The 115,343-nt window shown below is 50.0% G+C and carries 107 protein-coding genes, 2 tRNA genes, 1 other RNA gene, 4 pseudogenes and 2 other annotated features (2 of these 116 running past the window's edge); of the genes and pseudogenes, 56 read left to right on the top strand and 58 right to left on the bottom strand.

Annotated elements, in window-relative coordinates; all coding sequences use genetic code 11:
- Positions 1–159 carry the 3' portion of an osmotically-inducible lipoprotein OsmB gene (osmB, locus tag QUF14_RS07955; RefSeq protein ID WP_000498253.1) on the top strand. 60 nt of this gene lie to the left of the window's left edge, so 159 of the gene's 219 nt are visible here — the last part of the coding sequence; its start codon lies off the left edge, out of view; its stop codon occupies positions 157–159.
- Between the two features lie 125 nt (positions 160–284).
- Here osmB and yciH read toward each other — a convergent pair whose 3' ends face one another.
- From yciH to pgpB, 5 genes are all read right to left on the bottom strand, one after another.
- Positions 285–611 carry a stress response translation initiation inhibitor YciH gene (yciH, locus tag QUF14_RS07950; RefSeq protein WP_001353236.1) on the bottom strand — a complete coding sequence of 109 codons (327 nt, stop codon included), beginning with the start codon at positions 609–611 and terminating at the stop codon, positions 285–287.
- Positions 611–1,348: an orotidine-5'-phosphate decarboxylase gene (pyrF, locus tag QUF14_RS07945; protein WP_000176265.1), complete on the bottom strand. Its 738-nt coding sequence runs from the start codon at positions 1,346–1,348 to the stop codon at positions 611–613. The genes yciH and pyrF overlap by 1 nt, the downstream gene beginning before the upstream one ends.
- Positions 1,349–1,539: 191 nt before the next feature.
- Positions 1,540–2,709, bottom strand: a complete 1,170-nt coding sequence (lapB, locus tag QUF14_RS07940; RefSeq protein WP_000891338.1) for a lipopolysaccharide assembly protein LapB — start codon at positions 2,707–2,709, stop codon at positions 1,540–1,542.
- 6 nt (positions 2,710–2,715) lie between these two features.
- A complete protein-coding gene (gene lapA, locus QUF14_RS07935; protein ID WP_000876284.1) occupies positions 2,716–3,024 on the bottom strand; it encodes a lipopolysaccharide assembly protein LapA in 309 nt (102 codons plus the stop codon).
- Between the two features lie 148 nt (positions 3,025–3,172).
- Positions 3,173–3,937: a phosphatidylglycerophosphatase B gene (pgpB, locus tag QUF14_RS07930; protein WP_001256551.1), complete on the bottom strand. Its 765-nt coding sequence runs from the start codon at positions 3,935–3,937 to the stop codon at positions 3,173–3,175.
- A gap of 169 nt (positions 3,938–4,106) precedes the next feature.
- On the opposite strand from pgpB, the gene ribA reads away from it, so the two are divergent.
- Entirely contained in the window at positions 4,107–4,697 is a 591-nt protein-coding gene (ribA, locus tag QUF14_RS07925; RefSeq protein ID WP_001176295.1) for a GTP cyclohydrolase II, read from the top strand.
- Positions 4,698–4,760: 63 nt separating this feature from the next.
- Here the strand turns inward: ribA and acnA are convergent, their stop codons facing one another.
- From acnA to topA, 6 genes are all read right to left on the bottom strand, one after another.
- Positions 4,761–7,436, bottom strand: a complete 2,676-nt coding sequence (gene acnA, locus QUF14_RS07920; RefSeq protein WP_000099555.1) for an aconitate hydratase AcnA — start codon at positions 7,434–7,436, stop codon at positions 4,761–4,763.
- A 163-nt stretch (positions 7,437–7,599) separates the two neighbouring features.
- A complete protein-coding gene (gene ymiC, locus QUF14_RS07915) occupies positions 7,600–7,695 on the bottom strand; it encodes a small membrane protein YmiC (RefSeq protein WP_001310756.1) in 96 nt (31 codons plus the stop codon).
- Between the two features lie 113 nt (positions 7,696–7,808).
- Positions 7,809–7,976, bottom strand: coding sequence for a YciX family protein (locus tag QUF14_RS07910; RefSeq protein ID WP_001353237.1), 168 nt, complete (start codon positions 7,974–7,976; stop codon positions 7,809–7,811).
- A 2-nt stretch (positions 7,977–7,978) separates the two neighbouring features.
- Entirely contained in the window at positions 7,979–8,119 is a 141-nt protein-coding gene (locus QUF14_RS07905) for a YmiA family putative membrane protein (RefSeq protein ID WP_001300896.1), read from the bottom strand.
- 318 nt (positions 8,120–8,437) lie between these two features.
- Positions 8,438–9,412 (bottom strand): HTH-type transcriptional regulator CysB, encoded by a 975-nt coding sequence (gene cysB, locus QUF14_RS07900; RefSeq protein ID WP_000776253.1) that lies wholly within the window; start codon positions 9,410–9,412, stop codon positions 8,438–8,440.
- Between the two features lie 209 nt (positions 9,413–9,621).
- Positions 9,622–12,219 carry a type I DNA topoisomerase gene (gene topA / locus QUF14_RS07895; protein WP_024212192.1) on the bottom strand — a complete coding sequence of 866 codons (2,598 nt, stop codon included), beginning with the start codon at positions 12,217–12,219 and terminating at the stop codon, positions 9,622–9,624.
- Between the two features lie 379 nt (positions 12,220–12,598).
- Between topA and QUF14_RS07890 the strand changes: the two genes are divergently transcribed.
- On the top strand, positions 12,599–12,850 hold the full coding sequence (locus QUF14_RS07890; RefSeq protein ID WP_001031527.1) for a YciN family protein: 252 nt from the start codon (positions 12,599–12,601) through the stop codon (positions 12,848–12,850).
- A 35-nt stretch (positions 12,851–12,885) separates the two neighbouring features.
- On the opposite strand, the gene sohB is transcribed toward QUF14_RS07890, so the two are convergent.
- Positions 12,886–13,935 carry a protease SohB gene (sohB, locus tag QUF14_RS07885; RefSeq protein WP_000422059.1) on the bottom strand — a complete coding sequence of 350 codons (1,050 nt, stop codon included), beginning with the start codon at positions 13,933–13,935 and terminating at the stop codon, positions 12,886–12,888.
- Positions 13,936–14,154: 219 nt separating this feature from the next.
- On the opposite strand from sohB, the gene QUF14_RS07880 reads away from it, so the two are divergent.
- Both QUF14_RS07880 and cobO read left to right on the top strand, forming a co-directional pair.
- Positions 14,155–14,913 carry a YciK family oxidoreductase gene (locus QUF14_RS07880; RefSeq protein WP_000559303.1) on the top strand — a complete coding sequence of 253 codons (759 nt, stop codon included), beginning with the start codon at positions 14,155–14,157 and terminating at the stop codon, positions 14,911–14,913.
- On the top strand, positions 14,910–15,500 hold the full coding sequence (cobO, locus tag QUF14_RS07875) for a cob(I)yrinic acid a,c-diamide adenosyltransferase (protein ID WP_001278876.1): 591 nt from the start codon (positions 14,910–14,912) through the stop codon (positions 15,498–15,500). The genes QUF14_RS07880 and cobO overlap by 4 nt, the downstream gene beginning before the upstream one ends.
- A 52-nt stretch (positions 15,501–15,552) precedes the next feature.
- Here the strand turns inward: cobO and QUF14_RS07870 are convergent, their stop codons facing one another.
- The 5 genes from QUF14_RS07870 to rnm all read right to left on the bottom strand — a co-directional run bounded on the left by QUF14_RS07870 (position 15,553) and on the right by rnm (position 19,519).
- A complete protein-coding gene (locus tag QUF14_RS07870) occupies positions 15,553–15,861 on the bottom strand; it encodes a hypothetical protein (protein WP_001000709.1) in 309 nt (102 codons plus the stop codon).
- Between the two features lie 12 nt (positions 15,862–15,873).
- Positions 15,874–16,875 carry a hypothetical protein gene (locus QUF14_RS07865; RefSeq protein ID WP_000622029.1) on the bottom strand — a complete coding sequence of 334 codons (1,002 nt, stop codon included), beginning with the start codon at positions 16,873–16,875 and terminating at the stop codon, positions 15,874–15,876.
- Positions 16,876–17,044: 169 nt separating this feature from the next.
- The gene (gene rluB / locus QUF14_RS07860) at positions 17,045–17,920 is read right to left on the bottom strand and encodes a 23S rRNA pseudouridine(2605) synthase RluB (RefSeq protein WP_001291206.1); all 876 of its coding nucleotides are present in this window, start codon (positions 17,918–17,920) and stop codon (positions 17,045–17,047) included.
- Positions 17,921–18,020: 100 nt separating this feature from the next.
- Complete coding sequence (locus tag QUF14_RS07855) at positions 18,021–18,641, bottom strand: L-threonylcarbamoyladenylate synthase (protein ID WP_001353240.1); 621 nt, start codon at positions 18,639–18,641, stop codon at positions 18,021–18,023.
- Complete coding sequence (gene rnm, locus QUF14_RS07850; protein WP_024212191.1) at positions 18,638–19,519, bottom strand: RNase RNM; 882 nt, start codon at positions 19,517–19,519, stop codon at positions 18,638–18,640. Before rnm ends, QUF14_RS07855 begins: the two co-directional genes overlap by 4 nt.
- 136 nt (positions 19,520–19,655) lie before the next feature.
- Between rnm and trpL the strand changes: the two genes are divergently transcribed.
- The 9 genes from trpL (at position 19,656) to QUF14_RS07805 (ending at position 28,028) form a co-directional block, all read left to right on the top strand.
- Entirely contained in the window at positions 19,656–19,700 is a 45-nt protein-coding gene (gene trpL, locus QUF14_RS07845; protein WP_001700591.1) for a trp operon leader peptide, read from the top strand.
- Positions 19,677–19,770: a sequence feature (Trp leader region), on the top strand. It overlaps the preceding gene by 24 nt.
- Before the next feature lie 21 nt (positions 19,771–19,791).
- The gene (gene trpE / locus QUF14_RS07840; RefSeq protein WP_100733955.1) at positions 19,792–21,354 is read left to right on the top strand and encodes an anthranilate synthase component I; all 1,563 of its coding nucleotides are present in this window, start codon (positions 19,792–19,794) and stop codon (positions 21,352–21,354) included.
- Positions 21,354–22,949 carry a bifunctional anthranilate synthase glutamate amidotransferase component TrpG/anthranilate phosphoribosyltransferase TrpD gene (gene trpD, locus QUF14_RS07835; protein ID WP_000763524.1) on the top strand — a complete coding sequence of 532 codons (1,596 nt, stop codon included), beginning with the start codon at positions 21,354–21,356 and terminating at the stop codon, positions 22,947–22,949. Before trpE ends, trpD begins: the two co-directional genes overlap by 1 nt.
- Positions 22,950–24,311 (top strand): bifunctional indole-3-glycerol-phosphate synthase TrpC/phosphoribosylanthranilate isomerase TrpF, encoded by a 1,362-nt coding sequence (gene trpCF, locus QUF14_RS07830; RefSeq protein WP_000983878.1) that lies wholly within the window; start codon positions 22,950–22,952, stop codon positions 24,309–24,311.
- 11 nt (positions 24,312–24,322) lie between these two features.
- On the top strand, positions 24,323–25,516 hold the full coding sequence (gene trpB / locus QUF14_RS07825) for a tryptophan synthase subunit beta (protein WP_000209509.1): 1,194 nt from the start codon (positions 24,323–24,325) through the stop codon (positions 25,514–25,516).
- Complete coding sequence (trpA, locus tag QUF14_RS07820) at positions 25,516–26,322, top strand: tryptophan synthase subunit alpha (protein WP_000443100.1); 807 nt, start codon at positions 25,516–25,518, stop codon at positions 26,320–26,322. Before trpB ends, trpA begins: the two co-directional genes overlap by 1 nt.
- 381 nt (positions 26,323–26,703) lie before the next feature.
- Positions 26,704–26,883 (top strand): con-10 family general stress protein, encoded by a 180-nt coding sequence (locus tag QUF14_RS07815; protein ID WP_000134812.1) that lies wholly within the window; start codon positions 26,704–26,706, stop codon positions 26,881–26,883.
- A gap of 92 nt (positions 26,884–26,975) precedes the next feature.
- The gene (locus tag QUF14_RS07810; protein WP_001056441.1) at positions 26,976–27,476 is read left to right on the top strand and encodes a YciE/YciF ferroxidase family protein; all 501 of its coding nucleotides are present in this window, start codon (positions 26,976–26,978) and stop codon (positions 27,474–27,476) included.
- A gap of 45 nt (positions 27,477–27,521) precedes the next feature.
- Positions 27,522–28,028, top strand: a complete 507-nt coding sequence (locus tag QUF14_RS07805) for a ferritin-like domain-containing protein (protein ID WP_100733954.1) — start codon at positions 27,522–27,524, stop codon at positions 28,026–28,028.
- 58 nt (positions 28,029–28,086) lie between these two features.
- Here QUF14_RS07805 and ompW read toward each other — a convergent pair whose 3' ends face one another.
- Complete coding sequence (ompW, locus tag QUF14_RS07800; RefSeq protein WP_000737226.1) at positions 28,087–28,725, bottom strand: outer membrane protein OmpW; 639 nt, start codon at positions 28,723–28,725, stop codon at positions 28,087–28,089.
- Between the two features lie 237 nt (positions 28,726–28,962).
- On the opposite strand from ompW, the pseudogene QUF14_RS07795 reads away from it, so the two are divergent.
- The 4 genes and pseudogenes from QUF14_RS07795 to yciA all read left to right on the top strand — a co-directional run.
- Positions 28,963–29,052: pseudogene (locus tag QUF14_RS07795) on the top strand (YkgJ family cysteine cluster protein); the annotation flags it as partial.
- A 27-nt stretch (positions 29,053–29,079) separates the two neighbouring features.
- On the top strand, positions 29,080–29,823 hold the full coding sequence (locus QUF14_RS07790) for a YciC family protein (RefSeq protein WP_100733953.1): 744 nt from the start codon (positions 29,080–29,082) through the stop codon (positions 29,821–29,823).
- Between the two features lie 29 nt (positions 29,824–29,852).
- Positions 29,853–30,392, top strand: a complete 540-nt coding sequence (locus tag QUF14_RS07785; RefSeq protein ID WP_000808667.1) for a septation protein A — start codon at positions 29,853–29,855, stop codon at positions 30,390–30,392.
- 104 nt (positions 30,393–30,496) lie between these two features.
- A complete protein-coding gene (gene yciA, locus QUF14_RS07780; RefSeq protein ID WP_000108160.1) occupies positions 30,497–30,895 on the top strand; it encodes an acyl-CoA thioester hydrolase YciA in 399 nt (132 codons plus the stop codon).
- Positions 30,896–30,934: 39 nt separating this feature from the next.
- Here yciA and tonB read toward each other — a convergent pair whose 3' ends face one another.
- Positions 30,935–31,654 carry a TonB system transport protein TonB gene (gene tonB / locus QUF14_RS07775; protein ID WP_100733966.1) on the bottom strand — a complete coding sequence of 240 codons (720 nt, stop codon included), beginning with the start codon at positions 31,652–31,654 and terminating at the stop codon, positions 30,935–30,937.
- A 223-nt stretch (positions 31,655–31,877) separates the two neighbouring features.
- On the opposite strand from tonB, the gene QUF14_RS07770 reads away from it, so the two are divergent.
- Both QUF14_RS07770 and kch read left to right on the top strand, forming a co-directional pair.
- The gene (locus tag QUF14_RS07770; protein ID WP_000967595.1) at positions 31,878–32,174 is read left to right on the top strand and encodes a YciI family protein; all 297 of its coding nucleotides are present in this window, start codon (positions 31,878–31,880) and stop codon (positions 32,172–32,174) included.
- Between the two features lie 300 nt (positions 32,175–32,474).
- Entirely contained in the window at positions 32,475–33,728 is a 1,254-nt protein-coding gene (kch, locus tag QUF14_RS07765; RefSeq protein WP_100733952.1) for a voltage-gated potassium channel protein, read from the top strand.
- Positions 33,729–33,782: 54 nt separating this feature from the next.
- Here kch and QUF14_RS07760 read toward each other — a convergent pair whose 3' ends face one another.
- Entirely contained in the window at positions 33,783–33,956 is a 174-nt protein-coding gene (locus QUF14_RS07760) for a YciY family protein (RefSeq protein ID WP_001309467.1), read from the bottom strand.
- Between the two features lie 142 nt (positions 33,957–34,098).
- Here QUF14_RS07760 and cls point away from each other — a divergent pair, with 142 nt between their 5' ends.
- Both cls and QUF14_RS07750 read left to right on the top strand, forming a co-directional pair.
- On the top strand, positions 34,099–35,559 hold the full coding sequence (gene cls / locus QUF14_RS07755; RefSeq protein WP_000214516.1) for a cardiolipin synthase: 1,461 nt from the start codon (positions 34,099–34,101) through the stop codon (positions 35,557–35,559).
- Positions 35,560–35,593: 34 nt separating this feature from the next.
- Entirely contained in the window at positions 35,594–35,923 is a 330-nt protein-coding gene (locus QUF14_RS07750; protein ID WP_000366958.1) for an HI1450 family dsDNA-mimic protein, read from the top strand.
- 52 nt (positions 35,924–35,975) lie between these two features.
- Here QUF14_RS07750 and oppF read toward each other — a convergent pair whose 3' ends face one another.
- The 6 genes from oppF to ychE all read right to left on the bottom strand — a co-directional run bounded on the left by oppF (position 35,976) and on the right by ychE (position 42,945).
- A complete protein-coding gene (oppF, locus tag QUF14_RS07745) occupies positions 35,976–36,980 on the bottom strand; it encodes a murein tripeptide/oligopeptide ABC transporter ATP-binding protein OppF (RefSeq protein ID WP_000994905.1) in 1,005 nt (334 codons plus the stop codon).
- Positions 36,977–37,990 carry a murein tripeptide/oligopeptide ABC transporter ATP-binding protein OppD gene (gene oppD, locus QUF14_RS07740; protein ID WP_000110960.1) on the bottom strand — a complete coding sequence of 338 codons (1,014 nt, stop codon included), beginning with the start codon at positions 37,988–37,990 and terminating at the stop codon, positions 36,977–36,979. The genes oppF and oppD overlap by 4 nt, the downstream gene beginning before the upstream one ends.
- 11 nt (positions 37,991–38,001) lie before the next feature.
- A complete protein-coding gene (gene oppC / locus QUF14_RS07735) occupies positions 38,002–38,910 on the bottom strand; it encodes an oligopeptide ABC transporter permease OppC (RefSeq protein ID WP_000979659.1) in 909 nt (302 codons plus the stop codon).
- Positions 38,911–38,924: 14 nt separating this feature from the next.
- Positions 38,925–39,845: an oligopeptide ABC transporter permease OppB gene (gene oppB / locus QUF14_RS07730; RefSeq protein WP_000911112.1), complete on the bottom strand. Its 921-nt coding sequence runs from the start codon at positions 39,843–39,845 to the stop codon at positions 38,925–38,927.
- A gap of 85 nt (positions 39,846–39,930) precedes the next feature.
- On the bottom strand, positions 39,931–41,562 hold the full coding sequence (gene oppA / locus QUF14_RS07725) for an oligopeptide ABC transporter substrate-binding protein OppA (protein WP_001317786.1): 1,632 nt from the start codon (positions 41,560–41,562) through the stop codon (positions 39,931–39,933).
- 735 nt (positions 41,563–42,297) lie between these two features.
- Positions 42,298–42,945, bottom strand: a complete 648-nt coding sequence (gene ychE / locus QUF14_RS07720) for an NAAT family transporter YchE (RefSeq protein WP_000616773.1) — start codon at positions 42,943–42,945, stop codon at positions 42,298–42,300.
- Positions 42,946–43,421: 476 nt separating this feature from the next.
- Between ychE and adhE the strand changes: the two genes are divergently transcribed.
- Entirely contained in the window at positions 43,422–46,097 is a 2,676-nt protein-coding gene (gene adhE / locus QUF14_RS07715; RefSeq protein WP_000301643.1) for a bifunctional acetaldehyde-CoA/alcohol dehydrogenase, read from the top strand.
- A gap of 302 nt (positions 46,098–46,399) precedes the next feature.
- On the opposite strand, the gene tdk is transcribed toward adhE, so the two are convergent.
- Positions 46,400–47,017: a thymidine kinase gene (gene tdk, locus QUF14_RS07710; RefSeq protein WP_100733951.1), complete on the bottom strand. Its 618-nt coding sequence runs from the start codon at positions 47,015–47,017 to the stop codon at positions 46,400–46,402.
- A 603-nt stretch (positions 47,018–47,620) separates the two neighbouring features.
- On the opposite strand from tdk, the gene hns reads away from it, so the two are divergent.
- Positions 47,621–48,034, top strand: coding sequence for a histone-like nucleoid-structuring protein H-NS (hns, locus tag QUF14_RS07705; RefSeq protein ID WP_001287378.1), 414 nt, complete (start codon positions 47,621–47,623; stop codon positions 48,032–48,034).
- A gap of 143 nt (positions 48,035–48,177) precedes the next feature.
- Here the strand turns inward: hns and galU are convergent, their stop codons facing one another.
- From galU to rssA, 3 genes are all read right to left on the bottom strand, one after another.
- Complete coding sequence (gene galU / locus QUF14_RS07700) at positions 48,178–49,086, bottom strand: UTP--glucose-1-phosphate uridylyltransferase GalU (RefSeq protein WP_000718995.1); 909 nt, start codon at positions 49,084–49,086, stop codon at positions 48,178–48,180.
- Positions 49,087–49,287: 201 nt separating this feature from the next.
- Positions 49,288–50,301 (bottom strand): two-component system response regulator RssB, encoded by a 1,014-nt coding sequence (rssB, locus tag QUF14_RS07695; RefSeq protein WP_000193447.1) that lies wholly within the window; start codon positions 50,299–50,301, stop codon positions 49,288–49,290.
- Positions 50,302–50,392: 91 nt separating this feature from the next.
- A complete protein-coding gene (gene rssA / locus QUF14_RS07690) occupies positions 50,393–51,298 on the bottom strand; it encodes a patatin-like phospholipase RssA (RefSeq protein ID WP_001226476.1) in 906 nt (301 codons plus the stop codon).
- A 112-nt stretch (positions 51,299–51,410) separates the two neighbouring features.
- Between rssA and QUF14_RS07685 the strand changes: the two genes are divergently transcribed.
- The 5 genes from QUF14_RS07685 to QUF14_RS07665 all read left to right on the top strand — a co-directional run bounded on the left by QUF14_RS07685 (position 51,411) and on the right by QUF14_RS07665 (position 53,303).
- Positions 51,411–51,869 (top strand): YchJ family protein, encoded by a 459-nt coding sequence (locus QUF14_RS07685; RefSeq protein WP_001602321.1) that lies wholly within the window; start codon positions 51,411–51,413, stop codon positions 51,867–51,869.
- 49 nt (positions 51,870–51,918) lie between these two features.
- Positions 51,919–52,761, top strand: a complete 843-nt coding sequence (gene purU, locus QUF14_RS07680; protein ID WP_000555849.1) for a formyltetrahydrofolate deformylase — start codon at positions 51,919–51,921, stop codon at positions 52,759–52,761.
- 160 nt (positions 52,762–52,921) lie between these two features.
- Positions 52,922–53,006 (top strand) — tRNA-Tyr (locus QUF14_RS07675).
- 34 nt (positions 53,007–53,040) lie between these two features.
- Positions 53,041–53,125 (top strand) — tRNA-Tyr (locus QUF14_RS07670).
- A gap of 46 nt (positions 53,126–53,171) precedes the next feature.
- A non-coding RNA gene (locus QUF14_RS07665) (RtT sRNA) lies at positions 53,172–53,303 on the top strand.
- A 16-nt stretch (positions 53,304–53,319) separates the two neighbouring features.
- On the opposite strand, the gene QUF14_RS07660 is transcribed toward QUF14_RS07665, so the two are convergent.
- The 12 genes from QUF14_RS07660 to narK all read right to left on the bottom strand — a co-directional run bounded on the left by QUF14_RS07660 (position 53,320) and on the right by narK (position 68,886).
- The gene (locus QUF14_RS07660) at positions 53,320–54,411 is read right to left on the bottom strand and encodes a fatty acid desaturase family protein (protein ID WP_001048157.1); all 1,092 of its coding nucleotides are present in this window, start codon (positions 54,409–54,411) and stop codon (positions 53,320–53,322) included.
- Entirely contained in the window at positions 54,408–55,526 is a 1,119-nt protein-coding gene (locus tag QUF14_RS07655; RefSeq protein WP_100733950.1) for a sterol desaturase family protein, read from the bottom strand. The genes QUF14_RS07660 and QUF14_RS07655 overlap by 4 nt, the downstream gene beginning before the upstream one ends.
- Positions 55,519–56,121 carry a phosphatase PAP2 family protein gene (locus tag QUF14_RS07650; protein WP_024212261.1) on the bottom strand — a complete coding sequence of 201 codons (603 nt, stop codon included), beginning with the start codon at positions 56,119–56,121 and terminating at the stop codon, positions 55,519–55,521. Before QUF14_RS07650 ends, QUF14_RS07655 begins: the two co-directional genes overlap by 8 nt.
- Positions 56,118–57,404, bottom strand: a complete 1,287-nt coding sequence (locus QUF14_RS07645; RefSeq protein ID WP_000612690.1) for a F390 synthetase-related protein — start codon at positions 57,402–57,404, stop codon at positions 56,118–56,120. Before QUF14_RS07645 ends, QUF14_RS07650 begins: the two co-directional genes overlap by 4 nt.
- The gene (locus QUF14_RS07640; protein ID WP_001074295.1) at positions 57,401–58,207 is read right to left on the bottom strand and encodes an MBL fold metallo-hydrolase; all 807 of its coding nucleotides are present in this window, start codon (positions 58,205–58,207) and stop codon (positions 57,401–57,403) included. The genes QUF14_RS07645 and QUF14_RS07640 overlap by 4 nt, the downstream gene beginning before the upstream one ends.
- Complete coding sequence (locus QUF14_RS07635) at positions 58,185–59,201, bottom strand: NAD-dependent epimerase/dehydratase family protein (protein ID WP_100733949.1); 1,017 nt, start codon at positions 59,199–59,201, stop codon at positions 58,185–58,187. Before QUF14_RS07635 ends, QUF14_RS07640 begins: the two co-directional genes overlap by 23 nt.
- Entirely contained in the window at positions 59,198–60,205 is a 1,008-nt protein-coding gene (locus QUF14_RS07630) for a 3-oxoacyl-[acyl-carrier-protein] synthase III C-terminal domain-containing protein (protein ID WP_000365495.1), read from the bottom strand. The genes QUF14_RS07635 and QUF14_RS07630 overlap by 4 nt, the downstream gene beginning before the upstream one ends.
- A gap of 234 nt (positions 60,206–60,439) precedes the next feature.
- Positions 60,440–61,117 (bottom strand): respiratory nitrate reductase subunit gamma, encoded by a 678-nt coding sequence (gene narI / locus QUF14_RS07625; RefSeq protein WP_001160122.1) that lies wholly within the window; start codon positions 61,115–61,117, stop codon positions 60,440–60,442.
- Positions 61,117–61,827, bottom strand: a complete 711-nt coding sequence (gene narJ / locus QUF14_RS07620; RefSeq protein ID WP_000571676.1) for a nitrate reductase molybdenum cofactor assembly chaperone — start codon at positions 61,825–61,827, stop codon at positions 61,117–61,119. The genes narI and narJ overlap by 1 nt, the downstream gene beginning before the upstream one ends.
- A complete protein-coding gene (narH, locus tag QUF14_RS07615) occupies positions 61,824–63,362 on the bottom strand; it encodes a nitrate reductase subunit beta (RefSeq protein ID WP_000702650.1) in 1,539 nt (512 codons plus the stop codon). Before narH ends, narJ begins: the two co-directional genes overlap by 4 nt.
- Positions 63,359–67,102 carry a nitrate reductase subunit alpha gene (locus tag QUF14_RS07610; RefSeq protein WP_000032974.1) on the bottom strand — a complete coding sequence of 1,248 codons (3,744 nt, stop codon included), beginning with the start codon at positions 67,100–67,102 and terminating at the stop codon, positions 63,359–63,361. The genes narH and QUF14_RS07610 overlap by 4 nt, the downstream gene beginning before the upstream one ends.
- Before the next feature lie 392 nt (positions 67,103–67,494).
- Positions 67,495–68,886 carry a nitrate transporter NarK gene (narK, locus tag QUF14_RS07605; protein WP_000019836.1) on the bottom strand — a complete coding sequence of 464 codons (1,392 nt, stop codon included), beginning with the start codon at positions 68,884–68,886 and terminating at the stop codon, positions 67,495–67,497.
- Between the two features lie 338 nt (positions 68,887–69,224).
- Here narK and narX point away from each other — a divergent pair, with 338 nt between their 5' ends.
- Positions 69,225–71,021: a nitrate/nitrite two-component system sensor histidine kinase NarX gene (gene narX, locus QUF14_RS07600; RefSeq protein WP_000918045.1), complete on the top strand. Its 1,797-nt coding sequence runs from the start codon at positions 69,225–69,227 to the stop codon at positions 71,019–71,021.
- Positions 71,014–71,664: a two-component system response regulator NarL gene (gene narL, locus QUF14_RS07595; RefSeq protein ID WP_000070491.1), complete on the top strand. Its 651-nt coding sequence runs from the start codon at positions 71,014–71,016 to the stop codon at positions 71,662–71,664. Before narX ends, narL begins: the two co-directional genes overlap by 8 nt.
- Here the strand turns inward: narL and ychO are convergent, their stop codons facing one another.
- Positions 71,665–73,059, bottom strand: coding sequence for an inverse autotransporter invasin YchO (ychO, locus tag QUF14_RS07590; RefSeq protein WP_024212040.1), 1,395 nt, complete (start codon positions 73,057–73,059; stop codon positions 71,665–71,667). It lies immediately after the preceding gene.
- Positions 73,060–73,244: 185 nt separating this feature from the next.
- On the opposite strand from ychO, the gene ychN reads away from it, so the two are divergent.
- Entirely contained in the window at positions 73,245–73,598 is a 354-nt protein-coding gene (gene ychN, locus QUF14_RS07585) for a DsrE/F sulfur relay family protein YchN (RefSeq protein WP_001169659.1), read from the top strand.
- 43 nt (positions 73,599–73,641) lie between these two features.
- Here ychN and chaC read toward each other — a convergent pair whose 3' ends face one another.
- Positions 73,642–74,337 (bottom strand): glutathione-specific gamma-glutamylcyclotransferase, encoded by a 696-nt coding sequence (chaC, locus tag QUF14_RS07580; RefSeq protein ID WP_001295621.1) that lies wholly within the window; start codon positions 74,335–74,337, stop codon positions 73,642–73,644.
- A 156-nt stretch (positions 74,338–74,493) separates the two neighbouring features.
- Positions 74,494–74,724 carry a putative cation transport regulator ChaB gene (chaB, locus tag QUF14_RS07575; protein WP_001146444.1) on the bottom strand — a complete coding sequence of 77 codons (231 nt, stop codon included), beginning with the start codon at positions 74,722–74,724 and terminating at the stop codon, positions 74,494–74,496.
- A gap of 269 nt (positions 74,725–74,993) precedes the next feature.
- On the opposite strand from chaB, the gene chaA reads away from it, so the two are divergent.
- The 3 genes from chaA (at position 74,994) to QUF14_RS07560 (ending at position 77,142) form a co-directional block, all read left to right on the top strand.
- Positions 74,994–76,094 carry a sodium-potassium/proton antiporter ChaA gene (gene chaA / locus QUF14_RS07570; protein WP_001306585.1) on the top strand — a complete coding sequence of 367 codons (1,101 nt, stop codon included), beginning with the start codon at positions 74,994–74,996 and terminating at the stop codon, positions 76,092–76,094.
- Positions 76,095–76,499: 405 nt separating this feature from the next.
- On the top strand, positions 76,500–76,607 hold the full coding sequence (locus tag QUF14_RS07565) for a type I toxin-antitoxin system toxin Ldr family protein (protein WP_000170956.1): 108 nt from the start codon (positions 76,500–76,502) through the stop codon (positions 76,605–76,607).
- 427 nt (positions 76,608–77,034) lie between these two features.
- Complete coding sequence (locus QUF14_RS07560; RefSeq protein ID WP_100733948.1) at positions 77,035–77,142, top strand: type I toxin-antitoxin system toxin Ldr family protein; 108 nt, start codon at positions 77,035–77,037, stop codon at positions 77,140–77,142.
- Positions 77,143–77,289: 147 nt separating this feature from the next.
- Here the strand turns inward: QUF14_RS07560 and kdsA are convergent, their stop codons facing one another.
- From kdsA to hemA, 6 genes are read right to left on the bottom strand one after another with little or no spacing between them, the layout of a single operon-like run.
- Positions 77,290–78,144 (bottom strand): 3-deoxy-8-phosphooctulonate synthase, encoded by an 855-nt coding sequence (gene kdsA, locus QUF14_RS07555; RefSeq protein ID WP_000811065.1) that lies wholly within the window; start codon positions 78,142–78,144, stop codon positions 77,290–77,292.
- 35 nt (positions 78,145–78,179) lie between these two features.
- Entirely contained in the window at positions 78,180–78,989 is an 810-nt protein-coding gene (gene sirB1 / locus QUF14_RS07550; RefSeq protein ID WP_001257058.1) for an invasion regulator SirB1, read from the bottom strand.
- Between the two features lie 3 nt (positions 78,990–78,992).
- Positions 78,993–79,385, bottom strand: coding sequence for an invasion regulator SirB2 (gene sirB2, locus QUF14_RS07545; protein ID WP_000200378.1), 393 nt, complete (start codon positions 79,383–79,385; stop codon positions 78,993–78,995).
- Positions 79,382–80,215: a peptide chain release factor N(5)-glutamine methyltransferase gene (prmC, locus tag QUF14_RS07540; protein ID WP_000456456.1), complete on the bottom strand. Its 834-nt coding sequence runs from the start codon at positions 80,213–80,215 to the stop codon at positions 79,382–79,384. The genes sirB2 and prmC overlap by 4 nt, the downstream gene beginning before the upstream one ends.
- Complete coding sequence (gene prfA / locus QUF14_RS07535) at positions 80,215–81,297, bottom strand: peptide chain release factor 1 (protein WP_000804726.1); 1,083 nt, start codon at positions 81,295–81,297, stop codon at positions 80,215–80,217. The genes prmC and prfA overlap by 1 nt, the downstream gene beginning before the upstream one ends.
- A 41-nt stretch (positions 81,298–81,338) precedes the next feature.
- Entirely contained in the window at positions 81,339–82,595 is a 1,257-nt protein-coding gene (hemA, locus tag QUF14_RS07530; RefSeq protein WP_024211932.1) for a glutamyl-tRNA reductase, read from the bottom strand.
- Between the two features lie 213 nt (positions 82,596–82,808).
- Between hemA and lolB the strand changes: the two genes are divergently transcribed.
- The 4 genes from lolB (at position 82,809) to dauA (ending at position 87,185) form a co-directional block, all read left to right on the top strand.
- Positions 82,809–83,432 (top strand): lipoprotein insertase outer membrane protein LolB, encoded by a 624-nt coding sequence (lolB, locus tag QUF14_RS07525; RefSeq protein ID WP_001130692.1) that lies wholly within the window; start codon positions 82,809–82,811, stop codon positions 83,430–83,432.
- Complete coding sequence (gene ispE, locus QUF14_RS07520; protein ID WP_001260318.1) at positions 83,432–84,283, top strand: 4-(cytidine 5'-diphospho)-2-C-methyl-D-erythritol kinase; 852 nt, start codon at positions 83,432–83,434, stop codon at positions 84,281–84,283. Before lolB ends, ispE begins: the two co-directional genes overlap by 1 nt.
- 150 nt (positions 84,284–84,433) lie before the next feature.
- The gene (gene prs / locus QUF14_RS07515) at positions 84,434–85,381 is read left to right on the top strand and encodes a ribose-phosphate diphosphokinase (protein ID WP_001298109.1); all 948 of its coding nucleotides are present in this window, start codon (positions 84,434–84,436) and stop codon (positions 85,379–85,381) included.
- A 124-nt stretch (positions 85,382–85,505) separates the two neighbouring features.
- Positions 85,506–87,185 (top strand): C4-dicarboxylic acid transporter DauA, encoded by a 1,680-nt coding sequence (gene dauA / locus QUF14_RS07510; RefSeq protein WP_001033359.1) that lies wholly within the window; start codon positions 85,506–85,508, stop codon positions 87,183–87,185.
- A 54-nt stretch (positions 87,186–87,239) separates the two neighbouring features.
- Here the strand turns inward: dauA and ychH are convergent, their stop codons facing one another.
- Entirely contained in the window at positions 87,240–87,518 is a 279-nt protein-coding gene (ychH, locus tag QUF14_RS07505; RefSeq protein ID WP_000823885.1) for a stress-induced protein YchH, read from the bottom strand.
- A 277-nt stretch (positions 87,519–87,795) separates the two neighbouring features.
- On the opposite strand from ychH, the gene pth reads away from it, so the two are divergent.
- The 3 genes and pseudogenes from pth (at position 87,796) to QUF14_RS07490 (ending at position 93,306) form a co-directional block, all read left to right on the top strand.
- Positions 87,796–88,380: an aminoacyl-tRNA hydrolase gene (gene pth, locus QUF14_RS07500; RefSeq protein ID WP_000152937.1), complete on the top strand. Its 585-nt coding sequence runs from the start codon at positions 87,796–87,798 to the stop codon at positions 88,378–88,380.
- Between the two features lie 116 nt (positions 88,381–88,496).
- On the top strand, positions 88,497–89,588 hold the full coding sequence (gene ychF, locus QUF14_RS07495) for a redox-regulated ATPase YchF (protein ID WP_000505866.1): 1,092 nt from the start codon (positions 88,497–88,499) through the stop codon (positions 89,586–89,588).
- Positions 89,589–90,439: 851 nt separating this feature from the next.
- A pseudogene (locus QUF14_RS07490) lies at positions 90,440–93,306 on the top strand (autotransporter outer membrane beta-barrel domain-containing protein).
- Positions 93,307–93,405: 99 nt separating this feature from the next.
- On the opposite strand, the gene dhaR reads toward QUF14_RS07490, so the two are convergent.
- A complete protein-coding gene (gene dhaR / locus QUF14_RS07485) occupies positions 93,406–95,325 on the bottom strand; it encodes a dihydroxyacetone kinase operon transcriptional regulator DhaR (RefSeq protein WP_100733947.1) in 1,920 nt (639 codons plus the stop codon).
- 227 nt (positions 95,326–95,552) lie between these two features.
- Between dhaR and dhaK the strand changes: the two genes are divergently transcribed.
- From dhaK to QUF14_RS07435, 10 genes are all read left to right on the top strand, one after another.
- Positions 95,553–96,623 carry a dihydroxyacetone kinase subunit DhaK gene (gene dhaK, locus QUF14_RS07480; protein WP_000733740.1) on the top strand — a complete coding sequence of 357 codons (1,071 nt, stop codon included), beginning with the start codon at positions 95,553–95,555 and terminating at the stop codon, positions 96,621–96,623.
- Positions 96,624–96,633: 10 nt separating this feature from the next.
- Complete coding sequence (gene dhaL, locus QUF14_RS07475) at positions 96,634–97,266, top strand: dihydroxyacetone kinase subunit DhaL (protein WP_001353268.1); 633 nt, start codon at positions 96,634–96,636, stop codon at positions 97,264–97,266.
- A gap of 10 nt (positions 97,267–97,276) precedes the next feature.
- On the top strand, positions 97,277–98,695 hold the full coding sequence (dhaM, locus tag QUF14_RS07470) for a dihydroxyacetone kinase phosphoryl donor subunit DhaM (protein WP_024211931.1): 1,419 nt from the start codon (positions 97,277–97,279) through the stop codon (positions 98,693–98,695).
- 320 nt (positions 98,696–99,015) lie between these two features.
- Entirely contained in the window at positions 99,016–100,713 is a 1,698-nt protein-coding gene (treA, locus tag QUF14_RS07465) for an alpha,alpha-trehalase (RefSeq protein ID WP_000648203.1), read from the top strand.
- 329 nt (positions 100,714–101,042) lie between these two features.
- Complete coding sequence (locus tag QUF14_RS07460) at positions 101,043–102,065, top strand: iron ABC transporter substrate-binding protein (protein WP_000060132.1); 1,023 nt, start codon at positions 101,043–101,045, stop codon at positions 102,063–102,065.
- The gene (locus QUF14_RS07455; protein WP_001261252.1) at positions 102,065–103,045 is read left to right on the top strand and encodes a FecCD family ABC transporter permease; all 981 of its coding nucleotides are present in this window, start codon (positions 102,065–102,067) and stop codon (positions 103,043–103,045) included. The genes QUF14_RS07460 and QUF14_RS07455 overlap by 1 nt, the downstream gene beginning before the upstream one ends.
- Positions 103,042–103,800, top strand: coding sequence for an ABC transporter ATP-binding protein (locus QUF14_RS07450; RefSeq protein ID WP_000173306.1), 759 nt, complete (start codon positions 103,042–103,044; stop codon positions 103,798–103,800). The genes QUF14_RS07455 and QUF14_RS07450 overlap by 4 nt, the downstream gene beginning before the upstream one ends.
- Positions 103,801–103,809: 9 nt before the next feature.
- Entirely contained in the window at positions 103,810–104,622 is an 813-nt protein-coding gene (locus tag QUF14_RS07445; RefSeq protein ID WP_000904000.1) for a class I SAM-dependent methyltransferase, read from the top strand.
- A complete protein-coding gene (gene modD, locus QUF14_RS07440) occupies positions 104,619–105,473 on the top strand; it encodes a ModD protein (RefSeq protein ID WP_000576829.1) in 855 nt (284 codons plus the stop codon). The genes QUF14_RS07445 and modD overlap by 4 nt, the downstream gene beginning before the upstream one ends.
- A gap of 25 nt (positions 105,474–105,498) precedes the next feature.
- On the top strand, positions 105,499–107,469 hold the full coding sequence (locus QUF14_RS07435; protein ID WP_024211930.1) for a TonB-dependent receptor plug domain-containing protein: 1,971 nt from the start codon (positions 105,499–105,501) through the stop codon (positions 107,467–107,469).
- Positions 107,470–107,518: 49 nt separating this feature from the next.
- Here the strand turns inward: QUF14_RS07435 and QUF14_RS07430 are convergent, their stop codons facing one another.
- Positions 107,519–107,773 (bottom strand): GlsB/YeaQ/YmgE family stress response membrane protein, encoded by a 255-nt coding sequence (locus QUF14_RS07430; protein WP_000511315.1) that lies wholly within the window; start codon positions 107,771–107,773, stop codon positions 107,519–107,521.
- 200 nt (positions 107,774–107,973) lie between these two features.
- Between QUF14_RS07430 and ycgR the strand changes: the two genes are divergently transcribed.
- Positions 107,974–108,708 (top strand): flagellar brake protein YcgR, encoded by a 735-nt coding sequence (gene ycgR / locus QUF14_RS07425; protein WP_000020180.1) that lies wholly within the window; start codon positions 107,974–107,976, stop codon positions 108,706–108,708.
- Position 108,709: 1 nt separating this feature from the next.
- Here the strand turns inward: ycgR and emtA are convergent, their stop codons facing one another.
- Positions 108,710–109,321: a membrane-bound lytic murein transglycosylase EmtA gene (gene emtA / locus QUF14_RS07420; RefSeq protein ID WP_001295616.1), complete on the bottom strand. Its 612-nt coding sequence runs from the start codon at positions 109,319–109,321 to the stop codon at positions 108,710–108,712.
- A 99-nt stretch (positions 109,322–109,420) separates the two neighbouring features.
- Between emtA and ldcA the strand changes: the two genes are divergently transcribed.
- Complete coding sequence (ldcA, locus tag QUF14_RS07415; protein WP_000051585.1) at positions 109,421–110,335, top strand: muramoyltetrapeptide carboxypeptidase; 915 nt, start codon at positions 109,421–109,423, stop codon at positions 110,333–110,335.
- A gap of 94 nt (positions 110,336–110,429) precedes the next feature.
- Positions 110,430–112,100: pseudogene (locus QUF14_RS07410) on the top strand (potassium/proton antiporter); the annotation flags it as partial.
- Here QUF14_RS07410 and QUF14_RS29000 read toward each other — a convergent pair.
- From QUF14_RS29000 to QUF14_RS07400, 3 genes are all read right to left on the bottom strand, one after another.
- Positions 112,038–112,226 carry a hypothetical protein gene (locus QUF14_RS29000; protein WP_420106936.1) on the bottom strand — a complete coding sequence of 63 codons (189 nt, stop codon included), beginning with the start codon at positions 112,224–112,226 and terminating at the stop codon, positions 112,038–112,040. The pseudogene QUF14_RS07410 and the gene QUF14_RS29000 sit on opposite strands and share 63 nt — an antisense overlap.
- Before the next feature lie 53 nt (positions 112,227–112,279).
- The gene (locus QUF14_RS07405) at positions 112,280–112,687 is read right to left on the bottom strand and encodes a hypothetical protein (protein WP_186269286.1); all 408 of its coding nucleotides are present in this window, start codon (positions 112,685–112,687) and stop codon (positions 112,280–112,282) included.
- Positions 112,688–113,047: 360 nt separating this feature from the next.
- A protein-coding gene (locus tag QUF14_RS07400) for an IS3 family transposase (RefSeq protein ID WP_371829233.1) occupies positions 113,048–114,261 on the bottom strand; the annotation gives its coding sequence in 2 pieces (ribosomal slippage) (positions 113,048–113,973 and positions 113,973–114,261; 1,215 coding nt in all).
- Positions 113,864–113,980, bottom strand: a sequence feature (AL1L pseudoknot). (Overlaps the previous gene by 117 nt.)
- A gap of 52 nt (positions 114,262–114,313) precedes the next feature.
- Between QUF14_RS07400 and QUF14_RS07395 the strand changes: the two are divergent.
- Positions 114,314–115,343: pseudogene (locus tag QUF14_RS07395) on the top strand (leucine-rich repeat domain-containing protein) (its annotated part continues 209 nt past the right edge of the window); the annotation flags it as partial.

Below are 115,343 nucleotides of genomic sequence, written 5' to 3'. Positions count from 1 at the left end.
CTGAGTGCCTGTTCTAACTGGTCTAAACGAGACCGTAACACCGCAATTGGCGCGGGCGCAGGTGCATTAGGCGGTGCAGTACTGACCGATGGCAGTACGCTGGGTACATTAGGTGGTGCAGCCGTCGGTGGTGTTATTGGTCACCAGGTCGGTAAATAATCGTAAATAAATGTCGATTATCGACTCGCAATTATAATACGCTTGATTCTGTTCAGTACGAAATAACTGAATAATACACACAGTAAAATATTCTAAAGCCACGGATATATCCGTGGCTTTTTATGTTAACCGCCGGCGAGTTTTACCTTCATCCCTTTCGCTTCAAGCAGTGATTTTAATAAATCGCGCTTATCACCCTGGATTTCAATAATTCCATCTTTAACTGCCCCGCCGCAGCCGCATTTTTTCTTCAGTTCCGCTGCCAGTTTTGTCAGTTCGGCATCATCGAGATCGACACCGGTAATCAAGCAAACGCCCTTACCTTTACGTCCACTGGTCTGACGCTGAATACGCACCACACCGTCGCCTTTAGGGCGTACAGGGGCCGCTTTTGGCTCATCAATACGTCCGGTTTCCGTTGAGTAGACCAGACGGCTGTTGGAATCACTCATCATGCACTCCGCTGTAAAGAGGCGTTGATCGCTTTCAGCGTTTGCGCTGGATCTACCGATTGCGTTACCGGGCGACCAATCACCATATAATCAACACCAGCCGCCAACGCCTGTTCTGGCGTCATAATGCGGCGCTGGTCACCAGCTTCACTCCCCTGCGGACGAATGCCCGGCGTAACCAGTTTGAACTCCTGACCGAATACCTGTTTAAAGCGCACAGCTTCCTGAGCAGAACACACCACACCATCAAGGCCACATTTTTGCGTCAGTGCCGCCAGACGTTCTGCATAATCTGCAGGTGACAGCGTCACGCCAAGATCGGCCAGGTCGCTGGCTTCCATGCTGGTCAACACCGTCACAGCAATCAAAAGCGGTGCATCTTTGCCAAACGGGACGAGTGCCTCACGCGCTGCGGTCATCATACGCGCCCCACCGGAGGCGTGAACATTCACCATCCACACGCCTAAGTCAGCTGCAGCGGCGACAGCGTGCGCTGCAGTGTTGGGAATATCGTGAAATTTCAGGTCGAGGAAGATATCAAAACCACGCTGTTGAAGTTCGCGTACAAATTGAGGTCCAAACAGCGTAAACATCTCTTTGCCGACTTTCAGACGACAATCGCGTGGGTCGATCTTGTCGACAAAGGCCAGCGCGGCATCACGATTATGATAATCAAGGGCAACAACCACAGGAGAATTCGTAACAGCGCGGGAAGAAGATGAAGCAGTTAACGTCATGACCAGACCTTCTTGATGATGGGCACCGGAAGTGGCGCGAAACAGGTAAACGGCGAGCATTCTACCCGTGGAAATAAAAAATTAACAGTTGCGATTTCTCCCCTGGCAGGCTTTTCTGCGCCCGAGTTACCGGAGCACAATGGAACATTAATAATAAGTATGTTGTAACTAAAGTCGGATTTTTTTAAAAATTACAGGCCATCAAGACCGCGAATCGGTTTAATGGTTGACCAGGCCCGACAAGATGGACAATGCCAGTAGAGGGTGTATGCGGTAAAACCACATTTCTGGCAGCGATAACGAGGCTTACTACGCACCTTCTCGCCAACCATGTCACGCAGCACCATCAGACTCTCTTTGGCACGCCCTTCTTCCGCTTCATTTAAGTGGTAATCCATTAGCTTATGGAACACACGCATGGTCGGATGACGCTGAAGCTGACGCGTAATATAGACCTGTGCGGCCTCACTACCGTCGCGCGCTTCGATGATGTCCGCAAGCATTAGTTCAGCATCGGCACCGGTGTTCTCTTCCACCGCGCGCTGCAGGAACTCTGCCCATTCGGCAGTTTTACCCAACTGCTGGTAGCAGGTTTGCAGCATTTCCAGCGTTTCGCTGACCAGTTCTCTGTCCTGGGATATCACGCGTTGCAAACTTTCGACGGCTTTGGCGTATTCTCCTTTCGCCATAAATACGCGTCCCATCATGATGGATACGCGGGCGCTGTTTTTATCTGCCGCCGCACCTTTTTTTAACAAGGCCATGGCACGATCGAGATCGTCGCTGGCCATATGCTGTAGGGCTAACTCGCAGTAGAAATGAGCAATTTCGACGCGCTGCTTATCTTTACCCAGCTTCACCAGGCGTTCGGCAACATCAATTGCTTTCTGCCACTCGCTGGTAGCCTGGTAGATTTGTAGCAACTGTTGCAGCGCGCCAATGCGGAAGTCAGTTTCATCGGTCAGTTGATTGAACATGTCTTCCGCGCGGTCGTATAACCCGGCGGCCATGTAATCACGCCCCAGTTGTTGAATCGCCAACAGACGCTGTTCATAGGTCAGCGAGGCGCTTTCCATTAGGGTCTGATGGATGCGAATAGCGCGATCAACTTCGCCACGCGAACGGAACAGGTTTCCGAGCGTAAGGTGGGCTTCAACGGTACCCGTATCCTCTTTAAGCATATCGAGAAACAGGTCTACCGCTTTATCCTGTTGATTACTAAGCAGAAAGTTAACCCCCGCTACGTAATCACGCGACAAGCGGTTGGCTTCATCTTGCTTGTTTTGTTGCGCACTTCTGCGGCCCATATACCAGCCATAGGCAGCGGCTACAGGCAAAAGCAGAAACAACAACTCCAGCATAGAAAGTTATTCCTTCGCCGCTGACGAATGCGGCGCTACAGCCACGTCAGTCGCGGGTGAAAGCTGGTTTTCCAGTCGCTTTATTTTACGTTCAGCGCGCGCCAGGGAAACACGAACTCGCAGCCAGAACAGGCCGCAAATCAGCCAACCGATAGCAAACCCCGCAGCAAACAATACCGCCAGCAATGTGGAAATACGGTACTCCCCTTGCGCTAACAGATAATTAAACGTCACCTGTTGATCGTTCTGCGCACCCAACGTGACCGAAATCACGAAGATCGCTAACACCAGTAAGAAAATGAGTAAATATTTCACATTACTTCCCGTTATGTGGTTAGAGCGAATAAATTATGGTCAACTTACCGCAATAGCCCTTTAAAGTACCATTTTCGCGCCGTCTGCGAAATGGCAACCACGCGCATTGTTGATGATTTAAGGGCTAAATTCAGAAAATCAACCAGCGTTAACTTTCTTGTTCTCGTTGTGCAATTTCGCGATTTTCTTCCGCAGGTGGTGTTAATGGCCCACAAATTCGTTGCGCAAGCCACGTTGCCACCGCCACCAGCGCCCACGAAATCAACGTAGCTACCACCAGATCGCGTGGCCAATGCATCCCGAGCAGCAGGCGGCTTCCCATGACTCCGGTTGCCCATACCAGCAAGATAGCAATAGTTAACGTTCGCCGACGCGGCCATAGCAAACCAACGGCCAGCAGCGCCCAACTGGCAGCAAACATCGTGTGACCGGAAGGAAAGGCAAACCCCGTCTCTTTCTGCCAGTGTGAACGCAAATATTGTGGGATATTATTCTCTTCAGCCAACTGTTCTTTCACTAAATTTCCGCGTTCTGCTCGCTTTAAAGTGTAGAACTCATCAACCGGAATATGATGTGTTTTTTCCAGCCAGATTACAAAAGGTCGTGGTTCCTGGACTTTGTCTTTGATCCAGGATTTAACGCCTTGTCCCACAAGGATTGCCGCCGCCAGAATGGCAAATAACATAATGGCAGCCTTAATGCGAAAACGCAGACACCAGAGAAACCAGCCGAATAAAATCAAATGTGTAATGACGCCCCAGGGCTGAGTGACAGTTTCAGTAACCCAAAAAGCCGCTTTTAGTAGCCAACTTTGTTCTCCAGGTTGCCAACGCCAGCCAGAAATCCATACGGCTACCGGCATAACAAGCAATAGTGCAGCTCCCACTGCGGTACGTCTGGCAATCGAACGCATGGCATCTCCTTTTTGATAAGTCCCACAATCATAACTGAAAATGCCAGTTCCAGGAAAAATTGACAGATTTGTGCCATTCCGTGAACGATCGACGCGTCGTGATTAGGTGAACCCCTTCTCGTTATGGCAAAATAAGCCAATACAGAACCAGCATTATCTGGAGAATTTCATGCAGCTTAAACGTGTGGCAGAAGCCAAACTGCCAACCCCATGGGGCGATTTCCTGATGGTGGGATTTGAAGAACTGGCAACCGGACACGATCATGTCGCGCTAGTCTATGGCGATATTTCCGGGCATACCCCGGTACTTGCGCGCGTCCATTCCGAATGTCTGACCGGTGACGCCCTGTTCAGCTTGCGCTGCGATTGTGGCTTCCAGCTCGAAGCGGCACTGACGCAAATTGCCGAAGAAGGCCGTGGTATTTTGCTGTATCACCGTCAGGAAGGTCGTAACATTGGTCTGCTGAATAAAATCCGCGCTTATGCACTGCAGGATCAAGGTTACGATACTGTAGAGGCTAACCACCAGTTAGGCTTCGCCGCTGATGAGCGCGACTTCACTCTTTGCGCTGATATGTTCAAACTCCTTGGCGTCAATGAAGTCCGCTTGTTAACCAACAACCCGAAAAAAGTCGAAATTCTGACCGAAGCAGGGATTAATATTGTTGAACGCGTACCGTTGATTGTAGGTCGTAACCCCAATAACGAACATTATCTCGATACCAAAGCCGAGAAAATGGGTCATTTGCTGAACAAATAACCCTCTTGCATTGTTTAATTCATTTGCTTGCCGGAAGCAAAATAACCGGCAAGCAAATACTCGTTACTTCAACATATTACGAATGACATAATGCAAAATGCCGTCGTTCTGGTAGTAAGTCAACTCCGTCGCGGTGTCGATACGACAACAGCAGGGTACGACTTCCTGGCTACCATCCGCGCGCGTAAACGTCACCGGAACCGTCGCACCGGGTTGTAGACTTTGCAGATCGACAATATCAATCTTCTCTTCCCCGATTAGCCCTAACGTTTTACGCGTCACGCCTAGCGGAAATTCCAGCGGCAGGATGCCCATGCCAATTAAATTCGAACGGTGAATTCGTTCAAACGATTCGGCAATCACAACACGAATACCAAGCAGACGCGGACCTTTTGCTGCCCAGTCACGGCTGGAGCCTGATCCATACTCTTTCCCGGCAATCACCGCCAGCGGCGTTTGCTCCTGCTTATAGCGCATCGCGGCATCATAAATAGAGACGACATCACTGTCAGGTAGATGCCGCGTCATCCCCCCTTCAACGCCAGGCACCATTTCATTACGAATGCGAATATTGGCGAAGGTGCCGCGCATCATCACTTCATGGTTACCACGCCGCGAACCGTAGGAGTTAAAGTCTTTGCGCTCAACACCCCGACCTTGTAGATATCGCCCCGCCGGGCTATCGGGCTTAATGCTGCCCGCCGGAGAAATGTGGTCAGTGGTAACCGAATCCCCCAGCATTGCGAGGATCCGCGCACCGTGAATATCTTCCACAGGTGCTGGTGTTGCCTGCATTTCATCAAAGAAAGGCGATAAGCGAATATAGGTTGAATCCTCCTGCCAACCGTAGGTATCGGATCGCGCAACGTTAATCTCTTTCCATTCCGCCGTGCCTTCAAAAACTTCTGCGTACTCTTTGCGGAACATTTCTGTGGAGACTTGTTCTACCGCACGGGCAATTTCTTGTGCCGATGGCCAGATATCTTTCAGATATACCGGATCGCCTTTACGATCGTGACCAATAGGCTCAGAAGCGAGGTTAATATTCATATTTCCCGCCAGCGCATAGGCAACCACCAGCGGCGGCGAGGCCAGCCAGTTAGTTTTAACCAGCGGATGGATACGGCCTTCAAAGTTACGGTTGCCGGACAGCACCGCACCGACGGTTAAATCGCCTTTTTTGATTGCCGTTTCGATAGGATCGGGCAATGGACCAGAGTTACCAATACAGGTGGTACAACCGTATCCCACAAGGTTAAATCCCAGTTCATCCAGATACGGTGTCAGTTTCGCTTTTGCCAGATAATCAGAAACGACTTTCGAGCCTGGTGCCAGCGACGCTTTGACCCACGGTTGCCGCTTGAGGCCCAGAGTTACAGCTTTTTTCGCCAGCAAACCTGCGGCCATCAGCACACTTGGGTTAGAGGTGTTGGTGCACGACGTTATCGCAGCAATGACCACCGCGCCATCAGGTAACTGATACTGATGTCCGTTCATAACATAATCGACCGGCTGGCGATCTTTATGCGTGGCATTTACTTCCAGTTCGTTACTGGCGGCAAATGCTTTTGGTACATCGGGCAGTGCAACGCGATCCTGTGGGCGTTTTGGCCCTGCCAGGCTCGCTTCAACGTCATTCATATCCAGTTCTAACGTACTGGTAAAAATCGGTTCATCGCCCGGGTTTCGCCACATGCCCTGCGCTTTGGCATATTTTTCGACCAACTCGACCTGATCTTCGCTGCGCCCGCTTAAACGCATGTAATCGAGGGTGACAGCATCGATTGGGAAGAAGCCACAGGTGGCACCATATTCTGGCGACATATTGGCAATGGTGGCGCGATCCGCCAGCGGTAGTGAATCCAGCCCATCACCATAAAATTCGACGAATTTCCCCACCACGCCATGTTTGCGCAGCATTTGGGTAACGGTGAGTACCAGGTCTGTGGCGGTAATACCTTCACGTAATTTTCCGGTGAGTTTAAAGCCCACTACGTCAGGGATAAGCATGGAAACCGGCTGGCCTAACATTGCGGCTTCGGCTTCGATCCCACCAACGCCCCACCCCAGCACGCCGAGGCCGTTTATCATGGTGGTGTGCGAGTCAGTACCAACGAGTGTATCCGGATAAGCAATCCATTCACCGTCCTGCAATTCGCTCCACACTGCTTTGCCGAGATATTCGAGGTTAACCTGATGGCAAATGCCTGTGCCTGGCGGCACGACGCTAAAACGACTGAACGCCTGCTTTCCCCATTTCAGGAACACATAACGTTCGTGGTTGCGCTCCATTTCCAGGCGCACGTTTTCTTCAAATGCCTCATCATCACCAAAACGATCGACGGTCACCGAGTGGTCAATGACCAGGTCGACCGGTGAGAGCGGGTTAACCTTTGCAGTATCGCCGCCGAGGCGTTTAACCGCTTCGCGCATTGCCGCCAGATCAACAACGGCAGGTACGCCGGTAAAGTCCTGCATCAGCACCCTTGCCGGGCGGTAGGCAATTTCACGGTCAGCATGGGCATTTTTCAGCCATCCCACCAGCGCGTAGATATCCTCTTCGGTAACCGAGTTACCATCCTGCCAGCGCAGCAGGTTTTCGAGCAAAACTTTGAGTGACTTAGGCAGACGGGTGATATCGCCCAGTGATTTGGCAGCAAGCGGCAGGCTGTAGTAGTGGTAAGTTTTATCTTTGGCCTGCAACGTGTCCTTACTGGCTTCTCGTAGGGTTGACGACATAGCTCCTCCTTAATGACAGGGTTGCGAAGCCCTGATTCTCTTCAGGGTGAATATTAAAGATAACACAAACATTGCGTAACGATTTGATAACAACCCAAATTGATAAAAGAGGAGAAACCTTGTGGCAAAGCAAATGAAAACCCCGCCGCAGCGGGGTCAGGAATCAGTGAGTAATGATCCAGAGGAGTTCGGCCCAGAAGAGCATCGACAGAGAAAATGCGCCCATCCAGGACCAATATTTCATATTTGTGTTGATCATAGGCTACACCCTTAACGGTTATTACTTTGTGTTGAGATAACTCAACCTGTTATTGCTGCGGTGTATTAAAAGCCCTTTAATTCATTAAAAATGGGTAATAAGAATGATGATAATTATTGTTTCGGCTGATCATCTTCAGCAAACAGTTCTATAAAGGCTTGCTGCTGCGTTGTTAGTTGCCAGTCGTCTGGAATAACGACGGAACATTCCCGTTTCGTTACTGGTTCATTGTCACTATGCTGACATAATGGTGACGACTCCAGTTGCTCCTGACCGACCATAGTTATCCCCACACTTTCCAAATCAGCAGTGCGACAACCACCCAGAAAAGTGCAGAACCAAGAAATACCGCTAGCCAGGCTTTGCGTTTTAATTCAGGGTCCCGGCGGGGTTCCTGATTTCCAGAAGGCATTGCTAACCTCATATAATCGCCATCACTTATCAGCAAGACGTTGAACGATTGGTGTAATTAATCATACGATGAGACAAATCCTAAAGAAACTTTAGTCAAAAATCCAGCGAATTTACGAATCGTCTCCAGTGAATAATTCAATCTTTTGACCTGAAATAGATATTTGAAAACTGGAGTTTGCGAGGCGGGTAATTAGACACTACTTTACAGGTAATTTACCCTATAAATATGAGGGATAAAAATATTGTGCACGGTATACAAATAAGCAACAAAAGAGAATATATTCCGGCACCTTCGCTACATAAAAGGTGCCGAAAATAACGCAAGAAATTATTTTTCCGGCAGTTTTATATCTTTAAACATGACCTCAATTTCTTCATTAGAGCGCAATGCGACAGCCGCATCAACGACATCACGCGTTAAATGCGGTGCAAAACGCTGAATGAAATCATACATATAACTGCGCAAAAAAGTACTACGGCGAAAACCAATTTTGGTTGTACTGTGGCTGAAGATATCGTGAGCATCAACGCGCACCAGGTCGGGATCGGCGACCGGATCCACCGCCATGCTGGCAATAACCCCTACCCCCAACCCTAACCGGACGTAAGTTTTAATGACGTCAGCATCCGTTGCCGTGAAGACGATACGCGGCGTTAACCCTGCGCGGTTAAAGGCAGTATCCAGTTCTGAGCGTCCGGTAAAGCCGAAGGTATATGTCACCAACGGATATTGCGCCAGTTCTTCAATGGTAATGGCTTTTTTGCCTGCCAGCGGGTGATCCGGAGTGACTACAATAGCACGATTCCAGTGGTAGCACGGTAACATCACTAAATCTTCATACAGATGCAGCGCTTCTGTGGCGATAGCGAAATCGGCATTGCCTTTAGAGACAGCATCAGCAATTTGTGTCGGCGAGCCCTGGTGCATATGCAAAGAAACGCGAGGATAACGCTCAATAAAGCCTTTGATGACGTTTGGTAACGCATAGCGTGCCTGGGTATGCGTGGTGGCGATATACAGCGAGCCTTTATCCGGCCAGGTGTGCTCTCCGGCGACCGATTTTATAGCATCGACTTTCGACAGGACTTCACGAGCGATACGAATTATTTCTTGTCCTGCTGGCGTTACCTGCGTCAGGTGCTTGCCGCTTCGGGAAAAAATTTGAATGCCTAGCTCGTCTTCCAGCATTCTGACTTGTTTACTGATCCCGGGTTGTGATGTGTAAAGTCCTTCCGCCGTTGATGAGACATTCAGGTTATGATTGACCACCTCAACAATATAGCGAAGTTGTTGTAATTTCATGTTAAACCATCCACTTAGACGCCATCAGAACATCGTTTTTTCGTCACACCTGGCGGGTGACTAATACGATTTAATAATAAAAAAGGTGCTAACTATAACCACTATATCATTTATAGCCTTAGTGTATAGGTGTGAAGAAAAAATAATATGCAATAAAAAAGGGCCGCTTTCGCGACCCTTTGTTTATAATAACCTGACAGAATTAAAGGTTATTTTTTCCCTTCAACCCATTTGCCATCAACATAAAATGCTGACCAGCCAGTCGCCTTTCCGTCTTTTTCCGAAGAGACATATTGCTGTTTGGTTTTACGGCTAAAGCGAACCATGGTCTTATTACCTTCCGGATCCTGCGGTGGCGCATCGGCCAGATAACGCAGTTTTTCCGGCAGACGGTCGCGGAAGCGATAAAGCTCTTCCACCAGTGGCGCACGTGTTTCACGCGATTTCGGGAAGGTATTGGCCGCCAGGAACACACCGGCAGCACCGTCACGCAGCACGAAATAAGCATCTGATTTTTCGCACGGCAGCTCCGGTAATGGCACCGGATCTTCCTTCGGTGGTGCCACTTCGCCGTTACGTAAAATCTTACGTGTGTTTTTACACTCTTCGTTAGTGCAGGCCATGTATTTACCGAAACGCCCCATTTTCAGGTGCATTTCAGATCCACATTTTTCACACTCAACGATCGGGCCGTCATAACCTTTAATGCGGAATTCGCCCTCTTCGATCTCGTAACCGTCGCAGGTTGGGTTATTACCACAGACATGCAACTTACGTTTCGGATCGATGAGATAGCTGTCCATCGCCGTACCGCATTTCGGGCAACGACGTTTTGCGCGCAACGCATTGGTTTCAGCGTCTTCGCCTTCCAGCACGTTCAGCACTTCGTTTTCCGGCACCAGGTTAATGGTGGTTTTGCAACGCTCTTTCGGCGGCAGAGCGTAGCCGGAACAGCCAAGGAATACCCCGGTGCTCGCTGTGCGAATACCCATTTTGCGACCACAGGTCGGGCAGTCGATGCTGGTCAGAACCATCTGGTTCGGGCGCATACCCCCCTCTTCGGGATCTTTTTCAGCTTTATCTAACTGCTGGGTGAAATCCGAGAAGAAGTGATCCAGTACAGCTTTCCACTCTGCTTCGTGATTTGCCACCTGGTCGAGGCTGTTTTCCATCTGTGCGGTGAAGTCGTAGTTCATTAACTCACGGAAATTCTCTTCCAGGCGATCGGTGACGATTTCGCCCATTTTTTCCGCATAGAAACGACGATTTTCTACTCGCACATAGCCACGATCCTGAATGGTCGAAATGATCGACGCGTAGGTAGACGGACGACCGATACCGCGTTTTTCCAGCTCTTTAACCAGCGATGCTTCACTGAAACGGGCTGGCGGCTTGGTAAAGTGCTGGGCTGGTGTCAGTTCAACGAGCGTCAGAGCATCGCCTTTATCGACTGCCGGTAAGATACGATCTTCATCGCCTTTACGCAGCGCAGGCATCACTTTCGTCCAGCCATCAAAGCGCAAAATACGACCGCGTGCTTTCAGGCGGAAATCGCCCGCACCAACGGTCAGCGTCGTGGAGTCATATTTCGCTGGGGTCATCTGGCAGGCAACGAACTGACGCCAGATTAACTGGTACAGTTTCTGCGCATCTGCTTCCATATCCTTCAGCGATTCCGCCATCACATTGACGTCAGAAGGACGAATCGCTTCGTGCGCTTCCTGTGAGTTTTCTTTGCTGGCGTACTGATTCGGACTTTCCGGCAGATATTTCTTACCAAAATTATCGCTGATATAACCGCGAACCATATTTACTGCGTCCTGACTCAGGTTGGTGGAGTCGGTACGCATGTAAGTGATATAGCCTGCTTCATACAAACGCTGCGCCATCATCATGGTTTTTTTCACGCCAAAACCAAGACGGGTGCTGGCAGCTTGTTGCAGCGTAGAGGTAATAAAAGGAGCGCCAGGTTTACTGGTTGTCGGTTTGTCTTCACGTTCCAGCACGCTGTAGCGCGCTTTTTCCAGCAGACTTACCGCAGCCTGAGTTTGTTCTTTGTTGACCGGGCGGAACGGTTTGTCGTTCTGATGAGTCACCTGCAACGCCAACGCATCACCAGATGGCGTGGTCGTGCTGGCATCGACTTCCCAGAACTCTTCCGGTACGAACGCTTTAATTTCACGCTCACGCTCGACCACCAGGCGGACCGCCACCGACTGCACACGACCTGCAGACAGACCACGAGCGATCTTTTTCCACAGCAGCGGCGAAACCATATATCCCACCACGCGGTCCATAAAGCGACGCGCCTGCTGGGCATTAACACGATCAATATTCAGCTCACCTGGTTTGTTAAATGCCTGGCGGATCGCGTTTTTAGTAATTTCGTTAAACACAACTCGGCTATAGCGCGCATCATCACCACCAATCACTTCCCGCAGGTGCCATGCAATGGCTTCCCCTTCGCGGTCAAGGTCGGTTGCGAGATAGATGTGGTCTGCTTTTTCAGCCAGTTGTTTCAGTTCAGAGACGACCTTCTCTTTACCAGGCAGCACTTCATAGTGCGCCTCCCAATTGTGCCACGGGTCAACCCCCATACGGTTGACGAGAGCGCCACGTTCATCCTTTTTAGGCTTTTTAGCCGTCTTGGTGGAGGTAGAGTCGGCACTCTTTTTGGCAGCTGAGCCACTGGTCGGCAAATCGCGGATGTGACCGACGCTGGATTTCACCACGTAGTCACTACCCAGATACTTGTTGATCGTTTTGGCTTTTGCCGGGGACTCAACGATGACAAGAGCTTTACCCATATTCACCTTACCTAATTTGATTCTTCCAGGAATGCGTCGCACGTTGATAAACCTTCCACTGGCAACGAGTTACCGATATGGACTCGTTCTCTGCGGATATCAACCCCTTGTCGTGACTCTGTTCACGAAAATTCAGGTGACTGAGTTAACAGGTCTTGGCCTACAGGCGCTATAGCACGACGGAATTTTGGTCGAATGTCAAGCAAATCTATTGCCAGATTGACGAAAGCGTCACACTGTACCTGATAAAATCCGATACGCAACTTTATTAGCATGCAAAATCCAAAGTTGCCAGTAAGGCGCTCTTGCCACCAGCGTGGTATATTTGTCTGCAAGCCATGCCTGGCGTAGACTAATGTCCTTGTTTAAGGAGTAAATAATGAACAAAGAGACACAACCCATCGACCGCGAAACGCTGTTGAAAGAGGCCAATAAAATCATTCGTGAGCATGAGGATACGCTCGCAGGGATTGAAGCCACCGGCGTCTCGCAGCGTAATGGCGTGCTGGTCTTTACCGGCGACTACTTTTTAGATGAACAAGGATTGCCAACAGCCAAAAGCACCGCGGTGTTTAATATGTTCAAACACCTGGCCCATGTGCTTTCAGAAAAATATCACCTGGTTGATTAAAGCAAAACGCGAGGTCTTACCCTCGCGTTTGTCTTTTACATCAATGGCTTTTGCCCCCGCTGCCACCAGCGTAGCAACAATCGATCAGCGCTCTCTGCCGCGCTGCCGGTGAATCGGTCAATGAGTCGTTTACGCTGCATATAGCGTACATTGACCACTTCACGGCCTTCCATCAGGCTAAGAATAACTTCATCACTGGTGTTGATTTCATCAACCAGGCCTTTCTCTACCGCCTGTTGTCCGTACCAGTGTTCACCCGTTGCCACCTGTTCAATATCCAGAGACGGACGCATACGCTTCACAAAATCTTTAAATAACTGATGCGTTTCGTTCAGCTCTTCGCGGAATTTCTCCCGCCCTTCTTCGGTGTTTTCACCCAGCAAGGTCAGCGTGCGCTTATACTGCCCGGCGGTGTGCAGTTCGATATCAATATCTTTGCTTTTCAGGAAGCGGTTAAAGTTGGGCATTTGCGCCACCACCCCAATGGAACCCACAATAGCAAACGGTGCGGAAACAATTTTGTCCGCCACACAGGCCATCATGTAACCGCCGCTGGCAGCAACTTTGTCTACCGTAACAGTTAAAGGAATGTTTTTATCACGCAGACGCTGCAGCTGCGAAGCCGCCAGCCCGTAACCATGCACCATGCCACCAGGGCTTTCCAGACGTAGCACAACCTGATCCTGCGGTTTAAATGCTGCGAGTACCGCCGTTATCTCTTCACGTAGCGAGTTCACTTCATGGGCGTCCATGCTGCCTTTAAAATCCAGCACCCAGACGCGAGGTTTACTGTCAGTTGCCACCTCGCCCAGTTTGGCTTTCGCTTTTGCGGCTTTCGCTTCTTGCTTGTGCTTTTTCTTCTGCGCTTTATGCCACTGTTTTTGCTGATGAGTGTCCATCAGCGCCGCGGCCAGTTCTTCTTTCATCTCCTTATACTGTTCGCTGAGATTGTTGACCCGTAACTCGCCACGCTGGCGTTTATTACGTTGAGCAACATTGACAATAATGGCGGCAATCGCCGCAATCGCTAGCACAACGGTAACGATTTTCGCCAAAAACAAACCATATTCAGACAACAATTCCACGAGTCCCCACCTTGGTTAAACAACGCTTTGGCTCACAGTTTACAACAGGCATGTTAAGCCGTCTCGCAGAGATGTTATTGCAGCGAAAGTATGACAAAGTATCCATTTTGCGGTGTTATCGCCCCAGGCTGATTGAAATGCCCTTCTGTTTCAGGCATAAAGCCCCAAAGTCTTAAAGTACACTGGCAGCGCGACAGACAACGTCGTTGAGGAGTAGCCATGCATTACCAGCCAAAACAAGATTTACTCAATGATCGCATTATCCTGGTGACGGGAGCCAGCAATGGTATTGGTCGTGAAGCCGCGATGACGTATGCACGCTATGGTGCGACAGTGATTCTGTTGGGCCGTAATGAAGAAAAATTACGTCAGGTAGCCAGCCACATAAACGAAGAAACTGGGCGTCAGCCACAGTGGTTTATTCTCGATTTGCTGACCTGCACGTCCGAAGATTGCCAACAACTGGCACAGCGCATTGCCGTTAATTATCCGCGTCTGGATGGTGTTTTGCATAATGCCGGATTGCTCGGCGATGTTTGCCCAATGAGCGAGCAAAACCCGCAGGTCTGGCAGGACGTCATGCAGGTCAACGTTAATGCCACCTTTATGCTCACCCAGGCACTGCTTCCTTTATTACTCAAATCGGACGCCGGTTCACTGGTCTTTACTTCATCAAGCGTTGGACGTCAGGGGCGTGCAAACTGGGGCGCTTATGCAGCGTCGAAATTTGCCACCGAAGGGATGATGCAGGTACTGGCCGATGAATATCAGCAGCGCCTGCGCGTCAACTGCATTAACCCAGGTGGTACGCGCACCGCAATGCGCGCAAGCGCCTTCCCGACCGAAGATCCACAGAAACTTAAAACACCCGCTGATATCATGCCGCTCTACCTCTGGCTGATGGGCGATGACAGCCGCCGTAAAACCGGCATGACCTTTGACGCCCAACCGGGCCGTAAACCAGGAATATCCCAATGAGTGATGAACGCTACCAACAGCGTCAGCAGCGTGTAAAAGATAAAGTGGATGCCCGTGTGGCCCAGGCCCAGGATGAACGCGGTATTATCATCGTCTTTACCGGCAATGGAAAAGGCAAAACCACCGCAGCATTTGGTACGGCAACACGCGCAGTTGGTCACGGAAAAAAAGTGGGCGTCGTGCAGTTTATTAAAGGCACCTGGCCTAATGGCGAACGAAATCTGCTGGAACCACACGGCGTTGAATTTCAGGTGATGGCAACGGGCTTTACCTGGGATACGCAAAACCGCGAATCTGATACCGCGGCCTGCCGTGAAGTCTGGCAACATGCCAAACGAATGCTGGCCGATCCTTCACTGGATATGGTTTTGCTCGATGAGCTGACGTATATGGTGGCGTATGACTATTTACCACTGGATGAAGTGGTGCAGGCGTTAAATGAACGTCCACATCAACAGACGGTGATTATCACGGGTCGTGGTTGTCATCGGGATATTCTTGAACTGGCGGATACGGTAAGTGAATTACGCCCCGTCAAACATGCGTTTGATGCTGGTGTTAAGGCGCAAATCGGGATTGATTATTAAGGGAAAGCACCTCAAAAGATCGCCTCTTGAGGTGCTTTAATCATAATTATATTCAAGCGGCAATAGCAAAACTCAGAATCCGTTTAATCTCATTCAAATGTCCCGGATATGCTTCATGATTCTCAGCGTCAACATCTTCAATAAATAATATCAGTTCAGTAATTAACGCATTGGCATCTTCATAACTGATTCCGCTTAACTCTGGCGAAGTTTCAGTACCGTAGTTAATCGTCAGATTGTTCATCACCGTGAGGATAAGGATAAAATATTTATGACAAACCTTGCATGTGGTTTTGTTGCCCAGAGTATTATACAGCATATCAAGTAATGCCAGTATTCTACGGTTTTGTACATCGTTCATAAAAAGCCCCTCCTATAACATTATTCCGCTGGCAATAAGTAATTTCGCCAGCCCCTCAGACGCCTTTAACCCACTAATGACCTGTGCGCGTAATATTTCATTTAATCTTTTTTGTTCAGCTGCCGTGCGTGTTTTATTAGTGTATAAACCTTTTAGATAATCACCCTTATCTATAAAGGCATTTAAAGCTTCAATCGCGGGCATTGCAGCAGCCGATGCCTGTAGTCTTGTTTCATTCACATTGATTACTGAACTTAGAAACTCCTTCCTGTTTTTCAGAGTGTTAAACTCTGTATTCTTAGAGTTTTTAGATGCCGCATTATAATAAAGCATATTATTATGTACATTCGCAAAGGTATAATTTTCAATCTTATCGCCTTTTGTATAAATATCATTACGCAAAACAGTCATGTTTTTTATAAGTCTTACCCAATTTTTATCCGCCGTTTTACCTATTTTCCCAGCATTGACCTTTATTATATATAACTCATTGAAATAACTTACTAAGTCTTTAACTGCCGCTGCCGATTCAGCTAAATCTTTGCTATGTGAAACATCAAGTAGTGTTTGCGCGTTGTTTGCGTGATCCAGAGCCTGTTTAAGTAATGTCACTTGCTGACTTTCTGTAGTTTTTATGTCTTCAGTCAAGAGCTCTACATAAGCACTCATGCTATTAATGACTTCCATTGAAGCCAGTAGTTTCTCTTTTTCGAATGGGACTAATTGTACTTTATCTGTTTTTTCTTCAGGGGGCCTGCATAATTTTCCACCCTGACCATCGTTCGCAACATCAATGGTATAATCAGGTCGCAATGCACAATCCGGATTAGTCGCATAAAAATTAACAAGAAAGTTTTCACGAGAAGCATAGTATTGTTTAAAGAAACTTGCATTCGCCGCAACCGCCTTGTTACCCGCAGTAATAACAGTTTCAGCTTGTTCATTTTTCAATGCTTCAGTTGCACAACCTGAAAGCATTAACAGCGATAGAAATAATCCACTATATCTAATCATAACCCACCTCTTGACGTTGAGTTTATCTCAGATAATTAAATAGTAATGTGGCTATTCCCTGGCATTATTCATAAGCAAGTATGAAATTAAATTAAAATACTGCGACTATTTATCATGCTTCAAATGAAGAAAAGGCCCCGCAGGGCCTTTATTTAATACTTAACTTAAATTAACCGTTATTATTACGTCCACCAGAACGACGACCGCCGCTGACTTGGCTGTGACGTTTCACCGCACGACGAATTTGATTCGCCTTCATACGACGACGGTCTTTTTCTACAGCAACTTTAGAGCTGGTTTCTGGCGGTAGTTCCACCAGCTCACGCAGATAGTTAGTCTGGGCAAGATCCAGCTCAGTCCAGCCACCGCGTGGCAGACCTTTCGGCAGTGGGATATCACCGTAACGCACGCGGATCAGACGGCTCACCTGCACACCAACAGCTTCCCAAAGACGACGAACTTCACGGTTACGGCCTTCGGTCAGAGTAACGTTGTACCACTGGTTGATCCCTTCGCCGCCGCTGAACTTAATGGTTTTAAAGGCTGCCGGACCATCTTCCAGCTGCACGCCACGACTCAAATCACGCAGTTTCGCGTCGTCAACCTGACCAAATACACGCACGGCATATTCACGTTCAACTTCACGGCTTGGATGCATTAAACGGTTTGCCAGTTCACCGTCGGTGGTGAACAACAGCAGACCACAGGTGTTAACGTCCAGACGACCTACGGCAATCCAGCGTGCGCCACGCAGCTTTGGCAGACGGTCAAATACCGTTGGACGCCCTTCCGGATCGTTACGGGTACACAACTCACCTTCCGGTTTGTAATAGGCCAGAACGCGACAAATTTGTTCAGCGGACTCACGTACCGAAATCAGGTGACCATCGATACGGATTTTCAATCCAGGGGTAATTTCAACACGATCGCCGAGTTTAGCAATTTTGCCATCAACACTCACACGACCGGCTTCAATAATAGATTCGATTTCACGGCGAGAACCGTGACCGGCACGCGCCAGCACTTTCTGTAGCTTTTCGCTCATAGAGCTTCCTTTTGGTGTCGCCTTCCCAGGCGTCGAACAGGAGAATCAATGGCGCAGTAGAGCGCCATTTTAAGGCCGCGTAGTATACAGAGTTAAGCACTTATAAAAAAGGCTTCACATCACCTACACCTTCACGCAATACGACTGGCGTATCATCGGTGAGATCAATAACCGTTGTCGGTTTCTGCCCGAGATAGCCGCCGTGAATAATCAAATCCACCTGTTTTTCCAGACGGTCTTTAATTTCTTCCGGATCGGATTCGGTAAATTCACTGCCTGGCAGCATTAGCGAAGTGGAAAGCATCGGTTCGCCCAATGCTTCAAGCAACGCCTGCGCAATCGGGTTAGAAGGCACACGCATACCGATGGTTTTGCGTTTTTCCTGCAACAGACGGCGTGGCACTTCCTTCGTCCCCTTCAGGATGAAAGTGTAGTTACCCGGCGTATTGTTTTTCATCAAACGAAACGCAACGTTATCGACAAATGAATAGGTCGAGAGTTCAGAAAGATCGCGACACATCAGGGTAAAGTTGTGACCGTCCGGCAGCTGGCGAATACGACAAATACGCTCCATGGCGTTTTTATCTTCAATTTTACAGCCGAGCGCATAGCCGGAATCAGTTGGATAAACAATCACCCCGCCTTTACGCACGATCTCCACCGCCTGGTTGATCAGACGTTGCTGCGGGTTATCAGGATGAATATAAAAAAACTGGCTCATAATTCCCTCTCTGTGGTGTTCTGCGGCTGTTCCCATAGCTGCCAGACGCCTTCAACGCCTGCGGGCAGCCAGAGTTTACGACCCAGTTCGATCCACGGGCATGGCTGATGAAAATCAGATCCTTGTGATGCCCATAAATGGTGCTGGCGAGCAAGCGTCGCCAGTTGGGTGCGTTCATTGGGCGATTGCTGGCACTGCGCGACTTCCATCGCGTCGCCGTGGTGTTCGGCAAAATGCGCAACCAATCTTTTCAGCCATTTAGCACTAAGATTGTACCGCCCAGGATGAGCAAGCACCGCCTTACCGCCAGAATGATGAATGACATCAATAGCTTGTTCTATTGTACACCACTGTGGTGGAACGTATCCGGTTTTCCCGCGTGCCAGATATTTTTTAAAGACATCCGCCATTGAACTGGCTTTGCCACATTCAACCAAGAAACGAGCAAAATGACCGCGCGTCACCGCACCGCCCTGCGCCAGTCGTTGCGCGCCTTCCAGCGCCCCAGGTATTTGCGCTTTTTCAAGTCTTTCGGCAATTAACTTCGCCCGCTGATTGCGCCGTTCTGTCTGCTGCGCGAGGAACTCACACATTAGCGGATGAGTAATATCAATATTCAGCCCGACAATATGAATTTCATGATTTTCCCAGACGGTGGATATTTCCACGCCAGGAATAAGATTCAGTGCCAGTCCTGAACGTGAAATTTCTTCTCTTGCTGGCGCGATTGCCGCTGTGGTGTCATGGTCGGTGATCGCCAGGGTGCCGACGCGCATCTCGACTGCACGGTGCACCAATGCTTCTGGCGTCAGGCAGCCATCGGAAGCTGTGGTATGGCTGTGCAGGTCATAAATCACTGCGTAATTCGTGTCGCTCAAGGCGCACTCCCGTTTTGGATAATGTTTTTGCGCCGACATCATAACGGTTCTGGCAAATATTCTGAAATGAGCTGTTGACAATTAATCATCGAACTAGTTAACTAGTACGCAAGTTCACGTAAAAAGGGTATCGACAATGAAAGCGATTTTCGTACTGAAAGGTTGGTGGCGCACTTCCTGAAACGGGCAGTGTATTCACCATGCGTAAAGCAATCAGATACCCAGCCCGCCTAATGAGCGGGCTTTTTTTTGAACAAAATTAGAGAATAACAATGCAAACACAAAAACCGACTCTCGAACTGTTAACCTGCGAAGGTACTTATCGCGATAATCCGACCGCGCTTTTTCATCAGTTGTGTGGGGATCGTCCGGCAACGCTGCTGCTGGAATCCGCAGATATCGACAGCAAAGATGATTTAAAAAGTCTATTGCTAGTGGACAGTGCGCTGCGCATTACAGCATTAGGTGACACTGTCACAATTAAGGCGCTCTCCGGCAATGGCGAAGCCCTGCTGACACTACTGGATAACGCCCTGCCCGCTGGGGTCGATAATGAGCAATCGCCACAATGCCGCGTACTGCGCTTCCCCCCGGTCAGTCCACTGTTGGATGAAGACGCCCGCTTATGCTCCCTTTCGGTTTTTGACGCTTTCCGCTTATTACAGAATCTGTTGAATGTACCGAAGGAAGAACGGGAAGCGATGTTCTTTGGCGGCCTGTTCTCTTATGACCTTGTGGCGGGGTTTGAAGATTTACCGCAATTGTCAGCGGAAAATAACTGCCCTGATTTCTGTTTTTATCTCGCTGAAACGCTGATGGTTATCGATCATCAGAAAAAAAGTACCCGTATTCAGGCCAGCCTGTTTGGTCAAAATGAAGAAGAAAAACAACGTCTCACTGCTCGCCTGAACGAACTTCGCCAGCAACTGACCGAAACCGCGCCACCGCTGCCGGTAGTTTCCGTGCCGCATATGCATTGTGAATGTAATCAGAGCGATGAAGAGTTCGGTGGCGTAGTGCGTTCGTTGCAAAAAGCGATTCGCGCCGGAGAAATTTTCCAGGTCGTGCCATCTCGCCGTTTCTCGCTGCCCTGCCCGTCACCGCAGGCGGCCTATTACGTGCTGAAAAAGAGTAATCCCAGCCCATACATGTTTTTTATGCAGGATAATGATTTCACCCTGTTTGGTGCGTCGCCGGAGAGTTCGCTCAAGTATGACGCCACCAGCCGCCAGATTGAGATCTACCCGATTGCCGGAACACGTCCACGCGGTCGTCGCGCCGATGGTTCACTGGACAGAGACCTGGACAGCCGCATTGAACTGGAGATGCGTACCGACCATAAAGAGCTTTCTGAACATCTGATGCTGGTGGATCTCGCCCGTAATGATCTGGCACGCATTTGCACTCCTGGCAGCCGCTACGTAGCCGATCTCACCAAAGTTGACCGTTACTCTTACGTGATGCATCTCGTCTCCCGCGTGGTCGGTGAGCTGCGCCACGATCTTGACGCCCTGCACGCTTACCGCGCCTGTATGAATATGGGCACGTTAAGCGGTGCCCCGAAAGTGCGCGCCATGCAGTTAATTGCCGAAGCGGAAGGTCGTCGACGCGGCAGCTACGGCGGTGCGGTAGGTTATTTCACCGCACATGGCGATCTCGACACCTGCATTGTGATCCGCTCTGCGCTGGTGGAAAACGGCGTCGCCACCGTGCAGGCCGGTGCTGGCGTGGTCCTTGATTCTGTTCCGCAGCCGGAAGCCGACGAAACCCGTAATAAAGCCCGCGCTGTACTGCGCGCTATCGCCACCGCGCATCATGCACAGGAGACTTTCTGATGGCTGACATTCTTCTGCTCGATAATATCGACTCTTTTACTTATAACCTGGCAGATCAGTTGCGCAGCAATGGGCATAACGTGGTGATTTACCGCAACCATATTCCGGCGCAAACCTTAATTGAACGTCTGGCGACCATGAGCAATCCGGTGCTGATGCTTTCTCCTGGCCCCGGAGTGCCGAGTGAAGCGGGTTGTATGCCGGAACTCCTCACCCGTTTGCGTGGCAAGCTGCCAATTATTGGCATTTGCCTCGGTCATCAGGCAATTGTCGAAGCTTATGGGGGGTATGTCGGTCAGGCGGGCGAAATTCTTCACGGTAAAGCGTCGAGTATTGAACATGATGGTCAGGCGATGTTTGCCGGATTAACAAACCCGCTGCCGGTGGCGCGTTATCACTCGCTGGTTGGCAGTAATATTCCGGCCGGTTTAACCATCAACGCCCATTTTAATGGCATGGTGATGGCGGTGCGTCATGATGCGGATCGCGTTTGTGGATTCCAGTTCCATCCGGAATCCATTCTCACCACCCAGGGCGCTCGCCTGCTGGAACAAACGCTGGCCTGGGCGCAACAGAAGCTGGAGCCGACCAACACACTGCAACCAATTCTGGAAAAACTGTATCAGGCGCAGACGCTTAGCCAACAAGAAAGCCACCAGCTGTTTTCAGCGGTGGTGCGTGGCGAGCTGAAACCGGAACAACTGGCGGCTGCATTGGTCAGCATGAAAATTCGCGGCGAGCACCCGAACGAAATCGCCGGGGCAGCAACTGCCCTTCTGGAAAATGCTGCGCCGTTCCCACGCCCTGATTATCTGTTTGCCGATATCGTCGGCACCGGCGGTGACGGCAGCAACAGTATCAATATTTCTACCGCCAGTGCGTTTGTCGCCGCGGCCTGTGGGCTAAAAGTGGCGAAACACGGTAACCGCAGCGTCTCCAGTAAATCCGGCTCGTCGGATCTGCTGGCGGCATTCGGTATTAATCTTGATATGAACGCCGATAAATCGCGCCAGGCGCTGGATGAGTTAGGCGTCTGTTTCCTCTTTGCGCCGAAATATCACACCGGATTTCGCCATGCGATGCCGGTTCGCCAGCAACTGAAAACCCGCACCCTGTTCAACGTGCTGGGGCCACTGATTAACCCGGCGCATCCGCCGCTGGCGCTAATTGGTGTCTACAGCCCGGAACTGGTGCTGCCAATTGCCGAAACCTTGCGCGTGCTGGGGTATCAACGCGCAGCGGTGGTGCACAGCGGGGGGATGGATGAAGTTTCATTACACGCGCCGACAATCGTTGCCGAACTGCATGACGGCGAAATTAAGAGCTATCAGTTGACCGCTGAAGATTTTGGCCTGACACCCTACCATCAGGAGCAACTGGCAGGCGGAACACCGGAAGAAAACCGTGACATTTTAACACGCTTGTTACAAGGTAAAGGCGACGCCGCCCATGAAGCAGCCGTCGCGGCGAATGTCGCCATGTTAATGCGCCTGCATGGCCATGAAGATCTGCAAGCCAATGCGCAAACCGTTCTTGAGGTACTGCGCAGTGGCTCCGCTTACGACAGAGTCACCGCACTGGCGGCACGAGGGTAAATGATGCAAACCGTTTTAGCGAAAATCGTCGCAGACAAGGCGATTTGGGTAGAAGCCCGCAAACAGCAGCAACCGCTGGCCAGTTTTCAGAATAAGGTTCAGCCGAGCACGCGACATTTTTATGATGCGCTACAGGGTGCACGCACGGCGTTTATTCTGGAGTGCAAGAAAGCGTCGCCGTCAAAAGGCGTGATACGTGATGATTTCGATCCGGCACGCATTGCCGCCATTTATAAACATTACGCTTCGGCAATTTCGGTGCTGACTGATGAGAAATATTTTCAGGGGAGCTTTGATTTCCTCCCCATCGTCAGCCAAATCGCCCCGCAGCCGATTTTGTGTAAAGACTTTATTATCGACCCTTACCAGATCTATCTGGCGCGCTATTACCAGGCCGATGCCTGTTTATTAATGCTGTCGGTGCTGGACGACGATCAGTATCGCCAGCTCGCTGCTGTAGCCCACAGTCTGGAGATGGGCGTGCTGACCGAAGTCAGTAATGAAGAGGAACTGGAGCGCGCCATTGCATTGGGAGCAAAAGTCGTTGGTATCAACAACCGTGATCTGCGTGATTTGTCGATTGATCTTAACCGTACCCGCGAGCTTGCGCCGAAACTGGGGCACAACGTGACGGTGATCAGCGAATCCGGCATTAATACTTACGGCCAGGTGCGTGAGTTAAGCCACTTCGCTAACGGCTTTTTAATTGGTTCGGCGTTGATGGCCCATGATGATTTGAACGCCGCCGTGCGCCGGGTGTTGCTGGGTGAGAATAAAGTGTGTGGTCTGACGCGTGGGCAAGATGCTAAAGCAGCTCATGACGCGGGCGCGATTTACGGTGGATTGATATTTGTTACAACGTCACCCCGTTGCGTCAGCGTTGAACAGGCGCAGGAAGTGATGGCTGCGGCACCGTTGCAATACGTTGGCGTGTTCCGCAATCACGATATTGCCGATGTGGTGGACAAAGCTAAGGTGTTATCGCTGGCGGCAGTGCAACTGCATGGTAATGAAGATCAGCTGTATATCGACACTCTGCGTGAGGCTCTGCCAGCAAACGTCGCCATCTGGAAGGCTTTAAGTGTCGGTGAAACTCTTCCCGCGCGCGATTTTCAGCACATCGATAAATATGTATTCGACAACGGTCAGGGCGGGAGCGGACAACGTTTCGACTGGTCACTGTTAAACGGTCAATCGCTTGGCAACGTTCTGCTGGCGGGTGGCTTAGGCGCAGATAACTGCGTGGAAGCGGCACAAACCGGCTGCGCCGGGCTTGATTTTAATTCTGCTGTAGAGTCGCAACCGGGCATCAAAGACGCACGTCTTTTGGCCTCGGTTTTCCAGACGCTGCGCGCATATTAAGGAAAGGAACAATGACAACATTACTTAACCCGTATTTTGGTGAGTTTGGCGGCATGTACGTGCCACAAATCCTGATGCCTGCTCTGCGCCAGCTGGAAGAAGCTTTTGTCAGCGCGCAAAAAGATCCTGAATTTCAGGCCCAGTTCAACGACCTGCTGAAAAACTATGCCGGGCGCCCAACCGCGCTGACCAAATGTCAGAACATTACAGCCGGGACGAACACCACGCTGTATCTGAAGCGTGAAGATTTGCTGCACGGCGGCGCGCATAAAACTAACCAGGTTCTGGGCCAGGCTTTGCTGGCGAAGCGGATGGGTAAAACTGAAATCATTGCCGAAACCGGTGCAGGTCAGCATGGCGTGGCTTCTGCGCTTGCCAGCGCCCTGCTCGGCCTGAAATGCCGTATTTATATGGGTGCCAAAGACGTTGAACGCCAGTCGCCTAACGTTTTTCGTATGCGTTTGATGGGTGCGGAAGTGATCCCGGTGCATAGCGGTTCCGCGACGCTGAAAGATGCCTGTAATGAGGCGCTACGCGACTGGTCCGGCAGTTATGAAACCGCGCACTATATGCTGGGCACTGCAGCTGGCCCGCATCCTTACCCGACCATTGTGCGTGAGTTTCAGCGGATGATTGGCGAAGAAACGAAAGCGCAGATTCTGGAAAGAGAAGGTCGTCTGCCGGATGCCGTTATTGCCTGTGTTGGCGGCGGTTCGAATGCCATCGGCATGTTTGCTGATTTCATCAACGAAACCGACGTCGGGCTGATCGGCGTGGAGCCTGGTGGTCACGGTATCGAAACTGGCGAGCACGGCGCACCGTTAAAACATGGTCGCGTGGGCATCTATTTCGGTATGAAAGCGCCAATGATGCAAACCGAAGACGGGCAGATTGAAGAATCTTACTCGATTTCTGCCGGACTGGATTTCCCGTCAGTCGGCCCGCAACACGCTTATCTCAACAGCATTGGACGCGCTGATTATGTGTCAATCACCGATGATGAAGCTCTGGAAGCCTTTAAAACGCTGTGCCTGCACGAAGGGATTATTCCGGCGCTGGAATCCTCCCACGCGCTGGCCCACGCACTGAAAATGATGCGCGAAAACCCGGAAAAAGAGCAGCTACTGGTGGTTAACCTTTCCGGTCGCGGCGATAAAGACATCTTCACCGTTCACGATATTTTGAAAGCACGAGGGGAAATCTGATGGAACGCTATGAAACTCTGTTTGCCCAGTTGAAGGAACGCAAAGAAGGCGCATTTGTTCCTTTCGTCACCCTCGGTGATCCGGGCGTAGAGCAGTCGCTGAAAATTATCGATGCTTTGATCGAAGCTGGTGCCGACGCGCTGGAGTTAGGCATCCCCTTCTCCGACCCACTGGCGGATGGCCCGACGATTCAAAACGCCACACTGCGTGCTTTTGCGGCGGGAGTAACCCCGGCGCAGTGCTTTGAGATGCTGGCACTCATTCGCCAGAAGCACCCGACCATTCCCATCGGCCTTTTGATGTATGCCAACCTGGTGTTTAACAAAGGCATTGATGAGTTTTATGCCCAGTGCGAAAAAGTCGGCGTCGATTCGGTGCTGGTTGCCGATGTGCCCGTGGAAGAGTCTGCGCCCTTCCGCCAGGCCGCGTTGCGCCATAATGTCGCACCTATCTTCATCTGCCCGCCGAATGCTGATGATGATTTACTGCGCCAGATTGCCTCTTATGGCCGTGGTTACACCTATTTATTGTCGCGTGCGGGCGTGACCGGAGCTGAAAACCGCGCCGCGTTACCTCTCAATCATCTGGTTGCGAAGCTGAAAGAGTACAACGCTGCGCCTCCATTGCAAGGATTTGGTATTTCCGCCCCGGATCAGGTAAAAGCAGCGATTGATGCAGGAGCTGCGGGCGCGATTTCTGGTTCGGCAATTGTTAAAATCATCGAGCAATATGTTAATGAGCCAGAGAAAATGCTGGCGGTACTGAAAGCTTTTGTACAACCGATGAAAGCAGCGACGCGCAGTTAATCCCACAGCCGCCAGTTCCGCTGGCGGCATTTTAACTATCTTTAATGAAGCAGGAAAAATCCTAAATTCATTTATTATTTATCTTTTTACCGTTTCGCTTACCCCTGACGTACGTCAACTTACGTCATTTTTCCGCCCAAAAGTAATATAATCAAACAAATTAATCCCGCAACAAAACACTACTAAAATCAATAATTTTCTCTAATTCACTTATTCCTCAGGCAATTGTTAATATATCCAGAACGCTCATCAAAATATATTTCCCCTCTTCGCCTCTCGTTACGCTTAATTTGACTAATTCTCATTAGCGACTAATTTTAATGAGTGTCGACACACAACACTCATATTAATGAAACAATGCAACGCAACGGGAGAAATAACATGACCGAACATCGTGGTGGTTCAGGAAATTTCGCCGAAGACCGTGAGAAGGCATCCGACGCTGGCCGTAAAGGCGGTCAGCATAGCGGCGGTAATTTTAAAAATGATCCGCAACGCGCATCCGAAGCGGGTAAAAAAGGCGGTCAACAAAGCGGTGGTAATAAATCAGGAAAATCCTGATCCGCCGTTAATTATTAATATCAGCTGACGTTGATAAAGATAATTTCTTCTGCGGGCCGTATGGCTCGCAGTGATTTCACTGGAGTAAAAATATGAATATGAAGTCCATTGAAGATGTATTTATTCACCTGCTTTCAGACACCTACAGTGCAGAAAAACAATTAACACGGGCACTAGCAAAACTCGCCAGAGCAACATCAAACGAAAAATTAAGTCAGGCTTTTCATGCACACCTCGAGGAAACTCATGGACAGATTGAACGTATTGATCAAGTTGTGGAATCTGAACCGAACCTGAAAATTAAGCGCATGAAATGTGTGGCAATGGAAGGTCTCATTGAAGAAGCTAATGAGGTCATCGAAAGTACCGAGAAAAACGAAGTACGTGATGCCGCACTGATTGCCGCTGCACAGAAAGTTGAGCACTATGAGATCGCCAGTTATGGGACATTAGTGACACTGGCTGAGCAATTAGGTTATCGTAAAGCAGCGAAGCTTCTGAAAGAAACTCTGGAAGAAGAAAAGGCCACCGACATGAAACTAACTGATCTGGCCCTTAATAACGTAAATAAGAAAGCCGAAAATAAAGCCTGAAATATGAACTTTAACTTTTAGTCATTTTATAAAGAGGACATTTTCATGAATCGTATTGAACATTATCACGACTGGTTACGTGACGCCCACGCTATGGAAAAGCAAGCAGAATCTATGCTTGAATCCATGGCCAGCCGCATAGATAATTATCCTGAGCTACGCGCTCGTATTGAACAACATGTTAGTGAAACCAAAAACCAGATTGTACAACTGGAAACTATTCTTGATCGTAATGACATTTCACGCTCAGTCATTAAAGATTCTATGAGTAAAATGGCTGCACTTGGGCAGTCAATCGGTGGTATATTCCCTTCTGATGAAATAGTCAAAGGCTCTATTAGCGGATATGTCTTCGAGCAATTTGAAATCGCCTGTTATACCTCACTCTTAGCAGCAGCAAAAAATGCCGGTGATACAGCCTCTATTCCGGTCATCGAAGCGATTTTAAATGAGGAAAAGCAAATGGCCGACTGGCTGATTCAGCATATTCCGCAAACAACGGAGAAATTTTTAATTCGCTCCGAAACTGATGGCGTAGAAGCGAAGAAATAATACCCTTTATGCCATGTCCTTCTTGACCCCGTAATCACGGGGTCATTTTTGTGCGGAATTAAAAACGATATCCAGCTGAGAACATAAACACCCACGGATCGAGGCGTACGCTATCGTGTTGCTGTGCACCACCCAGCTTATAATTTGCGGTGGTGTCAATATCCATGTACCAGACTGACATGTTCACCAACCAGTCACGGTTAATCAGATAATCAACCCCCACCTGCCCGGCAGCTCCCCAGGAGTCTTTCAGACTGAGATCGGAAAGCCCCGCCTCTTTGCCATGATCGTTGAATCCATTATCAAAGAAGGTGGTGTAGTTAATACCTGCACCAACGTAAGGACGGAATTTGCTGCTGGCATCACCAAAATACCACTGCGCCATCAGTGTTGGCGGCAGATGATGAACGGTTGCAATATCGCCGGTCGCCCGGGTGCCGATTTTATGGCGGAACGGCGTCGCTGCCAGCAATTCCACACCAATGTTATCGGTCGCCATATAAGTAAACGTCAGGCCCAGTTGCGTGTTATTGGTCACGCTGAATCCACCCAGACTTCCTAACGTACCACCAGCACCTTCTGTTGGACGTACGGTTGCAGAACCTGCACGCATAAAAAATTCGCCTGCTTCATGCGCAAAGGCACTGCCAGAGAGAAGAGTTGTTACTGCCAAAGCCGCCACTGTTAACTTTTTCATATCCGCTCCGTCGTTATGGTTATAAAAACGTGACGAATATACCCACATTGGAGTAACAAATGATCCTACACAGATCACATTATATATGATAATTCACCATTTATTGATCTGGATTAATTTAGAAGTTGCACTGTGAATCCTGGTTAATGTGATTTAAATCAATTCCTATATATTTCACTACGCAAACATTAACTCGCTCGCCACTTGCTGCGGTTTGCCCATAGCTTAGACCCGCAATTACCTCCGCTTTACAAAGATATGCTTTTCCATACAAGACCTGATGCTGCCACCCGAGGCTTAACCAGGGTACAATTACCCGCTAATTAACACCTGCATAAAACTCAAGGAGAGTGCATGTCTATCACGGCGCAGTCCGTATACCGTGACACCGGAAATTTCTTCCGTAATCAATTTATGACCATTCTGTTGGTATCGTTGCTATGTGCGTTTATCACAGTGGTGTTAGGGCATGTTTTCTCACCCAGTGATGCACAGCTTGCACAGCTCAATGACGGCGTGCCCGTTAGCGGCAGTAGTGGGTTGTTCGACCTGGTGCAGAATATGTCACCTGAACAGCAACAAATTTTGCTGCAGGCTTCAGCGGCGTCCACTTTTTCAGGATTAATCGGTAACGCCATTCTCGCCGGAGGCGTAATATTAATTATCCAGCTGGTGTCTGCGGGTCAGAGAGTCAGTGCGCTTCGAGCTATTGGTGCCAGTGCGCCGATATTGCCAAAGTTATTTATTCTGATTTTTCTGACTACCCTTTTAGTACAGATTGGCATCATGCTGGTGGTCGTTCCGGGAATTATCATGGCCATTTTACTGGCTCTGGCACCGGTGATGTTGGTACAGGACAAAATGGGCATTTTTGCCTCGATGCGTAGCAGTATGCGGCTGACATGGGCGAATATGCGTCTGGTGGCACCCGCGGTACTGAGCTGGTTGCTGGCAAAAACAGTATTGCTACTTTTTGCCTCTTCTTTTGCCGCATTAACCCCGGAAATTGGTGCCGTACTGGCGAACACCTTGAGCAATCTGATTTCAGCCGTATTGCTCATTTATCTGTTCCGCCTGTATATGTTGATTCGCCAATAACCTTAAGCATTTGATTACGGAATCGTAAAATGAAGCAGTTTCTTGATTTTTTACCGCTGGTTGTCTTTTTCGCGTTTTACAAGATTTATGACATCTATGCGGCTACTGCGGCGCTGATCGTCGCCACGGCGATTGTGCTTATATATAGCTGGGTTCGCTTTCGTAAGGTTGAGAAGATGGCCCTGATCACTTTTGTTCTGGTGGTCGTCTTCGGTGGCTTGACGCTGTTCTTCCACAATGATGAGTTTATTAAATGGAAGGTTACTGTCATTTATGCCCTGTTTGCAGGTGCCCTGTTAGTCAGCCAATGGGTGATGAAAAAGCCGCTAATTCAGCGGATGCTGGGTAAAGAACTCACGCTGCCGCAACCGGTATGGTCGAAGCTGAATCTGGCCTGGGCTGTTTTCTTTATCCTTTGCGGTCTGGCAAACATCTACATCGCATTCTGGCTGCCGCAAAATATTTGGGTCAACTTTAAAGTGTTTGGCCTGACCGCTCTTACCTTAATCTTCACATTGTTAAGCGGTATCTATATCTACCGCCACATGCCGCAGGAAGATAAATCCTAACCAGACTGCCAGTCCTTCGGGGCTGGCACTGTATCTCCTCTGTTCTCCTCAGGAAAATCATAGTAGCATCGCGCCTGTGATTTTCCTTTTAAGTCGGTTTTACCATGTCTACAACACATAACGTCCCTCAGGGCGATCTTGTTTTACGTACTTTAGCCATGCCCGCCGATACCAATGCCAATGGTGACATCTTTGGTGGTTGGTTAATGTCACAAATGGATATTGGCGGCGCTATTCTGGCGAAAGAAATTGCGCACGGTCGCGTAGTGACCGTGCGGGTTGAAGGAATGACTTTCTTACGACCGGTTGCGGTCGGCGATGTGGTGTGCTGCTATGCACGCTGTGTCCAGAAAGGGACGACATCGGTCAGCATTAATATTGAAGTGTGGGTGAAAAAAGTCGCGTCTGAACCCATCGGGCAACGCTATAAAGCGACAGAAGCATTATTTAAGTATGTCGCGGTTGATCCTGAAGGAAAACCTCGCGCCTTACCTGTTGAGTAATAGTCAAAAGCCTCCGGTCGGAGGCTTTTGACTTTCTGCTTACTGAATTTCGGTGGTGCCGTTAATTTTAAACAGGATATTCACCACAATCCCACTGCCTGGCTTACCCGGCTCATAACGCCATCTGCGCATCGCATTTTTCACCTCACGCTCAAACATGTTCGCAGGCTTGGCTGAGAGGATTTGCACGTTATCCACGCGACCATCCGGCGTGACATCAAATTTAACTTTAACCTGCCCTTCAATGCGCAATGCCTGTGCTCGTGCCGGATACTGCGGCTGATTGCGACTTAATGCGCGTGATCCTGAAGCCACACTTGTAACCGGCTTGCTGGTTGCAGCCGTCGCCGTACTTGATGTCGGGCGCGCGGGTGCCGTATTTTCAAACGGTGATGCCGGACGCGACTCTACGGGTTTGACATCGCGTTTTGGCTGCTCCTGTACCTTTTTCACCGGCTTCGGTTTTGGCTTAGGTTTCGGCTTAGGCTTTTCAATGACCACCGGTGCTTCTTTTGGCGGTTCAGGGATCGGCTCAGGTTCCGGTTCTGGCTCTACCACCGGCTCCGGTGGCGGCTGAACGGCTTGTGGCGGTTCGAGATCCGCAGGCGCAACCATCGTGACAGAAATTGGCTGCGCAGGCGCAGGTAGTTCAATAACCTGATGTACCGAGGTATAGAGCAGACCCGCCACAACAGCACCATGAATGCAGACCGAAAGTAACGTCGGCCAGGGGAAGCGGCGAGGTAAATCAAGGGTCATTGAAGTCATAATCATTTCAGCAGAAAAACCAGGCCTCGATTTTAAATGCAAATAGCAATCATATTCAATAAGGCAAGACGATCAGGATCAGTGAAAATGTCATTTTTGGCGTAATTGACCTTACTTTATGCATGGTCTTAACAAAGACATCATCTTTCCGTTGCAGATCTTCGCCCTTTCAAATAACGTACTTTACAACTTTCCCGAACAAGGAGTTGTGCCCGTGTTGTATGTTATTTACGCTCAAGACAAAGCTGATAGCCTCGAAAAACGCCTTTCCGTTCGTCCGGCACATTTAGCACGTTTACAGTTACTGCATGATGAAGGTCGATTGTTGACCGCCGGTCCAATGCCAGCAGTAGACAGTAACGATCCAGGGGCTGCGGGATTTACTGGCTCAACCGTTATTGCTGAATTTGAATCGCTGGAAGCAGCTCAGGCCTGGGCCGATGCTGACCCGTACGTGGCGGCAGGAGTCTATGAACACGTTTCAGTGAAACCATTTAAGAAAGTGTTCTGAATAGAGATTCAATATTTAAGGGCACGGTTTTAGCAACCGTGTTCTAGTTTGGCCTTTCCTTATAGGTCTGTCAGTGCATTCACCCCCACAAGCAGATAATAACTTTATCTGTATTTCTTTATATGATGTGAGCATATTCAGGAAAAATGCCCTTTCCTGACGCAGAGTTGCTCACTCAAAACCTTTGATTACTTCAGATAAAGTCATCTACTATTGTTTAACACATTCACGTGCTGCATGTATGTTCAGAAAATGTGCACGTTGAGATAATTAAACAAAATTGTGGTTACAGAGGTATCAGTGAGTCACTGGACTACATTCAAACAAACAGCAACAAATTTATGGGTGACCCTACGGCACGACATTCTCGCGCTGGCCGTCTTTTTAAATGGATTGCTTATTTTTAAAACAATCTATGGTATGTCGGTCAATTTGCTTGATATTTTCCATATCAAAGCCTTTTCAGAGTTAGATCTCTCCTTGCTGGCAAATGCCCCACTCTTTATGCTCGGCGTCTTTCTTGTCCTGAACTCCATTGGCTTACTGTTCCGGGCAAAGCTCGCATGGGCAATCAGTATCATTTTGTTGTTGATAGCGCTAATTTACACCCTGCATTTTTATCCCTGGCTGAAATTTAGTATTGGATTTTGCATTTTTACGCTGGTGTTTTTGCTGATACTGCGCAAAGACTTCTCCCACAGTAGCGCCGCAGCCGGGACAATTTTCGCATTTATTAGTTTCACGACGTTACTGTTTTACTCCACCTACGGTGCGCTTTATTTAAGCGAAGGTTTTAATCCGCGAATAGAAAGTTTGATGACCGCGTTCTATTTTTCGATAGAAACCATGTCAACCGTCGGCTATGGCGATATTGTCCCTGTTTCTGAATCAGCACGATTATTCACTATTTCGGTCATTATTTCCGGCATTACCGTTTTTGCCACCTCCATGACTTCAATTTTTGGTCCGCTTATCCGCGGGGGATTCAACAAACTTGTAAAAGGAAAAAATCATACAATGCATCGTAAAGATCATTTTATTGTTTGCGGGCATTCGATTCTCGCCATCAATACGATTCTGCAACTGAATCAACGCGGACAAAATGTAACGGTTATCAGCAACTTGCCTGAAGATGATATCAAGCAACTTGAGCAACGCTTAGGTGATAACGCTAATGTTATCCCCGGTGACAGTAATGACAGTTCAGTATTAAAGAAAGCAGGAATCGATCGATGCCGGGCCATTCTGGCGCTGAGTGATAACGATGCTGATAACGCGTTTGTTGTACTATCGGCAAAAGATATGAGCAGTGATGTCAAAACAGTTCTCGCCGTCAGTGATAGCAAAAACCTGAATAAGATTAAGATGGTACATCCGGATATCATTCTCTCGCCGCAACTGTTTGGCAGCGAAATTCTGGCACGAGTTTTAAATGGTGAAGAGATTAATAATGATATGCTCGTTTCAATGTTGTTGAACTCCGGTCATGGTATTTTCAGCGATAACGATGAACAAGAAACGAAAACTGACAGCAAAGAATCGGCGCAAAAATAGAGTTTGAAGACGAAAGGGCAAACTTATTGGGCACCGCAATGGTGCCCAGAACATTTAGATATTGTAGATCGCAAACAATAACGAGTTACGCTGTTTGTTTAGAATGCACTTCCTGATGCTGTGGATACGCATATTTCGGCGCGACTGCCCCTCAAGCCAACGCGATTTACGTCGGCTAGCCTGACGCTGCATGCGCCAGCGCCCCACTTCCGTTCTACTCCGCTTCATGTTAACTACTCTATGCAATAACAGAATGGTCATTATACCCCCGACCCCGACGCTGACCAGTGCTTTTCCCGCGTTTTTATTTGCCAGATGAATCCATATGCGTAAACTCATAACAATGCGCTTTCAAAAGGATTTCTAATCTATGACAACCGTTTATACGTTGGTGAGTTGGTTGGCCATTCTGGGATACTGGTTGCTCATTGCAGGCGTAACTTTACGCATTCTAATGAAACGACGCGCAGTTCCCTCCGCGATGGCCTGGCTGTTGATCATTTACATTCTGCCCTTAGTCGGAATTATTGCCTATCTTGCCGTTGGCGAGCTCCATTTAGGCAAACGCCGCGCTGAGCGCGCCAGAGCGATGTGGCCTTCCACCGCAAAATGGCTTAACGACCTTAAAGCCTGTAAGCATATCTTCGCCGAAGAAAACAGCAGTGTCGCAGCGCCATTATTCAAGCTCTGTGAACGTCGTCAGGGTATCGCTGGGGTTAAAGGGAATCAGCTACAACTGATGACCGAGTCAGATGATGTGATGCAGGCGTTAATCCGCGACATCCAGCTCGCTCGCCATAATATCGAGATGGTGTTTTATATCTGGCAGCCCGGCGGCATGGCGGACCAGGTGGCTGAATCATTAATGGCCGCTGCGCGACGCGGCATTCATTGCCGATTGATGCTTGACTCCGCCGGCAGTGTGGCTTTTTTCCGCAGCCCGTGGCCCGAGCTAATGCGTAATGCCGGTATTGAAGTGGTCGAAGCCTTAAAGGTCAATCTGATGCGTGTGTTTTTACGCCGTATGGATCTGCGCCAACATCGCAAGATGATCATGATCGATAATTACATCGCGTACACCGGCAGCATGAATATGGTCGACCCTCGCTACTTCAAACAGGATGCGGGTGTAGGGCAATGGATTGATCTGATGGCGCGTATGGAAGGTCCCATCGCCACCGCGATGGGGATTATATATTCCTGCGACTGGGAGATTGAAACCGGGAAACGTATTCTGCCGCCACCACCAGATGTCAATATTATGCCGTTTGAGCAGGCCAGCGGTCACACCATTCACACAATTGCTTCTGGCCCCGGCTTTCCGGAAGATCTCATTCACCAGGCATTACTGACTGCGGCTTATTCGGCACGTGAATATTTGATCATGACGACGCCCTACTTTGTGCCCAGCGATGATTTACTTCATGCGATTTGCACGGCGGCGCAGCGCGGGGTGGATGTCAGTATTATCCTTCCGCGAAAAAATGATTCAATGCTGGTTGGCTGGGCCAGTCGCGCGTTCTTTACGGAACTGCTGGCTGCTGGGGTTAAAATTTATCAGTTTGAAGGCGGGTTATTGCATACCAAGAGCGTGCTGGTCGATGGCGAATTAAGTCTGGTTGGTACCGTTAACCTTGATATGCGTAGTCTGTGGCTGAATTTCGAGATTACCCTGGCAATCGACGATAAAGGGTTTGGTGCTGACCTCGCCGCCGTTCAGGACGATTATATTTCGCGTTCTCGTCTGCTCGATGCCCGTTTATGGCTAAAACGCCCATTATGGCAACGTGTCGCCGAGCGACTGTTTTACTTCTTCAGCCCGTTGCTGTAAAACGTCGCCAACAGAGGTTAAACAGGTAGTGACTATGGATATGGATCTAAACAATCGCCTGACTGAAGATGAAACGCTTGAGCAGGCCTACGATATTTTTCTCGAACTGGCTGCCGACAATCTCGATCCAGCTGATGTTCTGCTGTTCAATCTTCAGTTTGAAGAGCGCGGCGGCGCGGAGTTATTCGATCCGGCAGAAGACTGGCAGGAACATGTTGATTTCGATTTGAACCCGGACTTTTTTGCCGAAGTGGTGATTGGTCTGGCAGACAGTGAAGATGGTGAAATCAACGATATTTTCGCGCGAATTCTGTTATGCCGCGAAAAAGATCACAAACTGTGCCATATCATCTGGCGGGAATAAATAATCGCTTTTGCCATGAAAAAGGGCTGACAACTGTCAGCCCTTATTTTGTTTAAAGCGGATCGACTTTCAGGCAAGACACGGCGTGTCTGAAACTCCCCTCCAGCACAGGACGTGTTTTGGCACACTCTGGACCGGCAATCGGGCAACGGGTACGGAAAACACAACCGGAAGGCGGGTTGATCGGCGACGGTAATTCCCCTTCCAGTAACTGGATAGTTTTGTTCTTCTCCAGATCCGGATCAGGTATGGGGACTGCCGACATCAATGCCCTGGTGTAAGGATGTAGCGGATTGTGGTAGACCTCATCATAGGTCCCCAGTTCTACCGCATGGCCGAGATACATCACCAGCACACGATCGGAAATGTGTTTTACCACGGCCAGGTCGTGAGCGATAAAAATTAATGACAATCCCATCTCGCGTTGCAGCTGCTGGAGCAGGTTGACCACCTGCGCCTGAATTGACACGTCCAGCGCCGACACCGGCTCATCACAGATAATCAGCTTCGGTTCAAGAATAAGAGCACGAGCAATCCCGATACGCTGGCACTGCCCACCAGAGAACTCATGCGGATAGCGGTTAATCAGGTTAGGCAATAACCCGACTTTCAGCATCATCGCCTTCACGCGCTCGCGAACTTCCTGGCGTGACATTTTCGGATGATAAGTACGCAGTGGTTCAGCGATGATCTCGCCGATGGTCATACGCGGGTTAAGCGATGCCAATGGATCCTGGAAAATCATCTGAATATCACTGCGAACGGCACGCCATTCATCGGGCTTCATGCCCAGCAACTCTTTACCTAACCAGGCAACATGACCGTCGGTCGCTTTAACCAGGCCAATGATGGCGCGAGCAAAGGTGGACTTACCGCATCCCGACTCCCCTACCACACCTAATGTTTCCCCTTCATACAGGCGAAGAGTTACACCATCTACGGCTTTGAGCGTTTTCGGCGGTTGCCAGAACCACTGTTTGCCATCTTTGATTTCAAAGTGCACTTTCAGATCGGCGATTTCGAGGAGGACTTTTCTTCCTTCGGTTACAGCATTCATAACAGTTCCTCCACCGGTTTAAAGCAAGCACGCAGACGGCCAGGCGTAAACTCTTCCAGCGGCGGTGCGCTACTACAAATTTCCATCGCATGCGGACAACGTGGCTGGAACGGGCAACCTTTCGGTAATCGCAACAGGTTTGGCGGATTACCCGGGATGGTCAACATTGTTTCACCTTCCGCATCGAGACGCGGCACCGCGTTGAGTAAACCGATAGAATAAGGATGAACGGGTTGATAAAAGACATCGCGCGCGTTGCCATATTCCATCGTGCGCCCGGCGTACATTACCAGCACTTTGTCGCAGATCCCTGCCACCACGCCAAGATCGTGGGTGATCATAATGATGGCGGTATTAAATTCCCGCTTCAGTTCATTCAATAGCGTCATGATCTGCGCCTGTACGGTGACGTCCAACGCAGTAGTGGGTTCATCAGCAATCAGCAGCTTAGGTCGACATAGCAATGCCATCGCAATCATGACTCTTTGACGCATGCCGCCAGAAAATTCATGCGGAAACATCTTCATGCGTTTACGCGCTTCCGGCATTTTTACCGCATCGAGCATCCGCACCGACTCTTCAAACGCTTCGGCCTTGCCCATGCCTTTATGCAGCATCAGCACTTCCATCAACTGCTCACCGACGCGCATATAGGGATTCAACGAAGTCATCGGATCCTGAAAAATCATTGAGATTTGTTCAGCACGCAGTCTATTGAGTTCACGCTCTGGCAAATTGAGGATTTCACGCCCATTGAAGGTTGCCGATCCGCCAATACGTCCGTTGGCAGCCAGCAGGCCCATCAACGCAAATGCAGTTTGCGATTTACCCGAACCAGACTCACCTACAATGCCCAGCGTTTCTCCGGCACGTAGGGAAAAATTCAAATCATTGACCGCCGTGACGTCGCCGTCCGGGGTACTAAAGGTGACACGCAAATCTTTCACGTTCAGCAGTGCGTCAGCCTGTTGTTGTGCGAGCGGCACAGTTGCAGTTTCAATTACGCTCATGGCTGCACTCCTTAACGATCTTTCGGGTCGAGGGCATCACGCAAGCCATCGCCGATAAAGTTGAAACAAAATAGCGTCACCACGAGGAATCCCGCTGGGAACAACAGTAACCATGGAGAGACTTCCATCGAGTTCGCGCCATCACTCAGCAATGCGCCCCAGCTGCTTAACGGCTCTTGCGTCCCCAACCCCAGGAAGCTAAGGAAAGATTCAAAGAGGATCATGCTGGGCACCAGTAGCGATGCGTAGACCACCACCACACCGAGTACGTTCGGTACAATGTGGCGAATAACAATGCCCGGCGTCGATACACCGCCAACTTGTGCCGCCTCAATAAACTCTTTACGCTTCAGACTCAGGGTTTGCCCACGCACAATACGAGCCATATCCAGCCAGGAAACCATGCCAATCGCCACGAAAATCAGCAGGATGTTTTGACCGAAAAAGGTCACCAGCAAAATGACGAAGAACATGAATGGGAAGGAGTTGAGGATTTCCAGCAGACGCATCATTACCGAATCCACTTTACCGCCCAGATAACCGGAAAGCGAACCATAAAGTGTCCCCACGACCACTGCCACCAGTGCCGCAGCAACACCGACCATGAGTGAGATACGCCCGCCAATCGCAACACGCACAAGCAGGTCGCGACCGGATGAGTCAGTACCAAAGTAGTGACCGGACTCCATATCTGGGGCGCTGGACATCATCGCCCAGTCAGTATCGTCATAGGCAAACTGCGAAAGCATCGGTGCCAGGATTACAAATAACGCGATTAGCACCAGCACTATCAGACTGGCAACCGCCGCACGGTTATGCATAAAACGTCGACGTGCGTCCTGCCACAAGCTGCGCCCTTCGACCTCCAGCTTTTCACTGAAATTTTCCAGCGTCTCGCTGTTTTTCTTACTTAACATCATCGCGAGCTCCAGTATCAGTAACGGATTTTCGGGTCGATAACCGCATATAGCACATCGACAATGGCATTAAACAAAATGGTTAACGCGCCAACCAGAATGGTCAGACTTAACACTAAGGAATAGTCACGATTCAATGCGCCATTAACGAACAATTGCCCAATCCCCGGTAAACCATAAATGGTTTCGATGACCATAGAACCGGTAATAATGCCGACAAATGCAGGGCCCATATAGGAGAGCACGGGTAACAGAGCAGGTTTTAATGCGTGGCGTAAAATGATCCGCCGCATAGGTAACCCTTTCGCCCGGGCAGTACGTATAAAGTTGGAGTGTAATACTTCAATCATAGAGCCACGGGTAATACGCGCAATACTGGCGATATAGGCGAGTGACAACGCCACCATTGGCAGTATCATGAATTTAAGCGCACCACCATTCCAGCCACCGCCCGGCAGCCAATGCAAAATGATCGCAAATATCATGACTAATAATGGCGCAACCACAAAACTGGGGATAACAACCCCGGTCATTGCCAGCCCCATCACGGTATAGTCCCATTTGGTGTTTTGTTTTAATGCGGCAATAACGCCAGCACTAACACCCAGTATTACCGCAAGGAAAAATGCTGCGGCTCCCAGTTTGGCAGAAACGGGAAAACTGGATGCAACCAGGTCGTTGACCGAATAATCTTTATATTTAAACGATGGACCGAAATCGCCATGCGCCAGTTGTTTCAGGTAGCTGAAATACTGTGTCATGATCGGATCATTAAGATGATATTTCGCTTCGATATTGGCCATCACTTCTGGCGGTAAAGTACGTTCGCCGGTAAAAGGGCTTCCCGGCGCGAGGCGCATCATGAAGAACGAAATAGTAATAAGAATAAATAGCGTCGGAATCGCTTCCAGACAGCGACGTAGAATAAATTTTAACATTGCCCTACCTTCTGGCCTGTGCCTTCTGTAATGCGATAAAAATCAGACACCGTGGAGCAGGACACTCCTGCCCCACGTATTGCCATTAGTGCTTCACAATGTACATATTCCGGGTGTAGGTATTATCCAGCGGATCTTTGCCGGTATAGCCACCAACCCACGGTTTCACCAGACGCGCATTCACGTAGTAATAAACAGGAACAATGGCCGAATCCTTATCCAGCTGTTGTTCTGCTTTAGTGTACAGAGCTGTGCGCTGCGCCTCGTCAGTCGCTTTCAGCGTTTCCGCCATAATGCTGTCAAAGGCCGGGCTCTTATAATGCGCGGTATTCATCGAGCTGTTCGACAGCATGGTGTTCAGGAAGGAAGTTGGTTCGTTGTAGTCTGCACACCAGCCTGCACGGGCCACATCAAAAGTGCCCTGGTGACGGGTGTCGAGGAACGTTTTCCACTCCTGGTTAACCAGTTTGACGTTTACACCAATGTTTTTCTTCCACAATGAAGAGGCAGCAATCGCCAGCTTTTTATGCAGATCGGAGGTGTTATACAACAGGTTGATGGTCAACGGTTTGTCTGCGGTATAACCCGCTTCAGCCAGCAGTTTTTTCGCTTCTTCGTTACGTTTTTCCTGGCTCCAGCCAAACCATTCCGGCTGAGTCAATTTTGCGCCATCAGTATACGGTGGAGTGTAACCATAGGCGGGCATGTCGCCCTGCGCTTTCACTTTATTAACAATGATATCGCGGTCCATACCCAGTTTCAGTGCGGTACGCACACGTACATCGTTGAATGGCGGTTTCTGGTTGTTAATTTCGTAATAATAAGTGCACAGGTATGGATCAACGTGAACTTCGTCCGGGATCTCTTTTTTCAGCTTCTGGAACAATTCGATCGGCATGTTGTTATAAGTCATGTCGATTTCACCACTACGGTAGCGGTTGACATCGGTAACTTCAGAAGCAATAGGCAAATAGGTTACCTGGTTAATAACGGTTTTCGCGTTGTTCCAGTAGGTTGGGCTGCGTTCAAGAACGATTCGTTCGTTTACGACCCAATCTTTTAAGGTATAGGCACCGTTGGTGATGATATTACCAGGCTGGGTCCATTTTTCGCCGAATTTCTCGATAGCGGCTTTTGGCACCGGTGAAGTTGATGGGTGAACAAGTAATTTATAGAAGTACGGAACAGGTTCACTTAAGGTGACTTCTAATGTGTGATCATCAATAGCTTTCACGCCGAGATCGGTAATCGGTTTTTTCCCTTCAAGAATTTCATCAATACCGGCGATATGCCCATATTGCAGATAACTGGCATACGGAGAAGCGGTGTTTGGATCAACAGAACGTTGCCAGCTATACACAAAGTCTTGTGCTGTGACTGGCGTGCCATCAGACCATTTCGCATCTTTACGCAAATGGAAGGTCCAGACTTTCGCGTCTTTATTATCCCAGGATTCAGCGACGCCAGGTGCCGGATGACCGTCAAGATCGCTGACCAGTAAGCCTTCAAACAGGTCTCGGCTGATATTAGACTCCGGAACACCTTCAATTTTATGCGGATCTAATGACTGAACTTCTGAACCATTGTTACGTACCAGCGTTTGTTTTTCCGCCAGTGTGACGCCTGCGGGTACATCAGCTGCCAGCGCGACATTCCCTGCCATAAGCGCAGCCAGAACGCCAGCTGCTACTAAACTTCTCTTGGTGATGTTGGTCATTGTTTTTTGGACTCCCTCATTATAATTACTGGTATTAACCAGCATGTGTAATCCCGGATTGGGACCCTGCACAGGCTCGGAGACTTTCTGCTGTCAGGTTACTTTATCGTTACGGATTGCTATCACCGACTTTATTTATTCTGGTGATTCAGACGATCACCTTATGTCGATTCGTACTGTGTCTCCCCTGTCGAGACACATTATTCTTTTGCGACGCTCTTTAATTGTTAATTATTCTCATTACCAATAAAAATCGCCTGGCGGTTGGTCGGAAAGTACCAAATGCGCTTCTTACTCGCCAATACATTTTGCAAAATTGTTAAGCAATTCTCTTTTATTGACAGTGTCAGAATCTACAGCGCGCGTCCATGCTTTAACAAACATCTTTCAATTCAATCAAATAGAGAACTGTTAAGCATGTCTATCTTTTCTGGCTATAGATTAAGTCGTGAAATACACAATAATTTAACAAACGATTATTATTTAGCACTTTCCTCTACCAAAGGCAGTGGAATTACTAATATCATTTCAATTATTCTTCAGCAAGCCCAGGATTATGATGTGGCGAAAATAACATGATGGTGAGGCGAAGCAGTTAAGGAAATCCTTATAACTAACTGTAATTTCAGAGGAATATTCTTACCTATTCCTTTTGCTTTTGATAACTGCGCGGGAACAAAGTAAAAATAATGACGAAAAAACGGAGCATGTCAGCTCCGTTTCATTTGAAAGGAATTAATTAAGCAGGCCGGGGAAAATCCCCTTAATACCAGTAACGATAAATTCAATCCCCAACGCCATCAGCAATAGCCCCATAATACGCGTAATCACGTTGATGCCGGTCTGGCGTAAAACCCGTACCAGCCACGGTGCCATGCGGAACAATCCCCAGCAGCATAAAGCAAACAATGCAATAGCCACAAAGAAACCAAATAGATAGCTAATACTGTGATAACGCGTACCCCAGACGATGGTGGAACTAATCGCCCCTGGCCCCGCCATCAACGGCAACGCCAATGGCACTACACCAATGCTTTCACGTACCGCGGTTTCTGATTTTTCTTGCTTGTTCTGTTTATCCTCGCCGAGCTTGCCGCTGATCATCGACATCGCAATCGTCACCACCAGGATGCCACCGGCGATACGGAACGAATCAATTGATATACCAAAAAGCTGTAGAATCGTGTCGCCGAGAAAAAGCGAGATCCACAAGATAATGGCCACAGACAGGTTGGCTGTAAGGTTCGTTTTGTTTCGCGCTGCCGCTGTCTGATAACTGGTCATGCTGATAAAGACGGGAATAATCCCAACCGGGTTGACCAGCGCAAATAACCCGATGAAAAATTTGAAGTAAACGGGAAAATCAAAAAGGGTCTGAATCACGGTTAGCTCCGAAGCAAAAGCCGGATAATGTTAGCCATAAAAAGGTTAAAAAGACGCGCTGACAATACGCCTTTTAACCGCATTTTTCACCTCCTAACTACTTAAAATTGCTATCATTCGTTATTGTTATCTAGTTGTACAAAACATGCTAATGTAACCAACAAACCATACTACAATTTATTAACTGTTAGCTATAATGGCGAAAAGCGATGCTGAAAGGTGTCAGCTTCGCAAAAATTTGATTTGGATCACGTAATCAGTACCCAGAAGTGAGTAATCTTGCTTACGCCACCTGGAAGTGACGCATTAGAGATAAATAGCTCTAATGTTTAAACTCTTTTAGTAAATCACAGTGAGTGTGAGCGCGAGTAAGCTTTTGATTTTCATCGGTTAAGCAAATCATCACCGCACTGACTATACTCTCGTATTCGAGCAGATGATTTACTAAAAAAGTTTAACATTATCAGGAGAGCATTATGGCTGTTACTAATGTCGCTGAACTTAACGCACTCGTAGAGCGTGTAAAAAAAGCCCAGCGTGAATATGCCAGTTTCACTCAAGAGCAAGTAGACAAAATCTTCCGCGCCGCCGCTCTGGCTGCTGCAGATGCTCGAATCCCACTCGCGAAAATGGCCGTTGCCGAATCCGGCATGGGTATCGTCGAAGATAAAGTGATCAAAAACCACTTTGCTTCTGAATATATCTACAACGCCTATAAAGATGAAAAAACCTGTGGTGTTCTGTCTGAAGACGACACTTTTGGTACCATCACTATCGCTGAACCAATCGGTATTATTTGCGGTATCGTTCCGACCACTAACCCGACTTCAACGGCTATCTTCAAATCGCTGATCAGCCTGAAGACCCGTAACGCCATTATCTTCTCCCCGCACCCGCGTGCAAAAGATGCAACCAACAAAGCAGCTGATATCGTTCTGCAGGCTGCTATCGCTGCCGGTGCTCCGAAAGATCTGATCGGCTGGATCGATCAACCTTCGGTTGAACTGTCTAACGCACTGATGCACCACCCAGACATCAACCTGATCCTCGCGACCGGTGGTCCGGGCATGGTTAAAGCCGCATACAGCTCCGGTAAACCAGCTATCGGTGTAGGCGCGGGTAACACGCCAGTCGTTATCGATGAAACTGCTGATATCAAACGTGCAGTTGCATCTGTGCTGATGTCCAAAACCTTCGACAACGGCGTAATCTGTGCTTCTGAACAATCTGTTGTTGTAGTTGACTCTGTTTATGACGCAGTACGTGAACGTTTCGCAACCCACGGCGGCTATCTGTTGCAGGGTAAAGAGCTGAAAGCTGTTCAGGACGTTATCCTGAAAAACGGCGCACTGAACGCAGCTATCGTTGGTCAGCCAGCCTATAAAATTGCTGAACTGGCAGGCTTCTCTGTACCAGAAAATACCAAGATTCTGATCGGTGAAGTGACCGTTGTTGATGAAAGCGAACCGTTCGCACATGAAAAACTGTCCCCGACTCTGGCAATGTACCGTGCTAAAGATTTCGAAGACGCGGTAGAAAAAGCAGAGAAACTGGTTGCTATGGGCGGCATCGGTCATACCTCTTGCCTGTATACTGACCAGGATAACCAACCGGCTCGCGTTGCCTACTTCGGTCAGAAAATGAAAACGGCCCGTATTCTGATCAACACCCCGGCGTCTCAGGGTGGTATCGGTGACCTGTATAACTTCAAACTCGCACCTTCCCTGACTCTGGGTTGTGGTTCCTGGGGTGGTAACTCCATCTCTGAAAACGTTGGTCCGAAACACCTGATCAACAAGAAAACCGTTGCTAAGCGAGCTGAAAACATGTTGTGGCACAAACTTCCGAAATCTATCTACTTCCGCCGTGGCTCTCTGCCAATCGCGCTGGATGAAGTGATTACTGATGGCCACAAACGTGCGCTCATCGTGACTGACCGCTTCCTGTTCAACAATGGTTATGCTGATCAGATCACTTCCGTACTGAAAGCAGCAGGCGTTGAAACTGAAGTCTTCTTCGAAGTAGAAGCTGACCCGACCCTGAGCATCGTTCGTAAAGGTGCAGAACTGGCAAACTCCTTCAAACCAGACGTGATTATCGCGCTGGGTGGTGGTTCCCCGATGGATGCCGCGAAGATCATGTGGGTCATGTACGAACATCCGGAAACTCACTTCGAAGAACTGGCGCTGCGCTTTATGGATATCCGTAAACGTATCTACAAGTTCCCGAAAATGGGCGTGAAAGCGAAAATGATCGCTGTCACCACCACTTCTGGTACAGGTTCTGAAGTCACTCCGTTTGCGGTTGTAACTGACGACGCTACTGGTCAGAAATATCCGCTGGCAGACTATGCGCTGACCCCGGATATGGCGATTGTCGATGCCAACCTGGTTATGGACATGCCGAAGTCCCTGTGTGCTTTCGGTGGTCTGGACGCAGTAACTCACGCCATGGAAGCTTATGTTTCTGTACTGGCATCTGAGTTCTCTGATGGTCAGGCTCTGCAGGCACTGAAACTGCTGAAAGAATATCTGCCAGCGTCCTACCACGAAGGATCTAAAAATCCGGTAGCGCGTGAACGTGTTCACAGTGCAGCAACTATCGCGGGTATCGCGTTTGCGAACGCCTTCCTGGGTGTATGTCACTCAATGGCGCACAAACTGGGTTCCCAGTTCCATATTCCGCACGGTCTGGCAAACGCCCTGCTGATTTGTAACGTTATTCGCTACAACGCGAATGACAACCCGACCAAGCAGACTGCATTCAGCCAGTATGACCGTCCGCAGGCTCGCCGTCGTTATGCTGAAATTGCTGACCACCTGGGTCTGAGCGCACCGGGCGACCGTACTGCTGCTAAGATCGAGAAACTGCTGGCATGGCTGGAAACGCTGAAAGCTGAACTGGGTATTCCGAAATCTATCCGTGAAGCTGGCGTTCAGGAAGCAGACTTCCTGGCGAATGTGGATAAACTGTCTGAAGATGCATTCGATGACCAGTGCACCGGCGCTAACCCGCGTTACCCACTGATCTCCGAGCTGAAACAGATTCTGCTGGATACCTACTACGGTCGTGATTATGTAGAAGGTGAAACTGCAGCGAAAAAAGAAGCCGCTCCGGCTAAAGCTGAGAAAAAAGCGAAGAAATCCGCTTAATAAGTAGCGCTGTCTGGCAACATAAACGGTCCCTTCTGGGGCCGTTTTTTTGTTTTACCCAAAGCAACTTTCCCATAAACCGACAGCATTTGCCTTCATCATATTTACGGCGATGTATAACGCCTACACACAGCGATATTGTACTTTACAGGTCACAAGTCAACGTCACTGTAAAAGCGATCTGTGAGGGGTATAGTGGCGTTAAAGAACTGTCGAGAAGGGTATATACACCGGATGAAGTGCGTAAAATGAACTGACAGGATAAAAGCGCCCTGCTCACCCTGTCAGTAAAGAAATTCTTATTAATCGTGGCGATGCCTTTCCTGAATAGCCGTTAATGAGCCGACTTCTAACGCCTCTTTATAGTGTTTGCGGCATACAGAAACGTAGCGTTCATTATCACCAATAACCACCTGCTCACCTTCGTTATAAGGTCTGCCTGCTTGATCAAGACGCAGCACCATGCTTGCTTTACGGCCACAAAAACAGATGGTTTTTAATTCAACCAGTTTGTCGGACCATGCCAGTAAGTATTGGCTGCCAATAAATAATTCACCTCGAAAATCGGTACGTAAACCATAACAAAGTACGGGTATATCGAGTTGATCTACAACCTCCGATAATTCATATACTTGTTGTCTGGTTAAAAACTGGCATTCATCAACCAGTACGCAATGAATTGCCTGCTGTTCATGTTCCGCACGAATCTCATCAAATAATGATGAATTTTGGTTAAATAATTTTGCAGGCGATGACAAACCTATACGCGAGCTGACTTTCCCGGCACCAAAGCGATCATCAATTTCTGCCGTATATACGACAGTGCGCATGCCGCGTTCCTGGTAATTGTATGAAGATTGCAACAATGCTGTAGACTTACCCGCATTCATTGCGGAATAGTAGAAATATAGCTGTGCCATCAGCCACAGGCCCTCAATGATATGAATTAAAGTTGGCTGGAGTTTATCATAATTCGTCAGTTTTTCAGCTCAACAGTATGCATAGAAGTGGTATATGCGTTCTCCCTTACGAAGCCTTGCATAATCCTTCTGAGCTATCATTACAACTGCCTCGCTTGTTATAAGCGGGTAAATGACTGCTGGTAACTATTCACAATCTTTAACCTGTTGCGCAAGTAATAGCCCTCTGTTGACCTCCTGGAGATAGTGCAATACTAAGTCCCTGCTCTTATTGCGACTGTTCTACTTTTCATCATTCGCTTAATAGGGAATTCTCGTAAACACGACTAATACAGAAGACTGAAAGGTCGTCAGCCTACGATAATCTCCCCATAAAATGTGACATGAATCAGGAAGTTTTAACCTCACGTGCTGCGAAATCATCGGCGCAAATAGGGCTATATGCCGCGTCTTTTCTGGCTAATTTTATGAAAAGATATTTATTGGCGGCACAAAATAAAGAACAATTTTGAATTCCTTACATTCCTGGCTATTGCACAACTGAATTTAAGGCTCTATTATTACCTCAACAAACCACCCCAATATAAGTTTGAGATTACTACAATGAGCGAAGCACTTAAAATTCTGAACAACATCCGTACTCTTCGTGCGCAGGCAAGAGAATGTACACTTGAAACGCTGGAAGAAATGCTGGAAAAATTAGAAGTTGTTGTTAACGAACGTCGCGAAGAAGAAAGCGCGGCTGCTGCTGAAGTTGAAGAGCGCACTCGTAAACTGCAACAATATCGCGAAATGCTGATCGCTGACGGTATTGACCCGAACGAACTGCTGAATAGCCTTGCTGCCGTTAAATCTGGCACCAAAGCTAAACGCGCTCAGCGTCCGGCAAAATACAGCTACGTTGACGAAAACGGCGAAACTAAAACCTGGACTGGCCAGGGTCGTACTCCAGCTGTAATCAAAAAAGCAATGGATGAGCAAGGTAAATCCCTCGACGATTTCCTGATCAAGCAATAATCTTTTGTAGATGACACTTGCTTAAAATCCCGCCATTGGCGGGATTTTTTATTGTCCGGTTTAAGACAATTTAATAAGAATAAGCTATAAAAAAACGGCGTCGATTGCTCAACGCCGTTTCGTGGATAACACCGATACGGAAGTTACTTCTTAATGCCCATCTCTTCTTCAAGCCAGGCTTTAAATTCCGTGCCAAGGGTGTTATGACGAATACCGTATTCAACGAAGGCCTGCATGTAACCTAATTTATTACCGCAGTCATGGCTCTTCCCTTTCATATGATAGGCTTCCACCGTTTCTTTTTCGATCAGCATATCAATTGCGTCGGTGAGCTGAATTTCATCACCAGCACCCGGAGGGGTTTTTGCCAGCAACGGCCAAATATCCGCGCTAAGAACGTAACGACCCACAATAGCGAGATTAGACGGCGCAACATCCGCTTTTGGTTTTTCAACCACGCCAACCATCGGTACGCTTTCACCCGGCGCTAATTCAACGCCTTTGCAATCCACAACGCCATATGCGGTCACATCAGCAACCGGTTCAACCATGATCTGGCTATGACCCGTTTCATCAAAGCGGCGGATCATCTCTGCCAGGTTATCCTGTGACAAATCGGATTCATATTCATCCAGAATAACGTCAGGCAAAATAACAGCCACAGGTTCATCACCCACTACCGGGTGAGCACACAATACCGCGTGTCCCAGGCCTTTCGCCAGCCCCTGACGAACTTGCATAATAGTCACGTGCGGCGGACAAATAGACTGCACTTCATCAAGAAGTTGACGTTTTACACGTTTTTCCAGCATTGCTTCCAGTTCAAAACTGGTATCAAAGTGGTTTTCAATAGAGTTTTTAGATGAGTGAGTAACCAGCACAATTTCAGTAATGCCAGCCGCAATACATTCATTCACGACGTATTGAATTAATGGCTTATCGACAAGTGGCAGCATCTCTTTCGGGATGGCTTTCGTCGCCGGCAACATCCTGGTTCCTAATCCCGCAACGGGGATAACGGCTTTTTTGACTTTCGTATTAATGGCAGCCATTTAAATTCTCCTGGACTGTTCGTGTTTTGAACGTGTTCATATTTCTGTATCGCATCCCAGTATATCAGCACCCCGAAGGGGCTAAGTTCTGAAAAGGAGGCGAGTTAGCATAATTAAGACAATTACTTATACGAATGGCGACGATAGTACCACCAGCCGACATTAGCAGGTAATGCAAATTTAGCCCGCGTTACCGTTTGCTCATTCTGCAGACAACATCAAGCGAAGCCGACCACCGGTTCCCCATATTTGGCATTGCCAGGCATCGCATCGCTGGCTCAATTGATTCAAATAAGCGTTACCTAAAGTGCCTAACGGAACACCATTACTGATTTGCACCTGGTGTTCGCCAGTATTTAACGTCGCATTCAGACCCGCAGAAACCAGAATGAGATTTTTCAGTTCGCGATGATAATAGCCAACTAATAGCGGAAACTGCCCCGGCAGATTGGCCTGACGGAGTAAATGGTTTACCTGCTTCAATAACGCGCCCAACTCTGGCAACCGTTGATTTTGATGTGCAAGCTGTTCCTGTAATAATCCGTTAAACAATGCGCGTAATAACAAGGCAGCAAGTACGCCATTATGTCCAGCTCTGGTGACATCAAGGCAATAAAATGCAAGATCGTTTTCCGAAAGTGCGGCAATATCAAGCACCAGGCCGGGTTTGTCCGCGGCAACCAATTGACGATAATTAACCCGGCAATGGGAAATCACCTGCTGAACCGGCGGTTGCAATTCCTGTAATAATTTCGCCGCTGCGGCAGGGTTATCAACCATTGCATCCCAGTCGCGAAAAAGCCTCTCCTCTTCCTCAACGCGGGAATTAAACATGCTGGGATAGAGACAGGCAAAAACCATCTCGCGCAAGCGATTCAGATCTTTAACTGGTTTCAGCAAAACATCTTCAACGCCCAGACGTAACGCTTTGGCAATATCTGCCATATTTTCAGTGGCAGATATCACCAGAACCGGTGTCTGGTCACCTCTGTTGCGTATATGTTCCAGCAGTTTAAGCCCGTTCATTCGTGGCATCGCGATATCACATATCATCAGGTCTGGAGTGAAACCTCCCAGCAACTCAAGGGCATCCACCCCATCAGCCGCCAGTACCGTTGTCGCTCCCAATGAGGAAAACCACGAATCCAGAAGCGAGCGAAATACCTGCTCATCTTCAACAATGAGAATCTGTTTTCCGACCAATGGCTGCGTCATGTTCTCTCCCCTGACTGGCTTTACTCAATAGTGGCATGCTATTGCCACCTGCGCCTGTCAGAATTAACTTAAGTGTAGATAAAAATTCTGGTCAAATGTTGGTGCGTACCAACGGCAAAAGTTCGTCCATTTTCTTTTCCACTGCCAGCTGCCCAGCCGCAATGGCAGCGTGCGCGCGATGGAAATCAAGCGTAGATATTTGCGGGCAAACAGGTTGAATCAGAATATCGGGCGGATCACCTGCCATGCGGTTTCTTTTAAGGCGGTTCTCCAGCACCTGGATAGAAGTGGTCATAATCTCTGTTGCCGTTGGCGCTGTCACCGCCCGACGTGTCGTTATGCTGCCCAACCTTTCTTTCAGACGCGCATGCCACGGCAGAGAATCACCATTCTCGCTATTTTCTTCACTGACATTAAAGGAGAGCAGATCTTGTTGCATCAAATGAGCATCGTGCTGCAGGTCGACCGCTATCACAATATCAGCACCCAATGCACGCGTGAGCGAAATAGGAATTGGGTTAACTACTGCCCCATCAACCAGCCAGTAGCCGTTATGCGCAACGGGTGCCATTAGTCCTGGAATACTGCATGATGCACGAATAGCAAGATGGAGATCGCCTTCAGTAAACCATAATTCGCGCCCAGTACTTAAATTGGTGGCAACAGCCGCGAAGCGACGGGAACAATTTTCGATCTCTGTTTCCGGCATTATTTCGCGATATTGATTGAAGACACGCTCGCCGCGCAGTAACCCACCGCGCTGCCAGGAGAGATCCATCAGGCGTAAAACATCCCAATAACTGAAAGAGGTTACCCAATCTTCCAGCGCAGATAATCGATCGCATGCATAGGCCGCGCCCACCAGCGAACCAATTGAGCATCCTGCAACGATATCAATTTCAATACCCACTTTTTTTAGCGCATTAATAACGCCAATATGCGACCAACCTCTCGCCGCGCCAGATCCCAGCGCCAGCCCTATTTTTATCTTTCTCATTATTCCCGCAAGATTCCCCTGGAATGCAATCGTAGCAACATCGCTACTGCTCGGTTAACATAGTGCTACTCAGGCGGTTAATACGCCGTTATTGTTTCCAGGGAGATTATTTGTGTCTCAGCTTTGTCCCTGTGGTAGTGCTGTCGAGTATAGCCTATGTTGCCACCCTTATGTGTCTGGTGAAAAGGTTGCACCTGATCCAGAACATCTCATGCGTTCGCGTTACTGCGCTTTTGTGATGCAAGACGCAGATTATTTAATAAAGACCTGGCATCCATCTTGTGGAGCGGCGGCGTTACGTGCCGAATTGATTGCCGGATTTGCGCATACTGAATGGTTGGGATTGACCGTATTTGAACATTGTTGGCAGGACGGCGACAATATCGGATTTGTCAGTTTTGTTGCTCGATTTACCGAAGGTGGCAAAACAGGTGCAATAATTGAACGTTCGCGATTTTTGAAAGAAAACGGTCAATGGTACTATATTGACGGTACACGTCCGCAGTTTGGCCGCAACGATCCCTGCCCTTGTGGTTCAGGTAAAAAATTTAAAAAGTGCTGCGGCCAATAATGGTTGACGGTACGGTTTAGCAAACACTCTCAACAAGGTTTTTCCAGCAATGCATTCACTCCAACGTAAAGTTCTGCGTACTATTTGTCCGGACCAAAAAGGTCTGATCGCCCGTATTACCAATATTTGCTACAAGCACGAGTTAAATATCGTGCAGAACAATGAATTTGTTGATCACCGTACCGGGCGCTTTTTTATGCGCACGGAACTGGAAGGCATTTTTAATGATTCCACCCTGCTGGCGGATCTCGACAGCGCATTGCCAGAAGGCTCCGTACGTGAGCTGAATCCTGCCGGTCGTCGCCGGATAGTGATTCTGGTCACTAAAGAGGCGCATTGCCTTGGCGATTTGTTGATGAAAGCCAATTACGGCGGCCTGGATGTCGAAATCGCGGCAGTTATTGGTAACCACGATACTTTACGTTCTCTGGTTGAGCGTTTTGATATTCCGTTTGAGCTGGTAAGTCATGAAGGATTAAGTCGCAACGAGCACGATCAAAAAATGGCGGATGCCATTGACGCTTATCAGCCTGACTACGTGGTGCTGGCGAAGTATATGCGCGTATTAACGCCAGAGTTCGTAGCACGCTTCCCGAATAAAATTATCAATATTCACCATTCATTCCTGCCAGCGTTTATCGGTGCACGTCCCTATCACCAGGCCTATGAGCGTGGCGTGAAGATTATTGGTGCAACCGCTCACTATGTGAATGACAATCTGGATGAAGGCCCAATCATCATGCAGGACGTTATTCATGTCGATCATACATACACGGCTGAAGATATGATGCGTGCAGGTCGTGATGTCGAGAAAAACGTCTTAAGCCGCGCGCTTTACAAAGTGCTGGCGCAGCGTGTATTTGTTTACGGTAACCGGACGATTATTCTTTAATCGCTGGCAAAATAGAACTGGTTGCCTTTAATCCGTTACGGATGAAAATTACGCAACCAGTTCATTTTTCTCAACGTAACCCTTTACAGCGGCGTGTCATTTGATATGATGCGCCCCGCTTCCCCACAAGGGAGCAGGCCAGTAAAAAGCATTACCCCGTGGTGGGGTTCCCGAGCGGCCAAAGGGAGCAGACTGTAAATCTGCCGTCATCGACTTCGAAGGTTCGAATCCTTCCCCCACCACCATCTCAAGCATTACATCAAAATTTGAATTATCCCTGGTGGGGTTCCCGAGCGGCCAAAGGGAGCAGACTGTAAATCTGCCGTCATCGACTTCGAAGGTTCGAATCCTTCCCCCACCACCATCACTTTCAAAAACCCCTGTATTCTCCAACGAATCCGTAATTGAATATTCTGCCCATACGGGGAAGGATGAGAAGCTTTGACTAAGGTTCGACTCGAGCGCCAGCGAGAGAGCGTTGCCGCAGGCAACGACCCGTAGGGCGAAGCGCGCAGCGCTGAGTAATCCTTCCCTCACCACCATCACTTGATTCCATTCTCAGTCTATCGGCTTCTCCCCCATTCGCCGTAAAAACTGCTGCTGTAGCCTCAACAAATCCGCTAACGTCAACAACTGATAATCCAGACCTTGCGGGCTGGCAATTTGAGCGATAATGCGGCTTAACGCTGGATAATGGCGATGATGCCAGTGAGGAAAAAGATGATGGGTAAGATGCAGATTAATCCCGCCCAGCCAGTAACCAAGCCATGCAGGTTGCGGCGTCCAGTCAAAGGTAGTAGCGAAGGTATGCGCCAGCCGGCCCACGGCCATTTTGCCCTCTTCTGGTGGTAACTGCGTATGTCCCTTCGCCCAGTGCGTTCCGATAATCAACATCACAAAAATCAATGACGCCAGCAGCTGGCTGAGCAGATAAGTCAGCAGGATGGTCATAAAATCAAATTCAGACAGAAGCCAGGGAAGTATTAAACAAAGCGCACAATGCGCCAGTTTCCCGGCTAAAAAATACCCCCAGCCAGAAAAGCCACGCGCAGCCAGATGCCGCGTTACCGGCGTAAACCCTGCGCGATCGAGCCAGTCCACCACCCAGATATACCAGGGAAAGGTGAGAGCGGCGACCAGTGGCCAGTAGCGATGCTGCTGGCGCATAAAAGGTCGCCACCGTTGCCACGGGGTCTGGCGAAGAATGCCATTTTCTGCGGTGTCAGGATCGTAAAATTCAATATTGGTAAAACCGTGATGAAAGCGAACGTGGCGCACCCGCCAGCAGTCCGGATCAAGTCCCATAGGAATTGCAACCCACCGGTTAAGCCAGGCATTGGCCTTTTTACCACGCAAAAATGCATCGTGAGAAGCGTCATGCACTACATTGACCGCTAACAGCATGGCGCAAAACATCATCGCCAGATACCACAACAGATACAGTCCCCACTGGTTTTGAGACAACGCCACTGCATAACAGCATAAACAGGCAATAATCAACATCGCCATTTTGGCAAATGCCCAGCCGTCGGCATATCGATGATCGCCTGCTTTTGCGAGGTACGATTTCGTACCATTCTGCAACTGTTTCACCAGTAGCGGATCATCAGCAGGAAAAGTGATTAACCTGTCGGGCTTAAACAGGTTCATAGCGTTTCCTTAAAGAAAGACTTACGGCCCACACCAGTCACGAATAACACACAATGGGCCAGCAAAATGCCCGCTAATCCCTTCCAGAGCAGAGTGCTCCATGAACACAAAAAAAGAATAAAATAGAGCAGTGACAACGTCACAGAGCACCACAAAATCAGACCCCAACGCTGCCCGTCGCTCATGCCCCCCAGCGCAACGGAGCCTGCCACCAGCAGAACAAATAATACGGCCTGCTCACTGGTAATAAACTCGATGCCATAGCCATATTGTTGAATGTAGCCAAGCACCAGCATAAACAGCAGAATCACCCCTGCTCCTACCGCCCACGGAGAACTCTGGTAGCGACATTCAATCGCTTTGCCAAATGAGCGAAAGCCCATTAAGCGTAAAAATGGCAGATTACTCTCGCGCATCGGGTTACAGGACAAGCGGCTATTTTTTACGCCGTAGCCTACGTCGTGTTCCGGTCCGGCACTATACGAACCGAAAAGTTTATCCCACAACAATAAAGTGCCACCGTAATTGGTATCAGCATACTGCTTTTCATTCAGATGATGGGCGCGATGATGCGAAGGCGTGATCAGCACTTTTTCCAGCCAACCCAGTTTCGGCGTTAGCGCGTTATGGTTAAAAAATTGCCAACTGTAGTGAATAATAGAAACCGCCAAAAAGACCTGCAATGGCACACCAACCATCGCCAGCAGCATAAAGAACGGGATTGAGGTTAACGAGGAGTACCACGAGTTCCGCACGCCTAATGAGAGGTTGTAGTGTTCTCCCTGATGATGCACCACATGTACCGCCCACAGCGGTCGCATTTCGTGATGCCAGCGATGCAGCCAGTAAAAGCCGAAATCCCACGCCAGGATAGTAAACAGCCACAGCAGGATCACCGGCGCATTATCAAACAGTCCAAGGCTGAAGTGATTGACCACCAGGCCATAGCAGAGCACTTCCAGACAGCGAAATAACCACAGCATCATATGACCGGAGTTGATATTAAAAATAACGTCCAGCCAGTCTACTTTTTGCCGCCCGGTGAATTGCAACACACCCGCTTCGGCTAACACCAACAGCACCATCGATATTATGGGAAACAGTAAATCACTCATATTGCGTCTTCCTTTTCTCGCATGTTGCGCATATCCAACCGCAAATCGACGCCAGCAACGCGCCGCCTACTAAATCGATAAATAAATGTCTACGTAATTGCAAAATCGAAAAGGCGATCGCTATCGCCCAGACCACGCTCAATAATGTCAGCCAACGGTTCCCCTTTTTGGCTATCGCCCATACAGCCAACAGCGTAAGCGCCGCGTGTAAAGAGGGAAAACAGTTCTGGCTTGAGTCAATCGCTATCAGCCCGTTTAGTGCGCCCGCAGATATCCCCGACTGACCAAACGAGGGATATTGCATTGTTGTGGGCCAGAGAAGATAAAACAGGCCGGCTACCAGTGCCGAAAGTTGCATTGACCGTGCCAGCCAGCGTAGATGGCAAAGCGGCGTTGATAAATAGCCTAACGGTACAAGGAGAAAAAACGAGAGGTACAGCCACACTGCAGAAGGAGAAAACGCAATTAAATTATCAATTACTGACGGTGTTAATTGATATCCCTCACCTTGCAGGTAGTCGCTAAAGTTGTAAATAACCCCAACGGTTCCCCAGCCAAGCAGTATCTGTTTCAGGCGTAGCAGTAGATTGCTCATTCCCGCCCCCACTGACGCACAATGCGCCGCCGCTTGGCCGCAAAAGCGACTGCCACAGTTTGCGATTCCAGCGACCATATCAATTGCTCTACCGCGATATTCTGGCACAAAAACAAAGCATTCAATGCCTCCCGGCAATGCTCCAGCATCCCCGGTTCGCAATCTGCTATTAGCGTCAGCTGCGCTGCCCCGGTTTGTAGCAGGCGATAATCGGCCGTTAGCGGCAGCGTCATCGCCAGCACACGGCTACAGGAATCGGCAAAAACGGTCTGAATATCGCCAGATCTTGTCGGCAGTTGCAGTTGATCGTCCTGCCGCCCTTCGATACGCGCAATCACCATTGTTGCACTGCCACAGGGGCATGGCTGTCCACTTGCCACCAGTATGTCATCCAGTCGATAACGCACTATCGGCTGCGTGGTGCGAGTAAAGTCAGTGACAATCGGCACGAAACGGTGCTCATCCAGCCATTGCGGTTCAATGTGAATAAATTCTTCATTGAGATGTAAGCTGCCACAGCGGCAGGTGGAAGCGAGAAAGCCTTCTGTCGCCTGATAAATCTCGCCCACATTGTTGAACACGCTTCGCAGTAATTCCCGATCCTGCGGCTCCAGAACTTCCGCCACCGAAATCACTTTTTTGACCTTTAGCGTTAGCTCTCCGGCAATCACCGCCAGAGCCAGTGCGCGTAATACCTGAGCTGGGGCGACAATAATCGTGGGTGCTCGCTGTTGCAGAAGTTTGAGTTGCGCCTGAAATGGCGCTAGCAGATCGTAAAAATCGAGACTTAACCAGCGATTGTTCACGCTTTGATAGAGGTTGTTGTCCGCACGCAGAAACAGCGCCACCCGCTCTTTGGCAAATAAACCGTCGGGCAGCACTTTTGCCAGCACACCCGCGGCCCACATCTGTTGTTCGTGCGGGCTAACAACAAAAAGTCCACGACGCCCCGATGTACCTGATGAAAGCCCAACGCTGAACTTGCCCACACAGGGTTTGAAATCACGGCTCTGCTCACTGCGCATTGCACAAGCGAGAAGTTCGTCGCGCTTTAAACCAGCGGTATTCATCTCATCGAAATGCGCCATCATTAACGCTTTGCCCATCAACGGCCACTGGTTAAAGGGCAACGCCAGATAACGCTGAAACCACGGGCTTTTAGACAAGACATTTTGCCGGAACTGATGCAGCCTTTTTGCCTGCCAGTTTTCCAGCACCTTACGATCGGTAAAATGCAGCCTGCGGGTACGAAAGTAGCGCCAGAGCAAGGTCAACGGGATCATAAATCCCCCTCGTGGCACAAACGAATATCAACCTCGCCGTTTTGCCAAAGCTGATGCAATCGCCCAAGCGTGCGGTGGTAAGCGTGACTGTCCGACATAACCAGATGCGCCAGCGGAGAAGGTCCACGCAGTTCGCAGTAGTTTGCGGGTGCCCAAGCGGCATCGGCAGCCAGTAAAGTCCAGCCATTGTCGGTTAACACAAACGCACCAATATGTCCGGCAGCATGACCAGGAAGCGGCACGAGGATAATTTCGCCATTGCTTTCTGGCAGCAAATAGCCGCACTCAAACGGCGCCAGTTCTGGGGGTAAATTCACCGATGAAAAACTTTCAATAAAGCGCAGTGAAGACTCAAAATTTTCCGGGATCAATCCGGGCACAAAGGCCTGACGCAGTGCGGCTATGCCACGCAGCGTTCTTACCTGCCGCCAGCCTTCACCAGAACAGATGCAAGCGACATCAGGGAAATCGCGCAGACCGGCAATATGATCGGCATGAAAATGCGACAGAATAATCGCATCAACATCTTTAGCCGCCAGTCCGTGTGCGGAGAGTTGCCGCATCAGCGCCTGTTGCGGCTCGTAATAAACCGGCGTGACCTGGCGATAAAGACGAAATACACCGGATTGCGTGTAATGTTCAAACCACGAAGAATAACCGGTGTCCCACAGCCAGCATTTCTCGCCCACTTCCAGCAGCCAGGCGCGGGCAGGGAACTTACACACTTTCAGCCCAGCCCCTTTCAGCGCAATACAGCCAATATGGGTACACCAGCCCGTTTCAAATACGGTTATTTTTGCCATGTTCCCTCAGCCATTGTCCCGTGATTGCAATACCTTGCTCCATCGAAAAGCGCGGGTGATATCCCAACTCTGTAATGGCCTTTTGCGCACTCAGCGTCATATCAAAACAGAGTGTTCCGGCGCTGTAACGTGTGATAACAGGTTCCTGATTAACGCATTTCCCGTACAGCTCCAGGCCGCGCGCGACCAGAGAAAGCAATGGCCAGGGAACGGTAGCAATTTGGTAGCTCAATCCCAGTTGTTGGCGCAGCAAGGCGTCAAGCATTACAGATAATTTCTGCGGCTGATGGTTGCTGATGTTGTAAATACAGCCAGAGCGTAATCCTTCAACTTGCGTTGCCAGCTGCATGGCATACACCACGTTTTGCACGAAAGTGAGATCCAATAACGCTTCCCCCCCGCGCGGCAAACGTAAGCAACCGCCGCCCTGTTGCAATTGCTGCATCAGACGGGGAACAATTACCTGGTCATAGGGGCCAAAAAGCCCGCGTGGACGCAAAAGAATAAACGTCGTGGCAGGATATTGAGCGACAGCCCCGGCAATAGCCTGCTCAGCGGCATATTTACTACTGGCGTAATGGCTTGAGAATGCTCGTGCAAGCCAGGTTTCTTGCAGGTCATAGTGATGTTGAAAATCAAAGTAAACCGCAGGCGTGGAGATATAGATGAACCGGGGAATATTCAGCCTGCCTGCCGCATGTGCCAGGGTGTGGGTCGCTTTAACATTAGCAAGCCAGAATGCCGTTTTGTCGCCCCATGGCGAAGACTTTGCCGCACAGTGCCAGACGGCATCGCAGCCTTCCATCAACCGGGCGCAGTCATCCTCAGTTGCCTCGGTTAAATCGAGAGCCACAAACTGTGCACCTTCGCTTGCGAGAACTTTGCCAACCTCGCGATTTCGTCCTGTTGCCACAACCGAAACACCCAACTCCAACAAATAATGTACGGCATTTCGCCCCAGGCCGCTGGTCGCCCCCGTCACGAGAATTTTCACGGTAAAAGCACCATGCCTGACAGCGTTAATCCCGCCGCCGTGCCAATCAACATTGCAGGTTTATTCGCAGCAAAACGACCGCTAATCATCGCTTCATGCAGCGCCGTAGGGATAGAGGCCGCGACCTGATTACCGTAGAAACGGTAGACATCAATAAGCGCGGATTCCGGCACTCGCAGCCGTTTACGCATATGTTCAAGGGAAAGATGACTAGCCTGATGCGGAACGACCGTACCGATATCAGCCAGTTGCAGACCGCTTTTTTGCAGTAAGCGCGAAAAATAATCTTCAATAAGTGAAGAGGCAAAACGAAACAGCGGTTTCCCCTGCATATGAAAAAGAAAGTCGCTATCACTGATGCCTGAACGAGGATTACGCCGCGTGCCGCCAGCACGAATTTCACACAGTTTGCTGCCTTCGGGATACATTTCGATCAGGCTGGCAACAATCCCGCTGCTACCATCGCCCCGCTCGACAATCGCGCATGCCGCGCCATCACCAAAAATTAATGAAGACTCTTCATGATTCCAGTCGATACCGCGTGAAGCGATATCTGCCGAGACGATGGCAATTCGCCGGTATGCCCCACTGTTTAATAATCCGGCAGCAACTTCCAGAGCGGAAATAAAGCTGACGCAACTGCTGTTGATATCAAACCCGGCAATGCCAGCGGGCATGGCAGCGGCTTTAAGAATATGAATTGCGCTACAGGGTAATGCCTGTACGGCAACGGCTGACGCACTAATTAACAGATCGATATCACCGGGTTTTAAGGCAGCCGCTGATAACGCATTATGTAAAGCGTCTGCCGCCAGTTCGGCCTGGCTGGCGTCGTTGCTGGCAAAATAGCGCCAGCAAATGCCGGAACGTCGCTCAACGTAGCCCGCAGGTTTATTTAGCTGAACATCCAGTTGTTGAGAGGTAATTTTATCAGGGGGTAAGGCGATCCCCGTGGCGATTATTTTTAACGCCGCGGAGATCGTCGGTTGATTAGGTAGATCCACGACCAGTGCTCCTTCACTGCTCCAGGGGGACCTATCATATAGATGAGCTACGTTTCCCTACAATCCGAAAAAATCCACAGAGTGTAACTGGCGATTTCAGCCGGCTGACAACGTGCGTTGCGTTATGCCGGATGCGGCGTGAACGCCTTATCCGGCATACATATCACGTAATATCAATGAATTGTATGACTCTGTAGGCCTGATAAGCGCAGCGCATCAGGCACTATGTCGTGCTTAGTGGCGAGCACGCACCAGCTGATACTTACGTGTCAGATACTCCACCGGTACGCTCCAGATGTGCACCAGACGCGAGAACGGGAACAGCAGGAATAACGTCATCCCCAGCACCAGGTGCAGACGGAAGATAAACGCCACACCATCAAGGTGTTGAGAAGCGCCACCGTGGAAGGTCACCACCGACTGCGCCCAGCCAACCAGTTTCATCATCTCGCTACCGTCCATATGTTGGGCAGAAAATGGAATGGTCAGTAGGCCCAGTGCGCACTGGATAACGAGTAGCGACAGGATCAGGATGTCCGCCCCAGTAGTCGTTGCTCGTACGCGTGGGCTGGTCAAACGACGCTTCAGCAACAGCACGCCGCCAATCAGGCACAGCACGCCGCTGGCACCACCAGCAAACATCGCCATTTTCTGTTTCACTTCAATTGGCAGCCACGCTTCGTAAACCCAGTGCGGCGTTAACATACCGAGGAAGTGACCGACAAAAATCCCCAGAATACCGATATGGAACAGGTTCGACGCCAGGTTCATCCCTTTGCGATCCAGCATCTGGCTGGATGCCGCGCGCCAGGTGTACTGCCCGTAGTCATAGCGCAGCCAGCTACCAATCAGGAAGACGGCCCCGGCTATGTACGGGTAGATATCAAAGAAGAACATATTCAGGAATTGCATTAGTGCTGTCCTCCGGTGGTGATATTCAGATATTGCGGCGCGACGGCACCGGCAAAGCGACGCTGATGAGCAGTGATTGCTGAATCACCGCAGCCTTTGTCAGCAAAGAATTTAACCTGCTCTTCTTCCCAGACGGCATCCAGCGCCTGTGGCGTATCGTCGCGCGCTTCATCAGCAATTTTTTCCGCCACTTTGTCGCTGTCGATAGCGGTATTCGCCAGTTTCAGCAGCAGATCAAACAGCACGGCATAACGGCTTTCACGTTGTTGCAGACGCGCGCTCAGCAACGCCAGAATCGGCGCGATATCTTTCAAACCTTCCACGGCTTCGCTTTGCGGCAGCTGCGCCAGATACTCCAGATACAGCGGCAGATGATCCGGTAATTCACGACTGTTCAATTGCAAACCGTGCTGCTCATACTGTGCCAACAAGTCAACCATTGCCTGGCCGCGGTCACGGGATTCACCGTGAACATGTTCAAATAGCAACAGTGACGTGGCGCGGCCACGGTCGAACAGTTCGCTGTACTGGGCCTGAGCATCCAGCGGATCCAGCGCTGTTAAATCGCGCAGGAAAATGCCCAGCGCATGGGCATCCTCTTTCGACAGATTTTCCGACGCAGCAATCGCCTCAAACATCTCTTGTTGATGCTGCCATAAGGCAGCATCCGGATATTCCAGGAGACGCGATACAATCACGAGTTCGATCATGGGTGCGGCTCCGTTTTACTGGTCACGTCGATGGCATCGATACGGCGGCTGTTGAACAGATTAAATTTGGTATCTGAACCGTGGCAGCCGTCACCAAAGGTAAAGCCGCAGCCATTTTTCTCCGGGAAGGCTTCCCGCGCCAGTTCACGATGACTGCTCGGCACTACAAAGCGATCTTCATAGTTGGCAATCGCCAGATAACGGTACATCTCCTGTGCCTGAGCTTCGGTCAGACCGACCTCTTCCAGCGCACGGGTATCAACTTTACCGTCAACGGTTTCAGCACGTTTGTAATGACGCATCGCCAGCATACGTTTCAGCGCGCGCAGTACCGGTTTGGTATCACCGGCGGTCAGCAGATTCGCCAGATACTGTACCGGGATACGCAAGCTTTCGACGTCTGGCAAAATACCGTTGCTGCCCAGCTCGCCCGCATCTGCCGCAGACTGAATCGGCGACAGAGGCGGCACGTACCAGACCATCGGCAGTGTGCGATATTCCGGATGCAGCGGCAGCGCCAGTTTCCATTCCATCGCCATTTTATAAACCGGCGACTGCTGTGCGGCTTCAATAACGCTCAGCGGAATACCGTCCTTAATCGCCTGCTCGATGACTTTCGGATCGTTCGGATCGAGGAACACGTCCAGCTGACGCTGGTAGAGATCTTTCTCGTTCTCGGTGCTGGCTGCACGTTCAATCGCGTCGGCATCGTACAGCAGCACGCCAAGATAACGGATACGACCGACACAGGTTTCAGAGCACACCGTCGGCTGACCGGCTTCAATACGCGGATAGCAGAAGATGCACTTCTCAGACTTACCGCTCTTCCAGTTGAAGTAGATTTTTTTGTACGGGCATCCGGTGATGCACATACGCCAGCCGCGGCATTTGTCCTGGTCGATCAGGACGATGCCATCTTCTTCACGCTTGTAGATAGCCCCGCTTGGACAGGTCGCCACACATGCCGGGTTCAGGCAGTGTTCGCACAGGCGTGGCAAATACATCATGAAGGTGTTTTCGAACTGGCTATACATCGCCTTCTGGATGTTGTCGAAGTTCTTGTCTTTCGCCAGTTTGTCAAACTCGCCGCCCAGGTCATCTTCCCAGTTTGGCCCTTTTTCGATTTTCGCCATCCGTTCGCCGGTAATCAGCGAACGTGGACGGGCAATCGGCTGCGATTTGCTGCCTTCCGGCGCGGTATGCAGGTTCTGATAGTCAAAATCGAACGGCTCGTAATAATCGTCGATCCCCGGCAGATGCGGGTTAGCGAAGATTTTACCCAGCAGCATGGCGCGGTTCCCCATGCGCGGTTGCAGTTTGCCGTTGATTTTACGGATCCAGCCGCCTTTGTATTTCTCCTGGTTTTCCCAGTCTGTCGGGAAGCCCTGGCCCGGCTTGGTTTCCACGTTGTTGAACCACGCGTATTCCACGCCTTCACGGCTGGTCCAGACGTTTTTACAGGTCACTGAACAGGTGTGGCAACCGATGCACTTATCCAGATTCAGCACCATGCCGACTTGTGAACGAATTTTCATTTTACGCTCTCCTGTACCTGGTCATTGCCTTCGCCATCTAACCAGTCAATGTTCTTCATCTTACGCACTACAACAAATTCATCGCGGTTAGAACCTACAGTGCCGTAGTAGTTAAAGCCGTATGCCAGATGGGCATAGCCGCCGATCATATGCGTCGGTTTCGGCGTGATACGGGTGACCGAGTTATGAATACCGCCGCGCTGACTGGTGATTTCTGAACCAGGCAGGTTAACGATACGTTCCTGCGCGTGGTACATCATGGTCATCCCTGCCGGAACACGCTGGCTGACAACCGCACGAGCAGTCAGTGCACCGTTGCTGTTGAAGACTTCAATCCAGTCGTTATCGGCGATACCCAGCTCTTTGGCATCGGCTTCACTCAACCAGACCACCGGACCACCGCGACCTAAAGTCAGCATCAGCAGGTTGTCGCTGTAGGTGGAGTGGATACCCCACTTCTGGTGCGGTGTCAGGAAGTTGAGCGCTTTTTCCGGATTACCGTTAGATTTCTGACCCATCACTTCTTTCACCGAACGGGTGTCGATCGGCGGACGATAAACCAGCAGGCTTTCACCGAAATCACGCATCCACTGATGATCCTGATACAGCTGCTGACGGCCAGAGAGCGTACGCCACGGGATCAACTCGTGAACGTTGGTGTAACCGGCGTTGTAAGAAACATGTTCATCTTCAAGGCCAGACCAGGTCGGGCTGGAGATGATTTTGCGCGGCTGCGCCTGAATGTCACGAAAGCGGATCTTCTCGTCTTCTTTATTCAGCGCCAGATGCGTATGGTCACGACCGGTAAACTCGCTCAGGGCAGCCCAGGCTTTCACGGCTACCTGACCATTGGTTTCCGGTGCCAGCGTCAGAATCATCTCTGCCGCATCAATTGCGGTGTTGAGCATCGGCTGGCCTTTCGCCGGACCTTCCGCTTTGGTGTAGTTGAGCTTACGCAGCAGATCCATCTCGCTCTGGGTGTTCCAGGCAATCCCTTTACCGCCGTTACCGATTTTCTCCATCAGCGGGCCGATAGAGGTAAAGCGTTCGTAAGTCGCCGGATAATCGCGCTCTACGACCATAATGTGCGGTGCAGTTTTACCTGGGATCAGGTCGCATTCGCCTTTTTTCCAGTCTTTCACATCCAGCGGCTGCGCCAGTTCAGCGGCAGAGTCGTGCTGGATCGGCAGCGTGACGATGTCGGTTTCTTTGCCCAGATGACCAACGCACACTTCGGAGAATTTCTTCGCGATGGCTTTGTAGATTTCCCAGTCGCTTTTCGCTTCCCAGGCCGGATCGACCGCAGCAGACAGCGGGTGAATAAACGGATGCATATCCGAAGTATTCATGTCGTCTTTTTCGTACCAGGTCGCCGTCGGCAAAATGATGTCGGAATAGAGACAGGTGCTCGACAGACGGAAGTCCAGCGTCACCACCAGATCCAGCTTGCCTTCCAGACCGTTGTCCTGCCAGTCCACTTCTTCCGGCTTCACGCCGCCCTGCTGACCCAGGTCTTTACCCTGGATACCGTGCTCCGTCCCCAGCAGGTACTTGAGCATAAACTCATGACCTTTACCGGAAGAACCGAGCAGGTTAGAACGCCAGATGAACAGGTTACGCGGGTGGTTTTTACCGTTTTCTGGTTGTTCTGCCGCAAAACGGATAGAACCCTCTTTCAGGGATTTCACGGTGTAATCCACCGGATTCATGCCCGCTTTTTCCGCTTCGCGAGCGATAGTTAGCGGGTTAGTGCCTAACTGCGGCGCAGACGGCAGCCAGCCCATACGTTCTGCACGGACGTTAAAGTCGATCAGATGTCCGGTATAACGGGATTTATCCGCCATCGGCGACAACAACTCTTCTGCGGTCACGGTTTCATAACGCCACTGGCTGGAGTGGTTATAGAAATAAGAGGTGCTGTTCATGTGACGCGCCGGACGCTGCCAGTCAAGAGCAAACGCCAGCGGCTGCCAGCCGGTTTGCGGACGCAGTTTTTCCTGACCTACATAGTGCGCCCAGCCGCCACCGCTCTGACCTACACAGCCGCAGAAAATCAGCATGTTGATCAGACCACGATAGTTCATATCGAGGTGATACCAGTGGTTCAGACCTGCACCAACGATGATCATTGAACGACCGTGGGTCTTATCAGCGTTGTCAGCAAATTCACGGGCAATGCGGATAATCTGGCTGCGAGAAACGCCGGTAATCTGCTCGGCCCACGCAGGGGTGTAAGCTTTCACATCGTCATAGCTGGTTGCACAGTTAACGTCGTTCAGGCCACGTTCCAGACCATAGTTTGCCAGCGTCAGATCATAAACGGTGGTCACCAGTGCAGTGCTGCCATCAGCCAGTTGCAGGCGTTTCACCGGCAGCTTGTGCAGCAGCACGTTTTCCAGTTCCACTTTGTTGAAGTGTTCAGTGCCGTCGCCACCAAAGTATGGGAAGCCCACCTCAGCGATCTCATCCTGGCTACCCAGCAGGCTCAGTTGCAGCTCGGTTTCTTCGCCAGTTTTGCCGTCGCGCTGCTCCAGATTCCATTTGCCCTTCTCGCCCCAGCGGAAGCCAATAGAACCGTTCGGCGCAACCATTTCGCCATTGGTATTAAAGGCGACTGTTTTCCATTCCGGATTGTTTTCCTGGCCCAGCGCATCCACCAGATCAGCAGCGCGCAGCATACGACCCGCAGCGTAGTAACCGTCGCGCTCTTCCAGCATCACCAGCATTGGCATGTCGGTATAACGACGCACATAGTCGGTGAAATACTGGCTTGGGTTGTCGAGGTGGAATTCACGCAGCATCACGTGGCCCATCGCCAGCGCCATTGCTGCGTCGGTGCCCTGCTTCGGTGCCAGCCACAGATCGCACAGTTTGGCGATTTCAGCATAGTCCGGTGTGACGGCAACAGTTTTGGTGCCTTTGTAACGCACTTCAGTAAAGAAGTGAGCATCCGGAGTACGCGTCTGCGGCACGTTTGACCCCCAGGCGATGATGTAGCTGGAGTTGTACCAGTCAGCAGATTCCGGTACGTCAGTTTGCTCGCCCCAGGTTTGTGGAGACGCAGGAGGCAGATCGCAGTACCAGTCGTAGAAGCTTAAGCAAGTACCGCCAAGCAGCGAGAGATAACGCGCACCCGACGCGTAAGAAACCATCGACATTGCCGGAATTGGCGAGAAGCCAGCGACACGGTCCGGGCCGTAGTTTTTGATGGTGTAAACGTTAGAGGCGGCGATCAGTTCGTTCACTTCCTGCCAGGAAGAACGAACAAAACCACCGCGTCCACGCGCCTGCTTAAAGCTTTTCGCTTTATCGGCGTCTTCAATGATAGAAGCCCATGCCTCAACCGGATCGCTATGCAGCGCCTTCGCTTCACGCCACATTTTCATCAGGCGTTTGCGCATCATCGGGTATTTCAGACGGTTGGCGCTGTAAAGATACCAGGAGTAGCTGGCACCGCGCGGGCAGCCGCGAGGTTCATGGTTTGGCAGGTCCGGGCGAGTACGCGGATAGTCAGTCTGCTGGGTTTCCCAGGTGACCAGACCGTTTTTAACGTAGATTTTCCAGCTGCAGGAGCCGGTGCAGTTTACCCCGTGGGTAGAGCGGACGATTTTGTCATGCTGCCAACGCTGACGATATCCATCCTCCCAGTCACGGTTGGTATTCAGAAGCTGGCCATGCCCATCGGCAAAGGTTTCACCCTTCTGTTTGAAGTAGCGAAACCGGTCCAGGAATTTACTCATCGGTTTTCTCCTGTGGGAGCCTGTCGGCCCTCTGATAAATCGACATTGCTAATGTTTAAGGGCAAGGTAACGCTCTGAAACAGCGTGGGAATTGATAACGATCAAGAGTGATGGGGATGAAAAATAAAGTAAATTCCTAAGATACCCCTTTAGGATAATTAACAGTTACATCATAAAATACTGTAAATTAAGGCATTTTATACCTGTAGTTATTTAAACTATTAAGAATTTTATGCAGATGGGTATTAAGGAGTATTCCCCATGGGTAACATATTAATGGCTCTTAATGAAATCCGGCGAAATAAGCCATATAACATTAGTATGTTGTAACTAAATGATGCATAAAAAAAGCGCGACATCATGCCGCGCAAAGGATAATCAAATATTAAGATTTATTTTTTAGAATGCCGACCATATACCGCCCAGGTAATCACTACGCAGGCGATATAGAAAATCAAAAATACTTTCATTGCGCCGACTGGCGAACCCGTTAATGCCAGCGAGCTACCGAACGCTTTCGGGATAAAGAAGCCACCAATCGCGCCAATCGCAGAGATGAAACCCAGCGCCGCCGCCGTGTCGGTTGCCGCTTCACGCATCGCACGTTCGTCAGAACCCCCTTCTGCTTTCACGCGATCCATTGTCAGTTTACGGAAGATCACGGAAATCATCTGGAAAGTGGAACCACTACCCAGCCCAGCTGTCAGGAACAGCGCCAGGAAGACTGCGAAGAACGCCATGAAGCTTCCGCCCTGTCCGTCAGTCGGTAAGGTCAGGAACAGCAGGCCGCTGAAAATCGCCATCAGGATAAAGTTCACCAGTGTGACACGAGTTCCGCCCAGACGGTCAGATAATGCACCACCTGCAGAACGCGCCAGCGCACCAATAAACGGCCCGAAGAAAGCGTATTGCAGAATCTGAACATCCGGGAACTGCGTTTTTGACAGCATCGCAAAGCCCGCGGAGAAGCCGATGAAGGAGCCGAAGGTTGCCAGATACAGCAGGCTCATAATCCACAGATGACCCCGTTTGAGTACCGGCAACTGCTCCTTGATGGAGGCTTTCGAGGTAGCAAGATCGTTCATGCCAAACCACGCCGCAATGGTGAAGATGGCAAGGAACGGCACCCATACCCAGGACGCATTCGCCAGATACAGCTCAGTCCCATCCGGCTGTTTGACACCCTGGCTACCAAATACTGCGAAAATCGACAGTGATACCACCAGCGGAGCAACCAACTGCATGACGCTGACGCCCATGTTGCCCAGACCACCATTCAGACCCAGCGCGCCACCCTGCTTCTGTTTCGGAAAGAAGAAGCTGATGTTTGCCATACTGGATGCGAAGTTCGCGCCAGCAAAGCCGCACAGCAGAGAGATGATGATGAAGACGCTATAAGGCGTGGAGGTATCCTGCACGGCAAAACCCAGCCAGACGCAAGGAATAATCAGAATACCGGTGCTGAACGCCGTCCAGCGACGACCACCGAAGATAGGAACCATAAAGGAGTATGGAACACGTAACAACGCGCCAGAAACCGAAGGCAGCGCCGTCAACATAAATAGCTGATCGGTCGTAAAATTAAAACCGACTTTCGGTAAGTTCACCGCAACAGCGCTGAACAACATCCATACGCAAAACGCCAGCAGCAGACAGGGAACGGAAATCCACAGGTTGCGGCTGGCAATACGTTGACCGCGTTGTTGCCAGAACGCAGGATCTTCCGGTCGCCAATCTGTAATGACAGCTCCAGTAGCCCTTTCGGGGGCGGATGAGTGACTCATAGACACCTCTGATACTCGTTTCGATGTCTGCCACCTTAGTGTCTGTAGCTAAAGGCAATTTGATGTAAATCAAACGATAAGATAACTTTATCTATCATTGATATTTATCATTACCCATAGTGAGTACAGTGATTTCATAAAAATTATGAGATTTTTCACGGTGCTGTAAAATCCCTACCCTTACCGATGTAAAGCGACTTACCACGCGGCAAATAAGGAGTAACTCTTTCCGGGTATGGGTATACTTCAGCCAATAGCCGAGAATACTGCCATTCCAGAATGTATCGTCACATTCATTAAGGTTATTGCTCATTTAAAGCCTGAAGGAAGAGGTTTGCATGCTTAAACGTTGTCTCTCTCCGCTCACCCTGGTTAATCAGGTTGCGCTTATTGTGTTGCTTTCTACTGCTATTGGACTGGCGGGGATGGCGGTTTCTGGCTGGCTGGTACAAGGCGTTCAGGGCAGCGCCCATGCGATCAACAAAGCGGGATCGCTGCGCATGCAAAGTTACCGTCTGTTGGCGGCAGTGCCATTAAGCGAGAAAGACAAGCCCTTAATTAAAGAGATGGAACAAACGGCATTTAGCGCCGAGTTAACCCGAGCAGCAGAACGAGACGGACAACTGGCGCAACTACAGGGTTTACAAGATTACTGGCGTAATGAACTGATCCCTGCGCTGCTGTGTGCACAAAACCGCAAAACGGTGTCAGCGGATGTCAGCCAGTTTGTTGCCGGGCTTGATCAACTGGTATCTGGTTTTGACCGCACCACGGAAATGCGCATTGAGACAGTGGTGCTGGTCCATCGGGTAATGGCGGTATTTATGGCACTTTTACTGGTGTTCACTATTATCTGGTTGCGGGCGCGACTGCTACAACCGTGGCGGCAGTTGTTGGCAATGGCGAGTGCCGTCAGCCATCGCGATTTTACCCAACGCGCGAACATCAGCGGGCGCAACGAAATGGCTATGCTTGGAACTGCGTTGAACAATATGTCTGCAGAACTGGCGGAAAGTTACGCCGTACTTGAGCAGCGGGTTCAGGAGAAAACCGCCGGGCTGGAACATAAAAATCAGATCCTCTCTTTTTTATGGCAGGCCAACCGCCGTTTGCATTCCCGCGCCCCGCTGTGTGAACGCCTGTCACCTGTACTCAACGGCTTACAGAATTTAACCCTGCTACGTGATATCGAACTGCGGGTGTATGACACTGATGATGAAGAGAATCATCAGGAGTTTACCTGCCAGCCAGATATGACCTGCGATGATAAAGGCTGTCAGCTCTGCCCGCGCGGTGTACTCCCCGTTGGCGATCGCGGCACAACCCTGAAGTGGCGGCTGGCTGACTCTCATACGCAGTACGGTATTTTGCTGGCAACCCTGCCGCAGGGGCGTCATCTTAGTCATGATCAACAACAACTGGTGGATACCCTGGTTGAACAACTCACCGCCACGCTTGCGCTGGATCGCCATCAGGAACGTCAGCAACAGTTGATCGTGATGGAAGAGCGTGCCACCATTGCGCGCGAACTGCATGATTCTATTGCCCAATCTCTCTCTTGCATGAAGATGCAGGTGAGTTGTTTACAGATGCAGGGCGATGCGCTGCCAGAAAGCAGCCGCGAACTGTTAAGTCAGATCCGTAACGAACTGAATGCATCCTGGGCGCAGTTGCGTGAATTGCTCACCACATTCCGCTTGCAGCTCACCGAGCCTGGATTACGTCCGGCACTGGAAGCGAGTTGCGAAGAGTACAGCGCCAAATTTGGCTTCCCGGTGAAGCTGGATTATCAATTGCCGCCTCGTCTGGTACCTTCGCATCAGGCAATCCATCTGTTACAAATTGCCCGTGAGGCATTAAGTAACGCCCTCAAACATTCGCAAGCGAGTGAGGTCGTGGTGACAGTGGCGCAAAACGATAATCAGGTCAAACTGACCGTCCAGGATAACGGCTGCGGCGTGCCTGAAAATGCCATCCGCAGCAATCACTACGGCATGATAATAATGCGCGACCGTGCGCAAAGTTTACGAGGCGATTGCCGCGTCCGCCGTCGTGAATCAGGTGGCACCGAAGTGGTGGTCACCTTTATTCCCGAAAAAACTTTCACAGACGTCCAAGGAGATACCCATGAGTAATCAGGAACCGGCTACTATCCTGCTGATCGACGATCACCCGATGCTGCGAACTGGCGTAAAACAGCTTATCAGTATGGCACCAGATATCACCGTGGTTGGCGAAGCGAGTAATGGCGAACAGGGTATTGAACTGGCGGAGTCTCTTGATCCCGATTTGATCTTGTTAGATCTCAATATGCCCGGCATGAACGGTCTGGAAACGCTGGATAAACTGCGCGAAAAGTCCCTCTCCGGGCGCATTGTGGTATTCAGCGTCTCTAACCATGAAGAAGATGTGGTCACCGCACTGAAACGCGGCGCGGATGGCTATCTGTTAAAAGATATGGAACCGGAAGATCTGCTGAAAGCATTGCATCAGGCTGCTGCTGGCGAAATGGTATTAAGCGAAGCATTAACGCCTGTTCTGGCCGCCAGCTTGCGCGCTAACCGTGCCACTACTGAACGCGATGTTAACCAGTTAACCCCACGCGAGCGCGACATTCTCAAGCTGATTGCCCAGGGTTTGCCAAACAAGATGATTGCCCGCCGCCTGGACATCACCGAAAGCACAGTAAAAGTGCACGTCAAGCACATGCTGAAGAAAATGAAGCTCAAGTCTCGCGTGGAAGCAGCAGTATGGGTGCATCAGGAGCGCATTTTCTGATTACGGTTCCCAGCGCAGTTCGTCGTTTGACAATGCGTCGAACGGTTCGACAAGCGTTAGCGTGATCTCATTGGAGGAGACACGCTGCCCCTGGTTATCTTCCACCACTACAGACAATCGCCAGTGATTGCTTGCCCCTTCCCCGTTTTGCCAGTCAGGCATGATCAGCGTCCAGCCCTCCGCGCTATTGGCTTGTGCGCCCGGCGTCAAACTTAATATCTGCGTATCGCCCTGCCAAATCAGTTGCCGAATACCATAACGACTGCGGATTTGTAATTTCAGCGGCACTGTTTCGCCAGGTTTTAGATCCCACGGCGGTGTCGCCAGAAACACCGTTAACGTTTTTCGCTGTCGGTACTCAAGAGTCGGTAGATTATTTCGCTGCGGATTATCATAGCGACTACCACGTAACGACTGACTTTCGGCAACCTCGCCCGCAGAAAGTTGTTTTTTGAGCGGGACACCAAAGCGGTAGTTAAGATTCAGCCCGAGGTTATTTTGATTCTCGCCGCTTTCACCCTGTTTATGCTGGGCCGTCACCGTGACTAATGGCACTGGGGTATAATTTAATCCCAGACTCAACGCGACGGGATTGTGATAACCCGTACCAGAGTTAAATAAATCAACGCGATCACCAAAATACTGTTCTACGCTGACGCTGGTATTGAGGTGTTGATAGAACGGCATGCGCATCCGGGCCGTCAGATCGTACCCGCGCGCCATCCTTTGTTCTTGTATGGCTGTCTGTTCATGCCATGTAGCAAACGGCTGATAATAGTTTGCTGATAGCCGCAAATATTCGCCCCACGCTTCGGCGCCAAGGCCTGCTCGCTGAAGATTTTCGTCCAGCAAGTTGTCATAAAAGGTGTTATACCCCACCAGCCAGTTGCCGCGCGCCCAGCGTTGCCCAACTCCAAGATTGGTCACCAGCCCATCATCCTGCTGAGTAAGACCCAGCTGGCTCCAGGTGAGATAACGATCATTATCCTGTAAAGGCACAAACCAACTTCCGCGACTGCCGGTGAAATGACCTTCGTTATCTACTTTGACGTCAACACTGGCATTTCCCCACGGTGATAGCCAGGATTCCAGGTGCTGATTAACCTGCTGACTAAGCGCGTCGCGGACTTTTCCCAATGCGAAAGCTTTTGCCTGCTCGCCAGTATCCAGCCCGTTATCATTCATACTGGTTTCGCCGAAATCTTTCACAATTTCAGCAAAGTGTTTTTCCCCATCATGATTTTCGGGAGCCATGCCTAAATCCGGCAGACCATCATTGTTATTATCAAAGGGATTTGCCGCTTTTTGCTCGAAGGTAGATTGTGCGTTAGCTGTACCGCCTGCCGCCAGCAAGAGTAAATAAAACGGAATAATGCGAGGAACGAAACGGCTCAAAACGTCGGTAACTTCCGGTAAAAAATGAAAAACCATAGCCTTAAAGAATAACGATTACTGGCAACTTTTGTCGTATTTTCTCGCGCTTTCAGGAAAATCCTTAAAAATGTGACCGATTGGTCAGACGCTGCAGAAGCAGTAAGATAGAAGATAAGTGTCTAATTCCCTGAATACAGGAGTAAATAATGCAAAAAATCGTGATCGTTGCCAATGGCGCACCTTACGGGAGCGAATCCTTGTTTAACAGCTTGCGGCTGGCCATTGCGTTACGAGAGCAGGAGAACAATCTGGATCTGCGTCTGTTCCTGATGTCTGATGCGGTCACAGCCGGGTTGCGCGGGCAAAAACCAGGGGAAGGCTACAACATTCAGCAAATGCTGGAGATCCTTACCGCTCAGAATGTACCGGTGAAATTGTGCAAAACCTGTACCGACGGGCGCGGGATTAGTACACTTCCTCTGATTGATGGGGTGGAAATCGGTACTCTTGTGGAACTGGCGCAATGGACGCTGTCAGCCGATAAAGTGCTCACATTTTAATGTTTGAGGGGGCGTCTGACGCCCCACTATGAGGGAAGTTTACTCAGGCGAATCCCGGCCGTAACACACCATCCGGATAATTCTCCGCCAGCAGTTTTTTTACCGATACCAGCAAATCATTCAGCCCATCGTCCTGCATTCCCAGTTTGATAAGCTCCTGTTCCAGTGAAAACAGGTATTGTGCGTTGGTTCCCAGTGGACCGCTCGCCGCCGCAATCAACGGCGCGATGACCTGAGCGCGAGTGTCAGATTCATATTCTGGATGTCGCGGGTCCATAATAAACACAATGGCGTTTACTGTGCGTCCATCATCAAGATCAAGCTGACACCAGGTTGGCAGATAACAGCCGGTAATCATCTCGCGCTTCCACAACAGGGTTAGTTCCTGCTCCAGCGTCTCTTCTGGCAGTCGATAGGCGACGCCTGTGGTGCGTCCGCCCTCTTTCAGTGCAAGCATCCGTCCCGGCTGGTGCGCAGTCCCGCGCCCGGCGGTCAGGCGCAGGCAAAACGCGCGATGCCATCCAACCAGTGTACCGGTGCACGACTCGGTAAACTCCAGTGCCGGATTCCACATCAACGATCCATAACCGAAGATCCACACCGGTCCCTCATCAGGTCGACAAGCCAGCGTCGCCGCCAGCGAAGCCGCCCGTTGCTCTGCTGACCATAAGAGTGATTCTTCAATGGCACCAAATGCCGTTTTACAATCGGCATTCATCAAGAAATCACGCGTTATCACCTTACACCTCCGCCACTGCATACTTCCCTGCGACAACTTTTTGGTGTCTTCCGGACATTTTACTGCTCATTTTGAAACCATTAACGGGACAATATGCAATCCACGGACCACTTGCAAGGCAACACCGCACGAATAGCTTTAACTAAGCTACCGGTTTTACGATTTTTTATGCCATTTATCATCATCCCCTTTGGCATATTCATGCTTCACAGCAGCCCAGGCCACTTTATGCGCGGTTTCTTCGCGACTGGCGTCATCACGCCGATCTTCTTTATCTTTATATTGATCCCATGCGCTGTTGAACGCTTCTTTATAGATATCCTGAGCATGAGACGGTAGCACGTGCTTTACGCTTTCCGGCAGATCGCTTTTCGTTTTATACGGCATCGTTGACTCCTTTTACAAAGTTGAACATTAAGTGTGGTCAACAATATCCACTCTTGCCAAAACATAAGAATTTTCATGTCAGACTCTTCTTAAGAAACGCTAAAACAAACATTGTCTAAACGCATTGCTTATTTTTATGGCCCGATGAGTAAAAAATCGACAGCGGGGTAAAATTTCGTAAAATGTTACCGATATCCAGACACTTTCTGTTATTTTTCCTACCTATTTTTTACATTTTCGATAAATTCATCTGCAAAGGGATAACCATAATGTCAAATGCTCAAGAGGCGGTAAAAACCCGCCACAAGGAGACTTCGCTTATTTTCCCGGTTCTGGCGCTGGTAGTGCTGTTCCTGTGGGGAAGCAGCCAGACACTACCAGTGGTCATTGCCATCAATCTTCTTGCTCTTATTGGTATTTTAAGTAGCGCCTTTAGTGTTGTCCGTCATGCGGACGTATTAGCCCATCGCCTGGGAGAACCTTACGGTTCGCTTATTCTTAGCCTTTCAGTGGTTATTCTTGAAGTCAGTTTGATTTCAGCTCTAATGGCAACTGGCGACGCCGCACCGACGCTAATGCGTGATACGCTCTATTCAATCATTATGATTGTTACCGGTGGACTGGTTGGCTTTTCATTATTGTTGGGCGGACGCAAGTTTGCCACCCAATATATGAATCTGTTTGGTATCAAGCAGTATTTAATTGCGCTGTTCCCCCTGGCGATAATCGTACTGGTATTTCCAATGGCTCTGCCTGTGGCGAATTTTTCAACCGGTCAGGCGTTACTGGTAGCATTAATTTCTGCAGCAATGTATGGCGTATTTTTGCTGATCCAGACCAAAACGCATCAAAGTTTATTTGTCTACGAGCACGAAGATGACAGTGATGATGACGACCCGCACCACGGTAAACCGTCTGCCCATAGCAGCCTGTGGCATGCTATCTGGTTGATTGTCCATCTGATTGCCGTTATTGCAGTCACCAAAATGAACGCCAGCCCGCTGGAGACATTGCTCGACAGCATGAATGCCCCTGTCGCCTTTACTGGCTTCCTGGTGGCTCTGTTGATTCTGTCGCCGGAAGGTTTAGGTGCGTTAAAAGCAGTGTTGAACAACCAGGTCCAGCGCGCGATGAATCTGTTCTTTGGTTCAGTGTTAGCAACCATTTCGCTTACCGTACCTGTCGTCACGCTAATTGCCTTTATGACGGGTAACGAATTGCAGTTTGCACTTGGTGCGCCAGAAATGGTGGTGATGGTGGCCTCTTTAGTGCTGTGCCATATCTCCTTCTCCACCGGACGTACTAACGTGCTCAATGGCGCAGCGCATCTGGCACTGTTTGCCGCCTATTTGATGACGATATTTGCCTGACAGTTATATCTCCTCCGATGACAGAAATCGGGGGAGATAATATAAATTCCTGCTTATTGTATTTCTTCATACTACCTGAACAGGTCGTTAATCAGAATTGCGAGCCTGTACCACAACCTGCACGAAACCACTGCAACAGCTGTTGAAAAGCCGGAATGTACTCTTTATTGCAAACATTTCAGGGATGAAGTGAAGATGAATTGAGACGTAATATCCACACCAAGCCGGCGTTATCCGGTGAGGCGCAATGTTGCGGGGGCTTTATCCCTGGTGGCATTGGTTGCTGGAAAGAGAAAACCCCCGCACGTTGAGAGGTAAAACCTGACAACAGAACGGGGGCTAATCTTGAACCATCAACAATTCAAGAATAGCCGCAAAATGTTGTCATTACAACAAGGCGGCTATATGACGCTCGCGCAGTTTGCCATGATTTTCTGGCACGACCTGGCGGCACCGATCCTGGCGGGGATTATTACCGCAGTGATTGTCAGCTGGTGGCGTAACCGGAAGTAAGGTGAAAACGGGCGTCAGGCTGCCGTGATGGCAATATGCGCCCGAAACCGGCCGCAGGGGTAACAGCCTGCGGCCCTTTTTGTCTTTATCTCTTCTGCAAGTAAATATTGGCAACCCGAGCTGGAAGCATCATCCAGAGCACTCATGAAACGACTGTAACAGCTGTTGAAAAACCGGAATGCACTCTTCATTGCAAACATTTCAGGGATGAAGTGAAGATGAATTGAGACGTAGTATCCACACCAAGCCGGAGTTATCCGGTGAGGCACAATGTTGCGGGGGCTCTATCCCTGGTGGCATTGGTTGCTGGAAAGAGAAAACCCCCGCACGTTGAGAGGTACAACCTGACAACAGAACGGGGGCTAATCTTGAAACCAGACACTTCAAGAATAGCCGCAAAATGTTGTCATTACAACAAGGCGGCTATATGAAGCTCGCGCAGTTTGCCATGACTTTCTGGCACGACCTGGCAGCACCGATCCTGGCGGGAATTATTACCGCAGCGATTGTCAGCTGGTGGCGTAACCGGAAGTAAGGTGAAAACGGGCGTCAGGCTGCCGTGATGGCAATATGCGCCCGAAACCGGCCGCAGGGGTAACAGCCTGCGGCCTTTTTTGTATCCGGCCCCATGAAAAAAGCCTTAACGCAGAACGCTAAGGCTTTAGTTTTCAGGCAAAAAAGATTACTTGCTGGTATCCAGTTCTTCGAAACCTTTCACCAGGTCATCAATCGCTTTCATCTGCTTGAGGAACGGTTCCAGTTTAGCCAGCGGCAGCGCGGATGGACCATCACATTTCGCATGTTCCGGATCCGGATGCGCTTCAATAAACAGCCCCGCCAGACCTACCGCCATACCGGCACGTGCCAGCTCAGCCACCTGAGCACGACGACCGCCGGAAGCTGCGCCAAACGGATCGCGGCATTGCAGTGCGTGGGTCACGTCGAAAATCACCGGTGAATTACCAGACACTTTCTTCATGATGCTGAAGCCCAGCATATCAACAACCAGGTTGTCATAGCCGAAGTTAGCACCGCGATCGCAAAGAATCACTTTTTCGTTGCCGCCTTCTTTGAATTTATCAACGATATTACCCATCTGTCCCGGGCTGACAAACTGCGGTTTCTTGACGTTAATTACCGCACCGGTTTTCGCCATGGCTTCAACCAGGTCAGTCTGGCGAGCAAGAAACGCCGGCAACTGAATCACATCCACAACATCAGCAACGGGCTGAGCCTGGCTTGGTTCGTGAACGTCGGTGATAATTTTCACGCCAAAAGTCTGCTTCAACTCCTGGAAGATTTTCATCCCTTCTTCCAGGCCCGGTCCACGATAAGAGTGGATGGAGGAGCGGTTGGCTTTGTCAAAAGAGGCTTTGAACACGTAAGGTATACCCAGTTTCTGGGTCACGGTTACGTAGTGCTCGCAAATGCGCATCGCCAGATCGCGAGATTCCAGCACGTTCATACCGCCAAACAGTACGAACGGCAGGTCATTTGCTACGTTGATGTCGCCAATGCTAACCACTTTTTGTTTCATAGGATCGCCTTAATCTTGAGTAAAATGTCGATTAATTAATGCAGCACAATATGTTTATGCGCGATGTTATTTATTTGCGCACGGATCATTTCGCTGATCGGGTCTTCCGGACACTGTTCAACGAAATAACTTAAATCGTTCAACGCAACGTGTTCGCAATCCAGTTGCGCATAAATCAACCCGCGATCGCGAATTTCATAGGGATCTTCCGGGTTGAATTGTAATAAAGCTTCGCTGGTGCGTAATGCCAGCTCCATCTGATTTTCTTCCATCAACGAGGCTTTGAGTGTGTCCAGCAATTTGCGGATTACCTCAATGTTATCAGCTTCATCAAGATCTTCATAAAACAGCTCCGCTGACGGGCTGATATTTCCCTTTAACCAAACGTCCAGCATATGTTCGCTTAACGATTCACCGTTAAAAGGATTAATCAGCCAAATTTCGCCATCCGGACATTCAATGCGCAATATCAGCTGCGTCGGGAAAATCACCGGCAGCAGCGGCAAATCGAGACGGTTCGCGACCCATAATAAAACCGCACCTAATGATACGGCACTGCCCTGTCGATTCTTTAACACCTGGTCCAGCCATAATGCATCGGAAAGACGATAAACGCCGCGTGAGGCTTTAAATCCCCAGTCGCCGTAAAACAGCGCGATCAGTTTTTCCAGCTGCTCTTCTAAAGGCAGAAGCTGGCTGATTTCTTCCTTCGCCAGAGTAACGAGACGCTCCAGTTCGTCGTAAACATCTTGCGAGGGAAAATCGCGGCGGATTGCTTCGCAAGCCAGGATCATGCCTTCGCACAATGGCGCTTTATTAAATTCGAAATCAGCTAACGATCTCATGACTTACCCCAGTAACGGTACTTTTGTGGTGGCGAGTTTAATGATGATGTACAGCACCACCAACGCCAGCGGGAAGGCAATAATGCGCGCCTGCTGACTGTGCATACGACGATAATCGAGTGCAATAAAACCCAAAACGATATAAATGATAACTCCAAACAGCTTTTCAGTCAGCCACTGTGCCTGCCCGGAAAATGGCAGGATGTGCGCTTTAGCCATCAACGCAATGCCGCTTAACAATAACACCGTATCGACAACCGGCGGCACGATGCGCGTCCAACGAGCAAATGCCTGTGGATGCTTCTGATAACGTAGCCAGAAACGTAAGGTTAATAGCCCTACAGAAAGCGCAATGCTAATGAGATGAACGCTAAGCAGTGTAGAAAAACTTGTCATTGATAATAGCGGCCGAGCGTTACGCGCTCGTTATCACCATAGTCCCGACAGGTTTCGACGTCATGATATCCCGCGTGGATAAATGCCTGTCGCACCGCTTCGCCCTGCTGCCAGCCATGTTCCAGAAGCAGAAAGCCGCCGGATACCAGCGCGTTACGCGACTGTTCGATGATATGCACGATGTCTGCCATTCCACTGTCTGCCGCAACCAGCGCAGTGAGCGGCTCAAAGCGGACATCGCCTTGTTGAAGATGTGGGTCCTGCTCGTCAATATACGGCGGATTACTGACAATCATCGCAAACTGCTGCCCGGCTAGCGCGCTAAACCAGTCGCTTTGCAGAATATGGATATTTTTGATCGCCAGATGCTGGGCATTACGTTGCGCCAGAGAGACAGCATCTGGCATACGATCTACAGCGGTAATTTCACAGTCCGGGCGCTCGCTAGCCAGCGCCAGCGCAATCGCCCCGGTACCCGTCCCGAGATCGAGAATACGGCAAGGCTGTTCAGGCAACCGCGCCAGTGCCTGCTCCACCAGACACTCCGTATCCGGGCGCGGAATTAAGGTCGCTGGCGAAACAAATAACGGCAGCGACCAGAATTCTCGCACCCCGGTTAAATGAGCAATAGGTTCACCATCGCGACGACGCGTCAGTAGCGCATCAAGTTGCTGACATTGTTCGTCAGTCAGCTGCGTTTCACCAAAGGCGAGAATAAAAGTACGCCCTTTGCCGGTAACATGCTCCAGCAGGATTTCAGCATCACGCCGCGGGCTTTCGCTCGCCTGAAGTTGGCTTATTGCTTCACGTAACCAGTGTTGATATTCCATTATTCCTGCTCGGACAACGCCGCCAGTTGGTCGGCCTGATGTTCCTGGATAATCGGTTCAATCAGCATATCCAGCTTACCTTCCATCACTTCATCCAGACGGTAGAGCGTCAGGTTGATGCGGTGATCGGTAACGCGCCCCTGCGGGAAATTGTAAGTACGGTTACGGTCGCTGCGATCGCCACTCCCCAGCAGGTTACGACGGGTAGACGCTTCGGCCTGTTGCCGTTTTGCCATTTCTGCAGCGTGGATGCGAGCACCAAGTACAGAAAGTGCTTTAGCTTTGTTTTTATGTTGTGAACGTTCGTCCTGACATTCAACAACAATCCCGGTCGGCAAGTGAGTAATACGAATTGCCGAATCGGTGGTGTTAACGTGCTGACCACCCGCCCCTGACGAGCGGAAAGTATCAATGCGCAAATCTGCTGGGTTGATGTCCGGCAGTTCTGCGTCAGGCAGTTCTGGCATTACCGCAACGGTACAAGCAGAAGTATGAATTCGACCCTGCGATTCCGTAGCAGGCACACGCTGCACGCGATGACCGCCAGATTCGAATTTCAAACGACCATATACACCATCACCGCTAATTTTGGCGATGATCTCTTTATAGCCACCATGTTCACCCTCGCTGGCGCTCATGATTTCTACACGCCAGCGGCGGGCTTCGGCGTAACGGCTGTACATACGGAACAGATCGCCAGCGAACAGTGCCGCTTCGTCGCCGCCGGTTCCGGCACGGACTTCGAGGAAGGCGTTACGTTCGTCATCAGGATCTTTTGGTAGTAACAGAACCTGTAATTGCTGTTCCAGTTGCTCGCTTTTTTCTTTAGCTTCGCGCAGTTCATCCTGCGCCATCTCACGCATTTCAGGATCGTCGAGCATCATCTGTGCGGTTTCGATATCTTCCTGAACCTGTTGCCAGTCGGTAAAACAGCGCGAAACATCACTTAACTGCGCATATTCGCGTGATAATGCGCGAAAACGTTCCTGGTCGGCGATAGTTTGCGCGTCACCCAGCAATGCCTGAACTTCTTCATGGCGTTCATGCAGGGCTTCCAGTTTGGCAACGATAGAAGGCTTCATAGGCGTAAATGCACCCTGTAAAAAAAGAAAATGATGTACTGCTACTCCAGCCCGAGGCTGTCGCGCAGAATATTCAGGCGTTCGTTATCCCCGTCACGGGCAGCCTGTTGAAGTGATTTCGTTGGCGCATGGATCAGGCGGTTAGTCAGTTTCCATGCCAGATCCTGCATAATGGCTTGCGCGTCGCCGCCCTGCTCAAGGGCTGCTAACGCTTTGGCGGTTAACTCATCGCGAACTTGCTCTGCCTGGCTGCGATACTCGCGAATGGTTTCGCTGGCACTTTGTGCACGCAGCCACGCCATAAATTCGCTGGTTTCCTGGGCGACAATAGTTTCCGCCTCAATTGCTGCGGCTTTACGCTGCGCCAGGTTATGCGAAATGATGCTTTGCAGATCGTCAACGCTATAAAGATAAGCATTCGCCAGTTTACCTACTTCCGGCTCAACATCGCGTGGAACGGCAATATCCACCAGCAGCATCGGTTGGTTGCGACGACTTTTTAATGCGCGCTCCACCATGCCTTTTCCGATAATCGGTAACGGGCTGGCGGTGGAACTGATGATGATATCGGCTTCGCGCAGACGTTCGTCAATATCGCTCAAGGCAATCACTTCTGCGCCGACTTCATCTGCCAGAATTTGGGCGCGTTCGCGAGTACGGTTGGCGATAATCATCTTCTGTACTTTGTGTTCACGTAGATGACGCGCCACCAGCTCGATGGTTTCGCCCGCACCCACCAGCAGTACCGTCACCGTAGAGAGCGATTCAAAGATCTGACGCGCCAGCGTACAAGCCGCAAAAGCGACAGACACAGCGCTGGCACCGATATCGGTTTCAGTACGAACGCGTTTTGCGACTGAGAAAGATTTCTGGAACATGCGTTCCAGTTCGCTGGCCTTCATATGGCCTTTTTGCGAATCGGCAAACGCCTTTTTAACCTGACCGAGGATCTGCGGTTCCCCCAGAACCAGTGAATCCAGGCCGCTGGCAACACGCATTAAATGGCTAACTGCATCGTTATCCTGATGCCAGTAGAGGCTTTTACGCAGATCGTCTTCATTGAGATTATGGTAATCGCAAAGCCAACGAATTAACGCCTCTTGCAGGTTATCCTGCTCTTCAACGCTAAGATAAAGTTCTGTGCGGTTACACGTCGACAGTACCACGCCGCCCTGCACCATCGGCTGCGCAAGCAGGCTGTCAAGCGCCTGATCGAGCTTATCCGGCGAAAACGATACACGTTCTCGCAGCGATACAGGAGCCGTTTTATGGTTGATACCGAGTGCTAAAAGGGTCATGTCTGCGGGAAATAATACCAACGTTGATAGGGTTAGTCTGCTCGCATCATACAGGATGCGCGAGATCAATAAAAGAGAGAGCCCCCTTTTGGAGTAATTGCCGAAAGCCGTTAGATTCTGGCAATTAAGACAACTTGAACATAGACGATAGCGGACGGTAACGCTAGCATTAAGGGTTATAACTGCAACGTATCTCAAGGACTTGTCATCATTATGCCCCTGCCCGATTTTCGTCTTATCCGTCTGCTACCACTGGCTGCTCTCGTGCTTACTGCCTGTTCCGTTACCACGCCGAAAGGTCCTGGCAAAAGCCCGGATTCGCCACAATGGCGTCAGCATCAGCAAGACGTGCGTAATCTTAATCAGTATCAGACTCGCGGCGCGTTCGCTTATATTTCTGATCAACAAAAAGTCTACGCCCGCTTTTTCTGGCAACAAACCGGCCAGGATCGCTATCGTCTGCTACTGACTAACCCATTGGGCAGCACCGAACTGGAGCTGAATGCTCAGCCGGGTAACGTGCAGTTAGTCGACAATAAAGGGCAGCGTTACACCGCCGATGACGCCGAAGAGATGATTGGCAAATTGACCGGAATGCCGATTCCGCTCAACAGTTTGCGTCAGTGGATTTTAGGTTTACCGGGTGATGCAACCGACTACAAACTGGACGATCAATATCGCCTCAGCGAAATCACCTACAGCCAAAACGGCAAAAACTGGAAAGTTGTTTACGGTGGTTATGACACCAAAACGCAACCTGCGATGCCAGCCAATATGGAACTCACCGATGGTGGTCAGCGCATCAAGTTAAAAATGGATAACTGGATAGTGAAATAATGCGGACACAGTGGCCCTCTCCGGCAAAACTTAATCTGTTTTTATACATTACCGGTCAGCGTGCGGACGGTTACCACACGCTGCAAACGCTGTTTCAGTTCCTGGATTACGGCGACACCATCAGCATTGAGCTTCGTGACGATGGGGATATTCGTCTGTTAACACCCGTTGAAGGCGTGGAACATGAAGATAACCTGATCGTTCGCGCAGCACGGTTGCTGATGAAAACAGCAGCCGCCAGCGGGCGTCTTCCTACGGGAAGCGGTGCAGAAATCAGTATTGACAAGCTTTTGCCGATGGGCGGCGGTCTGGGTGGTGGTTCATCCAATGCCGCGACGGTGCTGGTGGCATTAAACCATCTCTGGCAATGCGGGCTAAGCATTGATGAGCTGGCGGAAATGGGGCTGACGCTGGGCGCAGATGTTCCTGTCTTTGTTCGGGGTCATGCCGCGTTTGCTGAAGGCGTTGGTGAAATACTAACGCCGGTGGATCCGCCAGAGAAGTGGTACTTGGTGGCGCACCCTGGTGTAAGTATTCCGACACCGGTGATTTTTAAAGATCCTGAACTCCCGCGCAATACGCCAAAAAGGTCAATAGAAACGTTGCTAAAATGTGAATTCAGCAATGATTGCGAGGTTATCGCAAGAAAACGTTTTCGCGAGGTTGATGCGGTGCTTTCCTGGCTGTTAGAATACGCCCCGTCGCGCCTGACTGGGACAGGGGCCTGTGTCTTTGCTGAATTTGATACAGAGTCTGAAGCCCGCCAGGTGCTAGAGCAAGCCCCGGAATGGCTCAATGGCTTTGTGGCGAAAGGCGTTAATCTTTCCCCATTGCACAGAGCCATGCTTTAAGCCGGGCAAGCTGAGTTTCGGTGACAACGTCACCTTGTTCCAGACGTTGCATCGCGCTCTTTAATACACCGCCTGGAAAGAATCATGCCTGGCCCGCACAGTTTTCGGCAGATTCTTTCCACCAATGGACGCATGCCTGAGGTTCTTCTCGTGCCTGATATGAAGCTTTTTGCTGGTAACGCCACCCCGGAACTAGCACAACGTATTGCCAACCGCCTGTACACTTCACTCGGCGACGCCGCTGTAGGTCGCTTTAGCGACGGCGAAGTCAGCGTACAAATTAACGAAAATGTACGCGGTGGTGATATTTTCATCATCCAGTCCACTTGTGCCCCTACTAACGACAACCTGATGGAATTAGTCGTTATGGTTGATGCCCTGCGTCGTGCTTCCGCAGGTCGTATCACCGCTGTTATCCCCTACTTTGGCTATGCGCGCCAGGACCGTCGCGTCCGTTCCGCTCGTGTACCAATCACTGCGAAAGTGGTTGCAGACTTCCTCTCCAGCGTCGGTGTTGACCGTGTGCTGACAGTGGATCTGCACGCTGAACAGATTCAGGGTTTCTTCGACGTTCCGGTTGATAACGTATTTGGTAGCCCGATCCTGCTGGAAGACATGCTGCAGCTGAATCTGGATAACCCGATTGTGGTTTCTCCGGATATCGGCGGCGTTGTGCGTGCCCGCGCTATCGCTAAGCTGCTGAACGATACCGATATGGCAATCATCGACAAACGTCGTCCGCGTGCGAACGTTTCCCAGGTGATGCATATCATCGGTGACGTTGCAGGTCGTGACTGCGTACTGGTCGATGATATGATCGACACTGGCGGTACGCTGTGTAAAGCTGCAGAAGCGCTGAAAGAACGTGGTGCTAAACGTGTATTTGCGTACGCGACTCACCCGATCTTCTCCGGCAACGCGGCGAACAACCTGCGTAACTCTGTAATTGATGAAGTCGTTGTCTGCGATACCATTCCGCTGAGCGATGAAATCAAATCACTGCCGAACGTGCGTACTCTGACCCTGTCAGGTATGCTGGCCGAAGCGATTCGTCGTATCAGCAACGAAGAATCGATCTCTGCCATGTTCGAACACTAATCGAACCCGGCTCAAAGACCCGCTGCGGCGGGTTTTTTTGTCTGTAATATCCATTTGTATGACCTATGCCTCCTTCACCTGCCATTTAGTTGACAGATGATGCGCTCACGGATGAAACATTATTGTGAACAAAATATTTTCCTCACATGTGATGCCTTTCCGCGCTCTGATCGACGCTTGCTGGAAAGAAAAATATACTGCCGCACGGTTTACCCGTGACCTGATTGCCGGGATAACCGTCGGGATTATTGCTATCCCGCTGGCAATGGCGTTGGCTATTGGTAGTGGTGTGGCACCCCAGTACGGTTTATATACCGCAGCTGTTGCGGGGATTGTCATTGCTCTGACGGGTGGGTCACGCTTTAGCGTTTCCGGTCCGACTGCGGCATTTGTGGTAATTCTCTATCCCGTTTCGCAACAGTTTGGACTGGCAGGACTGCTGGTCGCGACCTTGCTGTCGGGGATCTTTTTGATTCTGATGGGGCTGGCACGCTTTGGTCGCCTGATTGAGTATATTCCGGTTTCCGTCACCTTAGGTTTCACCTCGGGTATCGGGATCACCATCGGTACCATGCAGATTAAAGATTTTCTCGGTCTGCAAATGGCCCATGTCCCGGAGCATTATCTACAAAAAGTCGGCGCATTATTTATGGCGTTGCCGACCATTAATGTGGGTGATGCTGCCATTGGCATTGTGACGCTTGGCATTCTGGTTTTCTGGCCACGTCTGGGCATTCGTTTACCCGGTCACCTTCCGGCCTTGCTGGCTGGTTGCGCGGTGATGGGGATTGTTAACCTGCTCGGCGGACATGTTGCTACCATCGGTTCGCAATTCCACTACGTCCTGGCCGATGGTACTCAGGGTAACGGTATTCCGCAACTGCTGCCACAGCTGGTACTGCCGTGGGACCTGCCTAATTCAGAATTCACGCTAACCTGGGATTCTATTCGCACACTGCTGCCTGCGGCATTCTCAATGGCAATGCTCGGCGCAATCGAATCACTGCTCTGCGCCGTGGTACTGGATGGTATGACAGGAACGAAACACAAAGCGAACAGTGAACTGGTTGGTCAGGGACTGGGGAATATCATCGCCCCATTCTTTGGTGGTATTACCGCTACAGCTGCCATCGCGCGTTCTGCCGCTAACGTCCGTGCCGGGGCAACTTCCCCTATCTCGGCGGTGATTCACTCTATTCTGGTTATTCTTGCCCTGCTGGTACTGGCACCGCTGCTCTCCTGGCTACCACTTTCCGCTATGGCTGCCCTGCTGTTGATGGTGGCGTGGAACATGAGTGAAGCGCATAAAGTGGTCGATTTGCTTCGTCATGCGCCAAAAGATGACATCATCGTCATGCTACTGTGTATGTCATTGACTGTGCTGTTTGATATGGTTATTGCCATCAGTGTGGGGATCGTGTTGGCATCGCTACTGTTTATGCGTCGTATCGCGCGTATGACTCGCCTGGCCCCAGTAGTCGTAGACGTTCCAGACGATGTCCTGGTTCTGCGCGTTATTGGCCCGCTGTTCTTTGCTGCGGCTGAAGGCCTGTTCACGGACCTCGAGTCACGCCTCGAAGGCAAGCGGATTGTCATTCTGAAGTGGGATGCCGTTCCGGTGCTTGATGCTGGTGGCCTTGATGCGTTCCAGCGTTTTGTGAAGCGTCTGCCCGAAGGATGTGAACTCCGCGTGTGTAACGTGGAATTCCAGCCACTGCGCACTATGGCTCGCGCAGGCATTCAACCGATCCCGGGCCGCCTTGCTTTCTTCCCGAATCGTCGCGCGGCGATGGCGGATTTATAAGTACGAAATTGACCAGTCAGCGCAAACTGACTGGTCAGCAAACTGCATTATTTGTTAGCTATGACGGCGATTATCGCTACGGCGGCAACGTTTGTCATAGTGGCGAACCCACCAGTAACGGTCGCACACCTGTTCATGCCCGCCAACACGGGCACCCGCCAGCCAGAGAATGGCACCGACGAAAATACTTAGCACTGCACCATGTGCGAAATACTGGGGCATATTAAACTGTGGTAACTGGTTGAGGATTGAATACCCCACACCAACTACCATCACCACCAGACCCAACCCCATGAGCACGTTACCGAGTAACGAAGCGTTTTTGCGTTTCATATGTCACCTCCGGAACCTTCTGGGTTGTAACAGGGAATACCCCTCTTCCTTATGTGTAAAGTATAGACAACACCCTGTGGGTTATGTGCGGGTGTGATCACAATTACAACCCTTATTTCAACAAAACTTTACAAATAAACGCCTGAACACCTTGACTTTCTAATAGTCCACTTAGGCAATTATTGCGTTATCTGCATTTGATACGCAGTTTTTTGTCAAGCGGGGCCGCAACCAGTAAACTACGCGCCAGTTATGTACACACTCAGGACAAAAAAACGTGACGATTAAATTGATTGTCGGCCTGGCGAACCCCGGCGCTGAATACGCCGCAACGCGACATAATGCTGGTGCCTGGTTCGTTGACTTACTGGCAGAGCGTTTGCGCGCTCCGCTGCGCGAAGAGGCTAAATTCTTTGGTTATACTTCGCGAGTCACCCTTGGAGGCGAAGATGTCCGCCTGTTAGTCCCGACTACATTTATGAATCTCAGCGGCAAAGCCGTTGCGGCGATGGCCAGTTTTTTCCGCATTAATCCGGACGAGATTCTGGTGGCCCACGACGAACTGGATCTGCCTCCTGGCGTCGCCAAATTTAAGTTGGGCGGTGGCCATGGTGGTCACAATGGACTGAAAGACATCATCAGTAAATTGGGTAATAACCCTAACTTTCACCGTTTACGCATCGGAATTGGTCATCCGGGCGATAAAAATAAAGTTGTCGGTTTTGTGTTAGGCAAACCGCCTGTTAGTGAACAGAAGTTAATTGATGAAGCCATCGACGAAGCGGCACGTTGTACTGAAATGTGGTTTACAGAGGGCTTGACCAAAGCAACGAACCGATTGCACGCCTTTAAAGCGCAATAAGTCGTTGTCTGCGGCATTTTTGCCGAGTGCCGTGTATAATAGGCAAAGTTATTTCCATTTCTGCAATCTGTTAGCAATAACAGGTTGATTATTAAGATATTAAGGTGATTTAAATCATGGGATTCAAATGCGGTATCGTCGGTTTGCCCAACGTCGGGAAATCTACCCTGTTCAACGCGCTGACCAAAGCCGGTATTGAAGCGGCCAACTTTCCATTCTGCACCATCGAGCCGAACACAGGCGTCGTACCAATGCCTGACCCTCGCCTGGATCAACTGGCTGAAATCGTAAAACCGCAGCGTACGCTTCCCACGACCATGGAATTTGTCGATATCGCCGGTCTGGTAAAAGGCGCATCGAAAGGCGAAGGTCTGGGTAACCAGTTCCTGACCAACATCCGTGAAACCGAAGCGATCGGTCACGTTGTTCGCTGCTTTGAAAACGACAACATCATTCACGTTTCCGGCAAAGTTAACCCGGCGGATGATATTGAAGTTATCAACACAGAACTGGCGCTGGCAGACCTCGACACCTGCGAACGTGCGATTCATCGCGTACAGAAGAAAGCCAAAGGCGGCGATAAAGACGCGAAAGCCGAGCTGGCGGTACTGGAAAAATGCCTGCCACAGCTGGAAAACGCAGGTATGCTGCGCGCGCTGGATTTAAGCGCTGAAGAGAAAGCGGCTATTCGTTACCTGAGCTTCCTGACGCTGAAACCAACAATGTACATCGCCAACGTCAACGAAGACGGTTTTGAAAACAACCCGTATCTTGACCAGGTGCGTGAAATCGCGGCGAAAGAAGGTTCTGTTGTGGTTCCGGTTTGTGCTGCTGTTGAAGCAGACATTGCCGAACTGGACGACGAAGAACGTGACGAGTTTATGCAGGAGCTTGGGCTGGAAGAGCCGGGCCTGAACCGCGTGATCCGTGCCGGTTATAAGCTGCTGAACCTGCAAACTTACTTCACCGCTGGGGTGAAAGAAGTGCGTGCATGGACCATTCCGGTTGGTGCAACCGCGCCGCAGGCCGCTGGCAAAATCCATACTGATTTTGAAAAAGGCTTTATCCGCGCACAAACTATTTCGTTCGAAGATTTCATCACTTACAAAGGTGAACAAGGCGCGAAAGAAGCAGGCAAAATGCGTGCAGAAGGTAAAGATTACATCGTTAAAGATGGCGATGTAATGAACTTCCTGTTCAATGTCTAATTAATTTGTTGTCTCATGAGGTTTCGCTAAATCTCATGAAGAGCGCAAAAGTATATAAAATCCACGCAATTGCGTGGATTTTTCATTTCACCGAGTCCTAACCATTCTTATAACATCCTACACTTTTGTGCTTATTGCCTATAGTGAACCACGAGAATAATTAAAGACATAAGTGTTCAGATGAGGGATATCTCATTAGCAATGAGATCACGTAAGTTTGTGTTCCACTGCACATCAGACACCTTTTACAGCTGATCAATATTGATCACGTTCCAATATGCTGGCGAGAAAAGGACTTGCCTGAAGGGCAATATCCAGCAGATAAAGGCCCCGAATAACGTGATTACGTGCGATCCTGGCAAGATGAAAATGATAACCAGTATCACGATAATAACGATATGCCAGAAAATCCATTGATCAAAAATGAATATCGATGTTTTTTGCTTTTTCTTATTAGTAATGCAAAAATGACTCATATTGTTTTGTTATGCAGATACATCAAGCGAAAATCCCATAACTAATTAGGATTATTACCAAAAATATTCACCAAATTATTTAACCGCTGTTTGTTGTAATGTTTTTGTCATATTCATAGTAACGAATTGGAATAAGTAACGACAACTTAGGGAATAACTCGATCTAAACTCACCTTTGTAAGGGGGATGTTAAATATATATTAATTCCTGTGTTCCTGATTTTGCCCGGTAATAGAGAATTATTCTCAGAGCAGCTCATCATGATTGCACCATACAAATATCATGATGATAAGAGGATATTATTCATTGACTTAAACAAAATGACAAAATCCATAGCCCCATAGCCCCATAGCTTGGGTACTATATAGGAGTGGTATGGGCATCAAACAACACAATGGGAATACCAAAGCCGATCGTCTCGCTGAATTAAAAATCCGTTCGCCCTCCATTCAACTGATAAAATATGGCGCTATTGGTTTGAATGCAATTATCTTTTCCCCCCTGCTGATAGCTGCTGATTTAGGAAGTCAAAATGGCACCAATATTACTATTAATGATGGTGACAGAATTACAGGAGATACCGCCGATCCATCAGGAAACCTCTATGGTGTAATGACCCCAGCAGGAAACACGCCTGGCAATATCAACCTGGGTGATGATGTCACCGTCAATGTCAACGACGCCTCTGGATATGCAAAGGGAATCATTATTCAGGGCAAGAACAGCTCTCTGACAGCTAACCGACTTACAGTAGATGTTGTTGGTCAAACCTCTGCCATCGGCATTAATTTAATTGGTGACTATACACATGCTGACTTAGGCACAGGCAGCACCATTAAGAGTAACGATGACGGCATCATTATTGGGCATAGCTCAACACTAACAGCCTCTCAATTCACCATTGAAAACTCAAACGGTATAGGCCTAACCATCAATGAATATGGCACCAGTGTCGATCTTGGAAGCGGTAGTAAAATCAAGACCGATGGAAGTACAGGTGTTTATATCGGTGGTCTCAACGGCAATAACGCCAACGGTGCTGCGCGTTTTACGGCGACAGACCTGACAATCGATGTTCAGGGCTACAGCGCCATGGGAATAAACGTACAGAAAAACTCTGTTGTCGATCTCGGAACAAACAGTACCATTAAAACCAATGGCGATAATGCACACGGCCTCTGGAGCTTTGGCCAGGTGAGCGCGAATGCACTCACTGTTGATGTAACTGGAGCCGCTGCCAATGGCGTCGAAGTTCGTGGTGGTACAACCACTATCGGTGCTGATAGCCATATTTCTTCCGCGCAGGGCGGTGGCCTCGTAACCAGTGGTTCAGACGCGACAATCAATTTTTCTGGCACGGCAGCGCAACGAAACAGCATCTTTTCCAGCGGTTCTTATGGTGCCTCAGCCCAGACGGCAACGGCTGTTATCAACATGCAAAATACCGATATTACGGTTGATCGTAATGGCAGTCTGGCGCTGGGTTTGTGGGCGCTCAGCGGCGGTAGAATAACCGGAGACAGTTTGGCTATCACTGGCGCGGCAGGAGCCAGGGGGATTTATGCCATGACCAACAGCCAGATCGATCTCACGAGCGATCTGGTCATTGATATGAGTACACCCGACCAGATGGCCATCGCAACGCAACATGACGATGGTTATGCCGCCAGCCGCATCAACGCCTCGGGTCGTATGCTTATCAACGGTAGCGTTCTTTCTAAAGGTGGGCTAATCAATCTGGATATGCACCCTGGGTCGGTTTGGACAGGTTCTTCCCTCAGCGATAATGTCAATGGCGGGAAACTGGACGTTGCAATGAATAACAGCGTCTGGAACGTAACAAGTAATTCTAATCTCGACACGCTGGCGCTGAGCCATTCAACTGTCGATTTTGCCAGCCACGCGTCAACTGCCGGCACATTTACCACATTAAACGTAGAGAACCTTAGCGGTAACAGTACCTTTATTATGCGTGCTGATGTTGTTGGCGAGGGTAATGGCGTTAATAATAAAGGAGATTTATTGAATATCTGCGGGAGTAGTGCTGGTAATCACGTATTGGCTATCCGTAACCAGGGCAGCGAGGCCACAACGGGAAATGAAGTTCTGACAGTGGTAAAAACCACTGACGGCGCGGCCTCGTTCAGCGCGTCTTCTCAGGTTGAGTTGGGGGGATATCTGTATGATGTGCGTAAAAATGGCACTAACTGGGAGCTTTATGCTTCCGGGACAATTCCGGAGCCGACTCCTAATCCAGAGCCCACACCAGCTCCCGCTCAGCCCCCATAGTCAACCCCGATCCTACGCCTGCCCCCGCTCCCACGCCTAAACCCACCACGACCGCAGATGCTGGCGGCAATTATCTCAATGTCGGTTACTTATTGAACTATGTTGAAAACCGTACGCTGATGCAACGGATGGGTGACCTGCGAAATCAGGGTAAAGACGGTAATATCTGGTTGCGCAGTTATGGGGGAAGCCTGGACTCCTTTGCCAGTGGCAAACTGAGCGGCTTTGACATGGGTTACAGCGGTATCCAGTTTGGTGGGGATAAACGTCTCTCTGATGAAATGCCGTTGTATGTCGGTCTGTATATTGGCTCAACACATGCATCGCCGGACTATAGCGGAGGCGACGGTACCGCACGTTCAGACTACATGGGAATGTACGCCAGTTACATGGCACACAACGGTTTTTACAGCGATCTCGTTGTAAAAGCATCGCACCAGAAAAATAGTTTCCACGTACTGGACAGTCAGAACAACGGCGTTAACGCCAACGGCACTGCGAATGGATTGAGCATCTCCCTGGAAGCCGGGCAGAGGTTCAACCTGACCCCTACTGGTTATGGGTTCTATATAGAGCCGCAAACCCAGCTCACATACAGCCACCAGAATGGGATGGCTATGAAGGCGAGTAATGGTCTCAATATACATCTGAATCACTACGAATCGCTGCTGGGGCGTGCCAGCATGATACTGGGATATGACATCACCGCAGGCAACAGCCAGCTGAATGTCTATGTGAAGACTGGCGCTATCCGCGAGTTTTCAGGGGATACCGAATATCTGTTGAACAACTCCCGGGAGAAGTACAGTTTCAAAGGTAATGGCTGGAATAACGGCGTGGGAGTCAGTGCACAGTATAACAAACAGCACACATTCTATCTCGAAGCGGATTACACGCAGGGTAACCTCTTTGATCAGAAGCAAGTCAACGGAGGATATCGCTTCAGCTTTTAAGTGCGGGATAGACAAGCCCTTAAACGATGCTGAAAATTTTTAGCGTGCGCCGGAATGAAATACAGATCACTCTGATGTATCAGAAATCGTCTCTGTCTTTCATACCCGGCGCTTAAACTGCCCTGCATCAATGCCATGTTGCTTCATTTTCCGCCACAGCGTAGTGCGGCCGATTCCAAGTAAAGCCGACATTTCCTGAATGCGACCGCCTGTGACCTGGGCTGCGTTAATAATTGCCTCTTTTTCAACTTCCGCAAATGACAGACTGGTGGAAAGGCGAGTGGCGCTGACATCATCTGTCGCCTGCTCGGTAAACAGATGTTCAGGTAAATCACTGACGCGAATGCGCCCGTTATCACTACTCAGAGCAAGATTCTCGATGACGCTGTAAAGTTCAAAATCGTTGCCTGGCCATGCACAAGAAACCAGGCGAGCGAGGGCATCGCCATCAATTTTCAGACGCGTAGAGAAGCGTTTTTCAAGACTGCGTAATTTGTTATTCACCAGCGCCGGAATGCTGCCACGCCGCATACGCAGAGGCGGGATGGTAATTTCAAATGCATGCAGCGCGTAATACAGCTGGCGACTAAAGCGATTTTGTTCCACCAGCATTGCCAGGTCCGCGGTCGTTGTGGCAATCACTTTGACATCAATTGGTATTAAACGCCGCGCATCCAGTCGCGTGATAACACCCTGCTTGATAACCTGAAGCAAAGCAGACTGTAACTCCACCGCCAGATATTCAATCTTTTCAAGAAACAGCGTGCCGCCGTGCGCCAGTTCCAGTCGACTCAGACGACCATTTTCATTGTCCGTGCGATCGCCGCCAATAAATTCTTCCGCCAGCGCCGCATCACCATATAACTCACAATTGACGGCGATATAAGGCCCCGCTGCACGCTCACTTTCATTATGAATTGCCTGACTTAGCAGTGCCTTGCCCACGCCCTCTTCTCCACAAAGCAGGACAGGAAAGCTACTGCGCGCCGCCTGGCGACCAAAATGAATCAAGCGGCGGGTTTGCGGATCGTCCTGTGGCATATGAGCGAAAGTATGGCTGACTTTTCCTAATTGACTGGTCATTAACTGCCGCATCTGTTCCACAGGATGGAGCAACAAAATAAAGCTGGTTCCCTGCGTTTCTATTATCGGTTTAAGGGTTATCACCGCATCAATAAACTGGTGCTGACTTTCAAAGGTTGCTTCTACGTGTTTGAGCGGATGTGCCTGTTTTATTGCTTGTTGCAATACGGCGGGTAACGTTAAGAGTTCAGTGATCGCCCTTCCCTGACTTGCCGTCGCGTCAAGGCGCAAGGCCCGCGCCGCCTGGGCATTGATAAATTGCAAATTACCCTGCTCGTCCCAGCTAATCACGCCATCATCCATACTTTCTAACAGGGCATTAAGTTGATTTAAATGACGGTTAGTTTCAGCGAGCAAACTGTCCGTCAGCAGTAAATTTCCGACCTCGCGTGCGATTGCCAACGTCAACGGCAAATCAGCTGCGGTAGTTTGCTCAACCGGACACGCCAGCGCTATTGTTCCCGTCAATCGGCCCTTGCTGTCAAACAACGGTGTTGCACAAAAGGCCCAGTTCCAGAGTGCCTGTTTGAAATGTTGATCGGCCATCGTTTTCACGGCCTGACCAGAGATAGCCGCTAACGATAGCGCACAGGTACCAATAATTCCCTCTGCGCAATACGTGCCGTCATTGAATCCCAGGACACTAAGCTGGTGCAGCGTTTGTGGATCACCAAAACGACTAAGGATGCAGGCGGTTTCATCAAGGATGAACAGTCCGCACGCCCGCGATTCCATATATTCCCAGGCATCTTCCAGCGCAGCCTGCCCGAGCGTCAGCATCGCTTTCTTACGCCGATAGATAGTAGCAAATGTCACGCCCTGGGCCTGGTGCGGTACGCTCCATGTCTCCCGTTTCATCAGTTTATTGCATCGCTCCCAGGAGGCTGCAATTAAGGGAGATATGCCCCGTTCATCGTTGTTAAAAGCGCCACTCATATCCCGCATCCTTTGTGACAAAAGGTGTTCCGGCTCGCAATTTTTAGTATTAAAACGCGTAAAAGTTTCAATATGGAACATTCATTAAAACATATGTTTCACCATGAAACATAATTTGGGCTAATTTTCTTTTCCCTTACCTGATGCACAATGGATTTATCGGCAGTCAGTGGTCGCCGTGTCGTTGAACATCATCCATGCCCTACCGTAATTGCTGGAGCAAGATAATGAAAAAATTGATCAATGATGTGCAAGACGTTCTGGACGAACAACTGGCGGGTCTGGCGAAAGCACATTCATCGCTGACACTGCATCAGGATCCGGTGTATGTCACCCGAGCTGATGCCCCCGTTGCAGGAAAAGTCGCCCTGCTGTCGGGCGGCGGCAGCGGACACGAACCGATGCACTGCGGTTATATCGGTCAGGGGATGCTTTCGGGGGCCTGTCCGGGCGAAATATTCACCTCACCGACGCCCGATAAAATTTTTGAATGCGCCATGCAAGTTGATGGCGGCGAAGGTGTACTGCTGATTATCAAAAATTACACCGGCGATATTCTTAACTTTGAAACAGCAACAGAATTACTGCACGATAGCGGCGTAAAAGTGACCACCGTGGTCATTGATGACGACGTTGCAGTAAAAGACAGTCTTTATACCGCTGGGCGGCGCGGCGTTGCCAACACCGTATTAATCGAAAAACTCGTAGGCGCAGCGGCAGAACGTGGCGACTCGCTGGAGGCTTGTGCACAACTGGGGCGTAAGTTGAACAATCAGGGCCATTCTATTGGTATCGCCATCAATGCCTGTACCGTTCCTGCCGCGGGAAAACCTTCTTTTACGCTGGCAGATAATGAGATGGAGTTTGGCGTCGGCATTCATGGTGAGCCGGGTATTGACCGCCGCCCCTTCTCCTCCCTTGACCAAACAGTTGATCAAATGTTCTACACCCTGCTGGAAAATGGCACATACCACCGCACGCTCCGCTTCTGGGATTATCGACAAGGTAGCTGGCAGGAAGAGACGCAAACTAAACAACCGCTTCAGTCTGGCGATCGAGTAATTGCACTCGTCAACAATCTTGGTGCAACTCCGCTTTCTGAACTGTATGGCGTCTATAACCGCCTGGCCACGCGTTGCCAGCAAGCGGGCTTGACTATCGAGCGCAATTTAATCGGCGCGTATTGTACCTCACTGGACATGACCGGTTTTTCCATCACCTTACTGAAAGTTGATGACGAAACGCTGGCGTTATGGGACGCCCCGGTCCACACCCCGGCGCTTAACTGGGGTAAATAAGGAGATAACCATGTCACTGAGCAGAACTCAAATTGTTAACTGGCTCACTCGCTGTGGAGAAATTTTCAGCAAAGAGAGCGAGTATCTTACCGGACTGGATCGCGAAATTGGCGACGCTGACCACGGGCTAAATATGAACCGTGGCTTTAGCAAGGTGGTAGAAAAACTCCCTGCTATCGCAGATAAAGATATCGGTTTCATTCTCAAGAATACCGGCATGACGCTGCTTTCCAGCGTCGGTGGTGCCAGTGGTCCGCTGTTCGGTACTTTCTTTATCCGCGCCGCACAGGCGACACAGGCACGGCAAAGCCTGACGCTGGAAGAACTGTATCAGATGTTCCGCGATGGTGTAGACGGCGTAATCAGCCGCGGGAAAGCCGAACCTGGCGATAAAACTATGTGTGATGTCTGGGTGCCGGTGGTGGAATCGTTACGTCAGTCCAGCGAGCAAAATCTCTCTGTTCCGGTGGCGCTCGAAGCCGCCAGTAGCGTCGCTGAATCCGCTGCACAAAGTACGATTACGATGCAAGCCCGCAAAGGCCGCGCCAGTTATCTCGGTGAACGCAGTATTGGTCACCAGGATCCCGGCGCGACCTCCGTGATGTTTATGATGCAAATGCTGGCGTTAGCCGCAAAAGAGTAAGGAAATGGTGATGGTAAACCTGGTCATAGTTTCACATAGCGCCCGACTGGGAGAAGGTGTCGGTGAATTAGCCCGTCAGATGTTAATGAGTGATAGCTGTAAAATCGCCATTGCCGCGGGAATTGACGATCCCCAAAATCCCATTGGTACCGATGCCGTCAAAGTGATGGAGGCCATCGAGTCCGTTGCCGATGCCGACCATGTGCTGGTGATGATGGATATGGGTAGCGCATTATTGAGTGCTGAAACTGCACTGGAGTTGCTGGCCCCCGAGATCGCCGCAAAAGTACGTTTGTGTGCGGCACCGTTAGTCGAAGGTACACTGGCAGCAACAGTCAGCGCGGCCTCGGGAGCAGATATCGACAAAGTTATCTATGACGCCATGCATGCGCTGGAAGCCAAACGTGAACAACTGGGTTTACCGTCCTCCGACACCGAAATCGCTGACACATGTCCTCCGTACGATGAAGAAGCCCATTCTCTGGCCGTGGTCATTAAAAACCGTAACGGCCTTCATGTACGTCCGGCCTCCCGGCTGGTTTATACCTTATCGACATTTAATGCCGATATGTTGCTGGAGAAAAACGGTAAATGCGTCACGCCGGAGAGTATTAACCAGATCGCGCTACTACAAGTCCGCTATAACGATACGCTGCGCCTGATTGCGAAAGGGCCAGAAGCTGAAGAGGCGCTGGTTGCTTTCCGTCAGCTGGCTGAAGATAACTTTGGTGAAACGGAAGAAGTTGCTCCGCCTACTCAGCGGCCCATTCCGCCTTTTTCGGGTAAAGCCTTTTATTATCAACCAGTTTTATGTACGGTACAGGCAAAATCAACTCTGACCGTGGAAGAAGAACAAGAACGATTACGTCAGGCAATTGACTTCACGTTATTAGATCTGATGACGTTAACAGCAAAAGCAGAAGCGAGCGGGCTTGACGATATTGCCGCAATCTTTTCTGGTCACCATACACTGTTAGATGATCCAGAACTGCTGGCGGCGGCAAACGAATTTCTTCAGCATGAGCATTGCACAGCAGAATATGCCTGGCAGCACGTTCTTAAAGAACTAAGCCAGCAATACCAACAACTGGATGATGAATATTTACAGGCTCGCTATATCGATGTGGACGATCTTCTACATCGCACCCTAATCCACCTGACGCAAACGAAAGAAGAACTCCCGCAATTTAACTCGCCAACCATTTTACTGGCGGAGAACATTTATCCGTCCACGGTTCTGCAACTGGATCCGGCGGTTGTAAAAGGGATCTGCCTTAGCGCCGGAAGTCCGGTATCCCACAGCGCCCTAATCGCCCACGAACTGGGGATTGGCTGGATTTGCCAGCAGGGTGAGAAACTGTATGCGATACAACCTGAAGAAACGTTAACGCTGGACGTTAAAACGCAACGTTTCAGCCATCAGGGATAAACCACCGTTCGGATGGCATCGTTCTGATGCCATCCGGCAATTTACTCTGCTCTGATATTTTTTAACTACCTGTTATATTTTTTACCAAATCATGATGATTTTTTCTGCGCTAATCGCAAACCAAACGTCGCTGGCTGGCTAATAAACAGACTTTATTTAATTACTCTATTTCACCCTTATTTATCCCTTTAATCTCCTTTTCCAAAATGCCTGACAGTTCGCAGAATGAGATTTCGATCATGCAGTTAGTGCGATCCTGAACTAAGGTTTTCTGATACTTGAATACCGTTTTGTTCGGTTTCGCCCAAGGAGAATGATTGATGAAAGCCACCGCCCCTCCTCGTCCGCAAAAAATAGCGTTAATTCCCGCCTGCGTTTTGTTGTGTTTCGCTGCGCTAGCGGTGCAGGCAGAAGAAACGCCAGTAACGCCACAGCCGCCTGATATTTTGTTAGGGCCGCTGTTTAACGATGTGCAAAACGCCAAACTTTTTCCGGACCAAAAGACCTTTGCTGATGCCGTGCCGAACAGCGATCCGCTAATGATCCTTGCAGATTATCGAATGCAGCAAAACCAGAGCGGCTTTGATCTGCGCCATTTCGTTAACGTCAATTTCACTCTGCCGAAAGAGGGAGAGAAATATGTTCCGCCAGAAGGGCAGTCGCTGCGCGAACATATTGACGGACTTTGGCCTGTATTAACGCGTTCTACCGAAAACACCGAAAAATGGGATTCTCTGTTACCGCTGCCGGAACCTTATGTCGTGCCGGGCGGACGTTTTCGCGAGGTATATTACTGGGACAGTTACTTCACCATGTTAGGGCTTGCCGAAAGCGGTCACTGGGATAAAGTCGCGGATATGGTGGCCAATTTTGCTCATGAAATAGACACTTACGGGCATATTCCCAACGGCAACCGCAGTTACTATTTAAGCCGCTCGCAACCGCCATTCTTTGCCCTGATGGTAGAGTTACTGGCGCAGCATGAAGGCGATGCCGCGTTGAAGCAATATCTGCCGCAAATGCAAAAAGAATATGCTTACTGGATGGACGGTGTTGAAAACCTGCAAGCCGGACAACAGGAAAAACGCGTTGTAAAACTTCAGGATGGTACCCTTCTCAACCGCTACTGGGACGATCGCGATACGCCACGACCAGAGTCATGGGTGGAAGATATTGCCACCGCCAAAAGCAACCCGAACCGGCCTGCCACTGAAATTTACCGCGACCTGCGCTCTGCCGCTGCGTCTGGCTGGGATTTCAGCTCGCGCTGGATGGACAATCCGCAGCAGTTAAATACCTTACGCACCACCAGCATCGTACCGGTCGATCTGAACAGCCTGATGTTTAAAATGGAAAAAATCCTCGCCCGCGCCAGCAAAGCTGCCGGAGATAACGCGATGGCAAACCAGTACGAAACGCTGGCGAATGCCCGTCAAAAAGGGATCGAAAAATATCTGTGGAACGATCAACAAGGCTGGTATGCCGATTACGATCTGAAAAGTCATAAAGTGCGCAATCAGTTAACCGCTGCCGCCCTGTTCCCGCTGTACGTCAATGCGGCAGCGAAAGATCGCGCCAACAAAATGGCGACGGCGACGAAAACACATCTGCTGCAACCAGGCGGCCTGAACACCACGTCGGTGAAAAGTGGGCAACAATGGGATGCGCCAAACGGCTGGGCACCGTTGCAGTGGGTCGCGACAGAAGGATTACAAAACTACGGGCAAAAAGAGGTGGCGATGGACATTAGCTGGCACTTCCTTACCAATGTTCAGCACACCTATGACCGGGAGAAAAAGCTGGTGGAAAAATATGATGTCAGCACCACCGGAACAGGGGGCGGCGGTGGCGAATATCCATTACAGGATGGCTTTGGCTGGACCAATGGCGTGACGCTGAAAATGCTGGATTTGATCTGCCCGAAAGAGCAACCGTGTGACAATGTTCCGGCGACGCGTCCACTCAGTGAATCAACAACACAGCCGCTAAAACAAAAAGAGGCGGAACCTACGCCTTAACTTTACTGTATATCGAGCAATGCCATTACGTGCATAAAATTGGCATTGCTCTTTCTTCATCACGAAATACCACTCTTTCTACAGTCTATGCCTTTATTTTCTTTTATTAGGGAAGATTTTAATTTTATTTTATCAACTTATTAATCATTACACCTCTATTTATATTTTTCCCCACTCCCCATTCTCCCTGACAATTTTCTTGTGGAACAAAGTGTTATTTAAGAAACAAGCAAATCATTCTGTCTCTTTAGACAAATTTTGACATCAAACATGATCTTTTTAGCTATATATGTAAGTATATATCGGTTTTAATTATCAGGATATTACTTATGTCACTAACCAGACGGAGGTTTACACAGATTCTTGCGTCGACATTGTTCCTGCATCATCTGCCGTCCTTTGCACAATCAGTCAAATTCTGGGCCTCACTGACGCTTCCCGAAGCCCAAAACATTACACGCATCGTCAGCGCAGGCGCGCCCGCCGATTTACTATTGCTGGCTGTCGCGCCAGAAAAAATGGTCGGTTTTTCCTCTTTTGATTTTGCCCGTCAGGCATTAATTCCATTGCCAGAGCACATTCGCCAGTTCCCCAGGCTGGGACGACTCGCCGGGCGCGCCAGCACACTCTCGCTGGAAGGGCTTATGGCATTACATCCCGATTTGGTCGTTGATTGCGGCAATACGGATGAAACCTGGATCTCCCAGGCACGGCAGGTTAGCGAACAGACACAAATACCCTGGTTATTGCTTAACGGGAAACTGGAACAATCAGCAGAACAGTTAACAACGCTTGGCAAAACGTTAGGCGAAGAGCACCGCGCCGCAGAACAAGCCAATCTCGCCAGCCGCTTCGTTGGTGAAGCTAAGGCATTCGCCACCTCACCCGCCGCTAACCTCAGCTTTTATGCTGCGCGCGGTCCTCGAGGGCTGGAAACGGGCTTACAGGGTTCGTTGCATACCGAGGCGGCGGAATTATTAGGTTTGCACAACGTCGCGCAAATAGCCGATCGCCACGGTCTGACACAGGTTTCCATGGAAAATCTCCTGCGCTGGCAGCCGGATATTATTCTGGTTCAGGAGGCCGTTACTGCAGATTTTATTCGTCGTGATCCTCTCTGGCAGGGCGTGAAAGCGGTTGCGGAACAACGCATCTTATTTTTAAGTGGCCTGCCCTTTGGCTGGCTGGGTGCCCCGCCGGGAATCAACCGTCTTCTGGGATTACGCAGACTTCACGCCTGGCTGGATCCCGCCATCAATCGCCAGTTTAAAAGTGACATGCAGCATTACGCCCAACTGTTCTGGCATTGCCCATTAAGTGACGCCGACTATCAAAAATTGGTGGCGAGCTAATGAGAACCGTAAACGGATGTATTTTGCTGCTGGCAGCTATCAGTATCACTTTTGCCGCCGTAAGTGGGGCTTATCATCTCGATATACAGCAACTGCTGGCGCTCATTCTGCGTCAAGAAAATGTTCCTGTGCAGGAACAAATTGTCTTCTGGCAAATCCGCGTGCCGCGTATTCTTGCTGCGCTGTTTCTGGGCGCGGCGCTGGCAGGGGCCGGAACCACCTATCAGGGAATGTTCCGTAATCCCTTAGTGTCACCGGATATTTTAGGCGTCTCCGCCGGTGCCGGACTTGGTGCCTGCGCGGCAATCCTGTGGGGATTATCCATTGTTTACATCCAGCTGTACGCATTTTGCGGCGGGCTGATGGTGGTCGCGGGCGTCTGGTTGATTACGCGTCGGGTGACCCGCCACGATCCGATCTTAACCCTGGTGCTGGTAGGCATTGCGTTAGGAACGTTGTGCGGAGCGGGGATATCGCTAATAAAAACGCTGGCCGATCCTTACACCCAGTTACCGTCAATTACCTTCTGGTTGCTGGGGGGGCTGTCCACCGTGACCTTACGCGATCTCTGCTATGCTGCACCGATCATTCTCATAGGCTCCTTGCCCCTGTTTTTTCTCCGCTGGCGCATGAATTTACTCACGCTTTCCGACGACGAAGCCCATTCGCTGGGACTGAACGTGACACGTCTGCGCTTTGGATTGATTGTCTGCGCCACACTCATCACCGCCAGCACGGTAGCAATAGCGGGCATAATTGGTTGGGTCGGCCTGGTCGTTCCGCACATTGCCCGCTTGTTGACCGGTCATAACCATCAGCAGCTGTTGCCCATGGCAATGTGTACTGGCGCGATTCTGCTCCTGCTTACCGATACGCTGGCACGCAGCATTGGAACAACAGAAATCCCACTTGGCATTCTGACCGCTTTTGTTGGTGCACCGTTTTTCCTGTTTTTGTTGTTACGCGGAGGTCGCCAGTGACTTTGCTTGCCGTCCGTCATGCGTCTCTGGGTTACTCCCGCCATCCGATGCTACGCGACGTGTCCTTCACCCTGTCGCAAGGAACAATTTGTTGTCTGTTAGGAGCCAATGGTTGCGGCAAAACCACACTCATGCGCTCCATTCTTGGCGTTATACCGTTATTAAAAGGCGAGATCTTACTGGATAGCCTCCCTGTGCAGACACTCAGCCATCGCCAGCGCGCGCAGGCTATTGCCTGGGTGCCGCAGGCGCACGACGGCATTTTTGCTTTTAGTGTGCTGGATATGGTGTTGATGGGCCTGGCCCCCACCATAGGCGCTTTTTCCGTTCCCGGTAAGCAAGAACGCCTGAAAGCAACGGAGCAACTGGAAAAGCTGGGCATTTTGCATCTGGCGACACGACGCTGGAATACACTTAGCGGCGGTGAACGTCAGCTGGCTTTAATCGCCCGTGCACTCGTCCAGCAACCGCGCTTGTTATTACTGGATGAGCCTGCCTCCAGCCTCGATTTCGGTCATCAGATCCAACTACTGGACACGCTGGCGCAGCTCAAAAATAACGGCATGACAATGCTAATGTCGACTCATCATCCGCTCCATGCCAACGCCATTGCCGACAGCATTATCCAGGTAGAGCCAGATGGACGAGTAACACAAGGCTTACCGACCGAACAGTTAACAACGAACAAACTGGCTGCCCTGTATCGGGTTTCTGCCGATCAGATTCATCATCACCTCTCTGTAATTAGCCACTAAGGAACAATCATGCTCATTGATGATATTGATTTTGCGGACCTTTACCTGCAGCAACTCAAGCTGGCCCACCGCACAGAAAAAACGCCGGATCACTGGGATCAACGGGCGGAAAAAATGGCGGAAAATTGCGCCTCGCCTACGGACAGCTACCTGCAACAACTGACCGCTAAAATTGATCTGCAAGGCGCGCAGACCTTATTCGATATGGGCTGCGGACCGGGTACCGTATCGCTGGCGCTGGCTGACAAACTCACGACGATTTATGGCATTGATTACAGTCAGGGGATGCTGAAGGTTGCCGCCCGTCGCGCCGCCGCGCTAAAGGCAGACAATGTCCACTGGATCCAGCGCGCATGGGAAGAGGACTGGAGTGACCTGCCACGCTGCGATATTGCCGTGGCTTCCCGCTCCACTCTGGTGGCTGATATGCGCCAGGCAATGAGCAAACTGAATAATCAGGCACGGCTTCGCGTCTATACGACTCATCTGGTCAGCACCTCGTTCGTCTCTCCAGCCATTCAGCGGGCGGCTGGTCGGGAAGTGATCGAATTACCCAACTATATCTTTGCGCTCAACGTCCTGTATCAGATGGGAATTTATGCTCACGTTGATTTTATCCGCGGACAAAATTGCCCACAGGATAACAGCACCTGGGAACGTTTTGAGCAGAACGTCAGCTGGAGTCTGGGCGCGCTTAACGACGATGAGCGTGAGCGGTTATATCGCTGGTATCAACAACAAGATGCTCGTGCCCTCGCCCCTGCCAGCCGCGACTGGGCGCTCATCTGGTGGGATAGCGTACCACAAGAGGCACTGCGATGATTTTCCTTTCTCAGGCACAAATCGATGCGTTACTGCTGGAAGATATCCAGGGCGGTGACCTGACCACGCGAGCATTAAATATTGGACACCAGCATGGCTATATAGAGTTTTTTCTCCGTCAGGGCGGCTGCGTCAGCGGCATTTCTGTCGCGTGTAAGATGTTAACTACGCTGGGATTAACTATTGATGACGCGGTCAGCGACGGTTCACAAGCGAACGCGGGTCAGCGGCTAATCCGTGCGCAAGGTAATGCCGCAGCACTTCATCAGGGATGGAAGGCAGTCCAGAATGTGCTGGAGTGGAGTTGCGGTGTTTCTGATTATCTCGCTCAAATGCTGGCGTTACTTCGTGAACGTTACCCTGATGGCAATATCGCCTGCACCCGAAAAGCAATTCCGGGTACCCGCTTACTGGCCTCGCAGGCAATTCTGGCTGCCGGAGGACTGATTCATCGTGCCGGATGTGCGGAAACCATATTATTGTTTGCCAACCACCGCCATTTTCTTCATGACAATCAGGACTGGTCAGGCGCAATCAATCAGTTACGTCGCCACGCACCCGAGAAGAAAATAGTTGTTGAAGCCGACACGCCGAAAGAGGCAATCGCCGCGTTACGCGCGCAACCAGACGTACTTCAGCTCGACAAATTTAGTCCGCAACAGGCAACTGAAATTGCGCAAATAGCACCGTCGCTGGCTCCCCACTGCACGCTGGCTCTGACCGGCGGAATTAATCTGACAACACTCAAAAATTACCTCGACTGCGGCATTCGCCTTTTTATTACCTCCACGCCTTACTACGCGGCACCTGCTGACATTAAAGTCAGTCTGCAACCCGCAGCCTCTATTTAATTCTTTGTTAAACGGAATTTATTCTATGAGACTCAAAAAACGTTATCTCTGCACAGTATTATCACTTGCCTTTACCCAGCAGGCCGTAGCAGCTCAGGAGAGCGACACGCTGACCGTATGGTCCAGTCCGGTATCATCAACGACGACCACCGTTCTCGATCAACCCACCATGAAGGCCCTGGATAAACAGAATGTCGCTCAGGCATTAAGTGTCGTCCCCGGCGTGGTACTGCAAAAGTCAGGTAGCCGCAACGAAGAACAGGTCAAAGTTCGTGGCTTTGATAGTCGTCAGGTGCCGGTCTATTTCGACGGTGTGCCCATTTATGTTCCCTATGACGGCAACCTCGATCTGGCGCGGATTCTGACCAACAATTTGGGGGCAGTTGAAGTTTCCAAAGGGTATTCGTCGCTGCTTCAGGGGCCTAATCAGATGGTCGGAGCCATTAATATCACCACCCAGAAGCCAACAAAACCTCTGGAAGCAAGTCTGGGATATCGCCAGGGATGGAGCCGTAGCCAGGACAATGCCTACGATATGCATGCTTCATTTGCCGCCAGCAGCGATCTGGGGTATTTGCAAGTCAGCGGTAGCCAGCTAAAGCAGGATTTTCTCGGCCTGCCGCATGGTGTAAATAATGATATTGCAGGCAAACACGGCAAGATGATTAATTCATCGGCTGATGATAAACGCGGCATTGTGAAGCTCGGTTTTACACCACGCGAAAACGATGAATACACATTGACTTACATTAAGCAGGATGGTGAAAAAGATAACCCGCCATACAGTGGAAATAGTGGTCAGAAATCACGCTACTGGCAGTGGCCAGAGTATGACAAAGAAAGTTTTTATTATCAGGGAACGACCCAACTAAACGATCGTTTTACCCTGAAAAGTCGGCTGTATCGCGACACCTTTGAAAATACGCTAATGATGTACAACTCGCTGGCTGATTTGAAAAATAAAAAAGGCAGCTACAGCCATTATTCCGATTACAGCGACGGTGCCGGGTTACAACTGGCAGCCGATGTGCGTGAAAACGATCTGCTGTCGTTTGCCGTTAACTGGAAAGATGACGTACACCGGGAAAAAGGTGCGCCGCACGCCGCTTACGATCGCTATGAAGATCGTACCTGGTCGCTCGCCAGTGAATATCAATGGGCTGCTGCCGATAATGTCGATGTCGTGGCTGGAATCAGCTATGACTGGCGCGATAGCGTAGAAGCGAAAAAACATGAGAAAGATGGCAGTATCACCCATTATGACGACAACAATCAGTCAGCTTTTAACTGGCAGGTGATGGGGAAATACCACTTTGCCAATGAAGACACGCTGGCGCTTTCGTACTATGACCGCACACGCTTTCCGACGCTGAAAGAACGCTATACCACGTCCAAACCTGCGTATAACCAGATAGCGATTGTTAACCCGCAGCTCAAGCCGGAACGCGCGCGCGGGGTGGATTTAACCTGGAATGGTGCCTTCACGCACGACTGGGGATTTGAGGTCAGCGTTTACTATAACCGGGTGAGTGATGCCATCCTCTCGCACAATATCGATGCCGATACCATTCAAAATCAGAACAGCGGCACGGTGGATTACAGCGGTCTGGATGCCGGTATTAAGGGGAAAATCAGCAATATACTGGATGTAGGATTGAGCTACGCCCTGATCCACGCTGATGCCAAACGTAAAGACATCGGCAAGATAACCGATCTGCCAACGCAGACAATGACCGCATGGATGACTCTCAAACCGTGGGAGCCGTTAAGCGTAACGCTGTCGGAAGAGGCGCGTTCCTCCAGCTACAGCAACAGTGACGGTTCACAAAAAGCCGCCGGTTTTGCGGTGACCCACATTCGAGCCGATTACACCTTAGGTCATGGCTTCAGCGTTAATGCGTCGGTCAATAACCTGTTTGATACCAAATATGCCTACAGTGAAGGGTTTATTGAAGAAGGTCGCAATTTCTGGGCAGGTGTCGAATATACGTTCTGATGTGAAAGCGGATAGCAACATCTGTATCGCTATCCGCCTTATGAAAATCTTATTCTCTTCGCAGGAGGCGGAAAACACCCAGCACCAGGATAGCGCCCACTACCGCCACCAGGAAGCTGTGCAAATTAAAACCGCTGATGGAGCCGCCAATGCCAAACATGGTCGCCAGCCAGCCGCCGACCACCGCACCGACTATCCCAAGAATACAGGTCAGGAAAAATCCACCACCATCACGCCCCGGCATGATTAGCTTGGCGATAATGCCGGCTATCAGGCCAAAAATAATCCAGGCAATAATTCCCATGTTCAGGCCCTCGTTTCGATGAATCGGACGCAAGAAATGCTTACGTCAACGCTCTAAGTATAGGCAAGGGCGGGATCGATGCTGGGCGTATGTCGGCTGATTTAAGAACGACATGTAAAAAATATTCACGCATTTGTATTAAGTTTTGTTAACTGTGACCGATAAACCTAAGACAGTTTGTCAGTCAGGAGTTTTTCCGCGTGAGTCATTACCATGAGCAGTTCCTGAAACAAAATCCGTTAGCCGTCCTGGGCGTGTTACGCGATTTGAACAAAGCCGCAATTCCTTTGCGTATCAGCTGGAATGGCGGGCAGCTGATCAGCAAAATACTGGTAATAACCCCGGATAAACTGGTGCTGGATTTCGGCAGCCAGGCCGAAGATAACAACGCCGTGCTAAAGGCGCAGCACATTACCATTACCGCCGAAACTCAGGGTGCGAAAGTCGAGTTTACTGTTGAACAACTACAGCAGAGTGAATACTTGCAGCTTCCGGCATTTATTACCGTACCACCTCCCACCTTGTGGTTTGTACAACGACGCCGATATTTCCGCATCTCCGCCCCACTCCATCCGCCTTATTTTTGCCAGACCAAACTGGCGGATAACAGTACATTACGTTTCCGCCTGTATGATTTGTCGTTAGGCGGCATGGGCGCATTACTGGAAACGGCAAAGCCTGCCGGATTGCACGAAGGCATGCGCTTCGCTCAGATTGAAGTCAACATGGGGCAATGGGGTGTTTTTCACTTTGACGCCCAGTTAATCTCAATCAGCGAGCGCAAAGTGATTGATGGCAAGAATAAAACCATCACCACTCCCCGTCTGAGCTTCCGTTTTCTTAACGTCAGCCCGACGGTGGAGCGGCAATTACAGCGGATTATTTTCTCTCTCGAGCGGGAAGCCCGGGAGAAAGCGGCCAAAGTGCGCGACTGATTTACATCGCGTCCAGTGCCTGCTCAAGTTTGTAGATATAGCGCGGAGCCTGCGGCGCAGGATGATTTCGCGCTACGTGATCGAGGAACTCGTCAGCATCCAGATCGTTGATTTTGCTGATCGCCTTTTTCCGATCTGACGAGAAAGTCCGTAGCAGCGCACCTGCCCCGTTAGCATATGACACCACCAGCGCATATTGCAGTACCTTCGGATCTTCAATGCCTGCCAGCGGGCCGGTTTCCAGAATATTCAGGTAAGCCGCGCCCATTGAAATATTACGTTCTGGATTTTTCAGCTCGCTGGTCGTCGGCTCACCGCTCCAGCCCATACGGCGATAAACATCACGTCCGGAGGTTGAAGCTTTTAACTGCATCAAACCAATGGCATTCGATTTACTCACCGCGTTCGGATTACCACCCGATTCGATAGCGATAATCGCCGTGATCAATTGTGGATCGACGCCCCAGGCTGCACCGGCTTTCTGGCTTATTGGCATCCACTGCATCGCACGTTGCACCGGAACTTTCGCGTTCCACGGCGGGTTCGTGTAGTCATGCTTTGATGAACAACCCGCTAATAATACAATCAAAAAGGCAAACCATCTTAATTTCACTTCTTCTATCCTTATAGCCTGGAATCGCCGTTGAGGTGACAACGGCACACCTAAGCGGCATGATATACATTTCGTTTCTGTTGTCAGCAAGGAATTGCCATGTCTCTGTTTCACTTAATAGCCCCATCGGGTTACTGCATAAAACAACACGATGCGCTGCGTGGTATCCAGCGCCTTACCGACGCGGGGCATCAGGTCAATAACGTCGAGGTTATTGCCCGTCGTTGTGAGCGCTTTGCGGGTACGGAAACGGAGCGTCTGGAAGATCTCAATTCCCTTGCCAGACTAACTACCCCCAACACTATCGTGCTGGCTGTACGCGGTGGTTACGGTGCCAGTCGTTTACTGGCGGATATTGACTGGCAGGCACTGGCGGCTCGCCAACAACATGACCCGTTGCTCATTTGCGGACATAGCGATTTTACCGCCATTCAGTGCGGTCTTCTGGCGCAAGGCAATGTCATCACTTTTAGCGGCCCCATGCTGGTAGCAAACTTTGGCGCGGATGAACTAAACGCCTTTACCGAGCACCATTTCTGGCTGGCGTTACGCAATGAAACGTTCACCCTTGAATGGCAAGGGGAAGGCCCGACATGTCAGACTGAAGGCATGTTGTGGGGAGGCAATCTTGCGATGCTCATTTCACTGATCGGCACACCATGGATGCCACAAATTGAGAATGGTATTCTGGTGCTGGAAGATATTAACGAGCACCCTTTCCGCGTCGAACGTATGCTATTGCAGCTCTATCATGCGGGAATTTTGCCCCGTCAGAAGGCGATTATTCTCGGTAGCTTTAGCGGCAGCACGCCCAATGATTATGACGCAGGTTACAACCTGGAGTCTGTGTACGCGTTTTTGCGTTCCCGCCTGTCGATTCCACTTATCACCGGCCTCGATTTTGGTCATGAACAACGAACGGTTACGCTGCCATTGGGCGCACATGCCATACTTAATAACACCCAGGAAGGCACACAGTTGACGATTAGCGGTCATCCTGTTCTTAAAATGTAAAAAAATCACGCTTCAGGGCTAAGTAAAACGCTGTCTCTGCCGCTAATATGGTAGGGTTTATATAAGAGACAGCGTAATCAGGAGTAACCGACCGTTGGATGCCACAACAATAATTAGCCTTTTCATCTTAGGATCCATCCTTGTCACCAGCAGTATTTTACTTAGTTCATTTTCTTCCCGTCTTGGCATTCCTATTCTGGTTATTTTCCTGGCGATCGGCATGCTGGCAGGAGTCGATGGCGTCGGCGGTATCCCGTTTGATAATTATCCCTTCGCCTACATGGTAAGTAACCTGGCGCTGGCGATTATTTTGCTCGACGGCGGGATGCGCACTCAGGCCAGTTCCTTTCGTGTGGCGTTAGGACCGGCGCTGTCGCTGGCGACGCTGGGCGTGCTTATCACCTCTGGTTTAACCGGCATGATGGCGGCGTGGCTGTTTAATCTTGATTTGATCGAAGGTTTATTAATCGGCGCTATCGTCGGCTCCACCGATGCTGCGGCGGTCTTTTCTTTACTGGGTGGTAAGGGGCTTAATGAACGTGTTGGCTCGACGCTGGAGATAGAGTCCGGCAGTAATGACCCAATGGCGGTCTTTCTGACGATAACCCTGATTGCGATGATCCAGCATCATGAAAGCAGTATCAGCTGGATGTTCGTGGTCGATATTCTGCAGCAATTTGGCCTCGGGATTGTCATCGGTCTTGGCGGTGGTTATTTACTGCTGCAAATGATTAATCGCATCGCCCTGCCCGCCGGTTTATATCCATTGCTGGCATTAAGCGGCGGTATTTTAATTTTTGCTTTAACCACGGCGCTGGAAGGCAGCGGTATTCTGGCTGTTTATCTGTGCGGTTTTCTGCTGGGTAATCGTCCAATTCGCAACCGCTACGGCATTCTGCAAAATTTCGACGGCCTTGCCTGGCTGGCACAAATCGCCATGTTCCTGGTGCTGGGGCTGTTGGTTAACCCAAGCGATCTGCTGCCTATTGCCATTCCGGCGCTCATTTTGTCCGCATGGATGATATTCTTCGCTCGTCCTCTTTCGGTATTTGCCGGATTGCTACCGTTCCGTGGTTTTAATCTGCGTGAGCGCGTGTTTATCAGCTGGGTGGGATTACGCGGCGCGGTGCCAATCATCCTGGCCGTGTTCCCGATGATGGCGGGGCTGGAGAATGCGCGACTGTTCTTTAATGTCGCCTTCTTTGTGGTTCTGGTTTCACTGCTCTTGCAGGGAACATCACTCTCATGGGCGGCGAAAAAAGCTAAAGTGGTCGTTCCACCAGTGGGGCGTCCGGTGTCACGCGTTGGCCTGGATATTCATCCGGAAAATCCATGGGAGCAGTTTGTTTATCAGTTGAGTGCCGATAAATGGTGTGTAGGTGCGGCACTGCGCGATCTGCATATGCCAAAAGAGACGCGTATTGCGGCACTGTTTCGTGATAATCAATTGCTTCATCCCACCGGCAGCACCCGACTACGCGAAGGTGATGTGTTGTGTGTAATTGGTCGGGAACGCGATCTCCCGGCACTCGGTAAACTGTTTAGCCAGTCGCCGCCGGTCGCGTTGGATCAACGCTTCTTTGGTGACTTCATTCTCGAAGCCAGTGCCAAATATGCTGATGTGGCGCTGATATATGGCCTGGAAGATGGGCGAGAATATCGCGATAAGCAGCAAACGCTGGGTGAAATTGTCCAGCAGTTGTTAGGCGCGGCACCGGTTGTCGGTGACCAGGTAGAGTTTGCCGGGATGATCTGGACGGTGGCCGAGAAAGAAGATAATGAAGTGTTGAAGATTGGCGTACGGGTGGCTGAAGAGGAAGCTGAATCTTAAATTTAATGCAGCATCTATCCCCGGATGCGATGCTTTGCACAACGCAGCCTGAGCCTGCATATAAACTTGTCATTTCCTGATTTTGATATGCTCATACCAACATCAGAAGAAGGTTAAATTATGGATGACAAACCATGCAGGCTCTGGCTAATAAATTCAAAACACCGGCTCAAGAAAGTCAGCGTAAGGGCTTCTTCTGACTGCAACAGGTGAAGAATAACCAGCCCCGCATTACCGGTATACCCGTCAACCATCAGGGGCCCCTGCCTGGCATCGCCCGAAAATATTCCCCCACACATCCTGCCGCGCTGAAATAGCCCATAGAGAACCAATACGCGTATCAGACTGCCCTGTATCTGTAGTGGCGTTTCATCCGCCTGTAACACCGGATAAATGAGCGATTTCTTATAGTTATTCTTTTGCTTAATAACGATTATTTCCGGGTCGTTCGCTCTCGTATTTTCTTTAATACGTCTACGCTGCCTGGGCCGTAATAAAACTTGTTCAGATCTGTTACGCATGTACCAGACCCGACACGGCATTTCTGACCCGGGAAAAGTCAACGATGAGTCGTTATATCAGCGCAAATGACGTTTTGTGGCACCTTTGCGGTGACCACATTCACGTCTTCGGCGCTGCCAGAGGATATTTATTTCAAGGATGCATAGCATTATGGCCAGCATTAAAGACATACGCCTATTCGCCCCATCTTCCTATAACACAGGCGTACACCCGTCAGGGCGGCGCTTACTGACGGTGGAATTCAAGAATCATCTTTTGCGGAACATGCAGTATCTCGGCCCGCAAAAATTTCGCTGGGGTGATGCCCCCCAGAGGATTGAACCGCCCCGGGTTTCCTGGAGAGTGTTTTATCTGTGAACTCAGGCTGCCAGATCATTGTTTCCGATGGAAGCATAATAAGCTTTTTCTGCTTCTGCCGGAGGAGTATGGCCCAGCCTTCCCAGCAATCGTCGATTGTTATACCAGTCCACCCACGTTAGTGTGGCCAGTTCCACTTCTGCACGGTTTTTCCAGCTCTTACGGTGTATTACCTCCGCTTTGTAAAGACCATTGATGCTCTCAGCCATCGCGTTGTCATACGAGTCGCCTGTACTCCCTGTTGATGCCAGTAATCCGGCTTCTTTTAGTCGCTCCGTATAGGCCAGTGACACATACTGAGAGCCTTTATCGCTGTGATGGATGGTGCCAGACGGACGACGGGCCCACAACGCCTGCTCCAGCGCATCCAGCACGAATGTCGTTTCCATAGACGATGAGACCCGCCACCCCACGATGTATCCGGCAAACACATCAATGATAAACGCCACATAGACGAAGCCCTGCCATGTGCTGACGTAAGTAAAATCAGCCACCCACAGCTGGTCAGGACGTTCTGCCACGAACTGACGGTTTACGCGGTCACCTGTGGCAACGGTTTTCCGGCTGACGGTAGTGCGGACCTTTTTACCCCGGAGAACACCGGCAAGTCCCATAACCGCCATGAGGCGCGCCACTGTACATCTGGCCACCCTGATTCCTTCCCGTAACAACTGACGCCAGACTTTACGCACACCGTACACCTGATGATTTTCATCGTATACGCGCTGTATCTCTCTCTTCAGCCAGTCATCGTGCTGCGCACGGGCACTGCGTTTATCCGGATGATGTCGCTGTTGCTGACAATGGTAATACGTTGACGGGGCAATATGCAGTTCGCTGCATACCGGTCCGACCCCGTACTGCTCACGCAGCTTATCCAGCAGTGGCATCATTTTTTCCAGAGGCGGTCGAACTCCGCCTTCGCAAAATAAGCGGAAGCCTGGCGAAGGATATCGTTACTGCGGCGCAGTTCACGATTTTCACGTTCCAGCTCTTTCAGACGCTGACGTTCAGCGCTGGTGAGCCCACCATCACCGCCCCCGGTATCCCGCTCATGCTGGCGAACCCAGACACGCAGAGTCTCCGGCGTACAGCCAATCTTTGGGGCAATGGAACAAATTGCCGCCCACTGTGAGTCATATTCATCCTGACTTTCCAGAACCATACGAATCGCCCGCTGACGGACTTCGGGGGAAAAACGAGTATTTTTAGTCATCCTGTTTACCTCTTTCTCAGGGAGTTTAGTCTCCAGGATTTCCGGGGCGGTTCAGATCATTGACCTCAGTAACGCGGACAAAGTGAAAATACAGATGGAAAACAATATTACCATCACGTTGGAGGCCTCTCCGGATCCGCAATATAACGAGTTCAGGTTGGTCGCCGAATGGTGCACATGGGCTATACAGCAAGATGGTCTGCAAGAAAACCTGCACGAAACTCTGAAAGAAACCCAGCAAGAAATCCTGCAAAAAAAAGTGCCAGAAATATCACAAGAAGACGTGAAAGAAATCCTGAAAAATATCCTGGAAGAAAACCTGCCAGCAAACCGAACTGAAAACCGGGCAGAGGCATTGCGCAGAATGAAGGAATGTCTCATAAATAGACAAATTATGCTCAATCTTAGCGACCTTGGATTGACCTCACTCCCTGAAAATTTGCCTCCACTTCTGATGAAATTTTACTGCAATAATAACGTGTTGTCCGCGTTACCGAAGATGTTGCCGAAGGAACTGAGGGTGCTTGAGTGTATGGATAACGTTTTGATCTTGTTACCAAAGGTGCAGCCCCCGAAACTGATGATACTGAAGTGCTGTGAAAACTATATTATCTGGCTACCTGAGCTGTCGCCTAACCTGAGAGTGATTGACTGTTCTGAGAACTCATTGCAATTTTTACCGCCGTCGATGCCTCAGTACCTGTATACACTGCGCTGTGCTGACAACTGTATTAGCTTCATACCTGATGAGATGCTGGAGAGCCTGACTCGCCTGAAAGTATTTGACTGTTCTAGTAACGATTTGATCTCTGCACCACGGCTGCCGCCCAAGCTAATAATATACTACTGTGGTCACAACCAGTTTAAAACGATACCGGTGCCGCAGCCCCGTAGCCTGAAGTTGTTTGACTGTAACAGTAACCCTTGGGACACAGACAATTTGCCGACGCTGCTCAAAGCCGTTGAGGGCCTGAAAAAACAGGAAGGCCTGTCGGACCTTTTAGACTTTTTGCGCAAGGAAGGCCAGTTTGACCTGGAGGGACTCGAGGAGCTGGAGGACCTGATGGCTCTGGAGCACCTGG

It is taken from the genome of Escherichia sp. HH091_1A (genome assembly GCF_030295175.1).
GTDB classification, from domain to species: Bacteria; Pseudomonadota; Gammaproteobacteria; order Enterobacterales; family Enterobacteriaceae; genus Escherichia; species Escherichia coli_F.
This window is presented reverse-complemented; position numbering and strand designations above follow the sequence as displayed.

Excerpts from the sequence above, each read along its gene's own strand:
- lapB (WP_000891338.1), bottom strand. The coding sequence starts at position 2,709 with ATGCTGGAGTTGTTGTTTCTGCTTTTGCCTGTAGCCGCTGCCTATGGC.
- oppB (WP_000911112.1), bottom strand. The coding sequence starts at position 39,845 with ATGTTAAAATTTATTCTACGTCGCTGTCTGGAAGCGATTCCGACGCTA.
- rssA (WP_001226476.1), bottom strand. The coding sequence starts at position 51,298 with ATGAGAAAGATAAAAATAGGGCTGGCGCTGGGATCTGGCGCGGCGAGA.
- pgpB (WP_001256551.1), bottom strand. The coding sequence starts at position 3,937 with ATGCGTTCGATTGCCAGACGTACCGCAGTGGGAGCTGCACTATTGCTT.
- oppA (WP_001317786.1), bottom strand. The coding sequence starts at position 41,562 with ATGACCAACATCACCAAGAGAAGTTTAGTAGCAGCTGGCGTTCTGGCT.
- cls (WP_000214516.1), top strand. The coding sequence starts at position 34,099 with ATGACAACCGTTTATACGTTGGTGAGTTGGTTGGCCATTCTGGGATAC.
- QUF14_RS29000 (WP_420106936.1), bottom strand. The coding sequence starts at position 112,226 with ATGCAGGCTCAGGCTGCGTTGTGCAAAGCATCGCATCCGGGGATAGAT.
- rluB (WP_001291206.1), bottom strand. The coding sequence starts at position 17,920 with ATGAGCGAAAAGCTACAGAAAGTGCTGGCGCGTGCCGGTCACGGTTCT.
- ychN (WP_001169659.1), top strand. The coding sequence starts at position 73,245 with ATGCAAAAAATCGTGATCGTTGCCAATGGCGCACCTTACGGGAGCGAA.
- trpB (WP_000209509.1), top strand. The coding sequence starts at position 24,323 with ATGACAACATTACTTAACCCGTATTTTGGTGAGTTTGGCGGCATGTAC.
- purU (WP_000555849.1), top strand. The coding sequence starts at position 51,919 with ATGCATTCACTCCAACGTAAAGTTCTGCGTACTATTTGTCCGGACCAA.
- QUF14_RS07430 (WP_000511315.1), bottom strand. The coding sequence starts at position 107,773 with ATGGGAATTATTGCCTGGATTATTTTTGGCCTGATAGCCGGCATTATC.
- narJ (WP_000571676.1), bottom strand. The coding sequence starts at position 61,827 with ATGATCGAACTCGTGATTGTATCGCGTCTCCTGGAATATCCGGATGCT.
- prmC (WP_000456456.1), bottom strand. The coding sequence starts at position 80,215 with ATGGAATATCAACACTGGTTACGTGAAGCAATAAGCCAACTTCAGGCG.
- lolB (WP_001130692.1), top strand. The coding sequence starts at position 82,809 with ATGCCCCTGCCCGATTTTCGTCTTATCCGTCTGCTACCACTGGCTGCT.
- QUF14_RS07805 (WP_100733954.1), top strand. The coding sequence starts at position 27,522 with ATGAATCGTATTGAACATTATCACGACTGGTTACGTGACGCCCACGCT.
- sirB2 (WP_000200378.1), bottom strand. The coding sequence starts at position 79,385 with ATGACAAGTTTTTCTACACTGCTTAGCGTTCATCTCATTAGCATTGCG.
- sirB1 (WP_001257058.1), bottom strand. The coding sequence starts at position 78,989 with ATGAGATCGTTAGCTGATTTCGAATTTAATAAAGCGCCATTGTGCGAA.
- treA (WP_000648203.1), top strand. The coding sequence starts at position 99,016 with ATGAAAGCCACCGCCCCTCCTCGTCCGCAAAAAATAGCGTTAATTCCC.
- ispE (WP_001260318.1), top strand. The coding sequence starts at position 83,432 with ATGCGGACACAGTGGCCCTCTCCGGCAAAACTTAATCTGTTTTTATAC.
- QUF14_RS07645 (WP_000612690.1), bottom strand. The coding sequence starts at position 57,404 with ATGATCCCGTTGACCTTGCTCTGGCGCTACTTTCGTACCCGCAGGCTG.
- trpCF (WP_000983878.1), top strand. The coding sequence starts at position 22,950 with ATGATGCAAACCGTTTTAGCGAAAATCGTCGCAGACAAGGCGATTTGG.
- dhaM (WP_024211931.1), top strand. The coding sequence starts at position 97,277 with ATGGTAAACCTGGTCATAGTTTCACATAGCGCCCGACTGGGAGAAGGT.
- cysB (WP_000776253.1), bottom strand. The coding sequence starts at position 9,412 with ATGAAATTACAACAACTTCGCTATATTGTTGAGGTGGTCAATCATAAC.
- dhaR (WP_100733947.1), bottom strand. The coding sequence starts at position 95,325 with ATGAGTGGCGCTTTTAACAACGATGAACGGGGCATATCTCCCTTAATT.
- oppD (WP_000110960.1), bottom strand. The coding sequence starts at position 37,990 with ATGAGCGTAATTGAAACTGCAACTGTGCCGCTCGCACAACAACAGGCT.
- QUF14_RS07405 (WP_186269286.1), bottom strand. The coding sequence starts at position 112,687 with ATGCGTAACAGATCTGAACAAGTTTTATTACGGCCCAGGCAGCGTAGA.
- cobO (WP_001278876.1), top strand. The coding sequence starts at position 14,910 with ATGAGTGATGAACGCTACCAACAGCGTCAGCAGCGTGTAAAAGATAAA.
- prfA (WP_000804726.1), bottom strand. The coding sequence starts at position 81,297 with ATGAAGCCTTCTATCGTTGCCAAACTGGAAGCCCTGCATGAACGCCAT.
- acnA (WP_000099555.1), bottom strand. The coding sequence starts at position 7,436 with ATGTCGTCAACCCTACGAGAAGCCAGTAAGGACACGTTGCAGGCCAAA.
- yciH (WP_001353236.1), bottom strand. The coding sequence starts at position 611 with ATGAGTGATTCCAACAGCCGTCTGGTCTACTCAACGGAAACCGGACGT.
- trpA (WP_000443100.1), top strand. The coding sequence starts at position 25,516 with ATGGAACGCTATGAAACTCTGTTTGCCCAGTTGAAGGAACGCAAAGAA.
- ymiC (WP_001310756.1), bottom strand. The coding sequence starts at position 7,695 with ATGATCAACACAAATATGAAATATTGGTCCTGGATGGGCGCATTTTCT.
- QUF14_RS07660 (WP_001048157.1), bottom strand. The coding sequence starts at position 54,411 with ATGAACCTGTTTAAGCCCGACAGGTTAATCACTTTTCCTGCTGATGAT.
- trpE (WP_100733955.1), top strand. The coding sequence starts at position 19,792 with ATGCAAACACAAAAACCGACTCTCGAACTGTTAACCTGCGAAGGTACT.
- QUF14_RS07445 (WP_000904000.1), top strand. The coding sequence starts at position 103,810 with ATGCTCATTGATGATATTGATTTTGCGGACCTTTACCTGCAGCAACTC.
- QUF14_RS07760 (WP_001309467.1), bottom strand. The coding sequence starts at position 33,956 with ATGAAGCGGAGTAGAACGGAAGTGGGGCGCTGGCGCATGCAGCGTCAG.
- QUF14_RS07650 (WP_024212261.1), bottom strand. The coding sequence starts at position 56,121 with ATGAGCAATCTACTGCTACGCCTGAAACAGATACTGCTTGGCTGGGGA.
- narH (WP_000702650.1), bottom strand. The coding sequence starts at position 63,362 with ATGAAAATTCGTTCACAAGTCGGCATGGTGCTGAATCTGGATAAGTGC.
- hns (WP_001287378.1), top strand. The coding sequence starts at position 47,621 with ATGAGCGAAGCACTTAAAATTCTGAACAACATCCGTACTCTTCGTGCG.
- QUF14_RS07750 (WP_000366958.1), top strand. The coding sequence starts at position 35,594 with ATGGATATGGATCTAAACAATCGCCTGACTGAAGATGAAACGCTTGAG.
- QUF14_RS07785 (WP_000808667.1), top strand. The coding sequence starts at position 29,853 with ATGAAGCAGTTTCTTGATTTTTTACCGCTGGTTGTCTTTTTCGCGTTT.
- QUF14_RS07865 (WP_000622029.1), bottom strand. The coding sequence starts at position 16,875 with ATGATTAGATATAGTGGATTATTTCTATCGCTGTTAATGCTTTCAGGT.
- ribA (WP_001176295.1), top strand. The coding sequence starts at position 4,107 with ATGCAGCTTAAACGTGTGGCAGAAGCCAAACTGCCAACCCCATGGGGC.
- QUF14_RS07810 (WP_001056441.1), top strand. The coding sequence starts at position 26,976 with ATGAATATGAAGTCCATTGAAGATGTATTTATTCACCTGCTTTCAGAC.
- yciA (WP_000108160.1), top strand. The coding sequence starts at position 30,497 with ATGTCTACAACACATAACGTCCCTCAGGGCGATCTTGTTTTACGTACT.
- narL (WP_000070491.1), top strand. The coding sequence starts at position 71,014 with ATGAGTAATCAGGAACCGGCTACTATCCTGCTGATCGACGATCACCCG.
- narX (WP_000918045.1), top strand. The coding sequence starts at position 69,225 with ATGCTTAAACGTTGTCTCTCTCCGCTCACCCTGGTTAATCAGGTTGCG.
- modD (WP_000576829.1), top strand. The coding sequence starts at position 104,619 with ATGATTTTCCTTTCTCAGGCACAAATCGATGCGTTACTGCTGGAAGAT.
- QUF14_RS07880 (WP_000559303.1), top strand. The coding sequence starts at position 14,155 with ATGCATTACCAGCCAAAACAAGATTTACTCAATGATCGCATTATCCTG.
- QUF14_RS07905 (WP_001300896.1), bottom strand. The coding sequence starts at position 8,119 with ATGAGGTTAGCAATGCCTTCTGGAAATCAGGAACCCCGCCGGGACCCT.
- QUF14_RS07565 (WP_000170956.1), top strand. The coding sequence starts at position 76,500 with ATGACGCTCGCGCAGTTTGCCATGATTTTCTGGCACGACCTGGCGGCA.
- QUF14_RS07560 (WP_100733948.1), top strand. The coding sequence starts at position 77,035 with ATGAAGCTCGCGCAGTTTGCCATGACTTTCTGGCACGACCTGGCAGCA.
- galU (WP_000718995.1), bottom strand. The coding sequence starts at position 49,086 with ATGGCTGCCATTAATACGAAAGTCAAAAAAGCCGTTATCCCCGTTGCG.
- ychH (WP_000823885.1), bottom strand. The coding sequence starts at position 87,518 with ATGAAACGCAAAAACGCTTCGTTACTCGGTAACGTGCTCATGGGGTTG.
- QUF14_RS07435 (WP_024211930.1), top strand. The coding sequence starts at position 105,499 with ATGAGACTCAAAAAACGTTATCTCTGCACAGTATTATCACTTGCCTTT.
- trpD (WP_000763524.1), top strand. The coding sequence starts at position 21,354 with ATGGCTGACATTCTTCTGCTCGATAATATCGACTCTTTTACTTATAAC.
- QUF14_RS07460 (WP_000060132.1), top strand. The coding sequence starts at position 101,043 with ATGTCACTAACCAGACGGAGGTTTACACAGATTCTTGCGTCGACATTG.
- QUF14_RS07790 (WP_100733953.1), top strand. The coding sequence starts at position 29,080 with ATGTCTATCACGGCGCAGTCCGTATACCGTGACACCGGAAATTTCTTC.
- oppF (WP_000994905.1), bottom strand. The coding sequence starts at position 36,980 with ATGAATGCTGTAACCGAAGGAAGAAAAGTCCTCCTCGAAATCGCCGAT.
- QUF14_RS07870 (WP_001000709.1), bottom strand. The coding sequence starts at position 15,861 with ATGAACGATGTACAAAACCGTAGAATACTGGCATTACTTGATATGCTG.
- QUF14_RS07610 (WP_000032974.1), bottom strand. The coding sequence starts at position 67,102 with ATGAGTAAATTCCTGGACCGGTTTCGCTACTTCAAACAGAAGGGTGAA.
- QUF14_RS07655 (WP_100733950.1), bottom strand. The coding sequence starts at position 55,526 with ATGAGTGATTTACTGTTTCCCATAATATCGATGGTGCTGTTGGTGTTA.
- tonB (WP_100733966.1), bottom strand. The coding sequence starts at position 31,654 with ATGACCCTTGATTTACCTCGCCGCTTCCCCTGGCCGACGTTACTTTCG.
- dhaK (WP_000733740.1), top strand. The coding sequence starts at position 95,553 with ATGAAAAAATTGATCAATGATGTGCAAGACGTTCTGGACGAACAACTG.
- dhaL (WP_001353268.1), top strand. The coding sequence starts at position 96,634 with ATGTCACTGAGCAGAACTCAAATTGTTAACTGGCTCACTCGCTGTGGA.
- narI (WP_001160122.1), bottom strand. The coding sequence starts at position 61,117 with ATGCAATTCCTGAATATGTTCTTCTTTGATATCTACCCGTACATAGCC.
- ychF (WP_000505866.1), top strand. The coding sequence starts at position 88,497 with ATGGGATTCAAATGCGGTATCGTCGGTTTGCCCAACGTCGGGAAATCT.
- ompW (WP_000737226.1), bottom strand. The coding sequence starts at position 28,725 with ATGAAAAAGTTAACAGTGGCGGCTTTGGCAGTAACAACTCTTCTCTCT.
- narK (WP_000019836.1), bottom strand. The coding sequence starts at position 68,886 with ATGAGTCACTCATCCGCCCCCGAAAGGGCTACTGGAGCTGTCATTACA.
- oppC (WP_000979659.1), bottom strand. The coding sequence starts at position 38,910 with ATGATGTTAAGTAAGAAAAACAGCGAGACGCTGGAAAATTTCAGTGAA.
- rssB (WP_000193447.1), bottom strand. The coding sequence starts at position 50,301 with ATGACGCAGCCATTGGTCGGAAAACAGATTCTCATTGTTGAAGATGAG.
- QUF14_RS07855 (WP_001353240.1), bottom strand. The coding sequence starts at position 18,641 with ATGAGCCAGTTTTTTTATATTCATCCTGATAACCCGCAGCAACGTCTG.
- chaB (WP_001146444.1), bottom strand. The coding sequence starts at position 74,724 with ATGCCGTATAAAACGAAAAGCGATCTGCCGGAAAGCGTAAAGCACGTG.
- QUF14_RS07455 (WP_001261252.1), top strand. The coding sequence starts at position 102,065 with ATGAGAACCGTAAACGGATGTATTTTGCTGCTGGCAGCTATCAGTATC.
- topA (WP_024212192.1), bottom strand. The coding sequence starts at position 12,219 with ATGGGTAAAGCTCTTGTCATCGTTGAGTCCCCGGCAAAAGCCAAAACG.
- ldcA (WP_000051585.1), top strand. The coding sequence starts at position 109,421 with ATGTCTCTGTTTCACTTAATAGCCCCATCGGGTTACTGCATAAAACAA.
- kdsA (WP_000811065.1), bottom strand. The coding sequence starts at position 78,144 with ATGAAACAAAAAGTGGTTAGCATTGGCGACATCAACGTAGCAAATGAC.
- adhE (WP_000301643.1), top strand. The coding sequence starts at position 43,422 with ATGGCTGTTACTAATGTCGCTGAACTTAACGCACTCGTAGAGCGTGTA.
- QUF14_RS07910 (WP_001353237.1), bottom strand. The coding sequence starts at position 7,976 with ATGGTCGGTCAGGAGCAACTGGAGTCGTCACCATTATGTCAGCATAGT.
- QUF14_RS07890 (WP_001031527.1), top strand. The coding sequence starts at position 12,599 with ATGAACAAAGAGACACAACCCATCGACCGCGAAACGCTGTTGAAAGAG.
- hemA (WP_024211932.1), bottom strand. The coding sequence starts at position 82,595 with ATGACCCTTTTAGCACTCGGTATCAACCATAAAACGGCTCCTGTATCG.
- chaA (WP_001306585.1), top strand. The coding sequence starts at position 74,994 with ATGTCAAATGCTCAAGAGGCGGTAAAAACCCGCCACAAGGAGACTTCG.
- tdk (WP_100733951.1), bottom strand. The coding sequence starts at position 47,017 with ATGGCACAGCTATATTTCTACTATTCCGCAATGAATGCGGGTAAGTCT.
- pyrF (WP_000176265.1), bottom strand. The coding sequence starts at position 1,348 with ATGACGTTAACTGCTTCATCTTCTTCCCGCGCTGTTACGAATTCTCCT.
- QUF14_RS07815 (WP_000134812.1), top strand. The coding sequence starts at position 26,704 with ATGACCGAACATCGTGGTGGTTCAGGAAATTTCGCCGAAGACCGTGAG.
- QUF14_RS07640 (WP_001074295.1), bottom strand. The coding sequence starts at position 58,207 with ATGGCAAAAATAACCGTATTTGAAACGGGCTGGTGTACCCATATTGGC.